Annotated in this window: 95 protein-coding genes (2 of these 95 running past the window's edge); 37 read left to right on the forward strand and 58 right to left on the reverse strand. The window is 72.5% G+C overall.

The window, feature by feature from the left end; translation table 11 throughout:
* Nucleotides 1-75 carry the 3' end of a hypothetical protein gene (locus IEZ27_RS25585; protein WP_189649563.1) on the forward strand. Its footprint begins 1404 nt before the window's first position, so the window shows 75 of its 1479 coding nt (coding positions 1405-1479); its start codon lies beyond the left edge, outside the window; the stop codon is at nt 73-75.
* Nucleotides 76-91: 16 nt separating this feature from the next.
* Here the strand turns inward: IEZ27_RS25585 and IEZ27_RS25590 are convergent, their stop codons facing one another.
* Genes IEZ27_RS25590 through IEZ27_RS25600 form a run of 3 tightly spaced genes read right to left on the reverse strand, consistent with a single transcriptional unit; the run spans nt 92 to nt 3134 of the window.
* A complete protein-coding gene (locus tag IEZ27_RS25590) occupies nt 92-913 on the reverse strand; it encodes a carbohydrate ABC transporter permease (RefSeq protein WP_189649564.1) in 822 nt (273 codons plus the stop codon).
* A complete protein-coding gene (locus IEZ27_RS25595; protein WP_229824315.1) occupies nt 910-1860 on the reverse strand; it encodes a carbohydrate ABC transporter permease in 951 nt (316 codons plus the stop codon). The genes IEZ27_RS25590 and IEZ27_RS25595 overlap by 4 nt, the downstream gene beginning before the upstream one ends.
* Nucleotides 1857-3134, reverse strand: coding sequence for an ABC transporter substrate-binding protein (locus IEZ27_RS25600; RefSeq protein WP_229824316.1), 1278 nt, complete (start codon nt 3132-3134; stop codon nt 1857-1859). Before IEZ27_RS25600 ends, IEZ27_RS25595 begins: the two co-directional genes overlap by 4 nt.
* A gap of 183 nt (nt 3135-3317) precedes the next feature.
* On the opposite strand from IEZ27_RS25600, the gene IEZ27_RS25605 reads away from it, so the two are divergent.
* Entirely contained in the window at nt 3318-4124 is an 807-nt protein-coding gene (locus IEZ27_RS25605; protein WP_189649565.1) for an alpha/beta fold hydrolase, read from the forward strand.
* 46 nt (nt 4125-4170) lie between these two features.
* Here the strand turns inward: IEZ27_RS25605 and IEZ27_RS25610 are convergent, their stop codons facing one another.
* On the reverse strand, nt 4171-4641 hold the full coding sequence (locus tag IEZ27_RS25610; RefSeq protein ID WP_125632895.1) for a PPOX class F420-dependent oxidoreductase: 471 nt from the start codon (nt 4639-4641) through the stop codon (nt 4171-4173).
* Between the two features lie 135 nt (nt 4642-4776).
* Here IEZ27_RS25610 and IEZ27_RS25615 point away from each other — a divergent pair, with 135 nt between their 5' ends.
* Both IEZ27_RS25615 and IEZ27_RS25620 read left to right on the forward strand, forming a co-directional pair.
* On the forward strand, nt 4777-6987 hold the full coding sequence (locus IEZ27_RS25615) for a WD40 repeat domain-containing serine/threonine protein kinase (RefSeq protein ID WP_189649566.1): 2211 nt from the start codon (nt 4777-4779) through the stop codon (nt 6985-6987).
* 48 nt (nt 6988-7035) lie between these two features.
* Nucleotides 7036-8016, forward strand: a complete 981-nt coding sequence (locus IEZ27_RS25620) for an endonuclease/exonuclease/phosphatase family protein (RefSeq protein WP_229824317.1) — start codon at nt 7036-7038, stop codon at nt 8014-8016.
* Between the two features lie 81 nt (nt 8017-8097).
* Here the strand turns inward: IEZ27_RS25620 and IEZ27_RS25625 are convergent, their stop codons facing one another.
* The 5 genes from IEZ27_RS25625 to IEZ27_RS25645 form a co-directional block, all read right to left on the reverse strand.
* Nucleotides 8098-9615 carry a glycoside hydrolase family 13 protein gene (locus IEZ27_RS25625; RefSeq protein ID WP_189649567.1) on the reverse strand — a complete coding sequence of 506 codons (1518 nt, stop codon included), beginning with the start codon at nt 9613-9615 and terminating at the stop codon, nt 8098-8100.
* Nucleotides 9616-9649: 34 nt separating this feature from the next.
* The gene (locus tag IEZ27_RS25630; protein ID WP_189649568.1) at nt 9650-10609 is read right to left on the reverse strand and encodes a carbohydrate ABC transporter permease; all 960 of its coding nucleotides are present in this window, start codon (nt 10607-10609) and stop codon (nt 9650-9652) included.
* Nucleotides 10610-10611: 2 nt separating this feature from the next.
* Entirely contained in the window at nt 10612-11532 is a 921-nt protein-coding gene (locus IEZ27_RS25635) for a carbohydrate ABC transporter permease (protein WP_125632903.1), read from the reverse strand.
* 71 nt (nt 11533-11603) lie between these two features.
* A complete protein-coding gene (locus IEZ27_RS25640; RefSeq protein WP_189649569.1) occupies nt 11604-12980 on the reverse strand; it encodes an ABC transporter substrate-binding protein in 1377 nt (458 codons plus the stop codon).
* A gap of 171 nt (nt 12981-13151) precedes the next feature.
* Complete coding sequence (locus IEZ27_RS25645) at nt 13152-14144, reverse strand: LacI family DNA-binding transcriptional regulator (protein ID WP_189649570.1); 993 nt, start codon at nt 14142-14144, stop codon at nt 13152-13154.
* Nucleotides 14145-14379: 235 nt separating this feature from the next.
* On the opposite strand from IEZ27_RS25645, the gene IEZ27_RS25650 reads away from it, so the two are divergent.
* The 5 genes from IEZ27_RS25650 to IEZ27_RS25670 all read left to right on the forward strand — a co-directional run bounded on the left by IEZ27_RS25650 (nt 14380) and on the right by IEZ27_RS25670 (nt 24515).
* Complete coding sequence (locus IEZ27_RS25650) at nt 14380-17949, forward strand: galactose-binding domain-containing protein (protein WP_189649571.1); 3570 nt, start codon at nt 14380-14382, stop codon at nt 17947-17949.
* A 165-nt stretch (nt 17950-18114) separates the two neighbouring features.
* Nucleotides 18115-19695: a carbohydrate binding domain-containing protein gene (locus tag IEZ27_RS25655; RefSeq protein ID WP_189649572.1), complete on the forward strand. Its 1581-nt coding sequence runs from the start codon at nt 18115-18117 to the stop codon at nt 19693-19695.
* A 208-nt stretch (nt 19696-19903) separates the two neighbouring features.
* Complete coding sequence (locus IEZ27_RS25660) at nt 19904-21241, forward strand: glycoside hydrolase family protein (RefSeq protein ID WP_189649573.1); 1338 nt, start codon at nt 19904-19906, stop codon at nt 21239-21241.
* Between the two features lie 125 nt (nt 21242-21366).
* On the forward strand, nt 21367-22956 hold the full coding sequence (locus IEZ27_RS25665; protein ID WP_229824318.1) for a carboxylesterase/lipase family protein: 1590 nt from the start codon (nt 21367-21369) through the stop codon (nt 22954-22956).
* Nucleotides 22953-24515 (forward strand): outer membrane protein assembly factor BamB family protein, encoded by a 1563-nt coding sequence (locus IEZ27_RS25670; protein WP_189649574.1) that lies wholly within the window; start codon nt 22953-22955, stop codon nt 24513-24515. The genes IEZ27_RS25665 and IEZ27_RS25670 overlap by 4 nt, the downstream gene beginning before the upstream one ends.
* Here IEZ27_RS25670 and IEZ27_RS25675 read toward each other — a convergent pair.
* Complete coding sequence (locus IEZ27_RS25675) at nt 24460-25527, reverse strand: LacI family DNA-binding transcriptional regulator (protein WP_189649575.1); 1068 nt, start codon at nt 25525-25527, stop codon at nt 24460-24462. The two genes, IEZ27_RS25670 and IEZ27_RS25675, sit on opposite strands and share 56 nt — an antisense overlap.
* Nucleotides 25514-27928: a glycoside hydrolase family 3 N-terminal domain-containing protein gene (locus IEZ27_RS25680; RefSeq protein ID WP_189649576.1), complete on the reverse strand. Its 2415-nt coding sequence runs from the start codon at nt 27926-27928 to the stop codon at nt 25514-25516. Before IEZ27_RS25680 ends, IEZ27_RS25675 begins: the two co-directional genes overlap by 14 nt.
* Before the next feature lie 356 nt (nt 27929-28284).
* Here IEZ27_RS25680 and IEZ27_RS25685 point away from each other — a divergent pair, with 356 nt between their 5' ends.
* From IEZ27_RS25685 to IEZ27_RS25695, 3 genes are read left to right on the forward strand one after another with little or no spacing between them, the layout of a single operon-like run.
* Nucleotides 28285-29637, forward strand: a complete 1353-nt coding sequence (locus IEZ27_RS25685) for an extracellular solute-binding protein (protein ID WP_229824319.1) — start codon at nt 28285-28287, stop codon at nt 29635-29637.
* Nucleotides 29634-30557, forward strand: a complete 924-nt coding sequence (locus IEZ27_RS25690; RefSeq protein ID WP_189649577.1) for a carbohydrate ABC transporter permease — start codon at nt 29634-29636, stop codon at nt 30555-30557. The genes IEZ27_RS25685 and IEZ27_RS25690 overlap by 4 nt, the downstream gene beginning before the upstream one ends.
* 1 nt (nt 30558) lies before the next feature.
* On the forward strand, nt 30559-31443 hold the full coding sequence (locus tag IEZ27_RS25695; RefSeq protein ID WP_189649578.1) for a carbohydrate ABC transporter permease: 885 nt from the start codon (nt 30559-30561) through the stop codon (nt 31441-31443).
* On the opposite strand, the gene IEZ27_RS25700 is transcribed toward IEZ27_RS25695, so the two are convergent.
* The 3 genes from IEZ27_RS25700 to IEZ27_RS25710 all read right to left on the reverse strand — a co-directional run bounded on the left by IEZ27_RS25700 (nt 31404) and on the right by IEZ27_RS25710 (nt 34156).
* Complete coding sequence (locus IEZ27_RS25700) at nt 31404-32336, reverse strand: lysophospholipid acyltransferase family protein (protein ID WP_189649579.1); 933 nt, start codon at nt 32334-32336, stop codon at nt 31404-31406. The two genes, IEZ27_RS25695 and IEZ27_RS25700, sit on opposite strands and share 40 nt — an antisense overlap.
* Nucleotides 32333-33049 carry a GNAT family N-acetyltransferase gene (locus IEZ27_RS25705; protein ID WP_189649580.1) on the reverse strand — a complete coding sequence of 239 codons (717 nt, stop codon included), beginning with the start codon at nt 33047-33049 and terminating at the stop codon, nt 32333-32335. Before IEZ27_RS25705 ends, IEZ27_RS25700 begins: the two co-directional genes overlap by 4 nt.
* 102 nt (nt 33050-33151) lie before the next feature.
* Complete coding sequence (locus IEZ27_RS25710) at nt 33152-34156, reverse strand: TerC/Alx family metal homeostasis membrane protein (protein WP_229824320.1); 1005 nt, start codon at nt 34154-34156, stop codon at nt 33152-33154.
* 348 nt (nt 34157-34504) lie between these two features.
* Here IEZ27_RS25710 and IEZ27_RS25715 point away from each other — a divergent pair, with 348 nt between their 5' ends.
* Together IEZ27_RS25715 and IEZ27_RS25720 are read left to right on the forward strand one after the other, a co-directional pair.
* A complete protein-coding gene (locus IEZ27_RS25715; protein WP_189649581.1) occupies nt 34505-35245 on the forward strand; it encodes a lytic polysaccharide monooxygenase in 741 nt (246 codons plus the stop codon).
* A gap of 81 nt (nt 35246-35326) precedes the next feature.
* Nucleotides 35327-36631 (forward strand): hypothetical protein, encoded by a 1305-nt coding sequence (locus IEZ27_RS25720; RefSeq protein ID WP_189649582.1) that lies wholly within the window; start codon nt 35327-35329, stop codon nt 36629-36631.
* Nucleotides 36632-36634: 3 nt separating this feature from the next.
* Here IEZ27_RS25720 and IEZ27_RS25725 read toward each other — a convergent pair whose 3' ends face one another.
* From IEZ27_RS25725 to IEZ27_RS25735, 3 genes are read right to left on the reverse strand one after another with little or no spacing between them, the layout of a single operon-like run.
* Nucleotides 36635-37105: an SRPBCC family protein gene (locus IEZ27_RS25725; protein WP_189649583.1), complete on the reverse strand. Its 471-nt coding sequence runs from the start codon at nt 37103-37105 to the stop codon at nt 36635-36637.
* Nucleotides 37098-37445 (reverse strand): ArsR/SmtB family transcription factor, encoded by a 348-nt coding sequence (locus tag IEZ27_RS25730; RefSeq protein WP_189649584.1) that lies wholly within the window; start codon nt 37443-37445, stop codon nt 37098-37100. The genes IEZ27_RS25725 and IEZ27_RS25730 overlap by 8 nt, the downstream gene beginning before the upstream one ends.
* Before the next feature lie 33 nt (nt 37446-37478).
* Nucleotides 37479-38225 carry an SDR family NAD(P)-dependent oxidoreductase gene (locus IEZ27_RS25735; protein ID WP_189649585.1) on the reverse strand — a complete coding sequence of 249 codons (747 nt, stop codon included), beginning with the start codon at nt 38223-38225 and terminating at the stop codon, nt 37479-37481.
* 169 nt (nt 38226-38394) lie between these two features.
* Here IEZ27_RS25735 and IEZ27_RS25740 point away from each other — a divergent pair, with 169 nt between their 5' ends.
* Nucleotides 38395-41289, forward strand: a complete 2895-nt coding sequence (locus IEZ27_RS25740; protein WP_229824321.1) for a M36 family metallopeptidase — start codon at nt 38395-38397, stop codon at nt 41287-41289.
* A gap of 34 nt (nt 41290-41323) precedes the next feature.
* On the opposite strand, the gene IEZ27_RS25745 is transcribed toward IEZ27_RS25740, so the two are convergent.
* Genes IEZ27_RS25745 through IEZ27_RS25780 form a run of 8 tightly spaced genes read right to left on the reverse strand, consistent with a single transcriptional unit; the run spans nt 41324 to nt 48866 of the window.
* Nucleotides 41324-42784: an aldehyde dehydrogenase family protein gene (locus tag IEZ27_RS25745; RefSeq protein WP_189649586.1), complete on the reverse strand. Its 1461-nt coding sequence runs from the start codon at nt 42782-42784 to the stop codon at nt 41324-41326.
* Nucleotides 42781-43878, reverse strand: coding sequence for a bifunctional 3-oxoadipate enol-lactonase/4-carboxymuconolactone decarboxylase PcaDC (pcaDC, locus tag IEZ27_RS25750; RefSeq protein WP_189649717.1), 1098 nt, complete (start codon nt 43876-43878; stop codon nt 42781-42783). Before pcaDC ends, IEZ27_RS25745 begins: the two co-directional genes overlap by 4 nt.
* Nucleotides 43879-43880: 2 nt before the next feature.
* Complete coding sequence (pcaB, locus tag IEZ27_RS25755) at nt 43881-45080, reverse strand: 3-carboxy-cis,cis-muconate cycloisomerase (protein ID WP_229824322.1); 1200 nt, start codon at nt 45078-45080, stop codon at nt 43881-43883.
* Nucleotides 45067-45591, reverse strand: a complete 525-nt coding sequence (gene pcaG, locus IEZ27_RS25760; RefSeq protein ID WP_189649587.1) for a protocatechuate 3,4-dioxygenase subunit alpha — start codon at nt 45589-45591, stop codon at nt 45067-45069. The genes pcaB and pcaG overlap by 14 nt, the downstream gene beginning before the upstream one ends.
* A complete protein-coding gene (pcaH, locus tag IEZ27_RS25765) occupies nt 45588-46334 on the reverse strand; it encodes a protocatechuate 3,4-dioxygenase subunit beta (protein ID WP_189649588.1) in 747 nt (248 codons plus the stop codon). Before pcaH ends, pcaG begins: the two co-directional genes overlap by 4 nt.
* Before the next feature lie 5 nt (nt 46335-46339).
* The gene (locus IEZ27_RS25770; RefSeq protein WP_125632942.1) at nt 46340-47488 is read right to left on the reverse strand and encodes a thiolase family protein; all 1149 of its coding nucleotides are present in this window, start codon (nt 47486-47488) and stop codon (nt 46340-46342) included.
* Nucleotides 47485-48114 (reverse strand): CoA transferase subunit B, encoded by a 630-nt coding sequence (locus IEZ27_RS25775; RefSeq protein WP_189649589.1) that lies wholly within the window; start codon nt 48112-48114, stop codon nt 47485-47487. The genes IEZ27_RS25770 and IEZ27_RS25775 overlap by 4 nt, the downstream gene beginning before the upstream one ends.
* A complete protein-coding gene (locus tag IEZ27_RS25780) occupies nt 48111-48866 on the reverse strand; it encodes a CoA transferase subunit A (protein ID WP_189649590.1) in 756 nt (251 codons plus the stop codon). The genes IEZ27_RS25775 and IEZ27_RS25780 overlap by 4 nt, the downstream gene beginning before the upstream one ends.
* A gap of 128 nt (nt 48867-48994) precedes the next feature.
* Between IEZ27_RS25780 and IEZ27_RS55305 the strand changes: the two genes are divergently transcribed.
* A complete protein-coding gene (locus tag IEZ27_RS55305; protein WP_189649591.1) occupies nt 48995-50491 on the forward strand; it encodes an IclR family transcriptional regulator domain-containing protein in 1497 nt (498 codons plus the stop codon).
* Here IEZ27_RS55305 and IEZ27_RS25790 read toward each other — a convergent pair.
* Genes IEZ27_RS25790 through IEZ27_RS25810 form a run of 5 tightly spaced genes read right to left on the reverse strand, consistent with a single transcriptional unit; the run spans nt 50488 to nt 55123 of the window.
* Nucleotides 50488-51453 (reverse strand): helix-turn-helix domain-containing protein, encoded by a 966-nt coding sequence (locus tag IEZ27_RS25790; RefSeq protein ID WP_189649592.1) that lies wholly within the window; start codon nt 51451-51453, stop codon nt 50488-50490. The genes IEZ27_RS55305 and IEZ27_RS25790 overlap by 4 nt on opposite strands.
* Before the next feature lie 51 nt (nt 51454-51504).
* Nucleotides 51505-52239 carry an SDR family NAD(P)-dependent oxidoreductase gene (locus IEZ27_RS25795; RefSeq protein WP_189649593.1) on the reverse strand — a complete coding sequence of 245 codons (735 nt, stop codon included), beginning with the start codon at nt 52237-52239 and terminating at the stop codon, nt 51505-51507.
* Nucleotides 52236-53297: a 2,3-butanediol dehydrogenase gene (locus tag IEZ27_RS25800; RefSeq protein WP_189649594.1), complete on the reverse strand. Its 1062-nt coding sequence runs from the start codon at nt 53295-53297 to the stop codon at nt 52236-52238. Before IEZ27_RS25800 ends, IEZ27_RS25795 begins: the two co-directional genes overlap by 4 nt.
* Nucleotides 53294-54553 carry an MFS transporter gene (locus IEZ27_RS25805; RefSeq protein ID WP_189649595.1) on the reverse strand — a complete coding sequence of 420 codons (1260 nt, stop codon included), beginning with the start codon at nt 54551-54553 and terminating at the stop codon, nt 53294-53296. Before IEZ27_RS25805 ends, IEZ27_RS25800 begins: the two co-directional genes overlap by 4 nt.
* Before the next feature lie 36 nt (nt 54554-54589).
* Nucleotides 54590-55123 (reverse strand): 2,4'-dihydroxyacetophenone dioxygenase family protein, encoded by a 534-nt coding sequence (locus IEZ27_RS25810; RefSeq protein WP_125632958.1) that lies wholly within the window; start codon nt 55121-55123, stop codon nt 54590-54592.
* Between the two features lie 121 nt (nt 55124-55244).
* Here IEZ27_RS25810 and IEZ27_RS25815 point away from each other — a divergent pair, with 121 nt between their 5' ends.
* Nucleotides 55245-56087 carry an SDR family oxidoreductase gene (locus IEZ27_RS25815; RefSeq protein ID WP_189649596.1) on the forward strand — a complete coding sequence of 281 codons (843 nt, stop codon included), beginning with the start codon at nt 55245-55247 and terminating at the stop codon, nt 56085-56087.
* A 2-nt stretch (nt 56088-56089) separates the two neighbouring features.
* Here IEZ27_RS25815 and IEZ27_RS25820 read toward each other — a convergent pair whose 3' ends face one another.
* Nucleotides 56090-56341: a hypothetical protein gene (locus IEZ27_RS25820; RefSeq protein ID WP_125632962.1), complete on the reverse strand. Its 252-nt coding sequence runs from the start codon at nt 56339-56341 to the stop codon at nt 56090-56092.
* A gap of 65 nt (nt 56342-56406) precedes the next feature.
* Nucleotides 56407-56769 (reverse strand): hypothetical protein, encoded by a 363-nt coding sequence (locus IEZ27_RS25825; RefSeq protein ID WP_189649597.1) that lies wholly within the window; start codon nt 56767-56769, stop codon nt 56407-56409.
* Between the two features lie 115 nt (nt 56770-56884).
* Between IEZ27_RS25825 and IEZ27_RS25830 the strand changes: the two genes are divergently transcribed.
* Nucleotides 56885-57364, forward strand: coding sequence for a proteasome activator (locus IEZ27_RS25830; RefSeq protein ID WP_189649598.1), 480 nt, complete (start codon nt 56885-56887; stop codon nt 57362-57364).
* A 19-nt stretch (nt 57365-57383) separates the two neighbouring features.
* Here IEZ27_RS25830 and IEZ27_RS25835 read toward each other — a convergent pair whose 3' ends face one another.
* The gene (locus tag IEZ27_RS25835) at nt 57384-58418 is read right to left on the reverse strand and encodes a DUF6221 family protein (RefSeq protein ID WP_189649599.1); all 1035 of its coding nucleotides are present in this window, start codon (nt 58416-58418) and stop codon (nt 57384-57386) included.
* Between the two features lie 143 nt (nt 58419-58561).
* Here IEZ27_RS25835 and IEZ27_RS25840 point away from each other — a divergent pair, with 143 nt between their 5' ends.
* The 4 genes from IEZ27_RS25840 (at nt 58562) to IEZ27_RS25855 (ending at nt 63366) form a co-directional block, all read left to right on the forward strand.
* Nucleotides 58562-59803 (forward strand): SRPBCC family protein, encoded by a 1242-nt coding sequence (locus tag IEZ27_RS25840; protein WP_189649600.1) that lies wholly within the window; start codon nt 58562-58564, stop codon nt 59801-59803.
* Between the two features lie 166 nt (nt 59804-59969).
* Complete coding sequence (locus tag IEZ27_RS25845) at nt 59970-62177, forward strand: transglycosylase domain-containing protein (protein ID WP_189649601.1); 2208 nt, start codon at nt 59970-59972, stop codon at nt 62175-62177.
* Between the two features lie 118 nt (nt 62178-62295).
* Nucleotides 62296-62922 (forward strand): superoxide dismutase family protein, encoded by a 627-nt coding sequence (locus IEZ27_RS25850; protein ID WP_221762080.1) that lies wholly within the window; start codon nt 62296-62298, stop codon nt 62920-62922.
* Nucleotides 62923-63033: 111 nt separating this feature from the next.
* Nucleotides 63034-63366, forward strand: coding sequence for a putative quinol monooxygenase (locus tag IEZ27_RS25855; RefSeq protein ID WP_189649602.1), 333 nt, complete (start codon nt 63034-63036; stop codon nt 63364-63366).
* A gap of 57 nt (nt 63367-63423) precedes the next feature.
* Here the strand turns inward: IEZ27_RS25855 and IEZ27_RS25860 are convergent, their stop codons facing one another.
* Nucleotides 63424-64293, reverse strand: coding sequence for an NAD(P)H-binding protein (locus IEZ27_RS25860; protein WP_189649603.1), 870 nt, complete (start codon nt 64291-64293; stop codon nt 63424-63426).
* Between the two features lie 57 nt (nt 64294-64350).
* Nucleotides 64351-64983 carry an LUD domain-containing protein gene (locus IEZ27_RS25865; protein WP_189649604.1) on the reverse strand — a complete coding sequence of 211 codons (633 nt, stop codon included), beginning with the start codon at nt 64981-64983 and terminating at the stop codon, nt 64351-64353.
* Between the two features lie 154 nt (nt 64984-65137).
* Between IEZ27_RS25865 and sigJ the strand changes: the two genes are divergently transcribed.
* From sigJ to IEZ27_RS25880, 3 genes are all read left to right on the forward strand, one after another.
* A complete protein-coding gene (gene sigJ, locus IEZ27_RS25870) occupies nt 65138-66040 on the forward strand; it encodes an RNA polymerase sigma factor SigJ (protein ID WP_189649605.1) in 903 nt (300 codons plus the stop codon).
* A gap of 91 nt (nt 66041-66131) precedes the next feature.
* On the forward strand, nt 66132-66911 hold the full coding sequence (locus IEZ27_RS25875; RefSeq protein WP_189649606.1) for a CPBP family intramembrane glutamic endopeptidase: 780 nt from the start codon (nt 66132-66134) through the stop codon (nt 66909-66911).
* Nucleotides 66912-67104: 193 nt separating this feature from the next.
* Nucleotides 67105-69072 carry a glycosyl hydrolase family 28-related protein gene (locus IEZ27_RS25880; RefSeq protein WP_229824323.1) on the forward strand — a complete coding sequence of 656 codons (1968 nt, stop codon included), beginning with the start codon at nt 67105-67107 and terminating at the stop codon, nt 69070-69072.
* A gap of 69 nt (nt 69073-69141) precedes the next feature.
* Here the strand turns inward: IEZ27_RS25880 and IEZ27_RS25885 are convergent, their stop codons facing one another.
* The 5 genes from IEZ27_RS25885 to IEZ27_RS25905 are packed head-to-tail and all read right to left on the reverse strand — an operon-like array spanning nt 69142 to nt 73801.
* The gene (locus tag IEZ27_RS25885) at nt 69142-69669 is read right to left on the reverse strand and encodes an NADPH-dependent FMN reductase (RefSeq protein ID WP_189649608.1); all 528 of its coding nucleotides are present in this window, start codon (nt 69667-69669) and stop codon (nt 69142-69144) included.
* A complete protein-coding gene (locus tag IEZ27_RS25890) occupies nt 69666-70997 on the reverse strand; it encodes an LLM class flavin-dependent oxidoreductase (protein WP_229824324.1) in 1332 nt (443 codons plus the stop codon). The genes IEZ27_RS25885 and IEZ27_RS25890 overlap by 4 nt, the downstream gene beginning before the upstream one ends.
* A complete protein-coding gene (locus IEZ27_RS25895; RefSeq protein ID WP_229824325.1) occupies nt 70994-71956 on the reverse strand; it encodes an ABC transporter permease in 963 nt (320 codons plus the stop codon). The genes IEZ27_RS25890 and IEZ27_RS25895 overlap by 4 nt, the downstream gene beginning before the upstream one ends.
* Nucleotides 71949-72785, reverse strand: a complete 837-nt coding sequence (locus IEZ27_RS25900; protein WP_125632992.1) for an ABC transporter ATP-binding protein — start codon at nt 72783-72785, stop codon at nt 71949-71951. The genes IEZ27_RS25895 and IEZ27_RS25900 overlap by 8 nt, the downstream gene beginning before the upstream one ends.
* Nucleotides 72782-73801: an ABC transporter substrate-binding protein gene (locus IEZ27_RS25905; RefSeq protein WP_189649609.1), complete on the reverse strand. Its 1020-nt coding sequence runs from the start codon at nt 73799-73801 to the stop codon at nt 72782-72784. The genes IEZ27_RS25900 and IEZ27_RS25905 overlap by 4 nt, the downstream gene beginning before the upstream one ends.
* A 355-nt stretch (nt 73802-74156) precedes the next feature.
* On the opposite strand from IEZ27_RS25905, the gene IEZ27_RS25910 reads away from it, so the two are divergent.
* The gene (locus IEZ27_RS25910) at nt 74157-75413 is read left to right on the forward strand and encodes an FxsB family cyclophane-forming radical SAM/SPASM peptide maturase (protein WP_229824326.1); all 1257 of its coding nucleotides are present in this window, start codon (nt 74157-74159) and stop codon (nt 75411-75413) included.
* Between the two features lie 16 nt (nt 75414-75429).
* On the opposite strand, the gene fxsT is transcribed toward IEZ27_RS25910, so the two are convergent.
* Nucleotides 75430-77997: an FxSxx-COOH system tetratricopeptide repeat protein gene (gene fxsT / locus IEZ27_RS25915; protein ID WP_189649610.1), complete on the reverse strand. Its 2568-nt coding sequence runs from the start codon at nt 77995-77997 to the stop codon at nt 75430-75432.
* 303 nt (nt 77998-78300) lie between these two features.
* On the opposite strand from fxsT, the gene IEZ27_RS25920 reads away from it, so the two are divergent.
* A complete protein-coding gene (locus IEZ27_RS25920; protein ID WP_189649611.1) occupies nt 78301-78498 on the forward strand; it encodes a hypothetical protein in 198 nt (65 codons plus the stop codon).
* A gap of 212 nt (nt 78499-78710) precedes the next feature.
* A complete protein-coding gene (locus tag IEZ27_RS25925; protein ID WP_189649612.1) occupies nt 78711-80687 on the forward strand; it encodes an nSTAND1 domain-containing NTPase in 1977 nt (658 codons plus the stop codon).
* 411 nt (nt 80688-81098) lie between these two features.
* On the opposite strand, the gene IEZ27_RS25930 is transcribed toward IEZ27_RS25925, so the two are convergent.
* Nucleotides 81099-82514, reverse strand: a complete 1416-nt coding sequence (locus tag IEZ27_RS25930) for an MFS transporter (protein ID WP_189649613.1) — start codon at nt 82512-82514, stop codon at nt 81099-81101.
* Nucleotides 82515-82765: 251 nt separating this feature from the next.
* Between IEZ27_RS25930 and IEZ27_RS25935 the strand changes: the two genes are divergently transcribed.
* Nucleotides 82766-86029 (forward strand): glucodextranase DOMON-like domain-containing protein, encoded by a 3264-nt coding sequence (locus IEZ27_RS25935; protein ID WP_189649614.1) that lies wholly within the window; start codon nt 82766-82768, stop codon nt 86027-86029.
* A gap of 49 nt (nt 86030-86078) precedes the next feature.
* Here the strand turns inward: IEZ27_RS25935 and IEZ27_RS25940 are convergent, their stop codons facing one another.
* Nucleotides 86079-86774: a hypothetical protein gene (locus IEZ27_RS25940; RefSeq protein WP_189649615.1), complete on the reverse strand. Its 696-nt coding sequence runs from the start codon at nt 86772-86774 to the stop codon at nt 86079-86081.
* A 113-nt stretch (nt 86775-86887) separates the two neighbouring features.
* Nucleotides 86888-88063 carry a L,D-transpeptidase gene (locus tag IEZ27_RS25945; protein WP_189649616.1) on the reverse strand — a complete coding sequence of 392 codons (1176 nt, stop codon included), beginning with the start codon at nt 88061-88063 and terminating at the stop codon, nt 86888-86890.
* Nucleotides 88064-88287: 224 nt separating this feature from the next.
* On the opposite strand from IEZ27_RS25945, the gene IEZ27_RS25950 reads away from it, so the two are divergent.
* The gene (locus IEZ27_RS25950; protein WP_229824327.1) at nt 88288-89163 is read left to right on the forward strand and encodes a polysaccharide deacetylase family protein; all 876 of its coding nucleotides are present in this window, start codon (nt 88288-88290) and stop codon (nt 89161-89163) included.
* On the opposite strand, the gene IEZ27_RS25955 is transcribed toward IEZ27_RS25950, so the two are convergent.
* Nucleotides 89121-92228 carry a glycosyl hydrolase 115 family protein gene (locus IEZ27_RS25955; protein ID WP_189649617.1) on the reverse strand — a complete coding sequence of 1036 codons (3108 nt, stop codon included), beginning with the start codon at nt 92226-92228 and terminating at the stop codon, nt 89121-89123. The genes IEZ27_RS25950 and IEZ27_RS25955 overlap by 43 nt on opposite strands.
* A 207-nt stretch (nt 92229-92435) precedes the next feature.
* On the opposite strand from IEZ27_RS25955, the gene IEZ27_RS25960 reads away from it, so the two are divergent.
* The 4 genes from IEZ27_RS25960 to IEZ27_RS25975 are packed head-to-tail and all read left to right on the forward strand — an operon-like array spanning nt 92436 to nt 96751.
* The gene (locus tag IEZ27_RS25960; protein WP_189649618.1) at nt 92436-94136 is read left to right on the forward strand and encodes an amidohydrolase; all 1701 of its coding nucleotides are present in this window, start codon (nt 92436-92438) and stop codon (nt 94134-94136) included.
* On the forward strand, nt 94133-95614 hold the full coding sequence (locus IEZ27_RS25965; RefSeq protein ID WP_189649619.1) for an aldehyde dehydrogenase: 1482 nt from the start codon (nt 94133-94135) through the stop codon (nt 95612-95614). Before IEZ27_RS25960 ends, IEZ27_RS25965 begins: the two co-directional genes overlap by 4 nt.
* Complete coding sequence (locus IEZ27_RS25970; RefSeq protein WP_229824328.1) at nt 95611-96333, forward strand: gamma-glutamyl-gamma-aminobutyrate hydrolase family protein; 723 nt, start codon at nt 95611-95613, stop codon at nt 96331-96333. Before IEZ27_RS25965 ends, IEZ27_RS25970 begins: the two co-directional genes overlap by 4 nt.
* On the forward strand, nt 96311-96751 hold the full coding sequence (locus tag IEZ27_RS25975; RefSeq protein ID WP_229824329.1) for a GNAT family N-acetyltransferase: 441 nt from the start codon (nt 96311-96313) through the stop codon (nt 96749-96751). The genes IEZ27_RS25970 and IEZ27_RS25975 overlap by 23 nt, the downstream gene beginning before the upstream one ends.
* On the opposite strand, the gene IEZ27_RS25980 is transcribed toward IEZ27_RS25975, so the two are convergent.
* Genes IEZ27_RS25980 through IEZ27_RS26000 form a run of 5 tightly spaced genes read right to left on the reverse strand, consistent with a single transcriptional unit; the run spans nt 96735 to nt 101386 of the window.
* On the reverse strand, nt 96735-97319 hold the full coding sequence (locus tag IEZ27_RS25980) for a MarR family winged helix-turn-helix transcriptional regulator (protein WP_189649621.1): 585 nt from the start codon (nt 97317-97319) through the stop codon (nt 96735-96737). The two genes, IEZ27_RS25975 and IEZ27_RS25980, sit on opposite strands and share 17 nt — an antisense overlap.
* A gap of 19 nt (nt 97320-97338) precedes the next feature.
* Complete coding sequence (locus tag IEZ27_RS25985) at nt 97339-98187, reverse strand: fumarylacetoacetate hydrolase family protein (RefSeq protein ID WP_189649622.1); 849 nt, start codon at nt 98185-98187, stop codon at nt 97339-97341.
* Nucleotides 98180-99088 (reverse strand): 3,4-dihydroxyphenylacetate 2,3-dioxygenase, encoded by a 909-nt coding sequence (locus IEZ27_RS25990; RefSeq protein WP_189649623.1) that lies wholly within the window; start codon nt 99086-99088, stop codon nt 98180-98182. Before IEZ27_RS25990 ends, IEZ27_RS25985 begins: the two co-directional genes overlap by 8 nt.
* Nucleotides 99081-100553 (reverse strand): aldehyde dehydrogenase, encoded by a 1473-nt coding sequence (locus IEZ27_RS25995; protein ID WP_189649624.1) that lies wholly within the window; start codon nt 100551-100553, stop codon nt 99081-99083. The genes IEZ27_RS25990 and IEZ27_RS25995 overlap by 8 nt, the downstream gene beginning before the upstream one ends.
* A 17-nt stretch (nt 100554-100570) precedes the next feature.
* Nucleotides 100571-101386, reverse strand: a complete 816-nt coding sequence (locus tag IEZ27_RS26000) for an acetoacetate decarboxylase family protein (RefSeq protein WP_189649625.1) — start codon at nt 101384-101386, stop codon at nt 100571-100573.
* Nucleotides 101387-101513: 127 nt separating this feature from the next.
* On the opposite strand from IEZ27_RS26000, the gene IEZ27_RS26005 reads away from it, so the two are divergent.
* Entirely contained in the window at nt 101514-102839 is a 1326-nt protein-coding gene (locus tag IEZ27_RS26005) for a glutamine synthetase family protein (protein WP_229824330.1), read from the forward strand.
* A gap of 4 nt (nt 102840-102843) precedes the next feature.
* Here IEZ27_RS26005 and IEZ27_RS26010 read toward each other — a convergent pair whose 3' ends face one another.
* Genes IEZ27_RS26010 through IEZ27_RS26020 form a run of 3 tightly spaced genes read right to left on the reverse strand, consistent with a single transcriptional unit; the run spans nt 102844 to nt 107172 of the window.
* Nucleotides 102844-105108 carry an arylsulfatase gene (locus IEZ27_RS26010; protein ID WP_189649626.1) on the reverse strand — a complete coding sequence of 755 codons (2265 nt, stop codon included), beginning with the start codon at nt 105106-105108 and terminating at the stop codon, nt 102844-102846.
* Nucleotides 105105-106058, reverse strand: coding sequence for an aldo/keto reductase (locus IEZ27_RS26015; RefSeq protein ID WP_189649627.1), 954 nt, complete (start codon nt 106056-106058; stop codon nt 105105-105107). The genes IEZ27_RS26010 and IEZ27_RS26015 overlap by 4 nt, the downstream gene beginning before the upstream one ends.
* 10 nt (nt 106059-106068) lie before the next feature.
* Complete coding sequence (locus IEZ27_RS26020) at nt 106069-107172, reverse strand: zinc-binding dehydrogenase (RefSeq protein ID WP_229824331.1); 1104 nt, start codon at nt 107170-107172, stop codon at nt 106069-106071.
* A gap of 83 nt (nt 107173-107255) precedes the next feature.
* On the opposite strand from IEZ27_RS26020, the gene IEZ27_RS26025 reads away from it, so the two are divergent.
* Nucleotides 107256-108611, forward strand: coding sequence for an amidohydrolase (locus tag IEZ27_RS26025; protein ID WP_229824332.1), 1356 nt, complete (start codon nt 107256-107258; stop codon nt 108609-108611).
* Between the two features lie 17 nt (nt 108612-108628).
* Here IEZ27_RS26025 and IEZ27_RS26030 read toward each other — a convergent pair whose 3' ends face one another.
* A complete protein-coding gene (locus tag IEZ27_RS26030) occupies nt 108629-109375 on the reverse strand; it encodes an SDR family NAD(P)-dependent oxidoreductase (RefSeq protein ID WP_189649629.1) in 747 nt (248 codons plus the stop codon).
* Nucleotides 109376-109490: 115 nt separating this feature from the next.
* On the opposite strand from IEZ27_RS26030, the gene IEZ27_RS26035 reads away from it, so the two are divergent.
* On the forward strand, nt 109491-110462 hold the full coding sequence (locus tag IEZ27_RS26035) for an aldo/keto reductase (RefSeq protein ID WP_189649630.1): 972 nt from the start codon (nt 109491-109493) through the stop codon (nt 110460-110462).
* A 56-nt stretch (nt 110463-110518) separates the two neighbouring features.
* On the opposite strand, the gene IEZ27_RS26040 is transcribed toward IEZ27_RS26035, so the two are convergent.
* The 4 genes from IEZ27_RS26040 to IEZ27_RS26055 all read right to left on the reverse strand — a co-directional run.
* Entirely contained in the window at nt 110519-111433 is a 915-nt protein-coding gene (locus IEZ27_RS26040; protein WP_189649631.1) for an ABC transporter permease, read from the reverse strand.
* Nucleotides 111430-112374, reverse strand: coding sequence for an ABC transporter permease (locus IEZ27_RS26045; RefSeq protein WP_125633041.1), 945 nt, complete (start codon nt 112372-112374; stop codon nt 111430-111432). The genes IEZ27_RS26040 and IEZ27_RS26045 overlap by 4 nt, the downstream gene beginning before the upstream one ends.
* A gap of 9 nt (nt 112375-112383) precedes the next feature.
* On the reverse strand, nt 112384-113985 hold the full coding sequence (locus IEZ27_RS26050; RefSeq protein ID WP_189649632.1) for an ABC transporter substrate-binding protein: 1602 nt from the start codon (nt 113983-113985) through the stop codon (nt 112384-112386).
* 61 nt (nt 113986-114046) lie between these two features.
* Nucleotides 114047-115343, reverse strand: partial view of a dipeptide ABC transporter ATP-binding protein gene (locus IEZ27_RS26055; protein WP_229824333.1) — the 3' portion only. It continues 443 nt past the right edge of the window; 1297 of the gene's 1740 nt are visible here — the last part of the coding sequence; its start codon lies beyond the right edge, outside the window — the gene reads right to left on this strand; its stop codon occupies nt 114047-114049.

Consider the following 115343-nt stretch of genomic DNA (forward strand, 5'->3'; position numbering starts at 1 on the left):
GACGCCGCCTCCCCTGCCGTACGGCGGATCGTCGCGGCCGTCGAGGACCTGTTCGACGAGGTCAAGGAGCCCTGAGGGGAGGCCCGGCCCGCTACTTGACGCCGCCCGAGGTGAGCCCGGCGATGATCCGCCGCTGGAAGACCAGCACCACCACGACCAGCGGCACGGTGACGACCACCCCGGCCGCCATCTGGGTGCCGAACGGCTGGTCGAACCCGTACGCGCCGGTGAACTTGGAGACGGCCACGGTCGCGGTCTGCATCTCCTTCTCGTTGACCATGCTCAGGGCGATGATGAACTCGTTCCAGGCGGCGATGAACGTGATGATCGCCGTGGTGAACACGCCGGGCGCGGCCAGCGGGATGACGACCTTCCGGAACGCCTGGCCCCGGCTGCACCCGTCCACCATCGCCGCCTGCTCCAGCTCGAACGGGAGCTGCCGGAAAAACATGGTCAGGTTCCACACCGCGAGCGGCAACGCGAACGACAGGCTGGGCAGGATCATCGCCTGGTAGGTGTTGATCCACGAGATGCCGGTGAACAACTTCAGCAGCGGCACGATCAGCGAGATGCCGGGGAACATCGACGTCGCGATGACCACCCCCAGCACCACGTTCTTCAGCCGGAACCGCAGCCGCGCCAGCGCGTACGCGCTCAGCACGCCGACGACCAGCGTGAGCAGCGTGGTCGTGCCGGCCACCACCGCGCTGTTGAGCAGCGACCGCCCGAACCCGACGTCCGGCCCGAACACCGCGGCCAGGTTCTCCAGCGACCAGGGCGCGGGCAGCGGCGTGTTGTCGAACTGGTCCTGCGGGCGGCGGAAGGCCGAGACGACCATCCAGTAGAACGGGATCAGGCAGTAGGCGGCGACGGCCGCGATCCCGGCCCGGCGCAGCGTGTTCCCGGCGGTCATCCGGCCGCCTCCCGCCCGGACGGCTCGCGCAGCCGGCCGAGGATGTCGGCGCCCAGCAGCCGGACGAAGACGTAGGCCACGACCGCCACGTACAGGAACAGGACGGTCGCGTACGCGGCGGCGGCGCCGTAGCGCAGGTTGGTGGCCTCGTCGTAGGCGAGCATGGACAACGTACGCACCGACTCCTTGCGCGGGCCGACCAGCACGAACGGCAGGTCGAACATGCGTAGCACGTCCAGCAGCCGGAACAGCACCGCCACCAGCAGCACCGGCTTGACCAGCGGCAGCGTGACCCGCCAGAACCGCTGCCAGGCGGTCGCGCCGTCCACCCTGGCCGCCTCGTGCACCTCGCCGGGGATCAGCTGCAGGCCCGCCAGCACCAGCAGCCCGACGAACGGCGCGGTCTTCCACGTGTCGGCGATGATCACCGCGACCTTGGCCTGGAAGCCTTCCGTGGTCCACAACACGTCACTGCCGATGATCTGGTCGGCGACGCCGCCGGACTGGAAGATCCAGCGCCACAACAACGCCGACACCGCGGTCGGGATGGCCCAGGGGACCAGGATGCTCGCCCGTACCACGCCCCGGCCGCGGAAGGCCCGGTGCATGACCAGCGCCATGGCGACCCCCAGGACCGTCTCGATCACGACCGTGACGACGGTGAAGAACGTGGTGTTCCACAGCGCGCCGTAGAAGGCGGGCGCGCGTTCGCCGGCGAGGATGTCGGCGTAGACGGACAGGCCGACGAACCTCTCGCCCTCGACGACGAAGCCCTGCGGGTCGAGGCTCTGGCCCTCCTCGAACAGGGATTCCCGGACCGCCGCCAGCACCGGGAAGCCGACGACCAGCCCGATCACCAGCAACGTCGGCGAGATGAGCAGCGCGGCCAGCCGTCCGGAGCCGTCCCCGCCCGCGCCCACGGCCCCTTGATCGGCGGCGACGGTCACGACCGGGTCAGCGTCTGGAGCTTGGTCTGCAGGTCGGCCAGCACCTGCCCGGAGGGCCGCGCGCCGGTGATGGCCGCGTAGGCGGCCTCCTGGATGGCCGCGGTCACGTCGCCGTACCGCACGACCTGGGGCCGCGGCTTGGCGTTGAGCACCGACTCCTTGAGCACCTTCAGGTACGGGTACTTCGCCTGGAGCTCCGGCTCGTCGTACAGGGCGGCCCGTGTGGGGGCCTCGGAGCTGGCCAGCAGGTTGGCGCGCTGCCGTTCCTCGCTGGACAGGAACGTGACGAAGTCGAGCGCGCTGGCCCGGTTCCTGGCGAACGCCGAGACGGCCAGGTTGTGCCCGCCGAGCGTGGGCACGCCGGGACCGTTCAGGCCGGGCAGCGGGGCCACCGCGAACCTGCCCGCGACCTTGGAGGAGCCGTCGTGCCTGTCGGCCAGGGCGTACTGGTAGGGCCACTGGCGGTGGAAGAGCAGCCTGCCCTCCTGGAAGTAGCGGCGTCCCTCCTCCTCCTTGAAGGTGATCGCCTGCTTGGGGATGAGGCCGGTCCTGAAGCCGTCGACGAGGAAGTCGAGCCCACGCTCGGCGGCCGGGGTGTCGACGTCGGGGCGGCCGGTGGCCGGGTCGACGATCGTCCCGCCCGCGCTGTTCACGGCTTCGGCGAAGTTGCAGGTCAGGCCCTCGTACTTCTCGTACTGGCCGGCGAAGCAGCTCACGCCGGGGACCTTCGCGCAGTCGGCCTCCATCTCCCGCCACGTCTTCGGCGGCTCCTTGACGCCCGCCTTGTCCAGCAGGTCCTTGCGGTAGTAGAGCAGGCCGGCGTCGGTCTTCCAGGGCGCGGCGTAGAGCCTGCCGCGGTACTGGCCGGTCGCCACAGTGGGCGGGAGGAAGGCCGCCAGGTCGAACTGCTCCTGCGGCAGCGGCAGGATCCACCGGTTGGCGGCGAACTCCGAGGTCCACACCACGTCGAGGGCGAGCACGGTGAAGGCGTCGGACTTGGCGCGGGCGTTCTGGATCATCTGGTCGCGCTGCACGTCGGCCGACTCGGGCAGCTCGACGATCCTGGCCTGCTCGTCCGGATGGCCCTTGTTCCAGGCGTCCACCTGGTTCTGCAGGTTGCGGGAGGTGTCCTTGCCCGTCGCGAGCGTGATCGGGCCGCGTCCGGTCATCGCGCCGCCGGACGGGGTCGCGCCGCCGCCGGGCGGCGTGCCGCCGCACGCCGCCGCCATGGTCAGGAGCAGGCCGGCCACGGCCGTTCTCGCAGCTTTCCGCACCTCAGTGTCCTCCCTTCGGCCCCCGTTCACCCGTGACGGGGGTGGGACGCCGGAGCACCCTTCGGGCGCGTCCGCGCGGGACGGTCAACGCCGGGCCGAATTCGTGCCGCGCCGGGCGATGAGTTCCGCCGCCCGCGGAAGTCCAACCGGTGTCACCTCGATTCCGCGGAAGGACCCACACCGATGAGCACCACGCACATCCTCGACATACCCGGCGGCCGGCTGAGCTACCACGTCCGCGGAAGCGGCCCCCTGCTGCTGCTCGTGGGCGCGCCGATGAACGCCGCCTTCTTCGCCCCGCTGGCCGAGGAGCTGGCCGGGGAGTACACGGTCGTCACCCACGACCCGCGCGGCGTCTCCGGCAGCACCCTCGACGACCCCGGCCAGGACTCCACCCCCGCCCTGCGGGCCGAGGACGCCCTCGCGCTCATCGACGCGCTCGGGGCGGAGTCCGCCGACGTGGTCGGCAGCAGCGGCGGCGCGGTGACCGGCCTCGCCCTCGTCGCCCGCCACCCCACCCGCGTGCGCACGCTGGTCGCGCACGAGCCGCCCCTGCTGGAGCTGCTGCCCGACGTCGCCGAACGGCGCGCCGAGGTGGACGACATCATCGAGACGTTCCGCCGGGAGGGGCCGGGGGCGGCGTTCGGGAAGTTCATGGCCACCGCGGGCTACGAGCCCGGCGAGGACGACTCTCCCCCGCCGCCGAGCGAGTCGCCCGAGCAGGACCTCGCCGACGCCACCCACTTCTTCCTGCACGAGCTGCGCGGCACCACCCGGCACGTCCCCGACGTCGCGGCGCTGAAGGCCGGCCCGGCCCGGGTGGTCGTGGGCATCGGGGCCGAGTCGAGCGGCCTGCTCACCGCCCGTACCTCGAAGGCGCTGGCCGACCTGCTCGGCGCGCCGACGGTCGAGTTCCCCGGCGAGCACGGCGGCTTCGTCGACCATCCGAAGGAGTTCGCCGACGTGCTGCGCGAGGTGCTGGCCCGCTGACCGGGCCCGGCCTCCGGCGGCCTCGCCGAGCCGCGCCGAGCCGCGGTCAGCCGCCGGGGGTCAGATTCGCCGGGAAGCCGCCGGTCGCGATCGGCCCCCAGCGGTCGATCGTGATCCGGATGAGCGACTTGTTCTGGCGGCGCATGGCCTCCCGGTACTCCTCCCAGTCGGGGTGCTCGCCGGCGACGCACCGGTAGTAGTCCACCAGCCCGTCCAGGGCCCCGGGCATGTCCAGCACCTCGCCCCGCCCGTCCACCTGCACGTACGGGCCGTCCCAGTCGTCGGACAACACGCACATCGACACCCGCTCGTCGCGGCGCACGTTCCCGGCCTTGGCACGCTCCGGGTACGTGGACACCACGATCCGGCCCTCGTCGTCCACGCCGCACGAGACCGGCGAGAGCTGGGGACGCCCGTCGGAGCGGGTCGTCGAGAGCAGGCCGTGATGCCGGGGGCGGAGGAAGTCGAGAAGTTCGGGCAGGTCGACCCGTTGGGCGGTCGCGATCCTCGGAGCCATCTGAGACGCCTTTCCTGTGCGGTACCGGCTTCGATCCTGTCATCCGGCGCGGGCCCCGCCTTTCCCACCCCGCCGGGGCGGCCCTATCGTGTGGATCACCGACATACGCCCGCACACGCCCGGGGAAGGAGCGGAATGCCGGAAGTCCGTCCGCTCCGGCCGGGCGATCCCACGCGGATCGGCGACCACCGGCTGCTCGGCGTGCTCGGCTCCGGCGGGCAGGGAGTGGTCTACAAGGGGGTCGACGGCACGGGCCGCGAGGTCGCGGTCAAGCTGCTGCACAGCCACCTGACCCAGGACGACACCGTCACCAGGGGGTTCCTGCGCGAGGTGGAGGCGGCGCGCCGGGTGGCCGCGTTCTGCACCGCCGCGGTGCTGGACGTGGGAGTGGCCGACGGGCGGCCGTACATCGTGAGCGAGTACGTCGCGGGCGACACCCTGCAGACGCTCGTCCGGGAGTCGGGGCCGCGTACCGGGGGTGCGCTGGACCGGCTGGCGATCTCCACCCTGACCGCGCTGGCCGCCATCCACGAGGCCGGGATCGTGCACCGGGACTTCAAGCCGGGCAACGTGCTGATGGGGCCCGAGGGGCCGATCGTCATCGACTTCGGCATCGCCAAGGCGCTGGGGGCCACCACGCAGGCCTCGGCGCCGATGGGGACGCCGGCGTTCATGTCGCCCGAGCAGTTCGCGGGTGAGCGGGTCGGGCCGGCGTCCGACGTGTTCAGCTGGGCGGGGACGATGGTGTTCGCGGCGACCGGCCGCCCGCCGTTCGCCGGTGAGACGGTCGCCGCCATCCTGCACAAGGTCATGAGCGGCGTACCGGATCTCGCGGGCGTACCGGCCCACCTGGCGGGCCCGATCGGCGCCTGCCTCGCCAAGGACCCGAGCGCCCGCCCGACCCCCACAACCCTCCTCCGCCACCTCATCGCCACCCCCGCCTCGCCCTCCGCCGACGCCCAGGGCGCCGGCGGAGCGCCCGAAGGGCCCGCCGGGGGCTTGGGGCCCGAGCGCCACGCGCCCACCCAGCCCGGCGCCGCCCAAGGCGCGGGGCATCACGGCGGGGTTGTGCCCGGGGCGCCCGCGGGTGGGGCTGTTCTCCCCTCCGGGGGGCTTGCCACGGGGCCAGGGGTTCAGGGGGAGGCGACCAGGGCGGGTGTCGAACGGCGGGTCAGCCGCAGGGCCGTCGTGGTCGGCGGTGTCACGGCGGCCGCCGCCGCTGCGGCGTCCGCCTTCGTGCTGCTGCGTCCCGCGAGCGGCCTGAGCGACGACCCCGTCGACCCGCCGACCGGTCGTACGACCGACGCGCCGGCCACCCGTACGACCGGCCCGTCCGCGACGGCGACGGAACGCCCGGCCACGCCCACGGCCGAGCCGTTCGGGGCGCCGGTCAGGGAGCCCGTCGCGCTGCCCGCCGGGAGCGGCGAGCCGACCGTGCTGGCCGCCGCCGGCGCCACCGTCGTCTGCGGCACGTCCAAGGGCACGGTGCTGACCTGGGACCTGACCTCGTCCGGCACGCCCGTCATCAGGCTCGGCGACGGAGGCGGCGCCGCCACCGCCGTGGCCTGCGGCGGCGGCCGTACGGCCTCCGGGCACCGCGACGGCGCGATGCGCCTGTGGAACCCGGCGGGCGGCGAGACCGGCGAGACCGGCAGGGCCAGGGCGGCCGACCCCGTCATCGCCGTCACCACCGCCGGCCGCGGCGTCGCGGTGACCCAGAAGTACGACAGCCTCACCGACCTGCACAGCGTCGTACGCCTGTGGGACCTGTCCACGGGCCGCCAGATCGGCCCCGCCGTCACCGACCACTTCCAGGGCGTCAACGGGCTGGCGTTCGGCCGGCTCGGCGGCGACGACGTGCTCGTCACCGGCGACGGCGCCAACCGCGTCCGGGTCCGCCGCCTGTCCGACGGCAAGGTGACACATACGTACAAGACCGGCGAGATCGGCGGCATCGAGCTCCTCGCCTGCGGCGAGCTGGACGGGCGGCCCGTGCTCGTCTCCACCCATCTCGACGCCACCCTGCGCGTGTACGACCTGGCCACGGGCAAACGCAGGAAGAAGTGGCCGTTCAGCCGCCGCAGCCCCGATGACCGTGGGACGTCCGCGCTGGTCACGGGCATGCTCGGCGGCACGCCCGTCGCGGTGGTCGCGCACGCGCCGGGCAGCGGCGAGGCGGCCGTCCGCGTCTGGAAGCTCACCGACGGCGAGGTTGCCGGCGAGCTGGGCCCGGGGCCGGGAGCCGAGATCCGTGCCCTGGCGCTGGCCGGGTTGCCGGGCCGTCCCGTCGTCGTGGGCACGGGCGGCGACGCCCTGCTGAGCGCCTGGAGCCTCGGTCCCGCCTGACGCTCATCTGCGTTTAAGAATCGCGGCTTAGGGTTCGTGGCTGTGCTGATGGACGAGGTTGTGCAGGGGACCGTGCGCAAGCCGCCGCGCCGGGTCTGGCGACGGCGGCTGGCGACGGCGGTCGCGGTGCTGTTCGCGGCGGGGACGGCGGTGCGGCTCGGCGGCCTGGAGTCCGGGGTGCTGCTGGTCCCGCTGGTGTCCTTCACGCCCTATTTCGGGGTCGCGGCGCTGCTGATGCTCGGGTTCGCGGCCCTGGCCCGCAGCCGGGCGGCCGTCGCGATCATGCTGGCGGTGTGCGTGTGCCTGGCCTGGGTCGTGCTCCCGCGCGCCCTCGGCAGCGGTACGGACGCCGCCCCCGGCCGCCCGCTACGCGTGCTGACCGCCAACCTCAACGGCGGACGCGGAGACGCGGAGACGATCGTCGGCTACGTCCGCAGCCTGAACGTGGACGTGCTCAGCCTCCAGGAGCTGACCTGGGCCGAACGCGACCGGCTGGCGGCGGCCGGGCTGGAGGCGCTGCTGCCGTACCAGCTCACGAAGCCGGAGACGTGGGGGCCGGTGGGCAGCGGGATCTACGCGCGCTACCCGCTGCGCGAGCGTACGGGCGTGTTCCAGCCGGTCGGGCATCACATGCCGGTCGCGGAGGTGGCGGTGCCCGGCGGGGCGGTGGAGGTGGTGCTCGTGCATCCGGTCGCGCCGGTGCCCTCGACGGTGCCGGAGTGGGAGGCGGGGGTCGGGACGCTGCCGCCCGCGACGTCCACGGGCGCGCCGCGGATCCTGGCCGGGGACTTCAACGCCACGCTGGACCACGCCGTGTTCCGGCGGCTGCTGGGCACCGGGTACGCCGACGCGGCGGCGGCCACCGGGAAGGGGCTGGTGCCCACCTGGCCGATGCGCCGGATCCCGCCGCTGGTGGCGATCGACCACGTGCTGACGGACGGGCGCGGACGGGCGGTGGACACGCGGATCCTCGACCTGCCCGGCTCCGACCACCGCGCCCTCTTCGCCGACCTACGCCTCCGGCCCTGACCCACGCCCGGTGCGAGAACGGGCGCGGGCCGGGGGGGTCGGGCGGCGGTGGCCGTCGAGGGTGAGCCGGGTGGGGCAGGGTCAGATGAGCCAGGCGGCGGTGTCGGTGGGGAGGCGGTCGCCGTCCAGGGGGCCGCTGGCCAGCAGGACCGTCGCGTGGCCGGGCAGCGGCACCGGCTCGGCCCCGAGGTTGACCACGCAGGTCAGGCCGGAGTCCCGGGTGAAGGCGAGCACGTCGGGGCCGAGGTCGAGCCAGGTCAGCGTGCCGTCGCCGAGCCGCTCGGCACGGATGCGCAGGCCGTTCCGGTAGAGGTTGAGCATCGAGCCGAGGTCGGCGGTCTGGGCCTCGACGGTGAGCTTGTTCCAGGCGTCCGGCTGCGGCAGCCACGGCGTGGCCGTGCCGAACCCGAACGGCGGCTCGTCGCCCGACCACGGCAGCGGCACCCGGCACCCGTCGCGCCCCTTGACGGTGTGGTTCGAACGCCGCCACATCGGGTCCTGGCGCAGCTCGTCGGGGATGTCGTCCACCTCCGGCAGGCCCAGTTCCTCGCCCTGGTAGATGTAGATGCCGCCCGGCAGGGCCATGGCCAGCAGCGCCGCCGCGCGGGCCCGGCGGTAGCCGAGCTCCAGGTCGGCGGGGGCGCCGTCCCGGCGGTCGCCGTGGTCCCAGGAGGTGTCGGCGCGGCCGTACCGGGTGACCACGCGGGCGACGTCGTGGTTGGACAGCACCCAGGTGGGCGGGGCGCCGAGCGGGGCGTGGGTGGCGAGGGTCTGCTCGATCACCTCGCGCAGCCCGGCGGGCTCCCAGGGGCAGGCCAGGAACGGGAAGTTGAAGACGGTGTGCAGCTCGTCGGAGCGCAGGTAGCGGGCCAGGCGCTCCTGGTCGGGCAGCCACACCTCGCCGACCAGGACGCGGTCGGCGTACTCGTCGTTGATCAGGCGCCAGCTCCGGTAGACGTCGTGGACCTCGTCCAGGTCCTCGTACGAGCCGGTCAGGCCCTCGGGCTTGGTGAGCAGGGCGGCCGAGTCGATGCGGATGCCGTCCACGCCGCGGTCGTACCAGAAGCGCAGCACGTCGTGGAACTCGCGGTGCACGTCCGGGTTGGTCCAGTTGAGGTCGGGCTGACCGGGGTCGAACAGATGCAGGTACCACTGGCCGTCCGGCAGCTGGGTCCAGGCGGGGCCGCCGAAGATCGACTGCCACTCGCCGGGCTCGTCCCGGAACCAGAACCGGTCGCGTACGGACGGGTCGCGCAGCGCCTCCCGGAACCACGCGCTCGCGGTGGAGCTGTGGTTCGGCACCACGTCGATGATGATCCTGATGTTCAGCTCGTGCGCCTCGGCGATGAACTCCTCCGCCTCGGCCAGGGTGCCGAACACGGGGTCGATGTCCCGGTAGTCGGCCACGTCGTACCCGCCGTCGGCCAGCGGCGAGGGGTACCAGGGGTTGAGCCAGATCGCGTTCACCCCGAGCGCCGACAGGTACGGCAATCGTGCCCGCAGCCCCGCCAGGTCGCCCACGCCGTCACCGTTGCCGTCGGCGAAGCTGCGCAGGTAGACCTGATAGATCGCGGCTCCCCGCCACCACGTTTCGGACATGCTGAAGACAACTCCTTGCCATAGGTGAAGGCACTCAGCCCTTGAGGCTGCCGGCGGTGAGTCCCGCCATGATGTGCCGCTGGAAGATGAAGAAGACGATGACGGTCGGGATGCTCGCGATCACCAGGCCGCCCATGACCTGGTCCTGCGACACGGCCCCCGCGGTCTGGGCCAGGCCCACGCTGAGCGTCATGTTGTCGCTGTCGCTCATGACGAGCAGCGGCCAGATGAAGTCCTTGAACGAGGTGACGATCGTGAAGATCGACGTCACGCCGAGGATCGGGCGGGAGACCGGCAGCACCACCGACCACAGGATGCGGAACGGCCCGCCCCCGTCGATCTGGGCGGCTTCGAGCAGTTCGCGGGGGATCGAGTCGAAGAACCTCTTGAGCAGGAAGATGTTGAACCCGTTGGCGGCGGCGGGCAGCCACAGGCCCCACGGGTTGTTCAGCAGGTCCCAGCCGAACAGCGGCACGTCGTGGATGGCGAGGTAGGTGGGGATGAGCACGACCATCGGCGGGATCATCAGGGTGGCCAGCATGGCGCCGAGGATGACGTTGCCGAGCGCCGGGCGGAGCTTGGACAGCGCGTACGCGGCCGTGACGTCGACCGCCATGGTGATCAGCCAGCCGCCGACGGCGTAGAAGACGGTGTTCTTCAGCAGCGTGCCGATGTCGAACAGCTCCCACGACTCCAGGAACTTCCCGAAGTTCAGCTCCTTCGGGAAGAGCGTGGGCGGCACCTGGGCGAACTCCTCGGCCGACTTCAGCGCGCCGGTGATCATCCAGTACATCGGCAGGAGGAAGACGACCGTGAACGTGACGACCGTCGCGACCAGGACCGTCCAGTAGACGCGCCGTCCCCACCGGCTGTTGAGCTGGTGCGGGGAGATGATCGTACGGAACTGCACCTCGATGCGCTTGGGCTGCCGCCGTCGCGTCCTGCGTCCTGGCGAGGGGGGCGCGGCGGGGCGTTGCAGGGTGGCGTTCGACATGGTCAGCTCTTCTCCTCGCGGGTCAGCCGGAGCTGCACGGCGGCGAAGGCGAGCAGGACGACCATGAGCATCATCCCGAGCGCGCCGCCCGCGCCGTAGTTGCTGTAGGTGAACGCCTGCTGGAACATCAGGAACGCGACGGTGGCGGTGGCGTTCTCGGGGCCGCCGCCGGTCAGCAGGTACGGCTCGATGAAGACCTGCATGGTCGCGACGATCTGCAACATCAGCATGAGCAGCAGGATCAGCTTGGTCTGCGGGATCGTGATGTGCCTGATCCGCTTCCACACGCCGGCGCCGTCGAGCTCGGCGGCCTCGTAGAGGTCGGGTGAGATGTTCTGCAGCGCCGCGAGGTAGATCAGGGTCGCCGAGCCCATGTTCATCCAGGTCGAGACGAGCACCAGGCAGATCAGCGCGGTGTCGGTGGAGTAGATCCAGTTGAGGCCGGGCAGCGAGAAGAAGCCGAGGATCTGGTTGAACAGGCCGACGTCGGGGTCGTAGAACCAGCGGAAGAGCAGCACGGCGACCGCCGGGGGCAACATGACCGGCAGGTAGACGACGAACCGCAGGTAGGCCCGGCAGTGGCGGAGCTCGTTCAGCAGGATCGCCACCGCGAACGGCAGGCCGTAGCCGAGCAGCAGCGCGAGGACCGTGAACGTGAGCGTGTTCAGCCACGCGGGGCCGAACGCCGGGTCGGCGAAGGCCGTCCTGAAGTTCTCCAGGCCGACCCACTCGGGCTCGTTGACCAGGTCGGTCTTCTGGAAGCTGAGGATGAACTCCTGGACAATGGGATACCAGGAGAACAGGACGAAGCAGAACAGCGCCCCGACCATGAACCCGTAGGCCGTCAGGTTCCTCCGCAGCGCCCGGCGCAGCGGCGAGGGCGGCCTCGGCCGTCGCGCGGTTCCGGCGGTCGCAATGCTCATGGGGTGTCTCCGATCACCGACTCGACGTACCGGGGCGCCGGCGGGCGCGGCGCCCCGGTCTCACGTTCCGCTCAGCCCTTGCTGGCCAGCATGGCGTTCGCCTTGGTCTCGGCGTCCGCGAGGAGCTGGTCCACATTGGCGTCCTCGCGGCTCAGCACGGCGGACATGGCCACGTCGAGGATGGCGTAGAGCTCCTGGGCGTGCGGCGGCTCCATCTTCGGCGGGATGGTGGCCGAGGCGTCCACGTACGGCTGGTAGTTCTCGACCGGCAGGGTGGCGCTGGCCTTGCGGGACTCCTGGAGGGCCTTGCCGGTGGCCGAGGCGCCGTAGACGTCGTTGTCGGGCACGCCGACCGGGTTGCCGAGCGACTTGCCGCGGGCGAAGTCGAAGCGGCCCTTGTCGACGGTGTTGAAGCGGAAGTCCACCCAGGCCAGACCGGCCTTGACCTGCTCGGGCGTGGCCTTGGGGTTGACGAAGAACGCCTCGCCGCCGCTCAGCGACGCCTTGGCCTCGGGGAAGCCGGTGATGCCGTAGTCGGTGGCGGCGCCCTTGAACTTGTTGACCACGTCGGTGACGACGTCGGGGGCGCCGAGCATCATGCCGACCTTGCCCGAGCCCATGGCCTGCATGAGGGGCTCCCAGGCGTTGAACAGCTTGGCGCCGGTGCTCTTGTCCACCCAGCGCAGGTCCTTCAGGAACTGCAGCACGGCCTTGCCCTCGGGCGAGTTGAACGCGGCGGTCTTGCCGTCGGCCGAGACCATGTCGCCGCCGCGGCCGTACAGGGCCTGGTTGAAGTGCCAGCCGCCGGTGTTGCCGCCGGAGTACTCGCCGTAGCCGATGACGCCGCCGCCGAGCGCGGCGATCTTCTTGGCCGCCTCGCGCACCTCGGCCCAGGTCTTGGGCGGGGTGTTGGGGTCGAGCCCGGCCTTGGTGAACAGCGCCCGGTTGTAGACCAGGCCGACGCTGTAGTGGACGTTGGGGACGCCGTAGACCTTGCCGTCCTTGGTGACCAGGTCGCGGACGTCCTGGCGCAGGTCGTTCCAGTTCTTGATCTCACCGGTGTACGACGTGATGTCGAGGGCCTGGCCCTTGCCGATCACGTCGGCGTAGTTGGTGACCGGAACCACGAACACGGTCTCCATCTGGCCGCCGGCCAGCTTCGGCCCGAAGGTCTTGGGATCGAAGCAGGGCTGCTGGTCGGTGCTCTTGACCGTCACGCCGGGGTGCGCCTTCTGGAACGCGGCCACGTCGTCGTCCCAGGCCTGCCGCTCCTTGGGCGCGGACTTCGCGGGCTGGCAGGCGACGGTGATGCTCACCTGCGCGGCACCCGAAGCGCTGCCCTGCGCCTGGGGCTTGGTGTCGTCGCCACTGCCGCAGGCCACGGCGCTCATGCTCAGGCCTGCCGCCAGGAGCAGCCCCACAGTCCTGCGATAGTCCGATCTCTTCATCGATCTGACCCTTCTGAAGCTTGACGAAGCCGGTCGAGATGCCGCTCCCGACAAGGCGGTGAGGGGACGGTGAGGCGCCCCGCTGTGCGCTCACAATGGCAGATCCCTCAGATGTCCGCAATGTTTCGACATGGGATTGCAAGATAACGACTAGGTCACCGGAAGAGCTCTTCAGGAGGAGCCGCGCACCCGTCCCGTCGAGGCTCTGACCACCAGTTCCGGGTCGAACAGCAGCTCGTCCGCGGGCACCGCGTGCTTGTCGATCTGGGCGATGAGGAGGTCGACGGCCGCCCGGCCCATGGCGTCGATCGGCTGGCGGACGGTGGTCAGCGGCGGGTCGGTGCAGTTCATCAGGGCCGAGTCGTCGAACCCGACCACCGAGACGTCCTCGGGCACCGACTTCCCGGCCCGGCGCACCGCCCGTACGGCGCCGAGCGCGAGGAGGTCGCTGGCGCACACGATGCCGGTGACGCCCTTCGCGACCAGCCTGGCGGCCGCGGCGTGACCGCCCTCCAGCGAGTACATGCTGTGCTCGACCAGGCCGGGATCGACCACCCCCGCCACAGCGGCGAGCTTGCGCCTGGACGGCACGTGGTCGCGCGGCCCGAGCACCAGGCCCACCCGTTCGTGGCCGAGGCTGCGCAGGTGGCCGAGCGCGATCTCGGCGGCCACCACGTCGTCGGCCGACACCTGCGGGAAGCCCAGGTGCTCGACGGCGGCGTTGACCAGGACGGTGGGCAGCCCGCGCTCGTAGAGCAGCTCGTAGTGCTCGTGGGAGGCGTCGGCCTGGGCGTAGTGGCCGCCGGCGAAGACCACGCCGGAGACCTGCTGGGACAGCAGGAGGCTCACGTAGTCGGCCTCGCTGACCCCGCCCACCGTGCGCGTGCACAACACGGAGGTGAACCCCTGCTGGGCCAGGGCGCCGCCGACGACCTCGGCGAACGCGGGGAAGATCGGGTTCTGCAGCTCGGGGAGCACCAGGCCGACCAGCCGGGCGCGGTCGCCGCGGAGCCGGGTCGGGCGCTCGTACCCGAGGACGTCGAGCGCCGTCAGCACGGCCTCCCTGGTGGCCTCCGACACGCCGGGCTTGCCGTTGAGCACCCGGCTCACGGTCGCCTCGCTCATGCCGACCTTCTTGGCCACGTCTCCGAGTCGTCGGGTCATGCGCAAACTATACGACCAGATCCGCAAACACTTGCAACAGCTTGCGGCCAGCCTTGCAGGAGAGCTCTGCGCGATCTGCGGCGCACGCAGGGCTTGTGACCTGGCTCCTTCGCAACAAGCGGGATATCGCATGACAGTCGATTATTTGCGAAACTTAGTAGAAACATTGCGGATTTCTAAGTGTCAACTTAAGGTGCGGGCAACCCTCCCAGCCCGACGAGAGGCGACACCCCCCATGAAGCGCAAGCCATCCCTCTTACGACCGCTCGCGGCGGCCATCGCCGTCGCCCTGGCCGTGATCGGCTGGAGCGCCCCGCCGGCCGCGGCCGCGGGCCCGAACCTGGCGGCCGGCAAGCCGGTCACCGTCAGCAGCACCACCGACGTGTACGGCGGCGGCAACGCCACCGACGGCAACCAGGCCACCTACTGGGAGAGCGCCAACAACGCCTTCCCCCAGTGGATCCAGGTGGACCTCGGCTCGGCCGTCAGCGTGAACGAGCTGGTCCTGAAGCTCCCCTCCACGTGGGAGTCCAGGACACAGACGCTGACGGTGCAGGGCGGCACCGTCAACCCGCCGCTCACCACGCTCTCGGCCTCGGCCGCCCGCACGTTCGCCCCGGCGGCCACGATCACCTTCACCGCGGCGACCGTCCGGTACATCCGGGTGACCGTCACCGCCAACACCGGCTGGCCTGCCGGCCAGCTCTCGGAGTTCGAGGTGTACGGCCCCGGCTCCGGCGACACCCAGGCGCCGACCGCGCCCGGCGGCCTGGCCTACACCGAGCCCGCGAGCGGCCAGATCAGGCTGACCTGGACTGCCGCCACCGACAACGTCGGCGTGACCGGCTACGACGTCTACGCCAACAACACCCTGCGCGGCAGCGTCGCCGGGAACGTGCTGACCTACACCGACAACCAGCCCGGCACGCTCACCGTCGCCTACTACGTCAAGGCCAGGGACGCGGCGGGCAACCAGTCGCCGGCGAGCAACACCGTCACCCGCACCGGCAGCGGCGGCCCCGGCTCCAACCTGGCCGCCGGCAAACCGATCACCGCCTCCTCCTACGTGCACACCTACGTCGCCGCGAACGCCAACGACAACAGCGTGACGACGTACTGGGAGGGCGCGGGCGGCAGCTATCCGAACACGCTGACCGTCCAGCTCGGCGCGAACGCCGACGTGTCCTCGGTCGTGGTCAAGCTCGATCCGGCGGCGGTGTGGAGCACCCGTACCCAGACGTTCCAGGTGCTGGGCAGGGAGCAGGGCGCCTCGGGGTTCACGAGCCTGGTCGCCTCGGCGCCGTACACGTTCGCCCCGGCCTCGGGCAACACGGTGACGGTCCCGGTCAGCGGGCGGGTGGCCGGCGTGCGGCTGTCGTTCACGGCCAACACCGGGGCCCCGGCGGGGCAGGTCGCCGAGCTCCAGGTGATCGGCGCGCCCGCGCCGAACCCCGACCTGACCGTCACCTCGCTGTCCTGGACGCCTCAGGCGCCGGTGGAGAGCGACGCGGTCACGCTGTCGGCCGTGGTCAACAACGCCGGCAACGCCGCGTCGGCCGCGACCGACGTCGCCTTCTCCCTCGGCACCGCCAAGGTCGCCACCGCGAACGTGGGCGCGCTGGCCGCCGGCGCCTCCGCGACCGTGACCGCGAACATCGGGACCAGGGACGCGGGCAGCTACCCGGTCAGCGCGAAGGCCGACGACGCCGGGTCCGTCATCGAGCAGAACGAGTCCAACAACTCCCTCACCAGCGCGTCGCCGCTGGTCGTCAAGCCGGTGGACACCTCCGACCTGGTCGCCGCGCCGGTGTCCTGGACGCCGGACAACCCGGCCGGCGGCAGCACCGTCACGTTCTCGGTCGCGATCAGGAACCAGGGCACGGTCGCCTCGGCCGCCGGCGCGCACGGCGTCACGCTGACCGTCGCGAACGAGGCCGGCACGGTCGTCAGGACCCTGACCGGCAGCCACACGGGCGCGATCGCCCCCGGGGCCACCACCGCGCCGGTCACCCTGGGCACGTGGACGGCCGCCAACGGCAGGTACACGGTCAGGACCGTCATCGCGAACGACGCCAACGAACTGCCGGTCAAGCAGGCCAACAACACCAGCACCCAGCAGCTCTTCGTGGGCCGCGGGGCGAACATGCCGTACGACACCTACGAGGCCGAGGACGGCGTGACCGGCGGCGGCGCGCAGGTCGTCGGCCCGAGCAGGGACGTCGGCACGGTGGCCGGCGAGGCGTCGGGCCGCCGCGCGGTGACGCTGAACCAGAACGGCTCCTACGTCGAGTGGACCACCAAGGCCGACACCAACACCCTGGTCACCCGCTTCTCCATCCCGGACGCGCCGGGCGGCGGCGGGACGAACTCGACCCTGAACATCTACGTCAACGGCGCCTTCCACAAGGCCATCGACCTGACCTCGAAGTACGCCTGGCTGTACGGCGCGGAGGCCAGCCCCGGCAACTCGCCCGGCGCCGGCCCGGCCCGGCACATCTACGACGAGGCCAACGTCATGCTCGACGCCACCGTCCCGAAGGGCAGCAGGATCAGGCTGCAGAAGGACCCGGCCAACACCACCACGTACGCCGTCGACTTCGTCAGCCTGGAGCAGGTCTCGCCGGCCGGGAACCCCGACCCCGCGCACTACGCCGTACCGGCCGGGTTCTCCCAGCAGGACGTGCAGAACGCGCTGGACAAGGCGCGCCAGGACAGCAACCTGACCGGCGTCTACCTGCCCGCGGGCACGTACCAGACGACGGGCAAGTTCCAGGTGTACGGCAAGGCCGTCAAGGTGGTCGGCGCGGGCCCCTGGTATACCAGGTTCGTATCCCCCTCCGGCCAGGACGGCACCGACGTCGGCTGGCGCACCGAGGCGTCGTCGAACGGCTCGACGTTCGCCGGGTTCGCCCACTTCGGCAACTACACCTCGCGCATCGACGGCCCCGGCAAGATCTTCGACCTGTCGAAGGTGTCGAACATGACGATCGACAACATCTGGGTCGAGCACCAGATCTGCATGTTCTGGGGCACGAACGTCGACCATGTCACGATCAAGAACTCGCGGATCAGGAACACCTTCGCCGACGGCGCGAACTTCACCAACGGCAGCACGGACAACCTAATCACCGACGTCGAGACCCGCGCCACCGGCGACGACAGCTTCGCGCTGTTCGCGGCGATCGACAACGTCAACGCCGACCAGTCGGGCAACGTCTTCGAGAACATCACCTCGCTGCTGACCTGGCGGGCCGCGGGCGTCGCGGTGTACGGCGGCCAGAACAACACGGTCCGCAACGCCTACATCGCCGACACCCTGGTCTACTCGGGCATCACGATCAGCTCGCTCGACTTCGGCATCCCGATGCGGGACTTCGGCCCGGGGCAGACGAAGTTCGAGAACATCTCGCTCGTACGCGCCGGCGGGCACTTCTGGGGACAGCAGACGTTCCCGGCGTTGTGGATCTTCTCCTCGTCCAAGAAGTTCACCGCGATCCGGGTGAACGACGTGGACATCGTGGACCCGACCTACAGCGGGATCATGTTCCAGACCGGCTACTCCAGCCCGAGCACGCCGCTGAACCCGGTCGCCGACACGGTCTTCACGAACGTGTCGATCTCGGGGGCGCGCAGGAGCGGTGACGCCTTCGACGCCAAGTCGGGCTTCGGTATCTGGGTCAACGAGCTGCCCGAGCCCGGCCAAGGCCCGGCGATCGGGTCGGCCACGTTCAACGGTCTGCGGCTGAGCGGCAACGCCACCGACATCCGCAACACGACGAGCACGTTCACGCTCAACGTGAACTGAGCCCGTTCCGACGTGCCGTCCGGGTCCGCGGGGGCCCGGACGGCACGTCCGCGATATGACCCAAGTGATATGGAAGCTCCGTGGACAACTTTAAAGTTTCTTTACATAATCCGATGAACCCGCTGGTCGCGGGCCCGCGCTCGGGCGACGAAAGGGTTGTCCACCATGAAGCGAACACGCCGTCTCCTCGTCGTGCTGCTGGCCTCGGTCCTGGCGGCATTGGGGGTCCTCGTCGTCCAGACCTCCGCCCAGGCGGCCAACCTCCTCACCAATGCTGACTTCGAGACCGGGTCCCTGTCACCCTGGTCGTGCACCGGCGGGCTGGGGTCCGTGGTGTCCACGCCGGTCCACTCCGGCACCAAGGCGCTGGCCGCGGCGGCCAGCGGGTCCGACACCGCGCAGTGCACCCAGTCGGTGTCGGTGCGGCCGAGCACGACGTACACGCTGAGCGCGTGGGTGCGCGGCAGCTACGTCTACCTCGGCGTGACCGGCGGCTCCTCCTCGTGGACGTCGTCGGCCTCGGCGTACGCGCAGCTCACCGTGTCGTTCACGACCACGGCGAACCAGAACACCGCGGTCATCTTCCTGCACGGCTGGTACGGGCAGGGCACCTACTACGCCGACGACGTCAGCTTCGACGACCCCGGCGGCAGCCCCTCCCCCACGATCACCCCGACCGTGACGCCCACGGTCACCCCGACCGTGACCCCGACCGTGACCCCGACGGTGACGCCGACCGTCACGCCCACCGTGACCCCGACGGTCACGCCGACGGTCACGCCGACCGACACCACCTGCCCGACCAAGCCGCGGCCGGCGGGCAAGGTGATCCAGGGTTACTGGGAGAACTGGGACGGCGCGATCAACGGCGTGCACCCGCCGCTCGGCTGGATCCCGATCACCGACCCGCGCATCAAGCAGCACGGCTACAACGTGATCAACGCCGCGTTCCCCGTCATCCGCTCCGACGGCACCGTGCTGTGGGAGGACGGCATGGACGCCACCGTCAAGGTCGCCACCCCCGCCGAGATGTGCCAGGCCAAGGCCGCGGGCGCGACGATCCTGATGTCCATCGGCGGCGCGGCGGCCGGCATCGACCTCGGCTCCAGCGCCGTCGCCGACCGGTTCGTGGCGACCGTCGTGCCGATCCTGAAGAAGTACAACTTCGACGGCATCGACATCGACATCGAGACCGGCCTGACCGGCGGCGGGAGCATCACCCAGCTCTCCGCCTCGCAGTCGAACCTCATCCGGATCATCGACGGCGTGCTCGCCCAGATGCCGGCCGGGTTCGGCCTGACCATGGCGCCGGAGACGGCGTACGTGACGGGCGGCAGCGTGACGTACGGCTCGATCTGGGGCGCGTACCTGCCGATCATCAAGAAGTACGCCGACAACGGCCGCCTGTGGTGGCTGAACATGCAGTACTACAACGGCAGCATGTACGGCTGCTCCGGCGACTCCTACTCCGCCGGCACCGTGCAGGGCTTCACCGTGCAGACCACCTGCCTGAACAACGGCCTGACCATCCAGGGCACCACGATCACGGTTCCCTACGACAAGCAGGTGCCCGGCCTGCCCGCGCAGCCCGGCGCCGGCGGCGGATACATGGCCCCCTCGCTGGTGTCGCAGGGCTGGAACGCCTTCAACGGCCAGCTCAAGGGCCTGATGACCTGGTCGATCAACTGGGACGGCTCGAAGGGCTGGACGTTCGGGGACAACGTCAGAGGTCTGCAGGGCCGCTAGGGACGCGGACGCGGTGGCCTTCCGGCGCGCCAGGGGCGCCGGGAGCGCCGCCGCGTTCGTCATTGGTAACGCTTGGCTGTGAATCCTGCTCGCCGGTTTGCCGCGTTTGCGGGGGCATGGAACGCTCAAGGCAAAAAGCGCTGAGGACCGGGTGGGGATTCAGGTGTCGACTGTTAGCGGGGGAACGACGGTTCGCCGTTCTGGCCGGTTGGCCGCCTCGGTCATGGGGTTCGCCGCGATGGCGATGATCGCCGCGGGCTGCTCGCTCGGCGCCACGGCCGGCCAGGAGACCACCGCGGCCCAGCCGCCCGAGGCATCCTCGCCCGCCACCCCGACCACCAAGATCCAGAAGCCGCCGCCCGTGGACGCCGACTGGCCGCGCTGGGGCCTCACCCACACCGGCGTCAGCGCCAACAACATCAGCCCGCGCTTCGAGCAGGACGTCGCCAGGACGCTGTCCGAGACGCCGATGTTGCAGAACCAGCACATCATGGGCTTCGGGGCGCTCAACCCCGAACCGCGCCGCGGCGAGTACTTCTGGGAGGACCTCGACAGCCGCACCTCCTTCATGCGGGAGTCCGGCGGCACCGGGATCATCACGCTGTGCTGCGCCCCCGACTGGATGAAGGGCGGCCCCGAGGGCCCGACGGAGGAGTCGGCCTGGAAGGAGCACCTGGAGGACGCGCCGTACCCGGAGCGCTTCGACGACTTCGCCAAGCTGGCGGCGGCCGTGGCCCGCAGGTACCCGGACGTGAAGTACTTCATGGTCTGGAACGAGTTCAAGGGCTTCTGGCGCGACCACAAGAAACCCGCGGACTACAAGGGCTACACCGAGATGTACAACAAGGTGTACGACGCGGTGAAGGCGGTCCGGCCGGACGCCAAGATCGGCGGCCCGTACCTGGGCTTCGACAGCGACAGCGACGGCGAGACCGAGCTGCGCGGCCCGTGGGGCGCGGTCAGCCAGCACGCCCTCGACGCCTTCGAGTACTGGTTCAAGAACAAGAAGGGCGCCGACTTCATCGTCGTGGACGGCGCCTCCCCCACCGAGACCCACGAGCTGCTGCCGGACGCGTTCGGCGCGCTGGCCAAGTTCAGCGCGATCACCAAGTGGCTGCGCGAGAAGACCGGCGACCTGCCCGTGTGGTGGTCGGAGTGGTACTTCGTGCCCGAGGACGGCACCACCTGGGACGAGCCCAAGCGGCTGGCGGTGCAGGCCGCCTCGATGATGGAGTTCGCCAAGAGCGGGGCGAGCACCGCGCTGTACTGGAACCCGCAGGCCAAGGAGGGCGAGTGCCGGGCCTGCATGTGGGACCCGCGCACGGGCGCGCTGATGCCGACCGGGGAGCTGGTGGGCAACTTCACCCGGTGGTTCCCGGCGGGCGCCGAGCTGGTGCCGGTCACCTCCTCCGACGCGCGGGTGCGGGTGCTGGCCCAGCCGCAGCAGCTCCTCGCGGTCAACACGGCCGGCAAGCAGGTCACCACGACCGTGGACGGCAAGGAGCTGACGCTCAAGCCGTACGAGATCAGGTGGAGCGACCGCTAGCCACGCGGGCCCCGGTGATCACACGGGCGTGATGGTGGGCCGGTATGACGGCCGCGGTTGATCCGGCTGACTCGCCTTGACACGATGCGCAAGATCCCGAGTAAATCTGCTGAGGGAACTTGCGCATGATGAAGCTCCGACCTGGGCTGAGCGCGCTCGTCGTGATAGCGGCGCTCGGCCTGACCACCCCGCCCTCGCTGGCGGCTCCGCGCAGCGCGCCCGCCTGCGCGTCCGACACGACCGTCACCACCGACACGGGCCAGGTGTGCGGGATCGTGGGCGAGGGCCTGCGCTCCTGGCTCGGCATCCCCTACGCCGCCCCGCCGGTCGGCGAACTGCGCTGGACGCCCGCGCGCCGGCACACGCCGTGGACCGGCGTGCTGGCCACGACCGGGCGGGGCAGCCCGTGCCCGCAGGCGGAGCTGCTCGGCTCCCCCTCCGAGGACGAGGACTGCCTGAAGCTCAACGTCGCCGCCCCCGCCGGGGCGCGGAAGCTGCCCGTCATGGTGGAGTTCCACGGCGGCGGCTTCCGGTACGGCTCCCCCTCCGACGGCTCCTACCTGGCCAAGGCCGGGAACGTGGTGCACGTCGGCGTGGGCTACCGGCTCGGCGTGTTCGGGTTCCTGTCACACCGGGCGTTCGGCCCGAACGCCGGCAACTACGCTCTGTCCGACCAGCAGGAGTCGCTGCGCTGGGTGCGGCGCAACATCGCCCGCTTCGGCGGCGACCCCGGCAACGTGACGATCTTCGGGGCCAGCGCGGGCGGTTCGAGCGTCTGCGCGCACACGGCCTCGCCGACCGCCAAGGGCCTGTTCGAGAAGGGGATCGTGCAGAGCGGCGAGTACAACTCGCTGCGCGGCGCGAACACCTTCTGGCAGCCGCAGGACTGCAAGGCCGACCTGCCCACGCAGGCCGAGGCGCAGGAGCAGGGCGCCAGGTTCGCCGCCGCGCTCGGCTGCGAGCAGGCCGCCGACCCGGGCGCGTGCCTGCGGGCCGAGCCGGTCAAGGCGCTGCTCGACCAGTCCTCCGACGGCCTCGGCCCCGATCGCGGGACGATCGCGCCCATCGTGGACGGCCGCATCCTGACCATGTCGCCGTCGCGGGCGTTCGCCAAGGGCAAGGTCAACAAGGTGGCCCTCATGCACGGCGTGGGCCGCGACGAGGTCCAGCTCCCCTCCGCCGACACCCCGGCCGAGTACGAGACCCTGGTCCGCCAGCAGTACGGCTCCCTCGCCCCCGAGGTCTTCGCCCGCTACCCGCTGGCCAGGTTCCCCGCGCCCGCGGCGTTCATCGCGTACCGGACGATCGTGGCCGACAGCAACTCGGTCTGCCCGGCGCTGCTCAACGACGAACGGCTGGCCGCGCACCTCCCGGTGTACGCCTTCCAGGTGGACAACACCGACGCGCCCCCGCTGTTCTTCCTCGACCAGACCAAGCCGAACGGCGCCTTCCACGTCAGCGAGGTGCCCTTCCTGTACTCCGACGTCAAGGACATGGACGCCAACCAGCGCTCCTTCGGCGCCCAGCTCGTCGCCCAGTGGACGGGCTTCGCCCGTACCGGCGACCCGACCGCGGACGGGACGCCGCTCTGGTCCCGCTACACCCGTACCGATCCCGCCGTCATGTCCCTGGCCCCGGCCGGTGACAGCCAGATGACGCGGGAGATCGCCAGGCAGCACCAGTGCGCGTTCTGGAACAGGGAGGCGACGTCATGATCCGTCTGTTGACCGCGCTCTGCCTCGCGCTGCTCGTGGGCCCCGTGCCCGCGCAGGCGGCGTCCGGGGGCGGCGGCGACTGGCCGATGTGGCAGCAGAGCCCGCTCGGCTGGCGGCACAACGCGGCCGAGCGGGCGATCAACCCGCGTACGGTCGGCGGCCTGGCCCTGAAGTGGGCCTTCGCCTACCCCAAGGAGGCCGGCACGCCGCGCAGCCAGCCCGCCGTCGTGGGCGACACGGTGTACTTCGGCTCGCCGGAAGGCAAGCTGTACGCCAGGGACGCCGCCACCGGCGCCGCCCGCTGGGAGTTCGACCTGACGACCGTCGGCACCGGCCGCACCCAGGTCCAGGACGGCCCGGCCGTGGCCAGGGGCAAGGTGTACTTCGGCGACGTACGCGGCTGGTTCTACGCCGTCGACCAGCGCACCGGCCGCCTGGCCTGGGCCCGCAGGCTGGACGACACCATCACGGCGATCGTCACCAGCTCGCCCCTGGTCTTCGGCGACCGCGTCTACGTCGGCGTCTCCAGCGGCGAGAACATCCTCGGCAAGGAGCACGCCTGCTGCACCTTCCGCGGCCACCTCGACGCCCTGGACGCCGACACCGGCCGCCCGGTCTGGCGTTTCAACACCGTGCCGAAGGCCGTCCAGGACGGGACCTGGCCCAACGGCGTCCCCCGGTACGCCCCCTCCGGCGGCGGCGTGTGGAGCTCGCCCGCGATCGACCCGTACACCCGCACCCTGTACGTCGGCACCGGCCAGAACTACACCGGCAGCGCCGGGCACTACGACTCGGTGCTCGCGCTGAACATCGACACCGGCCGGCCGCGCTGGACCCGGCGGATGACCGACGTGGACACCTGGCGGCTGGAGTGCTCGCTGCCCACCCCGGAGGACCGCGAGTTCTGCCCCAACCTCCCCGACGGCACCGCGCTCGACTTCGACCTCGGGGCCGCGCCCAACGTGTTCAGGGCGGGCGGCCGGGCGCTGATCGGCATCGGGCAGAAGGCGGGCGTGTACCACGTGCTCGACGCCCGTACCGGGAAGATCGTGTGGCAGCGGCAACTGTCGAAGCCGATGCCCGGCGGCGGCCTGTCCGGCGTCCAGTGGGGCACCTCCTTCGACGGCGAACGCCTGTACGTGGCCACGTACATGGCCCAGCCGGGCACCCTGTTCGCCCTCGACCCGGCGACCGGGCACCTGCTCTGGGAGACGCCCAACCCGGCCGACGGCTGCACCACGGGCGGCGCGGCCCAGTTCCCGAACGTCTGCCGCCTCGGCCACACCCCGGCCGTCTCCAGCACGCCCGGCCTGGTGTGGGAGGGCAGCATGGACGGCAAGATGCGGGCCTACTCGGCGCGCACCGGCGAGGTCGTGTGGGCCTACGACACCATGCAGGAGGTGGCGGGCGTCAACGGCCTGACCGGGCGCGGCGGGGCCGTCTCGGGCGGCGGCGGCGCCGTGGTGGCGCACGGCATGATGTTCATCCAGTCCGGGTACTCCTTCACGCCGTACCCGAATCCGTACGGGTCGGTGTTCCTGGCCTTCGGTCTCCCGTAGGGGCCGCCGGGGCGGTGGAGCCGCGGACCACCAGTTCGGTTGCCAGCTCGACGTGGTGGGAGTCGATCCGCTCGCCCGCCGCCAGCCGCAGCGCGGTACGCAGGGCCGCCCGGCCCATCTCGCGCAGCGGCTGGCGTACGGTGGTCAGCTGCGGCGAGGCCATCCGCGCGATCTGGGTGTCGTCGAAGCCGACGACGCTCAGGTCCTCGGGGATGCGCAGGCCGCGTGACCTGGCCGCCTCCATGACCCCGAGCGCGATCTCGTCGCAGCCGGCGAAGATCGCGGTCGGGGGCTGCGGCAGGTCGAGCACGCTCGCGCCGTTGACCACGCCGTCCTGGTAGTGGAAGTGGGCGGCGCGGACGTAGCCGGGCGGCTCGGGCGCGCCCGAGGCCTCCATGGCCGCCCGGTAGCCGTGCAGGCGGGCCTGGTTGCAGGCCGAGTTCGGGGGGCCGCCGATGTAGGCGATGTGCCGGTGTCCGAGGGAGAGCAGGTGCTGGGTGGCGGTCAGGCCCCCGGCGAAGTTGGTCGAGCCGACGCTGGTCACGCTGGTGGTCGGCAGGTTGAGCGGGTCGATCACCACCAGCGGCAGCCGGGCCCGTGACAGCGCCCCGAGCTGGGCGCCGGTCAGCTCGCTGGTCACCACGATGAGCGCCCGCCGGCCGGCGGCGACCAGGTCGCGCGCCCAGCCGCCGGTGCGCTGGTGGCTCTTCCTGATGCTGACCACGACCGACGTCCCGAGCTCGTCGCCGGCCTCGATCGCGCCGTGGATGATCTCCGTGGAGTAGGCGTTGAGGTCGTCGTCGAACTGCACCTCGATCGTGGCGGGGCCGCCCGCCTCGGCGCGGCGCGGCGTGGCGGGCACGTAGTCGTGCTGCTGGAGCAGCGACTGCACCAGCGAACGGGTCGCCGGGGCCACGTCGCTGCGGCCGTTGAGCACCTTGGAGACGGTGGCGACGGACACGCCGGCCGAGGCCGCGACGGTGGCCAGCGTGGCGCGCCTAGGAGCCGGCATCTGTTCCTCCTCGCATCTCCACGGGTGTGACCAGCCGCCGGCCGGTGCCGGCGGCCCGCAGCGGCCCGGTCAGCCGGACCACGCCGCGGCACGGCAGGTCGGCGGCGGACGTGCCGACGAGCACCTCGATGTCCCCCGGCTCCACGACGCGCCGCAGGTCGCGCCCGGTGAAGGCGGTCCTGTCGGTGTGCACCAGGAAGGAGACCCGCCTGCTCTCGCCGGGTTCGAGGCGGACCCTGGCGAAGCCGGTGAGCTGCTTCACCGGCCTGGTGACCTGGGCGAGGACGTCGTGCAGGTAGAGCTGCACGACCTCGTCGCCGGCCCGGCCGCCGGTGTTGGCGACGCGGACCGAGACGGTGAACTCGCCGTCGGTCGGCACCTCGGCGGCGCTGACGCGCAGGTCGCCGACGTCGAACGTGGTGTAGGAGCGGCCGTGCCCGAAGGGGAACAGCGGGGTGGGATCGAGGTTGCTGATGCCCTTGCTGTCGGCTCCGAGCGGTGGCTGCAGGTAGGTGCCCGGCTGCCCGCCAGGGTGGCGGGGTATCTGCACGGGAAGCTTGCCTCCAGGCTGGACACGACCGCTCAGTATACCGGCGATCGCCCCGGCGCCCTCCTCCCCCGGCATGAACGCCTGGACCAGCCCGGCGGCCCCGGCGTGCACCTCGCCCAGCGCGTACGGGCGGCCCGAGACGACCACCACGACGACCGGCGTGCCCGTCGCGAACAGCTCGGCCAGCAGGTCGGCCTGGACGCCGGGCAGCCGCAGGTCCTCGGCGTCGCAACCCTCGCCCGAGGTGCCCTGGCCGAACAGCCCGGCCAGGTCGCCCACGACCGCGACGCACAGGTCGGCCCCGCGGGCGGCCTCGGCGGCGGCGGCGAACCCCGTCCGGTCGCCGCCCTGCACCGCGCACCCCGGCTCGTACACGATCTCGGTTCCGGGCAGCTCGGCGCGCAGCGCGTCGAGCAGGCTCGGGGCCTCGACGCCGAGCCCGAGCCCAGGGTGGCGGGGCAGCACGTGGTTGGGGAAGGCGTAGCAGCCCATGAACGTGCGCGGGTCGTCGGCGCACGGCCCGACCACGGCGACCCGGCCCAGGCCGGCGCGCAGCGGCAGCGCGGTACCGGCGTCGAGCAGCACGATCGAGCGTTCGGCCAGCTCGCGGGCCAGCGCCCGGTTGGCCGCCGAGTCCAGCTCGACGTCCTGCGCCCCGGCCACCGAGCCCTCCGGCGTCCAGCCGGGGTCGAGCAGCCCGAGTTGCACCTTCTGGGTGAGCAGCCGGCGTGCCGCGCGGTCGATCAGCGACTCGGGCAGCTCGCCCGCGCGCACCCGTTCCACCAGGTTCCGCCCGAAGCCGAGGGTGTCGGGCAGCTCGACGTCCACGCCCGCGGTGAGCGCCTGCGCCCCGGCGTCGGCGGGGTCGGCGGCCACCTGGTGCATGGTCGCCAGGAACGGGACCGCCCAGTAGTCGGACACGACGGTGCCGGTGAAGCCCCACTCCTCGCGCAGCAGGCCGGTCAGCAGCCAGGAGTCGACGGCGGCGGGCACGCCGTCCACGTCGGAGTAGGAGTTCATCACCGAGCGGGCGCCGCCGAGGGTGATGGCCGCCTCGAACGGCGGCAGGATCATGTCCATCAGCTCGCGGCGGCCCATCGGGACCGGGCCGTGGTTGCGGGCGGCCCGCGCGGCCGAGTAGCCGGCGAAGTGCTTGAGCGTGGCGATCACGCCGGCGCTCTCCAGGCCGCGCACGTACGCGGCGCCGAGCATCGAGACGAGGTACGGGTCCTCGCCCATCGTCTCCTCCACCCGGCCCCATCGGTAGTCGCGGACCACGTCGAGCACCGGGGAGAGCCCCTGGTGGGCGCCCACGGCGCGCATGTCCCGCCCGATGGCCGCGGCCATGCGCTCGACCAGCTCGGGGTCGAAGGTGGCGGCCCAGGCGATGGCCGCGGGGTAGACGGTCGCGCCATAGGTGGTGAAACCGGTCAGGCACTCCTCGTGGACGAGGGCGGGGATGCCGAACCTGGACAGGCCGACGACCTCGCGTTGCAGGCGTACCACCTCGGCGGCGCCCTCGGCCACCGTCACCGGGACACTTCCGAACACTCGGGTCAGGTGGCCGAGCCCGTGCCGGGCGGCCTCTCCCAAGGGGACCGTGCCCGAGGCGGCGAACACGTCCTGCATCGGGGCGACGTTGTGGGTGCCGGTGCCGTCCGGGTCGGGGGCGGGGGCCTCCTCCTCGTGCCGCATGTCGTTGCCCACCCATCGGCTGCCGAGCTGGGCGACCTTCTCCTCCAGGGTCAGCTCCTGAAGGAGGGCCTCGACCCGCTCGGCCACGGGAAGCGCCGGGTCCAGCCACGGACCGAGGACCCGACCCGCCGCCGGTGTCCGATCTAGAGCCGTCATGAACTGCACTCCTTCAAGTGGTCCTGCCGCAAACTTTCGAAATGTTTCGAGCCTTGGTCCGACTACCGGCACAATGCCGCAAAGGCGATGGAATAGCTAGCCAGATGCCCGCGCGAGAGTACTACATGGCCCCGGCTCCCGCCCAGAGGCGGTTTCCGGCCCGAGGTCTTGACACGGTAATGGTCGAAATCTAGATTGACGTGCCGCGCGGTCATGTCGCAAATGTTTCGACGAGTTCACTCAACGGCGAGTGGACGAGCGGCATTTGGGGGGTTGCCGATCCGACCGCCGGCCCAACGCGTCCCTAGGACAACCGAGCCGCGGCCAGGCCACGGCATTCGAGTACGGAGATCAGCGTGGAGACCAGGTCAACCTCTCGCCGCACCTTCCTCAGCCTCTCCATGGGGCTGCCCCTGGGAGCCGCGCTCGCGGCCTGCGGCACGTCCGGCCCCACCCGGGCGGGTGACGGCGGCGCGACCGGAGGTGGCGGCGGCGGCGCCAAGGCCACTTACTGGTACCTGTCGGTCGAGCCACAGGAAGGTGTGCGCCGCCGGGCGATCGAGCGCTTCAACAAGGCCAACCCCAACACCCAGATCGAGGGCACGGCGTTCCAGAACGACGCCTACAAGACCAAGATCAAGACCGCCATCGGCGCCGGCCAGGCCCCCACGCTGATCTGGGGCTGGGGCGGCGGCACGCTGCGCAGCTACGTGCAGGCCGGCCAGGTCGAGGACCTGACGTCCTGGTTCTCCGAGAACGCCGCCGTCAAGGACCGGCTGTTCCCCTCCTCCTTCGGCGCGGCCACCGTGGACGGCAAGATCTACGCGATGCCGTGCGAGACCGTGCAGCCGATCGTCCTGTACTACAACAAGGAGGTCCTGGAGAAGGTCGGCGTGCAGCCGCCCACGACCTGGGGCGAGATCATGGACATCGTGCCCAGGATCAACGCCAAGGGCATCGCGCCGTTCGCGCTCGGGGGCCAGTCGCGCTGGACGAACATGATGTGGCTGGAGTTCCTGTTCGACCGGATCGGCGGCACCGAGGTGTTCCAGGCGGTGTTCGACGGCCAGAAGGACGCCTGGTCCAACCCCGCCGCCCTCGACGCCCTCACCAAGATGCAGGACCTCATCAAGGCGAACGGCTTCATCAAGGGCTTCTCCTCCATCACCGCCGACTCCAACGCCGACCAGGCGCTGCTCTACACCGGCAAGGCGGCCATGATGCTGCACGGCGCCTGGACGTACGGCGGCATGAAGAACGACGGCGGCGACTTCGTCCCCGGCGGCCACCTCGGCTACATGAACTTCCCGCCCGTGGACGGCGGCAAGGGCGACCCGAGCAACACCGTCGGCAACCCCGGCCAGTACCTGTCGATCTCCGCCAAGGCCACCCCCGAGCAGAAGGAGATCGCCAAGAAGTTCTTCACCAGCGGCGTGCTCGACCAGACCGAGGTCAAGGAGTGGGCCGACACGGGCGGCGTGCCGATCGCCAAGGGCGCCGACGCGGCCTTCGCCTCCTCCCCCGACGCCGAGTTCCTGAAGTTCGTCTACGGCATCGCCGCCAACGCCAAGACCTTCGCCCAGTCGTGGGACCAGGCGCTCAGCCCGACCGCGGCCGAGGTGCTCCTGGACAACATCGCCAAGCTGTTCCAGCTGTCCATCTCGCCGCAGCAGTTCCAGACGAACATGAACGCGGTCATCGGCAAGTGAGCGTGATCCCGATCCCCGCCGGGCGGGGGGCGCCGCCGGCCGCCCGGCGGGAGGGCCGCGGCTCCCTCGCCTGGCTGGCCGTGCCGGCGCTGCTGTTCTTCGTCGGCTTCGGCGTGCTCCCGCTGATCGGCGTCCTCGTCCTCAGCTTCACCTCCTGGGACGGGCTCGGCGACATCGGCTTCGCCGGCCTGTCGAGCTGGCAGGCGGTGTTGTCCGACCCCGGACTGCCGCACGCGCTGTGGGTGACGTTCCTGGTGATGGCCGCCTCCTGGGCGGTGCAGACGCCGGCCAGCATCCTGCTCGGGGTGTTCCTGGCCGGTCAGCAGCGCTACCGCGCGGTGTTGTCGGTGTTCTACTTCATCCCGCTGCTGCTCAGCTCGGCCGCCATCGCCATCACCTACAAGGCGCTGCTGGACCCGAACTTCGGGCTCGGCGCCGGGCTCGGCCTCGACCTGCTGGCCCAGGACTGGCTGGGCGAGCCCGTCCTGGCGTTCAGCGTGGTGATCTTCGTGGTTTCGTGGCAGTTCATCCCGTTCCACTCGCTGATCTACCAGGGCGGCGTGCGGCAGATCCCGCGCTCGATGTACGAGGCCGCCCAGCTCGACGGCGCGGGCCGGGTACGCATGTTCTTCAGCATCACGCTGCCGCAGCTCAAGTACACGATCATCACGTCGTCGACGCTCATGGTGGTCGGGTCGCTGACCTTCTTCGACCTGATCTTCGTGCTGACCGCGGGCGGTCCCGGCGACGCGACGCGGGTGCTCGCCCTGGACATGTACAAGCGGGGGTTCCAGGCCAACCTGATGGGCCCGGCCAGCGCGATCGCCGTCATCCTCGTCCTCGTGGGGCTGGCGCTGGCGCTGCTGCTGCGCCGCCTGGGCGGCCGCGACGCCTCGGCGAGCCAGCAGGAAGGGGCCTGACATGGCGACCACGCTGACGAAGCCCGCGCACCGGGCCGCCGGCGCGTCCCCGCGGGCGGGCGGCCCGGCCACCACCCGCAGGAACTGGGTGGCCGGGGTGGCCGGGTGGCTCTGGCTGGCGATCGTGGTGGTCCCGATCTACTGGATCGTCATCACCAGCTTCAAGGAGCAGAGCTCCTACTACGCCTCGAACCCGCTCGCGCCGCCGGCGGAGCCGACGCTCGGCGCGTACCGGCTGGTGCTGGAGTCGGACTTCGCGCTGTACTTCCTCAACAGCCTCCTCGTCACCCTCGGCGCGGTGATCCCGGCCGTCGGGGTGTCGTTCATGGCGGCGTACGCGATCGTGCGGGGCGGCGGGCGGTTCCTGCGCGGGGTGAACTCGTTGTTCCTCATGGGGCTGGCGATCCCGCTCCAGGCCACGATCATCCCGATCTACCTGATCATCATCCGGCTGCACCTGTACGACTCGCTGCTGGGCATGATCCTGCCCTCCATCGCGTTCGCGATCCCGCTGTCGGTGCTGGTGTTGTCGAACTTCATCAGGGACGTGCCCAAGGAGTTGTTCGAGTCGATGCGGCTGGACGGCGCCACCGACTGGGGCATGCTCTGGCGGCTGACCTTCCCGCTGACCCGCCCGGCCGTGGTCACGGTGACGATCTACAACGCGCTGACGATCTGGAACGGCTTCCTGCTGCCGCTGATCCTCACCCAGAGCCCGGACAAGCGCACGCTGCCGCTGGCGTTGTGGACGTTCCAGGGGCAGTACAGCGTGAACGTGCCCGCGGTGCTCGCCTCGGTCGTCCTGACCACGCTGCCCATCCTGGTCCTCTACGTGGTGGGCCGGCGTCAGCTCCTCAGCGGGCTGACCGCGGGCTTCGGCAGGTGAACGGCGGTCCTCCCCCGTCCGGGAGGGCCGTCCGGGGCTTCGATGCCGGCGCGTACCAGGGCCTCGGCGCTTCTGGCCAGGGCGGCGCGCGCCTCGGGCCGGCGGGCCGACGGGACGGCGCGCAGGGGAGCCAGCAGCCGCACCTCGACGGCCAGCCGCCGGGTCGCGGCCACCCGCAGCACCGAGGCCAGCAGCGAGTCCTCGCCCACGTAGCTCGCCCGGGTCGAGGTCAGGCCGTCCTCGCGGTAGCGCAGGGTCGCGGGGCGTACGACGGCGCCCGCGTCGATCGCCGCCTGGAACACCGCCGGCCGGAACACGCCCATCCCGAGCCCGCACCACGTGGTGCCCTCGGGGAAGGCCACGACGGTGTCGCCCGCCCGGAGCGCCCCGGCGACCGTGGCGACCGCCGACGGCAGCGCGGACAGGCGTTCCCGGTCGATGAACAGCGCGCCGGAGCCCGCCGCCAGCGTGCGGACGACCGGCCAGCCGGCGATCTCCCGCTTGGCCAGGGGGCGCGAGGGCAGCGCCGCCGCGATGACCAGCGGATCCAGCCACGACACGTGATTGGCCACCACCAGCGCCCCGGCCCCCTCCCCGGCCCCTTCCCCGGAGCCGCCCGAAGGCCCGGCCCCCTCTTCGGCGGGTTCCTCGGCGATGACGTCCAGGCGGATGCCGAGGGCGCGCAGGAGCAGGCGTGCCCACGCGCCGGTGATCCGGGCCCGCCGGCCTGCGCGGGCGTGGCGGGCGGTCAGCGCGACCGGCACCCCGGCCAGCACCACCAGGACCGCCGCGAGCAGCCGCAGGGTACGGCGCGCCGCCCCCGCGCCGAGGACCGCGGCCCGCACGCACATGTCGGGCGTGCACGGCCCCATCCGCAGCCATACGCCGGTCACGGCGTCCCGCCCAGGAAGTGGCGCAGGTAGCGGGCGTTCACCTGGGCCATCGGGAGCAGCACGAAGAAGTCGGCCGTGCCGAAGTCCCGGTCGTGCGCGGGCGGCCCGCACACCCACGCGCCCAGCCGCAGGTAACCGCGCAGCAGCGCGGGCGGCACGAACCGGTCGGCGCCGGGCGCGCCCGAACCGGCCCACGGCACGTGCGGCGTGACCCGGTACTCCTCGGGGCCAAGCGGCACCCGCCCGGCCACGCCGGCCGCGAGCGCGCCCCCGTCGTCGAGCGGCACCGAGCAGCAGCCGGCCAGCCACTGGTGGCCGCCGTCGACCATGTACCGGGCGATCCCCGCCCACATCAGCGCGACCACCGCGCCGTCCCGATGGTCCGGGTGCACGGTGGCACGCCCGGCCTCGACCAGGTTCTTCCTGATGGGCGCGAGGGCACGCAGGTCGAACTCGGTGTCGGAGTAGAGCCGGTCGGCGCGTCCGGGCGGCAGCAGCCGGTACGTGCCCACCACCCGCCGGCCCTCGCGGACCAGCAGGTGGTCGCAGTAGGCGTCGAACCTGTCCACGTCGAGGCCGGAGACCGGGCTGTCGAGCCGCGCCCCCATCTCCTCGGCGAAGACCTCGTACCTGAGCCGCTGTGCGGCCTGGAGGTCGGCGGGGCTGGTGGCCATGCCGACCGTGTACCGGTTCGTGGCAAGGGAGATCGTCATGGGCGCGGGGTCCTTCCCTGAAAGCGTCTCGCGACCATGTCGTCATGCCGACATGACGGCCGGCTCTCGCATCGGGGGCACCCAGGCGTCCGAGCGGTGAACCTACCCCGCGACCTCCTTGTCCCGGTCGCGGCGGTTGGCGTACAGGCTGGTCAGGGTGACCGTGGTCAGGACGGCGACGATCACGCCGAGCGAGGCGAGCGTGGGGATCTGCGGCACCCAGTCCCAGACGCCGTGCGCCCAGTGCAGGATGAGCTTGACCCCGATGAAGGCCAGGATGACGCTCAGCCCGTGGTTGAGGTGGCGCAGCTTGGTCAGGACGCCCTGGAGCACGAAGTACAGCGCCCGCAGGCCCATCAGCGCGAAGGCGTTGGTGGCGAAGACCAGGAACGGGTCCTCGGTCACGCCGTACACGGCGGGGACGGAGTCCACGGCGAAGACGATGTCGGTGCCCAGGATGGCGACGGCGGCCAGGGCCAGCGGCGTCAGGGCCAGCCGGCCGCCCTCGCGCACGGTCAGCCGGGCGCCGTGATAGCCGTCGGTGACGGGCACGAAGCGGCGCACCAGCCGCACGCTGCGCATGGAGGAGATGTCCACCTGCTGCTCGTGGCCGCCGAGCACGTCCTTGAGGATCTTGCCCGCGGTGACGATGAGGATCGCGCCGAACAGCAGGAACGCCCACGTGCCGCTCTGCAGCGCGGCGGCCCCGAGCCAGATGAAGACCGCGCGCAGGACGAGCGCGCCGACGATGCCGTACAGCAGGACCTGCCGGGCCAGCGCGGCCGGGACGGCGAAGGCGGCCAGCAGCAACATGAACACGAACAGGTTGTCCACCGACAACGACTTCTCCACCACGAAACCGGTGAAGAACTCGGCCGCGACGCCGCCGCCATGGGCGGCCCACAAATAGCCGCCGAAGATGACCGGCAGGATCAGGTAGAAGACCGACCAGCCGGCCGCCTCGCGCATGCGCACCTCGTGCGGGCGGCGGGTCAGCAGGAGGTCCAGCGCCAGCAGCAGCACCAGGCCGCCGATCGCGACCAGCCAGAGTGTCGGCGTGGCGATGGTGGTCAGGGCTGGGACAGGCTGCGGTACGCCCATGGGCATGGGTCCTCCTCGAACGCGCGTCATCGTTCGAGGTCTCCTTCGCCCGTGCGTCGTCGCGCGGGCGGCCGCCCGGGGACGTCTGGGACGTCCGTACTGACCGGGCCGGCGCTTGCGAAGTACTCCCCTCGCCGAGCTCAGCCTAGGCGATGTCCCGACATGTCACCACCTCAAGGCGAGCACGACCGCGCGGGACGGTCCTGACCGGCCCGGCCGCCGTCCGCGCGGAGGCGGGCACCGGCGCCCGCCGGAAAGCTGACTCCGGACGGGAAACCCGCTGACTGCGCCATTTACCGTTAGGAAACTTTCCTTTATATTTGGGAGCATCCCCCAGCATGAAGGAACGGTGACATGCGCAGAGTATGGACCTTCTTAGCCATGGCGGCGGTCTCCGTCGCCACCGTCGTCGCCCTCTCCCCGCCGGCCTCGGCGCACGGTTACATCTCCGACCCCCCGAGCCGCCAGGCCAACTGCGCGGCCGGAAAGGTCAAGAACTGCGGCCAGATCATCTGGGAGCCGCAGAGCGTCGAGGGCCCCAAGGGCCTGCGTAACTGCAGCGGCGGCGACTCCCGATGGGCCCCGCTGGACGACGACAGCAAGGCCTGGCCGGCCGCGAGCGTGGGTGACACGGTCAACTTCAAGTGGCTCATCGAGGCCCGCCACGCCACCAGCACGTGGGAGTACTACGTCGGCAGCACCCGGGTCGCGGTGTTCGACGACCACGGCAGGCAACCCGGTTCCACGGTGACGCACTCGGTGAGCCTGGGCGGCCGTACCGGGCGCATCAAGCTGCTGGCCATCTGGAACATCGCCGACACCGAGAACGCCTTCTACAACTGTGTCGACCTCCAGGTGGGCCCCGGCGGCCCGACCCCGACGCCCACTCCCACCCCCACGGTGACCCCGACCCCGACCCCCACGCCCACGGTGACCCCGACCACGGGCCCGACCGGCAACTGGACCGCGGGAACCGCGTACAAGAGCGGTGACCAGGTGGTCTACAACACCGTCACCTACCGGTGCGTCCAGCCGCACACGGCGCTGCCCGGCTGGGAGCCGCCGAACGTGCCCGCCCTGTGGCAAAGGGTGTGACCGCCTAACTCCGGTGCACGGGGGCGGTGCGGTCGGCCATGATGAACAGTCCGGCCGCACCCCTCCCCCCGAAAGGCGCCGATGAAGCGACTCCTCCTCGTCCTGGGCGTCGTCGCGGTGGCGGCGGCCGTGTGGGGCGCCGCCGTGCTGCTGTCCGCGCCGGCCGGTCAGGCTCCGGACAGGCAGCCACTGAACGTCGCTCCGCTGGTCGTACGCGACAGCGTGATCGTCGACGGCGGCGGGCAGGTCGTCGAGAAGCTCGCCCCCGACTGCGCGGTCAGCACCCACCCCGCCTTCTGCCGCCGGGTGCGCGACGAGCTGACCGCGATCGATCCGCGCCTGCTCACCAGGGGCGGCCTGGTCATCGCGACCACGCTCGACCCCCGGGCGCAGCGGGCGGCCCAGCGGGCCATCGAGGCCCGGGTGCGCGCCGCGGACGCCCCGATCGCCGTCCAGGCCATGGTGGCGCCGGGCAGCGGCGAGATCAGGGCGCTGGCCGCCAGCCGCGGCGACGGCGCGCACGGCCTGCCGCGGGGCTCGACGGCGATGGCGTACACGCTGGCCGCGGCGATGGCGGGCGGCATGCGCGCGGACGACGGCCTCCCCCGCTCCGGCCCCTACCAGGCCACCGGCCGCGAGGCGTTCACCGACTGCGAGGGCGACCAGGTCGCCGATCCCGCCCACACCGTCGTCGACGCCCGCGACAGGTCCGGCGGCACGTTCGTCACCCTGCGGAGGGGCGCCCGCGACGCGCTGAACACCTTCTTCATGCGGCTGGAGGAGCGGATCGGCCTCTGCGAGACCGTACGCACGGCGCGGGCGCTCGGCCTCACGCGGCCCGGCGGGGTGCCGGTGTCGGAGTACGAGATGTTCACGCTCGGCGTCAACGACGTGGACACGGTGACGGTCGCAGGCACCTACGCCACGCTGGCCGCCCACGGCCTGCGCTGCGCGCCGAGGGCGGTCAAGGAGGTGCGCGACGCGTCCGGCAAGGTGCTGCACGCCCTCGCCCCCAAGTGCGAGCGGGCGCTCGACCCCGCCGTCGCCGACGCGGTGACCGGCCTGCTGCGGACCGGCGGCCTCGGCCGGGACGCGGCCGGCATCGCCGACCGGACGAACGAGCCCAGGTCGGCCTGGTACGCCGGTTACACCCCTGACCTGGCCTCCGCCGTCAGCCTCGGATTCCCCGACGTCCCCGTACGGCACGGGCTGAGCGAGACCCCCATCGGCGGACGCCGGTACGACGTCGTGGACGGCGCCGCGATCCCCGGCCCGATCTGGCGGGCCTCGATGGCCGAGGCGCTGCGCGGCGTGCCGGAGTCGGCGTTCGCGGCGCCCGACGAGGCCCGGTTCGGCGGCTGCCGCCTGGCCTGCGCCCCGAAGTAGCGGTCAGCGGCCCTTCAGCACCTCGGCCAGGCGGTCCATGGACTGCGCGCCGCCCTTGGCCCCGTCGGCGCGCACGATCGCGTCGCGGGCCTCGACGGACGGGTGCACCGACTGGGCGACGTACCGGGTCAGGCCGCCGGACTCCTCCAGGGTGACGGTCTCCAGGGCCACCTCGGCCGGCGCCCCCTCGTACTCCCACGTGCGCACGAGCCGTTCCGGCCGGAGGACGGCGTGGTAGACGCCGCTGAAGGCGTACTCCCTGCCGCTGGCGTCGATGTTGACGAAACGCCACCGGCCGCCCGGCCTGACCTCCATGGCCTCCACCCTGGTGTCCAGCCAGTGGGGGCCCCACCAGCGCGGGATCAGCTCGGGGTCGGTCACCGCCCGGAACACCACGTCCCTGGGGGCGTCGAAGGCCCGGATCATCACGATGTCCTGGCGGCCCGGCTCGATGACGAACTCGGTGTCACCCATGGTCACGTCCTTCCTCGCCGCGCCGGAGCTTCCTGATCTCCTGGTCGAGCCGGTCGAACCGGCCGGTCCAGCGCTCGCGGTAACGGTCGATCCATTCGGAGACGCCCTCCAGCGGGGCCGTCTCCAGCCGGCACGGCCGCCACTGCGCGTCGCGGCCTCTGCTGATCAGCCCGGCCCGTTCCAGCACCTTCAGGTGTTTGGACACGGCCTGCAAGCTGATGTCGAAGGGCCCGGCCAGCTCGTTGACCGTCGCCTCGCCGTCGGCCAGCCGGGCGAGGATGGCCCGCCGGGTGGGGTCGGCCAGGGCGGCGAAGGTGAGGCTCAGCTGGTCGTCGGGCATCGGGGTGTACGTTCCTTCCGTGGTGGCGCTGACCTAATGGTCCACGATCGCGCCACAGGAGACGTTCACGGTCGCCGAGGTCATGGTCCGGGCCCGGTCGGAGGCGACGAACGCCGCCACCTCGCCCACGTCGGCCAGGGTCGCGAGCCGTCCGAGCAGGGTGGGCCCGCGGAGCTCGGCCTCCAGCTCGTCCTTGCCGGCGTAGGAGTCGGGGATGCTCTCCGGCACGCCGCCGGTGATCAGGGTGACGACGCGCACGCCCTGCCGCCCGGCCTCGCACGCCCACTGGCGGCGGATGCCCTCCATGGTGTCGAGCGACACCTTGAAGCCGCCCAGCCCCGGCTGCGTCTGCGGGCCGCCGCCGCCGAACAGCAGGACGACGCCCGAGCCGGTCATGTGCCGGACGGCGGCCCTGATGGTGAGGAACTGCGTGCGCGCGGCGACCTGGATCGGCCGCAGGAAGTCCTCGACGGAGATCTCAGCCAGCGGCCGCTGCACGTCCTGGACGGAGATGGCGTTGAAGGAGACGTCGATGCGGCCGGCGCGGGCGGCGACCGAGCCGGTGAAGTCGTCCACGGCCCGCTCGTCCAGCGCGTCCACGACGGCGGTCTCCGCCGTGCCGCCGGCCGCGCGGATGTCGTCGGCGACCTTGTCGAGCGTGGCCCGCGTACGGCCGGCCAGGTGGACGCGCGCGCCCTCGCGGGCGAAGGCGCGCGCCACCGCCCCGCCGATCGACCCGCCCGCGCCGTAGACCACCGCGACCTTGTCCTGGAGCAGCATCTCTTCCTCCTTGTTCAACCTGTTGGTTTATCAACCTACAGGTTGATTACGCGGCCGTGTCAAGAACTGGACAGCCCACACGTTTACCCGATCTTGTCAGGACCCCGGGGCGGTGTTACCACTTGCGGGACGCGCGTCAATCGCGCGTCTTTCGTGCCCAGGAGGAACTGTGTCAACGAGACCCTGGTTACGCAGCGCCGTGATCGCCGTCGCGGTCACCGTCTCTGCCCTGCCCCTCTCCGGCGCCGCCCGGGGCGAACCCGGCGGACAGGCCCCGATCGCCCACGACTTCCAGGCCGAGCAGCACGAGAAGCCGGACGTGGACAACCGGCAGGGCCGGGTGGCACCGCCCGCCGGGCTCGGCGCGCGGGCCGCCGGCGCCGAGATCCGCTGGAACGCGCTCGGCACGCCCGCCGTCGTCACCGGCGCCGCGCCGCTCGCCGAAGGGCTGGGCGAGGACCCCGAGCGGGCCGCCCGCGCCTACCTGGCCGCCAACGAGCCGCTGTTCGGCCTGTCGGCCGAGGAGGTCGCCGGGCTGGAGAAGGTCGCGGTCAATCCCCTCGGCGCCGGCTACGCCGTGCTCCTGCGCCAGAAGTTCGGCGGGCTGCCGGCCGGGGTGGACGGGCTCGTCGCCGTCGGCGTCGTGCACGGGAAGGTACGCCACGTCACCTCCTCGCTCGCCCGCGAGCAGACCGCTCCCCCGGCCGCCGCGATCAGCGAGGCACGGGCCCTGGAGATCGCGGCCCGCGACGGCGGCGTGGACCTCGCCACGGCGACGACGAAGCAGGTCACGAAGGTGGCCGTGCCCGCGCCCGACGGGGTGCACAGCGCGTACCAGGTGGTCCTGATCGGCGGGGGCGAGGGCCAGGCGGCGGCGTACACCACGCACGTGGACGCCGTCAGCGGCGGCATCCTCACCCGCGAGAACCTGGTCGACCACTTCGACCCCGAGAACCCGCGCTGGGCGGCCTTCCCGGTCAACCCGCCCGGCGACTACTCCTCCGCCGACGCCCGCCGTACCTGGTGCCAGGCGCCCGGCCCCGGCTGCGACCTCGCGACCGGCGGCGACCCGGCGACCGGCCGCGCGTGGGACGTCGACCACGCCACGGGCACGCCGACGTACACCAGCGCGGGCAACGCCACCCGGACGTACGAGAACCGCGCGAGCGGCGACCCGTTCACCGTCGGCACCCGGACGAACGCGGCCTCCCCGAACCGCAGCTACGTCTACCCCTGGCGCAACACCTGGAACACGGCCAAGTGCGACCCGGCGACGTTCGACCAGCCCGGCGAGGCGGACCTGGAGGCGGCCATCGCCAACCTGAACGCCATGCACAACCGCATGCACGACTGGTCCTACCGGCTCGGCTTCACCGAGTCCGCCTGGAACATGCAGGTGGACAACGGCGACCGCGGCGGCCTCGGCAACGACCCCGAGCTGGGCAACGCCCAGGCCGGCGCGCGCGTGTCGTCCGTACGCGACAACGCCAACCAGATCACCGGCCCCGACGGCACCGCCCCGATCACGAACATGTACCTGTGGCAGCCGATCGCGGGCTCGTTCTACTCCCCCTGCGTGGACGGCGACTACGACATGTCGGTCATCGGGCACGAGTACACCCACGCCATCTCCGGCCGCATGATCGGCGGCCCGAACGCCGGCTGGAGCGGCGCGCAGGCGGGCGCCATGAACGAGAGCACCTCCGACCTGTTCGCCATAGAGTACCTGAACGAGTACGGCTTCCGCTCCTCCGGCGCGACCCCGTACGTGATCGGCCCGTACGTGACGGGTGACCGGGCACGTGGCATCCGCAACTACGACATGTCCAAGTCCCCGCTGAACTACAGCGACATCGCCTACGACCTGGTCGGCGCGCAGGTGCACGCGGACGGCGAGATCTGGACCGCCACCCAGTTCGACGCCCGCGCCGCCTTCGTCAAGCGCTACGGCGACGGCACGCCCGCCCGGCAGCGCGCCTGCGCCGACGGCAAGGTGGCGGTGGACAAGTGCCCGGGGAACCGGCGGTGGGCGCAGCTCTCGTACGACGCCCTGCTGCTGATGGCCTCCGGCGCGGTCAGCTACGTCGATCACCGTGACGCGATCCTGGCCGCCGACGCCATCCGCTTCGACGGCGCGAACCAGGACATCCTGTGGCGCGCGTTCGCCGAGCACGGCCTCGGCAAGGGCGCGGCCAGCAACGGCCCCAACGACCCCGACCCGACGCCGAGCTTCACCGACCCGGCCGGCCGCAACGGCTCGCTCCAGCTCAAGCCGCTCGGCGAGGCCAAGGACGCGGCCCTGCGGCTGTACGTGGGCGACTACGAGGGCCGCGCGGTGCCGGTCGCCGACACCGACCCGGCGACGCCGCTGGGCGACACGGTCGAGATGACGCCCGGCACGTACCGATTCGTCGTGGCGGGCGCCGGGTTCGGGCACACGCGGCTGACGTTCCCGGTGGTGGCCGGGGTGAAGCTGCCGCTCGTGCTGTCGCCGCCGCGCAACCTCGCCTCGGCCGCGGCGGGCGCGACGGCCGCGGGCGACGGCGTCAACCAGGCCAGGCTGATCGACGAGACCGAGGCCACGAACTGGGCCTCGCGCACCGGCGCGCCGGCCGGCAAGTCGGTCACCGTGGACCTGGCGGGCGACCGGCCGGTCACGGTCCGCCGGGTCCAGGTGAGCGCGATGTTGCGGCCCGACGTCGGCGACGCCGCCGACCCGGGGGCGCAGAACAGGTTCTCGGCGCTGCGCGCGTTCGAGGTGCTGGCCTGCGCCGCGAACTGCGCCGACCCGGCGAGCTTCAGGAAGATCTACACCAGCCCGGCGGACGCGTTCGACGCCACGCTGCCCCGGCCGCGCGGCGCGGACCTGCTCGTCCGCTCCTTCCGGGTGCCGCCGACCAGCGCCACCCACCTGATGTTGCGGGTGGTCAGCAGCCAGTGCACCGGCAACCCGCGCTACGCCGGTGAGCAGGACGCCGATCCCAACTCCTCGACCGACTGCGCCACCGCCAGTGCGGCGCGCGAGCAGGTGCGGGCCGCGGAGTTCCAGGCGTACTCGCACTGATCCCGGGGCGGGCCGGCCCGGCCGGCCCGCCGCTTCAGAACGGGTAGTGCGCCTGCTCGGTCGCCAGGGTGATCCAGCGGGTGTTGCTGAACGCCTCCAGGCCCCACCGGCCGCCGAACCGGCCGTAGCCGGAGGAGCCGGCCCCGCCGAACGGCGCCTGCGGCTCGTCGCCGACCGACTGGTCGTTGACGTGCACGATGCCGGTCCGCAGGCGGCGGGCCACGCGCAGGCCGTGGGTGCCGTTCTCGGTGATGATCCCGGCGGTCAGGCCGTGCTCGGTGTCGTTGGCCAGGGCCACGGCCTCGTCGTCGGTGGTGAACGTGCCGATCACGCACACCGGGCCGAACGCCTCGCCGTAGTGCAGGTCGGCGTGCTCGGGGACGCCGGTCAGCACCGTGGCCGGGTGCACCGCGCCGTCCGGCTCGCCGCCTCCGGCCAGCACCGTCGCGCCCTTGGCGACCGCGTCGGCGACCAGGCCGGCCACCCGGCGCGCGGCCCCGGCGCTGACCAGCGGCCCGATCACGGTCTCCGGGCGGGACGGGTCGCCGGCGGGCAGCGTGCCCACCTTGGCCGCGAACCTGCGGCCGAACTCGCCGGCCAGCGACTCGTGCACCAGCACGCGGTCGCCGGACATGCAGATCTGGCCGGCGTTCATGTAGACGCCGAAGGTGGCGGCGTTCACCGCGTGGTCGAGGTCGGCGTCGTCCAGGACGATGATGGCGTTCTTGCCGCCCAGTTCCAGGAGGGCGGGCTTGAGGTGGCGCGCGGCGTGGGTGCCGATGATCCGGCCGACCTCGGTGGAGCCGGTGAAGTTGACCGCCCGTACGCGGGGGTCGGCGATCAGCGCCTCGGCGATGACGGCGGCGTCGGCCGGGTCGTTGGTGACCACGTTGAGCACGCCCGCGGGCAGCCCGGCCTCGTGCAGCAGGTCGGCGACGAACAGGCCGCACGCGATCGGGGCGTCCTCGCTGGGCTTCATGACGACGGTGTTGCCCGCGGCCAGCGCGGCGGCCACCGAGCGCACGCCGAGGATGATCGGCGCGTTCCACGGCGAGAAGGCGGCGACCACGCCGAGCGGCTCGCGTACGGCCAGGCCGAGCACGCCCTCCTCCTGCGCGGTGAGCACCTCGCCGCGCGGCGCGGTGATCGCGGCGGCGGCCTCGCGCAACATGTTCGCGGCCAGCCCGACGTTGAACAGCGCCCACGGGCGGGTGCCGCCGACCTCGGCGGCCATCAGCGCCACGGCCTGCTCGCCGCGCTCCTGGAGCAGGTCGGCGGCCTTGAGGAAGATCTCCCGGCGGGCGAACGGGCTGGTTGCGGCCCAGCCGTCGAAGGCGGCCTGCGCCGCGTCCACGGCCAGCGTGACGTCCTCGACGCCGGCGGCGGCCACGGTCGCGTACACCTCGCCGGTGTACGGCGCCAGGTCGGACGTCGTGCGCCCGCCCTGGGCGGGGACGTTCTTGCCACCGATCAGCAGGTCACGGGTGATGGTCATGAGGTCTCCCCTGATATCTCGGTAAGGACACGCTGGGCGACGCCGAACGCGGCGTTGGCGGCGGGAACTCCGCAGTAGATCGCGCTCTGCAGCAGCACCTCGCCGATCTCGTCGGCGGTCAGGCCGTTGCGTACGGCGGCGCGGACGTGCATGGCCAGCTCGTCGAGATGTCCGTGCGCGACGAGCGCGGTGAGGGTGACGCAGCTCCTGGTACGCCGGTCCAGGCCCGGCCTGGTCCAGATCTCACCCCAGGCGTACCTGGTGATGAGGTCCTGGAAGTCCCTGGTGAAGGCGGTGGTACGGGCGACGGCCCGGTCCACGTGCGCGTCGCCGAGCACGTCGCGGCGTACCCGCATGCCGGGGGTCGCGGGCAGGTGGGCGAGCAGCGCGGCGGTGACCCGTTCCGGCTGGTCGACGCCGGCCAGGTGGGCCGCGCCGGGGATCTCCACGAGCATGGCGCCGGGGATGCCGTCGGCCAGCTCCCTGGCGTGCGCGGGCGGCGTGGCGGGGTCGTCGCGACCGGCCAGGACCAGCGTGGGCGCGGTGATCCCGGGCAGCTCGGCGCGCAGGTCGTAGCTCGCCAGCGCCTCGCAGCACGCGGCGTAGCCGGCGGGGTCGGCGGCGGCGAGGTCGTCGAGCAGCGCCTGGTCGCCGGGCCCGGCGAACCAGCGTTTCGCCGAGAGCTCCAGCATCGGCCCGGTGCCCTGCTCGCGGACCAGCGCCGCCCGCTCGTGCCAGCCGCCGGGCTCGCCGAAGCGGGCCGAGGAGCAGATCATCGCCAGGGACAGCACGCGGTCGGGGTGGCGGAGGGCGAGGGTGGCGCCGATCGCGCCGCCGATGGAGATGCCGGCGTAGTGGAAGGCGTCCAGGCCCAGCGCGTCGGCCAGCTCCAGGACGAGCCAGGCCATGCCGTCGATGGTGGACACGTCCCCGGACGGGGAGCCGCCGTGTCCCGGCAGGTCGAAGCGGATCACGCGGAACCTGCGGGCCAGCTCGGCGACCTGCGGCTCCCACACCCGGGTCGAGGTGCCGACCGAGGGGCCGAGGACGATCGGCTCGCCGTGCTCCGGGCCGTCGAGGCGGTGTTGCAACAACGTCACTTCTCCTCCAGGGCCCGCTTCACGAGGGCGGCGGCGGCGCCGGGCGGTCCGGCGACGGTCAGGGCGGCGCGCATGCGCCCGGGGTGCACCCGCAGGCCGGCGACCAGTTCAGCGGCGTCGCGGGCGGCGCCGGCGACCAGGCGCAGCGCCTCGCGCAGCGGTTGCCATTCGGCGTGCCAGGCGCCGGGCGGGCGCTCGTCCTCGGCGGCGAGGGAGGCGTACAGGACGGCGGCGTGGGCGGGCACCTGGCGGGCCGCCGCGGCGATCATCGTGGCCCGCACGGGGTTGTGCTTGTGGGGCATCGAGGAGGAGCCGCCGCCGACGCCCTCGGACACCTCGCCGATCTCGGTACGCGACAACACCAGCACGTCGGCGGCCGTCTTGCCCAGCGCCCCCGCCGTGAACGCCAGCGCCCCGGCCAGGTCGGCCACGGGCGTGCGCAACACGTGCCACGGCAGGACGGGCGCGGCCAGCCCCAGCTCGGCGGCGAACCGGGCGACCACCTCCAGCGCTTCCGCGCCCCCATCCCCATCCCTGGAGACAGTGCCCGGGGTGGTGAACCGGTCGAGGGTGCCCGCGGGGCCGCCGAGCTGGGCGGGCAGCGCGGCGCGGGCGGCGCGCAGGCGGTCGCGGGCGTCGATGGCCAGCTTGCGCCAGCCGGCCGCCTTGAGCCCGAACGTGGTGGGCACGGCCTGCTGGGTGAGCGTACGCGCGGCCATGAGCGTGTCGCGGTGGGCCTCGGCCAGCGTGCCGAGCCCGGCGACCACCCGGTCAAGGTCGTCCAGCACCGGCCCGAGCGCCCGGTACGCGACCAGCATGAGCGCGGTGTCCATGATGTCCTGGCTGGTCGCGCCCGCGTGCACGTGCTCGGCGTACGGCCCGACGGTCGCGCGCAGGTCGTCCACCAGCGGGATGACCGGGTTGCCGCCCGAACGGGCCCGCTCGGCCAGCCCGGCCGGGTCGAACAGCTCGGCGCGGGCGGCGGCGGTCACGGCGTCGGCCGCCTCCCGGGGCGCGCGCCCGACCGCGGCGAGGACCCGGGTCAGCGCCGCCTCCGCGTCCAGCATGGCCTGGAGCACCGCCACGTCGCCGGTCGCCGCGACGCCGCCGCGCATGGGCGCGAGCAGCCCGAACTCCCCCGAGCCCGCCGCGGACGGCGCGCCTGGGGCCCCTCGGTCGGGGTCAGCCGAAGTCAAGGAAGACCGTCTCCTTCTCGCCCTGCAAGTGGATGTCGAACCGGTGGACGCCCTCCCGCTCCTCGACCGCGACCAGCGTGCGCGCCCGTTCGGGCGGCAGCGAGTCGAGGAAGGCGTCGGGCCGGAAGTAGATGCGGGTGAACAGGTGGTGGAGCAGGCCGCGGGCGAACACGCACACGCTGATGTACCCGTTGCCCGGCTCGACCGTACGCAGGGTCCAGTGGCCGTCGGCGTCGGTGGGGACCCGGCCGAAGCCGGTGAAGTCGACGCCGTGCCGGCCGAGGACCGCGCCGTTGACCGGGTCGCGGCGCAGCGAGCCGGGCGCGCCGGCCAGGTCGCCCGCGGGGTCGGCCTGCCAGAACTCCAGCAGCGCGTCGGGGATCGGGTCGCCGGCGCCGTCGAGGACGCGGCCGTGCACGGTGATGCCGCCGGTGGCGAGGTCGCCGCCGCCGGGGAAGGGCAGCGCGTAGCCGTAGAACGGGCCGACGGTCTGCGAGGGGGTGGGGTTCATCGGCCTTCCTCCATCCAGGTCGCGGCGGGCCCGTCGAGCACGATGTCCCACCGGTAGCCGAGCGACCATTCCGGCTTGGACAGGTCGTGCTCGTAGGTGGAGACCAGCCGCTGCCGGGCGCTCTCGTCGGTGACGGACTGCAGGATCGGGTCGTACGGGAACAGCGGGTCGCCGGGGAAGTACATCTGGGTCACCAGCCGCTGGGCGAAGGCCGTGCCGAACAACGAGAAGTGGATGTGGGCCGGCCGCCAGGCGTTGACGTGGTTGCGCCAGGGGTAGGGGCCCGGCTTGATCGTGGTGAAGTGGTAGCCGCCGTCGTCGTCGGTCAGGCAGCGGCCCACGCCGGAGAAGTTGGGGTCGAGCGGCGCGGGATGGTCGTCGCGCTGGTGCAGGTAGCGGCCCGAGGAGTTGGCCTGCCAGATCTCCACGAGCTGGCGGCGTACGGGACGGCCCTCGCGGTCGAGCACGCGGCCGGTCACGGTGATGCGCTCGCCCAGCGGCTCGCCGAGGTGCTGCCTGGTCAGGTCGGAGTCGAGGGCGGTCACGTCCGTGACGCCGAACACCGGCCCGGCCAGCTCACTCGCCTCCGGGTCCTTCAGCGCGACCAGCGGCTGCTTGGGGTGGCGCAGCAGCGTGCTGCGGTAGGGGGCGTAGTCGCGCGAAGGGTGGGCGGCCCGCCGGTCGCTCTCGCCGAGCGCGGCGATCTCGCGGTCGATGTCGGCCTGCGTGAGTGGTTCGGACATGGACGCTACCTTTCGAGTACGACGGCCAGCCCCTGGCCGACGCCGATGCAGAGGGAGGCGATCCCGACGCCCGAGCCGGCCGCGGCCAGCCGGTGCGCCACGGCGCCGGTGACGCGGGCCCCGGAGGCGCCGAGCGGGTGGCCGATCGCGATGGCGCCGCCGTCGGGGTTGACGAGGGCGGGATCGAGGTCGGGCAGCTCGGCCAGGCAGCCGAGCACCTGCGCGGCGAACGCCTCGTTCAGCTCCACGGTCGACAGGTCGCCGAAGCCCTTGCCGGCCTTGGCCAGCGCCTTGCGTACGGCCTCGACCGGGCCGAGCCCGAAGTAGCGCGGCTCCAGCGCGCTCACGGCGCTCGCGGTGAGACGGGCCAGCGGCTCGCGGCCGCGCAGCCCCTCCTCGTCGGTCAGCAGCAACGCCGCCGCGCCGTCGTTGAGCGGGGAGGAGTTGCCGGCCGTGACCGTGCCGCCGTCCTTCCTGAACACCGGCTTGAGCCGGGCCAGCGCCTCGGCCGAGGTGTCGTCGCGGATGCCCTCGTCCCTGGTCAGGCCGGCGATCGGGACGATCTCGCGGTCGAGGGCCGCCTTGGCCGCTTTGCGGTGGCTGCCCAGCGCGTACGCGTCCTGCTCCTCGCGGGTGATGCCGTGCTTGTCGGCGATCAGCTCCGCGCCCTCGCCGAGCGCGACCGTGTGCTCGGCCGGCATCTTCGGGTTGACCAGCCGCCAGCCGAGCGTGGTGGAGACCAGCTCCTGCCCGCCCGCGGGGAAGGCGCGGTCCGGTTTGGGCAGCACCCACGGCGCGCGGGTCATCGACTCCACGCCGCCCGCGATCACGGCCGAGGCGTCGCCGACCGCGATGGCCCGGTACGCCTGGACGACGGCCTCCATGCCGGACCCGCACAGCCGGTTGACGGTCGCGCCGGGCGTGGTGACCGGCAGCCCGGCCAGCAGCGCGGCCATGCGCGCGACGTTGCGGTTCTCCTCGCCGGCGCCGTTGGCGTTGCCGAGGAGCACCTCGTCGGCGCTCTCCTGTCCGGTGCGCTCGACCAGGGCCGCGACGACGTGCGCGGCCAGGTCGTCGGGGCGGACCGCGGCCAGCGCGCCGCCGTACCGGCCGAACGGCGTGCGTACGGCGTCGACGATGTAGACGTCCTTCATGCTGTGACCTCCGCGTCGGTACGGTTGCGCAACTCCTCCAGGTCCACGCCCGGGGCGCGTTCGACCAGGGCCAGCCCCGGCCCGGTGACGTCGAAGACGCCGAGGTCGGTGATGATCCGGTGCACGCACTCCTTGCCCGTCAGCGGCAGCGAGCACTCCTTGACGATCTTGGGTGAGCCGTCCTTGGCGTTGTGCTCCATGATCACGATGACCTTGCGGGCGCCGTGGACCAGGTCCATGGCCCCGCCCATGCCCTTGACCAGCTTGCCGGGGACCATCCAGTTGGCCAGGTCGCCGCGGGCCGAGACCTGCATCGCCCCGAGCACGGCCACGTCGATGTGACCCCCTCGGATCATCCCGAACGACAGCGAGGAGTCGAAGAAGGACGCGCCGGGCAGCACGGTGACCGTCTCCTTGCCCGCGTTGATCAGGTCGGGGTCGACGTCGGCGGGCGCGGGGTAGGGGCCGACGCCGAGGATGCCGTTCTCGGAGTGGAGGACCACGTCCACGCCCGGGGGCAGGAACGAGGGGATGCGGGTGGGCAGGCCGATGCCGAGGTTGACGTAGTCGCCGTCGCGCAGTTCGGCCGCGGCCCGCGCGACCATCTGGTCACGGGTCCAGCTCATTCGGTGACCGTCCTCTTCTCGATGCCCTTGTCGGCGGCCTGCTCGGGGGTGAGCGGGAGCACGCGCCGTACGAACACGCCCGGCAGGTGGACCTCGTCCGGGTCGATGTGCTCGGTCAGCTCCTCGACCTCGGCGACGGTGACCCGTCCGGCCATGGCGGCCAGCGGGTTGAAGTTCCTGGCGGACCGGTGGAAGACCAGGTTGCCGAACCGGTCCCCCTTGGCCGCCCGGACCAGCGCGAAGTCGGTACGGATGCCGCGCTCCAGGACGTACTCGCGGCCGTCGAACTCGCGTACCTCCTTGGGCGGCGAGGCGACCGCGACCGTGCCGTCGGGGTGGTGGCGCAGCGGCAGGCCGCCGTCGGCGACGGGGGTGCCGACCCCTGCCGGGGTGTAGAAGGCGGGGACGCCGCTGCCGCCGGCCCGCAGCCGCTCGGCCAGGCTGCCCTGCGGCGTCAGCTCGACCTCGATGTCGCCGTTCAGGTACTGACGGGCGAACTCCTTGTTGTCGCCGATGTAGGAGGCGGTCACGCGGGCGATGCGGCCGGCGGTCAGCAGGATCCCGAGGCCGCCGCCGTCGACGCCGCAGTTGTTGGACACGACGCCGATGCCGGTCACGCCGGTGTCGTAGAGGGCCTGGATCAGGACGTTGGGGATGCCGCTGAGCCCGAAGCCGCCGACCGCGAACGACGCGCCGTCATGCACGCCGGCCAGCGCCTCCGCGGCCGTCGCGACCACCTTGTCTCTCCGCACGACACTCCGTTCAGCCGGGGAAGTTCGCCCGAGGCGTTCGCTCTGCGAACTTAAGTTCACTATTATGCTTCGAGTATCTGTACCGGGGGCGTTCCTGTCAAAGCCCCCACCTGGACGAGGAGCCGCCGATGGAACCGGCCGGGACCCTGGAGCGCGGCCTCTCCGTGCTGCGCGTGCTGGCCGCCGACCCCGGGCGGCGCATGCGCGCGACCGATCTCGTACGCGCCACGGGCCTGGCCAGGTCCACCGTCGACCGGGTGCTGGCCACCCTCGTGCACCTCGGTCACCTGCGCGCCGAGGGCCGCGACGTGCTGCTCGCGCCGCCGCTGATGGAGCTGGGCGCGGCCTACCTGGCCTGCGACGGCCTCCGGGAGAGCCTGTCGCCCCTGGCCGGACGGCTGGCCGCCGAGCTGGACGAGTCGGTGTCGCTGGCCGTGCGCGACGGCGACGGCGTGCGTTTCGTCGGCCAGTTCACCAGGCGGCGCACGATGTCGGTGGCCTTCCGGGTGGGCGACCTGCTGCCCGCCGGACGGTGCGCGGCGGGGCTGGCCCTGCTCGACCCGGCCGCGCCCTGGGCCGAGGACGACCAGCTCATCGAGCCGGGGCTGATCGCGGTCGCGCTGCCCGTACGCGACCCGGACGGCAAGGCGGCCTGCGCGGTCAGCGTGGTCAGCCACACCAGCAGGCACACCGTGGCGGGCCTGCGCGCCCACGCCCTGCCCCGGCTGCGCGCCACGGTCGCCGAGATGGAGGCCGTCCTGGCCGCCGGGGCCCGCGAGCCGCACCGCCCCCGCACGGGTACCCTCGCGGGCACCCGCGAGGGCGGCCCCTCCGGTGCGGACGGCTCGCGGGCGGCCAAGGAGGAGCTGGGCATGGGCTACCTGCAGTCGCTCGCCCGCGGCCTGGCCGTGCTGGTCTCGCTCGGGTCGGCGCGCGGCGGGTGCACGCTCGCCGAGTCCGCCAAGGTCACCGGCCTGCCCAGGGCCACGGTCCGGCGCGCGGCGCAGACCCTGGAGGGCCTCGGCTACGCGGCCGCGGACGGCAACCGGTACGTGCTGCTGCCCAAGGTGCTCGAACTGGGCTACGCCCACCTGTCGGGGCGCACGTTCGGCGAGGTGGTCCAGCCGCACCTGGCCGACCTGGTGGCGCGCGTACGCGAGTCGGCGTCGGTCGCGGTGTTGTCCGGCGACGACGTGCTCTACGTGGCCCGGGTGCCCACGGTCAGCATCATGAGCGTGAACATCACGGTCGGCACCCGCTTCCCCGCGTACGCGACGTCGATGGGCCGGGTGCTGCTGGCCGGGCTGCCGGCCGAGCGCGTGGCCGCCATCGAGCCGAAGCCGCTGTCCCAGCACACGATCACCTCGCCCGAAGGGCTGGCCGCGGCCGTGCGGCGGGCCGCCGCCGACGGCTACGCGCTGGTGGACCAGGAGCTGGAGGAGGGCGTGCGGTCGATCGCCGTCCCGGTGCACGGTCCGGACGGGCGCGTGGTGGCGGCGGTCAACGTGGCCACGCACGCCAGCAAGGCCAGCCGCGACCACTTGCTGCGCGACGTGCTGCCCGAGCTCAGGCGGACGGCCGCGCGCATGGAGGCCGACCTGGCCCACACCGGGCGGCTCCCCTAGCGGGTGGCCTCGGCGCGGGCCTCGCTGGGGGTCAGGCCGTACCTGGCGCGGAAGAGCCGGGCGAAGTGGGCCTGGCTGGAGAAACCCCACCGGTGTGCCACGTCGGCGATGGTGGTCTCCCTCGTGCCCGGACCGGTCAGCTCGTCGTGCGCGCGCACCAGCCGCCGTTCCATGATGTGGCGGGCGGGCGACCTGCCGGTGGACTCGAAGATGCGCGCCAGGTGCCGTACCGAGATGCCCATGACGCCGGCCACCTGCGCCGCGCCCAGGCAGGGGTCGTGCAGGTGCCGTTCGACGTAGTCCTCGGCGACGATGAGCTGCGACCGGTAGGCGTCGGGGCCGGGACGCCCGCCCGTACGCTCCTCGGCGAGCTGCCTGAGCAGGTCGAGCACGGCCCGCTCGGCGTCGGCGGGGTCGTGCGCGGGCCGCAGGGCGGCCAGGCCGCCGATCGTCGAGCGCAGCGCGGCCACGAGCGTGCCCTCCCGCGCGGTGCCCCTGCCGAACACCATCGGCCCCGGCAGCCCGCCCGCCACGCACGCCTGCGCGAACAGGTCGCGCGGGATGTCCACGAGGATCTGCCGCATCGAGGAGGAGAACCCGAACAGGTACGGGCTGCGCGTGTCGTAGACGACCAGCTCACCGGCCGTGGCCGACAGGCAGCCGTGCTCGTGCAGGAAGACCGCCTCGCCCTTGAGCAGCAGCGTCGCGAACACCGAGTCCTTCGGCGTGGACCTGACCGTCTGCGGGCTGCGCTCGATCGCGTGGGCGTTCCCGGCGATCTCGGCCAGCCGCAGCCCGGCCAGCTCGATGTTGGTCTGCCTGGCCAGCAGGCCGTGCTCGGAGTACGACGTGCACGACAGGCCCACGAGCGCCCGGCGGTTGTAGTCCTCCCAGTAATGGATGCGCTCGGCGGGTTCGATGTGCTCGGTGGTGGCCTGGGAGATCACGGAGACGGCGGACAAGCGACCTCCTCGCGTTCGTGCATGTCAGAGGGACACAGCTTATGTGAGGTGTCACACAGCCAGATAGCCTCCGTCCACGGGGACGACCGCCCCGGTGACGTACGAGGCCGCCGGGGAGCACAGGAACGCCACCACCGAGGCCACCTCGCGCGGCCTGCCGAGCCGCCCGCCGGGGATGCGGGACAACACCTGGGCCAGGGCGGGCGGGTCGTCGAGCACGCCGCGGGCGAGGGGGGTGACGACGAAGCCGGGGGCGACGGCGTTGACCCTGATGCCGTCGGCGGCGTACTCGGCGGCCAGCGACTTCGTGAGCTGGGACACCCCGCCTTTGCTCGCGCTGTAGGCGGGCCGGTCCCGGCTGCCGGAGAAGGCGAACATGGAGGAGACGTTCACGATCGCGCCGCCGTGCTCGGCCAGCGCGGGGCGGGCGGCCTGGCAGGCGACCATGGTGGCGGTGAGGTTGATCTCTATGACGCGCTGCCAGCGGGCCAGGTCGTACTCCTCGCGGTCGTGGCTGACGCCCGCGCAGTTGACCAGCACGTCGAGCGGGTCGCCCGCGGACAGCAGGCGGGCCAGGCCGCCGCGGTCGAGCACGTCGTGCTCCACGACGCGGACCCCGGGGTGGCCGGGCAGCTCGGCGGGGTCGGCGGGCGGCAGGCCGAGCGCCGTCACCCCGGCGCCCAGCTCGGCGAGGAGCACGGCGGTCGCCGCGCCGATGCCCGAGGTGCCGCCGGTCACGAACGCGTGCCGCCCGGCGAACAGGCCGGGAGCGAATCCCTCGGTCACGGGCGCCGCCTCCCGTCCCCGCCGCCCGACGCGCCGCCGCCGGGTCGTACCAGCACCTTGACCTGCTCCTGTCCGCGCAGCAGCGCCTCGAACCCGTCGCTCACCACGTCCTCCAGCGGGATGGTGGCGGTGACGATCGCGGCCAGGTCCTCGCCCTCCTCGGCGACCATGCGGATCAGCTCCGGGTAGACGTCGCGGTAGCCGACGCTGGTCACGATCGTCTGCTCGTTGTTGACCAGGGCGAAGGCGTCGAGGGAGACCGTGCCGGTCAGCCCGAGGAACACCACCCGCCCGCCGCGCCTGGTGGCGGCCAGGCACGCGCGCAGCGTGTCCTGCGAGCCGACGGCCTCGAAGACGACGTCCGCGCCCTCGCCGCCGACAGCCTCGGCCAGGTCGTCGCCCGCCTCCGCGCCGAGCCGGCGGGCCAGCTCCAGGCGGGCGGGCGAACGGTCGGCGGCCACGACGCGGCCCGCTCCGGCCCGCGCGGCGAAACGGGCCACGAGCAGCCCGATCGGGCCGAGCCCGAGGACCGCGACCGTGTCCCCCTCGCGGATCCCGGCCCGCCGCACCGCGTGCAGGGCGACCGCCGCGGGCTCGAACACCGCCGCCTGCTCCAGCGGCACCGCCTCCGGCAGCCGGTGCAGCATGTACGCCGGCACCGTGGCCCGTTCGGCGAGCCCGCCGTGCCCCATGAGCCCGGCGAACCCGAAGTGGCGGCAGATGTTGTACTCCCCCGCCAGGCAGCGCGGGCAGGTCCCGCACCGGTAGTGCGGCTCGACCGCGACCCGGTCGCCGGGGGCCAGACCGGTGACCCCCTCGCCCAGGCCGGTGACCGTGCCGCAGAACTCGTGGCCGAGGACGATCGGCGCGCGCACGCCGGACTCGGGGTGCGGCTCGCCCACGGGGATCGCGTGCGGGCCGTCGGCGTACTCGTGCAGGTCGCTGCCGCAGATCCCGCAGTACGCCACCGCGATCGTCACCTCCCCCGGGCCCGGCTCGCGTACGGGCACGTCCTCGACCCGTACGTCCTTGGCGCCGTGCCAGACCGCGGCCCTCACGCGGCCGCCCTGCGCAGCACGGCGGGGGCCGTCTCCTTCAGCGCGAAGGCGAGCGCCACCACGACCAGCGCGCCACCGGCGGCGATGTACATGGCGGCCTGCAACCCCCACTGGTCGGAGGCCCAGCCGGCGACCATCGGGCCGAGGAAGCCGCCCGCCAGCTCGCCCACGCCCATGATCACGCCGAGCGCGGTGGCCAGCGCGCCGCGCGGCACGGTCTCGGCCGGGATCGTGGCCATGAACAGCGTGAAGCAGCCGAGCCCGGTGTAGGTGACGATCATGATCGCGCCGAGCAGCACCGGGCTCTCGACGTAGACCACGGCGAGGGGGCAGAACACCGCGAGCGCGGTGAAGCCGATCAGCGCGGGCTTGCGGCCCAGCCGGTCGGAGATGGCCGGTGTGGCGAACCCCCAGAGCACCCACGCCACGCCCAGGCAGGTCATGACGCCGCTCATCGTGCCGGGCCCGAAGCCCTTCACCTCGGTCAGGTACGTCGGTGTGAAGGTGATGATGGTGACGAACCAGGTCAGGTAGGCGCAGGCGATGAGCATGCACACGACGATGTTGCGCAGCTTGAGCACCTCGCCCAGCGGCACCCTGGGCTCCTTGACGGGCGCCGCGGTCTCGGCGGGCGCCCCGGCCGCCGCCCGCGGCGACCGCTCGCGGACGAACTTCGCGATCAGCGCGGCCATGATCAGGCCAGGCACGATCGTCACGTAGAAGGCGACCCGCCAGTCGTAGGTCTCGGCGATCCACACCACGACCAGCGGCGCGACGATGCCGCCGAGCAGCCCGGCCGACGAGCCCTGCAGCAGCCCCATGTTGAAGCCCCTGCGGCGCTCCCTGGACGCCTCCACCATGAGCGACTGCGCCATCGGCAACACGGCGCCCTCGGCCGTGCCCATCAGCGCGCGGGCGACCAGCAGCCCGGCGAAGCCGCCCATCAGCCCCGACGAGGCCGAGAACAGCGAGAACAGCACCACGGCCACGACCAGGATGGGCTTGCGCCTGCCGAGCACGTCGGACAGGCGGCCGGCGAACATCCCGGCCAGCGCCCAGGTGAGGGCCAGTACGCCGGACAGCGTGCCCAGCTCGGCGTTGGACAGGCCGAAGTCCTGGTCCATGTACGGCGCCAGGAACGCCAGCGCCTGCCGGTCGAAGAAGACGAAGCCGAAGGACAGGAAGAGGATGACGAGAAGCCGGTTCTCGTACCGGTCGGCGGCCCTGGTGTCCGGCGCGGCCGCGGTGTCGGTCATGACGCTCTCATTTCGGGGGATGCGGCGGGGCTGCGATCAGCGGAACAGGGAGTTGACGTAGTCGGCGCCGATGCCGACCTTCTCGTAGTGCTCGCGGCACATCTTGATGTAGTCGTGCACGTCGAAGAAGCCGTCGGGGTCGCCGTTCTCGTCCAGCCAGACCAGCGGGCCCTTGACGATGAAGAACGTCTTCATCGGCTCGCCGCTGTCGTAGGCGACCAACGTGTGGCCCTCGCCCGGGGCCTCGTAGACGAAGTCGCCGGCGGTCGCCGTCCAGGGCCGCTCCAGGTAGCCCCACTTGCCGGAGATCGTGTACGCGAACACCTCGTGCGGGTGGTAGTGCCGGTTGACCAGCCCCGCCTCCTTGGCCCGCAGGATGTCGGCCCAGCTGTTGTCCTTGACGTTGATCCACAGCGGCCGGGACCCGACGGTCTCGGTGAACGGCACGTAGTACCGGTCGTCGTCGGTGGCCACCTGGGACAGGTACACCTCGGGCAGCGCGTCCGGGCGGAAGGAGTTCTCGATCGGCCGCAGATCCTTCCAGAACTCGCCGGTGGGGTTGTCGGGCATGTGAACGGCCCCTTTCGTGTCGTGTTCCCGGCAGTGAATCCCGGCGGGGCCCGCGCCGTCTTTCCCCTGGTGGACGTGGGGGCTTGCAGATTCCGGACATGAGGGCGGAAGATCTCGGGTCATGAGCTTCGTCGTCACCACCGGGGCCACGGGCCGGCTCGGCGGCCGGATCGCCGCCCTGCTCGCCGCCCGCGGAGTCGAACAGCGGCTGGTGTCCCGCCGCGCCGGGCGGGCCGCCTCCGGGCTGCAGGGGGCGAGCGCGGTGGAGGCCGACTACGGCGACCGCGCCGCGCTGGACCGGGCCCTCGAAGGGGCCTCGACGGTGTTGTTCGTGTCGGCGTCGGAGAGCGCCGACCGCGTCGACCGGCACCGTACGTTCGTCGCCGCCGCGCAGGCGGCCGGCGTGCGCCACCTGGTGTACGTCTCCTTCTACGGCGCCGCCCCCGACGCCACGTTCACGCTGGCGCGCGACCACTGGGCCACCGAGCAGCACATCCGGGCCGCCGGCCTGCCGTTCACGTTCCTGCGCGACAACCTCTACGCCGACTTCCTGCCCGGCCTGGCGGGCGCCGACGGCGTGATCCGCGGACCGGCCGGGCAGGGCCGGGTCGCGGCCGTGGCCCAGGACGACATCGCCGAGTCGGCCGTCGCGGTGCTGCTCGACCCCGGCGCGCACGCGGGCCGCACCTACGACCTGACCGGCCCTGAGGCCCTCACGCTCGACGAGGTCGCCGCCACGCTCACCGCGGCGACCGGGCGCGCGATCAGCTACCACCCGGAGACGGTCGAGGAGGCGTACGGGTCACGCAGGTCCTACGGGGCGCCCGGCTGGGAGGTCGACGCCTGGGTGTCCACGTACCTGGCGATCGCCGCCGGGGAGCTGGAGGGGGTCAGCGACGACGTCCGGCGGCTCACCGGCCGTGTGCCGACCGGCCTGGCGGACCTGCTCGCGCGGTCCGGCTGAGGTCAGGCGCCCAGGTCGCGCACCACGTTGTCGAGCCGTACGGCCAGGTCGTCGAGGGCCTGCTCGCTCAGTGCGCCGCCGTCGGGCAGCTGGGCGACGACGTCCTCGCGGCTGGCGATCACGAGCCCCCTGTGGGCGTCGTCGATCTCCCCGGCCCGCAGCACGACGCAGTCGCCCCGGACGAACACCAGCGTCGCGTCGGCGTGCTCCGACTCCAGCAACTGGCGCACACAATCACGGTCGATGAGAGACATCACAGCTCCTCTTCCCCTCAGCGGGCGTGTACCCACAGGAACGAGGTGAAACCCGGCGCGACGCGCTACCCGAACGTCGGCGGGCCGCCGTCCTCGCGCGAGCGCCGCCGGGCGAACACCACCAGGTAGACGGCGGCGGCCACCGCGAGGGCCGCGGGCGGCAGCGCCAGCAACGCCCGTCCGGCCAGCACCGCGAGCACCGCCAGCACGATCCCGGCGAGCAACGCCAGCGCGGCGGCCAGCAGGCGCAGGCCGAGCGCGTTGGACGGCGGCGGCGAGGCCGGCCAGTGTCCCTCGCCGCCGCCGTGCACGTCGGGCACGCCGGTGTCGCTCACCACGCCGGAGCGGCTGATCTCGTCCGGAGGCGGCGGCTCGCGCAGCACGGGCGCGAAGAACTCGTCCTCGGGATCGTCGTTCTCCCGGTTCATGAGGGGAACCCCTACCCAGGATTCCGGCCGCTCCACGAGTGAACGGCGAGGCACCGGGAAGGGCTGTTCCTGGCGGCACACGAGCCGTCTACCTGCATGAATGAGGGCTGTAGACATGACGACGACGCCGCATCCGGCTTCGGGGGACGAGCAGCGGGAGCACGGCCTGCGCGATGCCGTGAGGACCGACATCGAACGCGTCGAGGAGCCCGCGCGGCTGCTCCGCGTGAGCACGATGGCCCGCAGCCTGCTGGAGGAGGCCAAGGGGGTGCACCTGGAAGAGCGTGCCAGGGAGCGCATGCACCGCATCTACGAGCAGGCGATCAAGGAGGTCGCCGGCTCGGTCGCGCCCGAGCTGCGCGACGAGCTCGAACGCCTGCGGCCCACGCCCAACGGCGGGACGCCGACCGAGATGGAGATCCGGGTCATGCAGGGTCAGCTCGTGGGCTGGCTGGAAGGCGTGTTCCAGGGCATCCAGGCCGGGCTCCAGCTCCAGCAGGCCGCCGCCCGCCAGCAGCAGCTCGGCCTGCACGCCGGCCGCGCCCTGGCCCGCCCGGACGGCCTCCGCCCCCAGGGCGAGGGCAACTACCTCTGACGGCAACCATCTCTGACGGTCAGCGGGCCGGGCTCCATTCGGGGCGCCAGCCGAGGCGCAGCCGGTAGCCGTAGGCGAGGTGGCGCAGGGTCTGGCACGGGGAGCCGGCCCCCTCGCCGCACTGCGGGCAGGGGGCGCCGGCGTCGCGCGCGGCGGACAGGGCCGGGGTGTGCTCGTTCAGCAGCGCCAGCTCGGCGCCGCAGCGGGCGATCACGTCGGCGGGGTCGTGCAGGGCGATGTGGATCGCCTCGACCGGGTGCAGCAGGTCGTCGTCGTGGAAGCCGACGCGGGTGACCGTCCGCCGGCCGCCGAACTCCAGCCGCCGCGCGCCGCCGGTGCCCTGGCGTACCGGGCCGGGGGCGGCGCCGGAGGTCGTGAGGTAGCGCCAGGGCCCGGCTCCCGCGGCCTCCGCGGTGGCCTTGTCGGCCTCGATCTGCGTGCGCAGCCACTGCACCATCGTCGCGCCGTCGGTCTCCGGGACGCCCTCGACGCCGTCCAGCTCGCGCAGGAACGGGGTGACCGCCGTGTTCAGCTCGGCCACGAACGCCTCCAGCGAGGCCTGGGCGTCGTCCAGGTTGGGCAGCCCCTCGGCGCGCGGCCGGGTGGGTGTCGGCAGGCGGTCGCCGGACAGCGGGATGCGCAGCTCAAGCGTGCTCAGCACGGTCGGGCTGCCCTCCGGCCCGGCCGCGTACGGCTGTTCGCCCACGTGCCGCCAGCTCGACCAGCCGTCCGGCAGCGGTACGGGCGGCGGCGCGGCCAGCTCGACCACGGCCAGCGGGTCGCGGCCGTCCTCGGCGCGGTGGCAGGTGGCGTCCAGGACGCGGGGATGGGTGCGTACGTAGGGGGAGTCGGCGACCGGCCGGGTGGCGACCTCCCAGGCGGCCAGCGCGAAGTGCAGGGGGTCCAGCGTGACGCCGCTCGCGCCCGGCTCCCCGCCCGTGGCCGCGAACGCGTGCCGCCACCTGCGCAGTTGCTCGCCGTAGTGCTCCTGCGTCCCGCCGTGCCCGGCGTCGATCCAGAACGCCTGCTTCGCGGTGCGAACAGTGCTTTTCATCCCTGAACTCCCTTAATTACCCCGATTGTGGCCATCTGCCCGATATCGGGGGCGGTCACGCCTCCTGACGGACGCCCGTTAGCGTCGCGACCTGCGGGGTAGCCCACGGCCAGCGGGAAGTGCGAGCGAGGGGGATTATGGTCATGCGCACGACTGCTTTTCGGGGGATCAACCCCATCAACGGAGAACTGCGGCAACCGGCTCCACGCCGTTTCCAGCTCGTCCGGGCCGAGCGGCGAAGGCGGTCGCACCCGGTCGTCGCGGCGGTGGCCGGCGCCTGCGTCGGGGCCGTGGTGACGTACCTGCTGGATCCGGACCGGGGGCGCACGCGCCGCGCCCGCGTACGCGACAAGGGGTCGCACGCGACGCACGAGGTGCGCGACGGCCTGGGCGTGCTCGGCCGCGACCTGTCCAACCGGGGCCGCGGGTCGGCCGCGGCGGCCAGGTACCGCCTGACCGGCGGCTCGGCCGACGACCGCGTCCTGCACGAGCGCGTACGCGCCGAGCTGGGCCGCCACATCAGCCACCCGCACGCGGTGGAGGTGGACGTGCACGAGCGCGTCGTGACGCTCACCGGCGACGTGCTGGCCGGCGAGGACGAGCGCGCCCGCCAGAAGGTGCGCCGCATCCCGGGCGTCAGGCACGTGGAGACCAACTGGCACGTGCACCAGGACGGATCCGCCGTGCCCCGGCTGCAGGGCCAGGGGCGGCGGCGCAGGGCGGTGCCCGAGCTGATGCAGCAGCGCTGGTCGCCCACGACCCGGCTGCTCGCGGGCGGGGCCGCGGCCTCGATCTGGGCGATGACCAAGGGGCTGCCGAGGCCGCTGTCCTGGCTGTCCCGCTGCGCGGCGTCCGCGCTGGCCGTCCGCGCGGCGACGAACCTGCCGCTGCGCCGCCTCACCGGCGTCAACGCCGGCCGCGAGGCGATCCACGTCAACGCCGCCGTCTCGATCGCCGCGCCGCTGGAGGCCGTGTGGCCGATGGTGAGCGACTACTCGCTGTTCCCGCGCTTCATGCCGGACGTGGAGGAGGTGCGGCTGTCGGCCGACGAACTGCGTTCCCACTGGGTGATCAGGGGCCCGGCCGGGACGCGGATCCGGTTCACCGCCACCGAGACCAAGCGGGAGGAGGGCGCGGAGATCGCGTGGAAGTCCACGGAGGGCGAGCTCATCGCCCACACCGGCGTGCTGCGCGTGGACGCCCAGGCCGACGGCAGGACGCGTGTCCAGGTCCATCTGTGCTACAACCCCATTGCCGGGGCTGCCGGGCACGCCATCGCCGGCCTGCTCGGCGCGCATCCCGCGCGCAAGCTGCGCCAGGACCTGATGCGGCTGAAGGAGCACATCGAGAACCAGGTGCGGCCGGTCGCGCCGACCCTGCTCTGACCGCCGGGGGGCGCCGCCACGCGCGACCCGCTCGCGCGTGGCCCGCACGCTGGGACGATATCCGATTCGATATCACAGACGGATCGATATCGGTCTTGGACATCGCCTTTCGTCGTGTGCTGTCATGTCCGGGCTTGTCCATATTTCCGCCCGGAGGTGCCCCCGCATGCCCAACCGCTTGTCGAACATCGCCCGGCTGACGGTCGCCGCGGTGTCGGCCGGACTGCTGGCCGCGGCGATCACGCTGCCCGCCGTCGGCGGTACCGGCACACTGGTCGTCTCCGCCACCGAGGAGCTGAACCTCAAGCCGATGGTGCTGGAGGAGCCGCCACTCTCGCAGACCTCCACGGTGTACGACGCCGAGGGCAACGTGATCGCCCGGTTCTACGACCAGAACCGCGAGGTCGTCCGGCTGGACCAGATCGCCGGCGTGATGCGGGCGGCGATCGTCGCGATCGAGGACGACCGGTTCTACGAGCACGGCCCGATCGACGTGGAGGGCACGCTGCGCGCCCTGGTCACGAACTTCACCTCCAACCGGCTCAGCCAGGGCGGTTCGAGCATCACCCAGCAGTACGTCAAGCAGGTGCTGCTCAACGCGGCCGACAGCGAACAGGACAAGAACCGGGCCCTGGAGGCCAGCTACGCCCGCAAGCTCAAGGAACTGCGGTACGCGATGGGCGTCGAGCAGAAGTACGGCAAGGACGAGATCCTGCGCCGCTACCTCAACATCGCCTACTTCGGGGCGGGGGCCAACGGCGTGCAGGCGGCGGCCAGGCGCTTCTTCGGCATCCCGGCGGCCAAGCTCGACCTGGCCCAGGCCGCCACGCTGGCGGGCGCCGTGCAGGATCCGAACACGACCGACCCGAGCCGCGGGAAGAAGGCGCGCGCGCTGCTGCTCACCCGGCGCAACGTGGTGCTCGACCGGATGGCGGAGCTGGGCCGGATCACACCGCAGCAGGCGGCCACGGCCAAGGCGAAGAAGCTGGGCTTCCGTGACGTCCGGCAGCCCAACGGCTGCGGCGACAGCTCCTATCCGTACTTCTGCGAGTACGTCCGGCACGAGCTGCTCGGCGACCCGGCCTTCGGCCGTACGCAGCGGGCCAGGGAACGGGCCTTCGCCCAGGGCGGCCTGAAGATCTACACCACGCTGGACCCGAAGGCCCAGGCCGCCGCCGAGCAGGCCATCAAGAAGCACGTGAACGCCACGGACAACGCCCTGGCCGCCGAGGCCCTGGTCCAGCCCGGCACCGGCGCGATCAGGGCCATGGCCGCCAGCCGCGCCTACGGCTCCTCCGCCAGGAAGAAGCAGATCTCCTTCAACGCGGTGGCCGACATGCGGCACGGCGGGCTGATCGGCTTCCAGGCGGGCTCGACGTTCAAGACGTTCACGCTGGTCACCGCTCTCAAGCAGGGCATGAAGGTGGACGACGGCATCAACGTGGGCAACGGTTACAACGCCCCCTCCACCGCCTCCTTCAAGAACTGCCGCAAGGAGAACATCGGCGACCCGTCCTGGACGGTCACCAACGACGAGGGCTCGCCCGGCTTCAAGACGCTGCGCACCGGCACGTGGGGCTCGGTGAACACCTTCTTCATGGCCCTTCAGGAGCGGGTGGGGTTGTGCCCGACGGTGGAGACGGCCAAGTCGCTGGGCATCGTCCGGGCCGACGGGAACAAGTTGCAGGAGTTCGAGACGTTCACGCTCGGCATCAACGAGACCGACCCGGTGACCGTGGCCAACGCGTACGCCGCCATCGCCGCGCGGGGCAGGTACTGCGAGCCGACGGCGATCACCAAGATCACCGACGCCGCCACCGGCCGGACGACCTCGTACCGGCCGTCGTGCCGCCAGGCGCTGGACCCGGGGGTCGCCGACGCGACCGCGCACGTCCTGCAAGGGGTGTTCACCAAGGGCACGATGCGCTCGGTCGGCGGCATCGGACGCCCGGCGGCGGGCAAGACCGGCACCACCGACAAGTACGCCTCCGCCTGGTTCGCCGGGTTCACCCCGGATCTGGCGGGGGCCGTCAGCATCGGCGACCCGCGCGGGTCGCAGCGGCACAAGCTGGTCGGCACCACGATCGGCGGCCGGTACTTCCCCTACGTCGCCGGGGCCTCGCTGCCGGGGCCGATCTGGAAGGACACGATGACGGCGGCGCTGAAGGGCGTGCCCGCCAGGGCGTTCACACCGCTCGACACCGACCGGTTCGGCGGTTGCGACGCCGACTGCGCCCCCGACCGCCCCACGCAGGACCCGGACCGCGTCCTCCCTGACCCCGACCAGGCGTTCCCCGGCCAGGACGAGGACCTGGACCTGGGCCTGGACCTGGACGACGCCGGGGAGGCGGGCGGGGCGGGGCGAATGAGGTGACCCCCGGCCCGGTCCCATAACCCCGACCGGGGGATCAAGAGCTATACGACAGGCGGCGTACCCGGCCCATACCCTCGATGAGTCCGCACATCTCCGCCTCATCGAGGGACGGTTCGCCATGCCCAAGGCACGGACGTTCGACCGGATGCGCCCGGCGCTCAGCCGGACACACCTGGCACTCTGCCTCGCGCTCGCCGCCGGGGTCGCCACCATCGGCGCGGGCGCGGTCGCCGACGCCACCGCGTCGCGGCAGGGCGACCCGCGCCCGGTGGTCATCCGGGACACCCGCGGCGTCGCCGTCGGGCGGCTCAGCATCCTGCGCGAGGGGTTCGGTACGGCGCGCGTCTCGGTCTCGGTCAAGGGCCTGACGCCCGGCTTCCACGGCTTCCACATCCACACGACGGGCGTCTGCGACCCCAAGGCCGTCGATCCCGCGACCGGCCAGGTCTCCCCCTTCTTCACCGCCGGAGGCCACTTCGACCTGGCCGGCGGCACCCACGCCGGGCACGCGGGCGACCTGCCGCCGCTGCTGGTCGGCAAGGACGGGTCGGGCGCGGTGTCGGTCGTCACCGACCGGTTCGGGCTGCGCGAGCTGACCGACGCCGACGGCAGCGCGGTCGTCGTGCACGCGCTCCCCGACAACCTGGCCAACATCCCCACCCGCTACGCCCCCTCCGGCCCGGACGAGGCCACGCTCAGGACGGGCGACGCGGGCGGCCGTACCGCCTGCGGCGTGATCAAATGACGGAACGGCGGGCTCCCCGGACGGCGCGACGCGCGTGAGGGCCGCCACGGCCGGGCGGCGGGGTGCGGCTAGTCTCGTGCCGTAACGCCGCCGACCGTGGGAGTCACCGTCATGATCTTCATCACCGCGAAGTTCCGCGTCCTGCCCGAGTACGCCGGCCGCTGGCCGGAGCTCTCCGCCGAGTTCACCGAGGCCACCCGCGCCGAGCCGGGCTGCCTGTGGTTCGACTGGTCGCGCAGCCTCGACGACCCGGCCGAGTACGTCCTGGTCGAGGCGTTCCGCGACGGCGACGCCGGGGCCGCGCACGTGAACTCGGCGCACTTCAAGCAGGCCCAGCAGGTGTTGCCCGGCTACCTGGCCGAGACGCCGCGGATCGTGAACGCGACCGTCCCGCAGGACGACTGGTCGCTGCTCGGCGAGCTGGCCGTCCCCGAGCGGGGCTGACCGTTCACACCCGTACCACCAGCGCGGGGTCCAGCGCCGGACGGCGGTCACGGGGGCTCAGAGGTGGGGGCGGAAGGCCGCGGCGTGGGCGGTGGCCCAGGCGGCGAAGGTGCGGGGCGGACGGCCGAGCACCGTGGCCGCGTCCCCGGTGACCGGGTGCTGCGGGTGCTCGGCATGGCGCGCGTACCTGGCCAGCAGGGCGCGGACGAACGGCTCGGGCAGGCCGCCCGCGACCATGTGCCGCCCCGCCGCCTCCGGCGGGATCTCCTCGAAGCGCAGCGGGCGGCCGATCGCCTCGCCGATCACGGCCACCATCCGGGCGTGGGTCAGCGACTCGGGCCCGGTCAGTTCGAGCCGGCGCCCGGCATGCCCGCCGAGCAGCGCCCTGGCCGCGATCTCGACCAGGTCCCGCTCGTCGATCGGCACCTCCTGGAAGCCGGCGTAGATGTACCGGACGACGTCGCCGGCGCGGATCTGCGGGGCCCACGCCTGGAGGGCGTTCCCGGCGAAGGAGGCGGCGCGCAGACTGGTCCACTCCAGGCCGCCGGCCATGGCGGCGGCCTCGGCCTCCGCGTTCCGGTCGCCGCGGAAGCGGGAGGGCTGCTCGTCGAGGGGGTCGTCGGCGTTCATCGCGGACAGGGCGACCACCCGGCGCGCCCCGCGCTCGGCGGCGCGGGCGAGCAGGGCGGGCGCGGCGTCGCCGATGGCGCGCGGGTGCAGGAACACGGCGGTGACGCCGTCCAAGTGCTCGGCCAGGGTCTCGGGACGGGCCGGGTCGCCCTCGACGGCCTCGGCCCCGGCGGGCAGGCGCACCCCGGCCGCGGACCGGGTGATGGCACGTACCTTGGCCCCTTGGGCGGTGAGCAGCTCGACCAGCGGACGTCCGAGGGCGCCGGTGGCGCCGGTGATGAGGATGTTGTCGTTCATGCCCCCTGAGAGAGCCGCGGGGCGCGAAGTGTGACATCCGGACCGCCCGGCGGGCGTTCAGAACCCGATGGCCTCGCGGAGGAGCAGCACGGTGCCGCGTCCGGGCTGGTATTCCGCGTTGAGGACGAGCAGGCGGTTGACGGCACTGGGCCAGCCGTGGACCTCCTGCGTACGGGCGTTCTCCAGCGGCAGGCAGTGGTCCTCGACGCGACGCAGCGCGGTGCTCAGGTCGGGCACCACCTTCTGCGCCCCGACGATCCAGATCGCGCGCGCGGCGCCACCCGCGTAGCTGGGAAGCTGGCTTCCGCTGCCCGAGGCGACCACGAGGGAACCGGTCTCGGTGACCGCGTGGACGCTGCCCACGACGACGTCGGGGCTGGCCCGCAGCCGCCGGATCTCCTCCGCCCGGGTGGCGCGGTCCATGGCCAGGGTGCGCGGTTTGACGGCGTCGTACCGGCCGCCGGTGTTGATGTCGGCGTCGATGCCGGACAGGCGGAGGGTCTCGCTGGCCCCGGTGAACACGCTGGCGCCGTCGGGGATGAGCTCCTGGACGCGGACACGCGCGGCGGCGGCGTCATCGAGGATCTCGACGGTGAAGCCGTGCGCGGTCAGCGCCGCCGCCGCCCGTTCCAGACGCTCGGCGGTCGCCGCGTCGGCGAACGTGGTCTCCGGAATCAAGGTGGTCGTCATGTCTGAGAGCTCCCTGTTCGCTGGATGATGTGCTGGTCTCAGCGGTTCGACAACGCGGCCCCGAGGAATGTCAGGCCGGTACGCCGCCTCACATTCCGGCGTCCCGTCCTGTCGTACCGGTGAGGACAACCCGACAGAGGGAGCGACGGCCGCCATGACCACCCGATCCGACCCGAGCCTGGACGCGATCATGAGCGAGCGGCGTCACCTGACCAATCTCGCCTACCGGCTGCTGGGCTCGCTGGCCGAGGCCGAGGACGCCGTGCAGGAGACCTACACCCGCTGGTACGCCATGTCCCGGCAGGAGCAGGACGCCATCAGGTCCCCCGGCGCCTGGCTGACGACGGTCGCCAGCCGCGTCTGCCTCAACCTGCTCGGCTCGGCACGGGCCCGGCGCGAGACCTATGTGGGCGAATGGATCCCCGAGCCGCTGCCCGACGGCACCGCCGCCGACCCGGCCGACCGGGTCACCCTGGACGAGTCGGTCAACATGGCTTTCCTGGTCGTGCTGGAGTCGATGACCCCGGCCGAACGTGTCGCGTTCGTCCTGCACGACGTCTTCTGCCACTCCTTCGCCGAGGTGGCCGAGATCGTCGGCCGCACCCCGGCGGCCTGCCGCCAGCTGGCCTCCTCGGCCCGCCGCCGCGTACGGGCCGCGCGGCCTTCCCCGACCGCGACGGCCCGGCCGGTCGGCGGCGGCGGCGGTGTCGTCGTCAGGGAGTTCAAGCAGGCGTGGGAGGCCAAGGACATCGGCGCGCTGATCGCGCTGCTCGATCCCGACGCCACGGCGGTCGCCGACGGCGGCGGTCGCGCCACCACGTTCCGGCACCCCATCGAGGGCGGTGAGCAGATCGCCCGCGCCTGGATGGAGATCGCCCGCCGCAGGCCCGACGACATGACGTTCCTGGAGCGTACGGTCAACGGCCAGCCCGGTCTGGTGGCCGAGCAGGGCGGCGCCGTCGTGACGGTGTTCGCGTTCGAGGTGGCGGGCGACCGGATCAAGCACATCTGGGTGATCCGCAACCCCGACAAACTCCGCCACTGGACGACGGCCTGAAGCACGTCCGGCAGCACAGCCGCCCCCTCGGGACCCGCCGACAATGGGGCCTTTATCCGCATCGGAGCGGCGGGAGGCTACCCTGCGGCCCATGCACACCCAGTCACTCGCCCCCGCTCCGGCCCTCGGCCCCAGGCTCATCAGAGCCGAGATCCTCGTCGTGCTGTCGGTCTCGCTCGGCGCCAGCGCGGTGCTTTCGCTGGTCCGGCTGATCGGCGCGCTGACCGCGCCCCGGGAGCTGAAGGGGCAGCAGGCCGTGCTCGTCGGGTCGCTGGCCCCGGGGCGGCCGTGGCTGGACCTGACGTTGCAGCTCGTCGACATCGCGATCTCGGTGGCTCCGGTGGCGCTGGTGGCGTACCTGCTGGTCCGGTCGGGCGAGTCGTTGCGGACGATCGGGGTGGACCTGCGCGAACCGGGCCGCGACACGCTGCGCGGCGCGCTGCTCGCGGCGGCGATCGGCGGCTCGGGGCTGGCCTTCTACCTGGTGGTCCAGGCGATCGGCGTCAACCTGACGGTGGTGCCGGGGCAGTTGCCGGACGTGTGGTGGCGGGTGCCGGTGTTGCTGCTGGCCGCCGTGCAGAACGGGGTGCTGGAGGAGGTTCTGGTCGCCGGTTACCTGCTGCACCGGCTGGACCAGGCGGGCTGGGGGCCGTGGCGGGCGGTGGCGGTGTCGGCGGTGTTGCGGGGGTCGTACCACCTGTATCAGGGGTTCGGGGGGTTCGTCGGGAATGTGGTGATGGGCCTGGTGTTCGGGCGGCTGTACCAGCGATGGGGGCGGGCGATGCCGCTGGTGGTCGCGCACACGCTGATCGACGCGGTGGCCTTCGCCGGGTACGCCGCGCTGCACGGCAAGGTGAGCTGGCTCCCCTGACACCGGCCCGCAAACCACGCAAGCCGTTTGCGCAGTTAACGCAAGAAGCCGATAGAGACGAGAAGCTCGACAACAACGTTACGAAACTCTTTCGCACGAGCCTTGTGTCCCGGGGTCGTGGGGTCCTACTGTCACCTCACCCCCCGAGAGAATCGAGCTTGCGATGTCACGCACGAGCACATCGAGGAGAGTCGTGGCGGTGCTCGCCGCGGCTCTCGGCCTCCCCCTCGCGCCGCTCGCCGCCCCCGCCCAGGCCGCCGCCACGGGAGCGCGGCCGGTGGTGACGCGGGCCGCCCTCGACCCGGCGCTGGTGGCCGGCAGGGGCGCGCGCGTCGGCTTCGCCGAGCAGGAGGCCGAGAACGCCGCGACGGACGGCACGGTCATCGGCCCCGACCGCTCCGCGTACACGCTGCCCGCCGAGGCGTCCGGGCGGCGGGCCGTCAGGCTGACACCCGGGCAGCACGTCGAGTTCACGCTCCCGGCCGCGGCCAACGCGATCACCGTGCGCTACAGCATCCCCGACGCGCCCTCGGGCGGCGGCATCACCGCGCCGCTCGACGTGGCCGTGAACGGCAGGCGCACCGCGACCATGACGCTGACCTCGCAGTACTCGTGGCTCTACAACCAGTACCCGTTCACCAACGACCCCGGCGCCGACCTGCTGCACCCCGACTGGTGGATCACCGAGTGCTCCTGCGTGCCCGCCGCGACCACCCCGGCCCCGGCGATCGCCAAGCCGTTCCGGCCCAGCCACTTCTACGACGAGCAGCGCCTGCCGCTCGGCCGGACGTACCGGGCGGGTGACCGGATCCGGCTCACGGCGAGTTCCGGCGCCGCCTGGACGGTCGTCGACCTGCTGGACTCCGAGCTCGTCGCCCCGCCGCGGATCGAGCCGCGCGCGGCGAACGTGCTGGCCTTCGGCGCCGACCCGACCGGCCGCCGGGAGTCCTCGGCCGCCTTCGACCGGGCCGTCGCCTTCGCCCGGCGCGCCCACCTGAAGGTGTACGTCCCGCCCGGCACGTACCAGGTGAACCGGCACATCGTCGTGGACGACGTGACGATCATCGGCGCGGGAAGCTGGTACACGATCATCAAGGGCCGCCAGGTCACGCTGGACACCCCGGCGCCCGACGGCTCGGTCCACACCGGCGTCGGCTTCTACGGCAAGGACGCGAAGGACGGCGGCAGCGGGAACGTGCACCTGTCCGGGTTCGCGATCGAGGGCGACGTACGCGAGCGGATCGACACCGACCAGGTCAACGGCATCGGCGGCGCGATGAGCGACTCCACGATCGAGGGCCTCTACATCCACCACACGAAGGTCGGCCTATGGTTCGGCGGCCCGATGAGCGGCACCCGCGTCACCGGCAACGTGATCGCCGACCAGATCGCCGACGGGCTCAACTTCCACACCGGCGTCACCGGCTCGGTCGTGTCGGACACCTTCGTCCGCAACTCCGGCGACGACGGCCTGGCGATGTGGTCGGAGAAGACGGCGAACGCGCGCAACACGTTCGACCACAACACCGTGCAGACGCCGGTGCTGGCCAACGGCATCGCCCTCTACGGCGGCACCGACAACACCGTCTCGGCCAACCTGATCGCCGACCCCGTACGTGAGGGCAGCGCCCTCCAGGTCGGCTCCCGCTTCGGCGCCGAGCCGTTCGCGGGCCGCCTGGACATCACCGGCAACACCACCGTCCGGGCGGGCACGTACGAGCTGAACTGGAACATCGGCCTCGGCGCGATCTGGTTCTACGCCCTGGAGCACGACATCGACGCCGACGTCCGGGTGACCGGCGACCACTACCTGGACAACACCTACAACGCCGTCATGCTGGTCGCCGACTGGCCGGTCAAGGACCTGTACTCCATCAAGAACCTGCACTTCGAGGACATCAGGGTGGACGGCACCGGCACCTCGGTGCTCAGCGCCCGCGCCGCCGGCTCGGCCACCTTCGCGAACGTGGACGCGCGCAACGTGGGCGCGGTCCCGGTCAACAACTGCGGCACCTTCCACTTCACCCCGGCGGGCTCGGAGTTCTCCCTGGCCGACGGCGGCGGCAACGACGGCTGGCTGGCGCCCTGGCTCCTCCCCAACACGCTCACCTGCGACGACCGCCCGCCGGTCACCCCGCCCCCGGCTCCTTCTCCCTGGTGAGGCACCCGCGTCAGGCGGCGGGGGCGCTCCGGTCCGGCGACCGGTGTTGACCCCGCGCCCCCGCCCGCTCTACGCGGTGGCCGGCTGCCCGACGGCGAGCGCCGCGGCCACCTGCGGCGCGACCCGGTCGGCCCACCCGTTCAGGATCTCCCCCAGCCCGGGAAGCTGGGACTCCAGTACGGCGAGCCCGGGTGTCGGCACGGTCGCGCCCAGCTCGACCAGCAACGGCCGCAGGTGCACCTCGACCGCCAGCGTGTGCTTCGCGTCGCCCATGACCAGCAGCGGCAGCGCCACCACCCCGGCCAGCGCCTCCGGCCGCAGCCGGTCCACGAACGCCTTCAGCAGCCCGGTGTAGGTGCCCTTGTAGGTGGGGCTGGCCACGACCAGCACCCTCGCCTCGGCGACCAGCTCCAGCGCCACCTCGACCCCGGGCACGGGCCCCGGGGCGAGCAGGTGCGGCCCGAGCGCCGACAGGTCGACCACGTCGTTCGCGCCCGGGAGGCCGAGCCGCCGCGCGACGGCCTCGGCGGCCTCGACGGCCACGCTTCTCGTCCTGGAGCCCTCGCGGGGGTTGCCGACTAGCGTGACGACGCTCATCCGGCCACCGCCGCTTCCAGCCTGGCCGCGTAGCGGGAGGCGGGCCGGGTCAGGCCGTAGTTGTCGCGGAGGGTACGGCCCTCGTACTCGTACCGGAACAGGCCCCTGATCTGCAGCTCCGGCACGACGTGGTCGACGAAGTCGGACAACCCCAACGGGAGCAGCGGCGGCATGATGTTGAAGCCGTCGGCGGCCCCGGTGAAGAACCACTCCTGGAGCTGGTCGGCGATCTGCTCGGGCGTGCCGGCGACCACCCGGTGGCCGCGTCCGCCGGCCAGGCGGTTGAGCAGTTGCCTGACCGTCAGGCGCTCCCGCCTGGCCAGGTCGATGACGAGCTTGCGCCGGCTCTGCGCGCCCTCGGTCTCCGTGGGCACGTCGGGCAGCGGCCGGTCGAGGTCGTCCTCGCTCAGCTCGATGCCGGTCATGTGGGAGAGCTGGGCCAGGCCGTACGCGGGGATGATCAGGTCTTCGAGCTCCTTCTCCAGGTGCAGCGCCTCCCGTTCGGTCGAGCCGATGATCGGCGAGATGCCGGGCAGGACGAGCACGTCGCCGGGCTGCCTGCCGTGGGCGGCCAGCCGCCGCTTGATGTCGGTGTAGAACTCCTGGCCCTCCTCCAGCGTCTGCTGGGCGGTGAAGACGGCCTCGGCGTGCCGGGCGGCGAACTCCTTGCCGTCCTCCGACGACCCGGCCTGGACCAGCAGCGGACGGCCCTGCGGCGAGCGCGAGGTGTTCAGCGGGCCCCTGACGGCGAAGTGGTGGCCCGCGTGCTCGATGGGGTGGATCTTGCCGGTGTCGGCGTACAGGCCGCCCGCGCGGTCGCCCAGGATGGCGTCGTCCTCCCAGCTGTCCCAGAGCTTGCCGACGACGTCCAGGAACTCGTCGGCCCTGGCGTAGCGGGCGGCGTGCGCGGGGCGTTCGACGCCGAAGTTGAGCGCCTCGGCCTCGCTGGCGGAGGTGACGATGTTCCAGCCGGCCCGGCCGCCGCTGATGTGGTCGAGGGAGGCGAACTTGCGCGCCACGTGGAAGGGCTCGTTGTACGTCGTGGACACGGTCGCGATCAGGCCTATGTGGTCGGTCACCGAGGCGAGGGCGGCCAGCAGCGTGAGCGGTTCGAGGCCGCCGAGCGCGTTGTGCCGGACGTTGCCCTGCAGGGCCACGCCGTCGGCCAGGAAGAGCGAGTCGAGCTTGCCGCGCTCGGCGATCCTGGCCAGCTCCTGGTAGTGGCGGACGTCGGTCAGGCGGCTCGGCTCGGTGCGCGGATGCCGCCAGGCCGCCTCGTGATGGCCGACGCCCATGAGGAAGGCGTTCAGGTGGAGCTTTCTCGTCACGTGGTCCTCCAGGTGGAGAAGCGGCGCTCGACGCCGATCAGGAGCAGGTTGAACAGCAGGCCGACCACGGAGATCGTGATGATGCCGGCGTACATGTCGGGGATGCGGAAGCTGGACTGGGCGTCGAGGATGAGGTAGCCGAGCCCGGCCTTGGCGCCGACCATCTCGGCGAACAGCAGGACCAGGATCGAGTACGCGCCGGCCAGGCGCACGCCGGTGAAGATGGTGGGCACGGCGGCCGGGAGGATCACCTTCTGGAACAGGCGTACCGGGCCGAGGCCCATCGACCGGGCCGACTTGATCAGCAGGGGCTCGACGGTCTTCACGCCGCTGATCGTGTTGAGCAGGATGGGCCAGGAGCAGGCGTACAGGACGAACGTCACCTTCGTCGTCTCGCCGATGCCGAGGATGAGCGTGAAGACCGGCAGCAGCGCGACCGCGGAGGTGTTGCGGAAGACCTCCAGCAGCGGGGTGAGGAAGTCGGCGACCGGCTTGTACCAGCCGATCAGCAGCCCGAGCGGGATGGCCAGCACGATCGCCAGCCCGAACCCGGACAGCGAGCGCACCAGCGACGCCTCCAGGTGCTCGGGGAGCTGGCCGGCGATCAGCAGGTCCACGCCCGCGGCGAGGCTCTCGGAGAGCGGGGGCACGAACACGGGGTCCACCACGCCGAGGCGGGGCAGCGCCTCCCAGGCGGCCAGGAGCAGCAGGATGGCGGCCGAGTTCCGCACCACCCGCCGGGCCGCGTCCCCGACCCGCCGCCCGGTCGCGCCGGGGCTCCGGCTCGCCGCGCCGGCGTTCCGGTTCTCCCCCACAGCGGGGGCGACGGGGGCGGCCGGGGCCGCGGGGCGGGCCGGGGTGGGCTCGCCGGAGCCGGGCTCGGCCTCGTCGTCGGGCAGGTCGTACCAGTGGACGTCGCCCTCGGGCCGCGTCCGCTCGTCGGCGCGCGCGTCAGTCATGCCGGATCGCCGCCTTCCGCTCCTGCACCTGCGCCGCGGCGACCTCGTCGCGCAGCAGCCCCCACACGTGGTGCCGGTACTCCCCGAAGCGCGGGTCGGCCCGCAGGTCGCCCTCGCGCGAGTCGAACTCCACCTCGGTGATCTCCTTGATCCGGCCGGGCCTGGAGGTCATGACGGCGACCCGCTGCCCCAGGTAGACGGCCTCGTCGATGCCGTGCGTGATGAAGATGACGGTCTTGCGGGTGTGCTGCCAGATGCGCAGCAGCTCCTCCTGGAGCGACTCGCGGGTCTGCGCGTCGAGCGCCGCGAACGGCTCGTCCATCAGCAGGACGTCGGGGTCGAAGGCCAGGCTGCGGGCGATGGCGACACGCTGGCGCATGCCGCCCGACAACTCGTGCGGGTAACGGTCCTCGAAGCCGGACAGGCCGACCAGCTCCAGGTGCCGCCGCGCCCGTTCCGTACGCTCGGCCTTGCCCACGCCCTTGGCCTCCAGCCCGAACGCCACGTTGGCCAGGGCGGTACGCCACGGGAACAGCGCGTACTGCTGGAAGACGACCCCCCGGTCGAGGCCGGGCCCGGTGACGGGCACGCCGTTGACCACGATCTCGCCCGACGTCGGCTCGGTCAGCCCGGCGACCAGGTCGAGGAGCGTGGACTTGCCGCACCCGCTCGGCCCGACCAGCGTGAGGAACTCCCCTTCCCGGACGTCGAGGTCGATCCCGGACAGGGCGGTGAACGGCTCGTCCGCGTCCCTGACCCGGAACTCCTTGCCGACGTTCCGGATGCCGATCTTGGTACGGACGCCGGTCTCGCTGATCGTGGCGGTCATGACCCGTTCCCGTTCGCGTAGGGGTTGAACTCGTTGGTGTAGACGTCGCTCGCCTTGACCTGGCCGGGGCGGATCTCGCCCTCGCGCTGGAGCCAGTCGATCCACCGCTGGAACTCCCGGCTGTCGATCACGCCGCCCTTGCCCGCGATGCCGGTGCTCTTCCAGAGCTTCACCGTGTCGGTGCTCTCGTTGCGCCCGCGCTTGGCGATGATCTGCTCGAACTTGGCGACGACCTCCGTACGCGGGTGGGTCTGGGCCCATTCGATGGCCTTGGCGAAGCCGGTGACGAAGGTCTTGACGGTGGCGGGGTTCGCGGCGATGAAGTCCTCGCGCAGCACGACGGACCCGGCCGTGAACGGGCCGAACAACTCGACGTCGGTGAACAGGGGACGCAGCCCGCCGCGTTCGAGCGCCTTGTCCTTGAGCACGCCGCCGAGCGTGCCGACGTCGAGCTGTCCCTGGCGCAGGGCCTGCTCGGTGTTGACCGGCGGGATCACCACGAGCTGGACCTGCTCGATCTCGGCCGGGGTCAGCCCCTGGCGCTTGAGGTACTCCTTGATGACGGCCTCGTGGTGCGCGCCGAGGGTGTTGACGCCGATCTTCTTGCCGATGAGGTCGCGGGCGGTCCTGATGGGGCTGTCGTCCTTGACGTAGTAGCCGCTGAACGACTTCTCGTCCGAGCCGTAGTAGCCGATCACCGCCTTGATCGGCGCCTTGGCCGCCTTGAGCTTGATGACGGCGCCGTCGAAGGCGCCGCCGAAGTCGGTCTGGCCGGTGGCCGCGGACTGGATGTCCTGCGGCCCGGAGGTGGTGTTGCCCACCCACTTGAGCTTGAGGTCGCCGAGGTAGCCGAGCTCCGCGGCCAGTTCGGGGAAGGTGACGTTGCCCGCGCTGCCCTGGTAGCGGAGCTCCTTCACCTCCGGTCCGCCGGGTTTCGCCGAACCCTCGGCCGCGCCACAGCCGACGGTCACGGTCGCGAGCAGCACGGCGAGGAGTGCATGTCTGATGTTGATCACGAGAAGTTCCTCTGGGGAGAACTGCGCAGGGGTCGGGGGCTGCCGGAGGTGCGTGATCAGCGACACTGCGCGCTGGCGACGTGGCCGAAGTCCACGTGCGGGCGCCGGGTCAGGTAGAGGCCCTGGCTCATGCGTACGAAGCTACGGAACCCGTGAAGCTAAGTCAACATTCCCTACTGGATTTACATGAAAAGCCACGTGCCACTTCCGGAAACGGACCCCACCGCATCCCCGGTTTGGCGATCTTCGTTCGGGGGAATCCGGTCCGCGGACGAACGAACTCGGCCACCGAGCATCGTCGCAGCCCCGGGAGCTGATCAGCGTGGGCGAAGCCGAATGGCCCGCAGATCTCGATGTGGGAAGACTGTTGGAGTCGGGGTGGCGGCCCACTCCGTTCAGGCAGTTCATACTCAAGCTCCACAGCCGCTGCAACCTCGCGTGCGACTACTGCTACATGTACGAGATGGCCGACCAGAGCTGGCGCAGCCAGCCGCGCCGTATGTCCGGCCCGACGATCGACCGCGTGGCCGCCCGCATCGCCGAACACGCGCGGGCCAACGGCCTGGAGAGCGTCGAGGTCATCCTGCACGGCGGCGAACCTCTGCTGGCCGGCGTCGACCACATGCGCTACGCGCTGACCGCGCTGCGCGCCGCGCTCGGCCCCGGCATCGAGCTGGTGACCCGCGTGCAGACGAACGGCGTCCTGCTGAACGAGGCGTTCCTGAGCCTGTTCGCCGACCTGGACGTCCACGTGGGCGTCAGCGTCGACGGCGACGAGGAGGGGCACGACCGCCACCGCCGCCGCGCCTCCGGCCAGGGCAGCTACGAGCAGGTACGGGCCGGCATCGAACGCCTGACCGCGCCCGGCTACCGCCACCTGTTCGGCGGCCTGCTGTGCACGCTCGACCTGGCCAACGACCCCGTCACGACCTACGAGGCGCTGCTGCGGTTCCGTCCGCCGGTGCTGGACTTCCTGCTGCCGCACGGCAACTGGGAGGCTCCCCCGCCCGGCTGGTCCCCCACCGGCTCCCCGTACGGCGACTGGCTCGTGGCCGTCTTCGACCGCTGGTACCGCGCGCCGGAGCGGGAGACCCAGATCCGGATGTTCAGCCAGATCATCCGGCTGGTGTGCGGCCGGCCGTCCAGGAGCGAGGGCATCGGGTTGTCCCCGGTCGCGGTCGTGGTCATCGAGACCGACGGCAGCATCGAACAGGTCGACACGCTCAAGTCCGCGTACGAGGGCGCCTCCGGCACGCTGCTGCACACCTTCCGCGACTCCTTCGACGCGGCGCTGCTCCTGCCCTCCATCGCGGCCCGGCAGATCGGCGCGCGGGCCCTCTCGGACGAGTGCGCCGCCTGCGAGCTGGCCAGGATCTGCGGCGGCGGGCTCTACCCCCACCGCTACCGTCCGGGCACCGGGTTCCGCAACCCGTCGATCTTCTGCCGCGACCTGTACCGGCTGATCAGCCACATCCGGCAGGCCGTGACCGCCGACGTGGCCGGCCTGACCGGCCCCGCCGGGCCGGCCGGTCCGGCGGACCTGACGGACCGGACCGGGGCCGCGCCGCCGCCGGCCCCGCGCACCCCCGAGTTGCTCGCGCCCGGCGGGTGAGCGGGGCCGGGCCCGGTCAGACCGGCGGCGGGTCGAAGTCGCAGTCGAGGTGGCGCCGCTCGGCGGCCACCCGCGTGTCCGGGTGCTCGGGGCCCAGCGTCTCCAGGTAGGAGAGCATGGTCGCGTCGAAGAGCGCCGCGCCCTCCGCCTGCTGCCCGGCGGCCTCCAGGTCGGCCGACAGGTTGGCGGCCGACGCCAGGGTCGTGGGGTGGCGGGCGCCCATCAGCGCGCTCAGCCGCTGGTGGACCTCCACGCCGACCTCGCAGGCGTTCTTGAGGTCGCCGAGCACGGCCAGGTCGCTGGCGTAGTTGATGGCGATGAGCAGGAAGTAGTGGTGGTCGCGGCCCAGCCTGCGCTCGATGCCGTCGAGCGCCTTCCTGTTCAGCTCGCGGGCCGCCTGCGCGTCGCCGAGCACCCGGTGCAGCAGGGCCACGTTGCTGGCGCAGCCGTGGTTGTAGGGGTGGCCGGGGCCGTACATCCGCGGGTAGCGGTTCATGGTGTCGAAGGCCAGCTCGAAGGCGGCCTCCACGTTGCCGTTGGCGCGGTTGCAGTTGGCCAGGCAGGTGGCGGCGGCGAGGGTGCTCGGGTGGTCGACGCCGTACAGCCGTACGTAGCGTTCGTGCAGGTCGATGGCCTGGGCGAGGGCGTCCTCCGTCTCGCCGGACCGCAGCAGGGCGATCGCGAGGTCCTTCTGCGCCAGCAGGATCCTGGGGTGGTTGGCGTCGAAGAACTCGCGGCCGAAGATCAGCGCGTCGTCGCACACGTCGACCGCCTGGCGGTAGTCGCCGCACAGCCGCACGACCCTGCCGAGGCCGGTGCGCAGGTTGAGCTCGGTGCCGCGGGTGACCACGGTCGCGCCGCCCTGGGCCACGCGCAGCGCCTCCAGCAGCAGTTCCCTGGCGCGGACGTACTCGGAGGTCAGGCCGTAGTCGATGGCGAGGCTGTTGATCGCCCGCAGGGTGGTGACGTCCTCGGTGCCCAGCACCTTCCTGTGCAGGCGCAGCGACTCCTCGTCGTGCTCCTTGGCGTCGATGAAGCGTCCCTGCGCGCGCAGGTCGGAGCCGATGCCGTTGAGCAGGATGAGGGTGTCGCGGTGCTCCGCGCCGAGCGCGCGGCGCACGGTGACGAGGGTGGCCTGGTTGAGCTCGTACGCCTCGGCGTAGCGGCCCTGGTCGCGCAGCAGGTCTCCCTGCAGCCGCTGGGCCTGGAGCACGTGCCGGTCCTCCGGGCCCGAGTCCTGCGTCCAGCGGTCGAGGAACGACGTCACGTGGCTGCCGGTCGCGGCGTAGTTGCCGGAGGAGCTGAGGTAGGTCAGCATCTTGATCGAGAAGTCGCGGACCTCCTCCCTGCGGCTCTCCGCCACCCTGGCCGGTCTGACGTGGGCCAGCAGCGCGTCGTAGCGCGGCCAGTTGGTCGGGTCGTCGGCGGCCGAGGGCAGCGCGCCGACGAGCAGCGAGTGCACCTCCGACCGGATCTCCTCCTGGGTCTCCTGGTCGAGCTCCTCCCGCAGCAGGGCCTGGATCAGCCGGTGGACCTGGAGGGTGGCCGGCCGTCCCGGACCTCGCTGGCCGCCGGCCTGCCGGTTCGCCTCGACCTCGACCCGTACCAGGGCGTACTTGGCCAGCGTGCCGATGGCCCCGCTCAGCTTGATCGGGTCGGCGAGCAGGTCGGCGATCACCGGTCGCACCGTCCCCTTGACCGGGACGAGCACCGAGCGCGGGATGGGCTCGGGCCCGAAGAAGGCGCAGCAGCGCAGCAACTCCATGGCCTCGGGCAGGTTCTCCTTGAGCTTGGCCACCGACAGGCCCCACGCGGCCGTCATGGAGACCGGGTACTCCGAGGGCTTGCCCTTGCTCAGCAGTTGGCTGGTGCGCTGCTGGAGTAGCTTGAGGTATTCCTCCGGCGCCATGCCGGTCTCGCTCTGCAGCGCGGCCGCCTGCTCCAGCGCCAGCGGCAGGTCGCCGAGGGCCTCGGCCAGCTCGACGGCGATGGCGTCGCTGATGGCCTTGCGCATGCGCTTCTGGAAGAAGTCGACGCTCTCCTCGCGCGGGAAGACGTCGACGGGGACGGTGTCGACGACGCTCTCCCAGCGATGGTTGCGCGAGGTGATCAGCACGTGTCCCGGCCCGGGACGCACGATCTCCCTGATGTCGTCCGGCTCGTCGGCGTTGTCGAAGATCAGCAGCCACCGGCGGGTCGGGTCGCCGCGGCGCAGCGCCTGGAGGACGGCGTTGGCCGCCTCGTCGATGCCCGTCGCGGTCGGGCCGGGCAGTCCGAGCTGCGGCGCGAGCTGGGCCAGCGTCGAGCGGACCAGGCCGGGCTGGTCGGACGGGATCCACCAGACGAGGTCGTACTCGTCGCGGAAGCGATAGGCGTACTCGATCGCGGCCTGCGTCTTGCCGACGCCGCCGTAGCCCTGGAGGGCGTGCGGCACGACCGCGGTGGGCTGCTGGAGGATGCTGTCCCGCAGCCTGGAGAGCAGCTCCTCGCGGCCGGTGAAGTTCTTGTTCCGGGGTGGAACCTTCCAGACATTGGGAAAGTCGCTCACTGCGCGCTGTGCGGCGGACGGCTCTGGAATCGTCACGTGCCCGCCCTTCTGTCCGTGCCTTCACGGTGTGTTCATGCCGGAATGGAATGTCGTTTCCGCGGAAAGGGCAACATAAAAAACGACAGCTGTCATGGTAGCGGCCCGGCGAGCCGCGTACTACCCGACCATTAGCGACGTTCGCCATCGGCCCGTTCGGGACGGCAGTTATTCGCGCACCTATTGGCGGGCGGACGAAATTCGGCCAATCTTGGATCAGCCTGTTGAGCACTTCGCTCCGGACGGGCCGGTCATCCGGACGGGGAACGCTGCGGGCAGGCCAGAGCCGACGAGGGAGCGCCCATGGCACCGCAGGTCGTCACGCAACACACGGATCTTCTTGATTTGTCCGCACTCTCACCTGCACGTCTCGAGGGGCTGGGGAACTCCGTGATCGCACTGGAGTTGCTCGAACTGCTCGAATCGGGCCCGGGGGACGACGAGGTCTTCGCCGCGTTCGACAACAGCATGCCGGTGCCGCACCGGCCCGGAAATCCGTAATCACTCAACCGGTTCGCCGAAACCCGGCGGAGATCTTTCCCCGGGTTTCGGCGAAGCCGAAAACAGGACGCCGTCCCCGGCGATGCCATATCATGGGGAGCCATTGTGAATCGTACGGCGGTGACGGCATCGGCCGGCGCCGGTGCCCGCGCGATACGGTCCCGGACCAAAAAGGAATATGACGTCGTCCTCGGTGAGTGAGGTCTGGTCCCATGACTGCTTCCGGCCCCCGGCGTGGTCCCTTCGTCGGCGCCCGTCCCTTCGGCGAGCAGGACGGGGCCCTGTTCTTCGGACGGGACGCGGAGACCGCCGAGCTGGCGGACATGTGGCGGCACAACCGGCTGACGATCCTGCACGGCGCGGCCGGGGCCGGTAAGACCTCGCTGCTGCGCGCGGCCGTGATCCCCCTGCTGACCCGCGAGCGCGAGCGTGTGCTGCCCGTGGGCCTGGCCCGTTCGACCCGCGTCTGGCCCGCCGCGGCGCTGCCCGAGCACAACCCGTACGTGATGGCGCTGCTCTCCTCGTGGTCGGGCGGCAGCTCCCTGGCCAGTTTCGCGGGGTTGTCCGTGGGCGACTTCCTGCGCAGGCTCCGGCGCGACGACCGCTACGCCGGACCGGGGCCCACGCTGGCCGCCGTCGACCAGGCCGAGACGTTCCTGCGCCTGCCCGACCCGCATGAGCACCTCAGGGAGAGCTTCTTCGACGAGTTGTTCGGCTCGTTGTCCCAGCGGCCCGAGCTGCGCCTGCTGCTGTCGGTCCGCACCGACCAGCTCGACGAGCTGCGGCACGTGCTCAGACGTTACGCGGTCCGTGAGCCGCGGGAGCTGGCGCTGCCGCCGCTGACCCGGGAGCGCGCGGTCGAGGCGATGCGCCTGTCGGCCGAGTCCACGGGCGACGGCGCCGCCGCCGGCAAGGCCGGGGAACTGGTCGAGGAGATCCGTACGATCAGGGACGACACCGGCCGGGCCAGGCCGCCCGCCGACGAGGTCGATCCCCTGCTCCTCCAGGCCGCCGGGGCCCGGCTGTGGGGCGATCCGCCCGACCCCGGACGTTTCCTGCTCGCGGAGCTGGACACGGCGGTCGACCGGGCGCTGCGCGGATACTGCGCGGACGTCCTGGCCGGTGTCGCCGAGGACTACCTGTTACCCCCGGGCCGACTCATGTCCTGGTTCCGGCGCGACGTCCTGCGCGAGTACGGCAGGCTGCCGGGTCCCGTCGCCGACGTGGGCGCCGCCGTGCTGAACGCCCTGGAGGAGCGCTGCCTGATCAGCTCGGCCAAGCGCAACGGCCTGCCCGTGCACGTCCCCCGCCACCCCCGGATGCTGGCCCCGCTGCGGCAGCTCGACGCCGCCATGTGGCCGCAGTTCCCGCCCGATCCGGCGGCCCGGCTGCGTGCCGCGAAACGCGCCGGCGACGAGGGCGAGCCCGAGCGCGCCCGCAAGCTCGTGCGCGAGGCCGCCCAGACCTGCCCGCCGCAGGCGTTGCGGCTCCGGGCCGAGATCGACACGCTCTCCGGCAACATCGACTACGACCAGGGGCTGCTGGAGGAGAGCATCGAGCACTACCGCGCCGCGGCGCGGCTTCTCGAGGCCGTCGGCGACACCACGGCCGTCGGCTGGCTGATGACCGCGGTCGGGCGCGCCATCCTGGCCCAGGGCAGACCGGGCACGGCCGTCGAGCAGCTGCGCGCCGCGGTCGGCCGGGTGCCGGACGACCTCGTCGTGCAGACCGCGCTCGGCCAGGCCCTGTGGGAGGCCGGGCAGCCGGACGCCGCCCTCGCCGTGCTGAGCGACGTGCTCAACCGGGAGGCCGACACGCCCGAGGCCCGGCGCTCGCGCGGGGAGTTCCTGGCCGATCTGGGCGACGCCGAGTCGGCCCTGCGGGACATGGGTCAGTTGCGCGGCGGCAGACCGGCGCCCTCCACCAAGGCGGCCCGCGCGCTGGCGCTGGCCAGCCTGTCGCGTCCCGAGGCCGCCCACGGTTCCGGCGACGTGCTCGACGAGGCCGAGGAGGCGCTGAAGGAGGCCGAGGAGAGCGGGCCCGTGCTGTTGCGCGCGGCCCGCGTCCACAAGCTCACCGGTGACCTCACCAGGGCGACGGAGCTGGCCGACCGGGCCATGACGGCCCGCCGCCCGCCGCTCCCCGAGCACCAGCGGCGTACGGCCAGGAAGCTCCTGCGCGACTCGTGATGCCGGACACCGCCCTCGTGGCCCTCATCACCGGCGGATCGGCGGTGATGGCCGCGCTGTCGGGCGCCGGGTGGGCCGTGGTGACCGAACGAGTGAAGGCGAAGCAGTCCGCCAGGGCCGCCGCCGAGCAGCGCCGGGCCGACCGGGAGGACACCCGGGCCGAGACCCTGCGCACGGCGTTCGCCGACGCGCAGTCGGCGGTGCTGAGGTTCGGGCTCACCGTGAGCATCTCGCTCGACATGCGCAGCGACCGGGACGCCCGCCTCGACGGCGAGGACCTGCCCGGCCAGTTCCGGCAGGCGCGGGTGGAGTACCTCGCGGCGGCCGTGGCGGTCGAGCGGTTGTGGCCGCTGTGCCCGGAGAACGCGCGCGAGCACATCGAACAGCTGAGCGCGGCCGTCACCCGGGCGTTCAGCCATGCCCGCTCAGTCTCAAGCCCGGTTGTTGCTGGGGAGGAGGTGGAGACGGCTCTGCAACGGGCTCTGCGGGCTCTGAGCGAGCGGGTGTTCCCGCCGCCGCCCCCTTCCGTCCCCGACGGCGCGGCCGGCTGACGACCGCGCACGACAGGCGGCCCGGCTCGTGCCGGAGCGAGCTCACCATGAACGACAGGGCGACCGCCAGCAGGCCGACGCCCGCCGCCACGAGGCCGAGGGCGCCCACGGTGCCGAACTCGGCGATGACGTAGCCGCCGGCCAGCGCCCCCAGAGGTACGGCCCCGCCGGAGAAGAAGCGGCCCGCGCCGGTGACCCTGCCCAGCAGCTCCTTCGGCACCACGTCGGCCTGGTAGACCGCCAGCGCGACGTTGATGTGCGCGCCGGTGAACCCGATGCCGCCCCAGGCCAGCGGGAGCACGATGGCGACGTACAGGAGGCTGCCGTGGTCGACCAGGGCCACGGCCGTCGTCAGCCCCACCCACATCCACACGCACATCATGATCACGACCTGCGTGGACACCTTGTTCTGCAACCGCGGCGCGGTGAACGAGCCCAGGACGCCGCCGAACCCGGTGGCCGCGATGAGACAGCCGATGACCAGGCTCGGCAACCGCTGCTGATGGGCGAGCAGCATGAGGACGAGCCCGAGCGTCTGGAAGAAGAAGTTGGCCAGCGCGCAGACGAGCAGCACCCGTACCAGGAACCGCTCCTTGCGCAGGAAGGCGAAGCCGGCGCGCAGGTCGGCCGCCAGCCTCCGCGCCCGCAGCCGGTCCGCGTGGGGCGCGAGCCGGTCCTTGGCCATGCCCAGCAGCGCCAGCACCGACAGGAACGAGGCCAGCGCGTCGAGGGCGAAGGCCAGCGCCCGGTGCAGGTCGAACAGCAGGCCGCCGAGCGGGCGGCCGAGCAGCGCCGCCGCGTGCACGCGCGCCTCGTTCTTCGCCATCGCGCCCGGCAGGTGCTCGTGCGGGACGATCCGCGGCACCACAGTCGTCTCCGCGGTGGTGAAGAACACCAGGCAGACCCCCTGGGCCGCGGCGACCAGCGGCAGCACGACGTGCTCCGGCATGCTCGCGAACACGCCGACCGTCAGCAGCGTGGCGAGCAGGCCCCGGGCCAGCAGGCTGATGATCATGACGCGCCGGCGGTCCATGTAGTCGACCAGCGCGCCCACGGGGAGGGCCAGCAGGATCCTGGGCAGTGTGCCGGCCGCGGTGACCCAGCCGGCGAACACCGGCGAACCGGTCAGCGACAGGGCGAGCAGGGGCGCGGCGAGCATCGCGTTCATCGAGCCGAGCTGGGTGGTGGCCGAGGCGCCCCACAGGAGGTTGAAGTCACGCCGCCACGGGATGCGTCTCCCGCCGGCCGGGCCTTCGCCCGTGGTGCTGTCGGTCACCTCAATCGCTCCCAAGGCGTCCGGACACTGGGCACCAGGTGCGCTCGACTACCAGCCTGCCTCCTGGAAGACCGGTCACCCGCCGAACGGCCTTCGGACGGTGATCGTACCCGTAACCGCGCCGGGTCACGGGCGGAACGGCTTCCTCGGAACTGTCAAGGTTCATTTGACATCGGCAAACGCCGCCTGTGGTTGACAGGGGGGCCGGGCTGGTCTTCTCTGCAACGAGACGCGGGGCGGAGGGAGCCATCATGCGCGCTTTCGGGCGGTTCGTCGTCGGGCTGGTCCTGTGCGTGCCCCTGGCCGCCGTCCCGGTCGCGCCCGCCGTCGCCGCGGGGCCCGGGGTCGCCTCGCACTTCGGCGCGGCGCGCAAGGACTGCGTGGGTACGGCCGCGGGCAGGGCGTCCAAGGTCTGGTACACGGTCGCCGGCGGCGTGCTCTCCGACGTGTACGAGCCCACGATCGACAACACGAACGTCGAGACGATGCAGTTCGTGGTCACCGACGGCAGCACGTTCACCGAGCTCCAGGCCCGCGACACCACCTACCGGGTGGAGACCGGCCGCTCGGGGCTGAGCTGCACGGTCACCTCCACCAGCAGGGCCGGCCGCTACCGGCTGACCACCACCTACGTCACCGACCCCGGGAGCGACGCGGTCGTCGTACGGACCCGGCTGCAGCCACCCGGCCTGCGCCTGTACGTCCGGCTGGACGCGAGCGTGAACGGCAACGGCGGCGGCGGCGCGGCCAACGGCGGGGCCGACACCGGCACGGTGGACGCCGCCACCGGGGCTCCGGTGATCTCCGACACCGCCACCGTGACCTCCGCCCCGGAACGCGACTACGCCGTGCCCACCCACCTGGCGCTGCGTGCCGGGCGGCGGCTGCCGCAGGCCGCCGTCGGCTACGCGGGCACCCCGGGCGACGGGCTGGCGCAGCTCGACGCCGACCACGTGCTGACCCCGCAGAACAGCGCGCCGGACGGCAACGTGGTGGCCACCGCGCGGCTGCCGATCGACGCCTCGGGCTCGGTGACGTTCGCGCTCGGCTTCGGGCGCGACGCCGCCGCGGCGCTGCGCGTCGCGGGCCAGGCCGCGGCGCGGCCGTTCGAGTCCACCCGCGCCAGGTTCGAGGCGGGCTGGGCGGCCTACGACGCCGGGCTGCGCCGCCCGCCCGCCGGCCTGCCCGCCGACCTGGCCGGTTTCTACCGGCTGTCGGCGAACGTGCTGAAGGCCAGTGAGGACAAGACCTTCCCGGGCGCGGTCGTCGCCTCGCTGGCCAGTCCGTGGGGGCAGGCGGTCGGCGCGGGCGAGCTGCCCGGCGGCAGGCCGGTCTACTTCGGCTCCTACCGCGAGGTGTTCGCCCGCGACCTGTACGCCGCCTTCACCGGCTTCCTCACCGCCGGCGACCTGGCCACGGCCCGCGCCACCACCCGCTTCCTGCTGGAACGCCAGCAGCTCCCCGACGGCAGGCTGCCGCGCAACTCACTGCTCAACGGCCGGCTCGCGCCCGACTCCGGCGGCGACCAGCTCGACGAGACGGCCTACCCGATCCTCATGGCGTACCAGTCCGGGCTGGGCGGCGACACGAAGCTGTGGGAACACGTACGGGCGGCGGCCGACTTCCTGCTGGCGCACGGGCCGGCGTTCGGCGTGGAGCGGTGGGAGGAGCAGGCGGGCCACTCGCCGTCCACGATCGCGGCCGAGATCGCCGGGCTGGTCGCGGCGGGCGAGATCGCCGACCGGCAGGGCGACCGGGCCCGCGCCCGGCTGTACCGGGCCACCGCCGACCACTTCGCGCGCTCGGTCAAGGACTGGACGGTGACCACCACCGGCCCTTACGCCCCCCGCTACTTCCTGCGCCTGTCGCGCGGCGGCGACCCGGACGCGGCCGTGTCCTACGACCTGGGCAACGGCGGCCCCACCGAGGACCAGCGCCGGGTGGTGGACGCCGGCTTCCTGGAGCTGACCAGGCTCGGCGTCCTGCCCGCCGACGACCCGGACGTGCTGGCCGGCCTCGCGGTCGTCGACCGGGTGCTCAGGCGCACCACCGCGAGCGGCCCCGGCTGGTACCGGTACGGCTCGGCCACACCGGGCACCGAGGACGGCTACGGCGACTGCCACGAGCCCGACCCCACGTCGTGCGCGCCGTCCGGCAGGCCGTGGCCGACCGGGAACACCGGCTCGGGGCACGTGTGGCCGGTGCTGGCCGGGGAGCGGGCCGAGCAGGCGCTCCAGACGGGTGACCAGGCGACGGCGGCGTCGCTGCTGGCGGCCGTACGGGCGATGTCGTCGGGCACGGGGCTGGTGCCCGAGCAGGCTTGGGAGAACCCGGACCTGGCCGCGTCCCCGTACGGGAGCGATCCGGCGACCGCCTCGATCGGCTTCCGCGACGGCGGCCCGGCGGGCTCGGCCTCGCCGCTGACCTGGGCTCAGGCGCAGCTGGTACGGCTCGTGTCGTCGCTCGGCTCCCGCCGCCCGGCCGAACAGCCCGAGGCGGTGCGCGACCGCTACGCCGCGCACGGCATGCCGGGGGAAACCCCGCTCACCGTCACGGCCCCGGCCGACGGCTCGGCGGGCGCCGGGGACTCGGTCAGCGTCCGGGGGACGGCCGCGCCCGGGGCGTTTGTGGACGTGCAGGCAGCGCCCGTGGACGTCGGCGCGCCCGCCCGGGTCGTCTCGGTGCGCGCCGGGGCCGACGGCGCGTTCACGGCCGAAGCGCCGATCGTGTTCGGCGAGGTCGTGCTGACCGTCACCGCGACCTCGGGCGGCCGCACCGGGTACGCCCGGCGGTCGGTCGTCGGCGACGTCACCGGGACCACGGTGCTCGACGTCACCGACCCCGAGGGCGACGACGACGGCCCCGGGACCTACGCCTACCCGACGGCGGCCGACTTCCGTCCGGGGGCGTTCGACCTGCGCCGCTTCCAGGTGATCACCGACGCGAGCACCGTCTACCTGCGGGCCGGGCTGCGCGACCTGACTCCGACGTTCGGCAACCAGATGGGCGCGCAGCTCCTCGACGTCTACGTACGCGACCCGGCCGCCGCCGGGCGGTCGGCGCAGGCGGCCTTCCCGCAGCGCAACTACCGGATCGCCGAGGAGGACGCCTGGTCGCAGCGGGTCGAGGTGCAGGGCTTCGCCGCCCCGGTCTGGGCCGGCGCGGACGGGCGCGGGCTGAGCGGCGCGGCGGTGCGCGCGTCCGGCGCCACCCGGACGATCACCGTCGCCCTGCCCAGGGCGTCCTTCGGCACGCCGGGGCCGGGATGGCGGTTCGCGGTCGTGCTGACCGGCCAGGACGGCTACGCCGCCGACCAGGCCAGGGGGTTCGCGGCGACGCCGCAGCCGTACCGGTTCGGGGTGTGCGCGGAGGGCGGCGGCGCGCCGCTGTGCGCGGCCGATCCCGGCACGGTGCCCAAGGCACTCGACGTGCTCACCCCGGACGGGGTGTCGCAGGCCGACGAGCTGAACCCGCTGCTCGGGCCGGTCGCGGTGCGCGCGGTCACCGTCCCCTGACCCGCTCGGGCGGGCGGTCCGGGGTGTCGTGGGCCGGACCGCCCGGTGGTCAGGCGAAGCGTTCGATGGTGACCGGGATCAGGCCCTGGCCGCGGATGGCCTGCCGGTGGTGGTGGAGCAGGGCGCCGATGGCGGCGAGCGGTCCGGCGCTCAGGCGTACGGTGACGTCCAGGCACCAGGCGATGCCGGGGCCGATGCGCCGCAGCTCCCAGGTGAAGGTGTGCCCGGCCGCGGTCGCCGTGGCGGTGCCCGCGATCCTGGCCCGCGGGTTCGGCTCCGGCGGCTCCAGCCGCAGCACCGTGCGTACGTTGGCCAGCCCGCGTTCGCCGAGCTCGCCGGCGAACAGGATGCGGTAGCGCCGGGTCTGCGTGGAGCGCCCGCCGCTCAGGTCGAGCGGGGCCGCGGCGGGGAGCGCCTGGCGGTACTGGAAGAAGGCCCGCAGCCCGGCCTCCTCCGGCAGCGCGCCCCCGCCGAGCATCGAGTACGTGTCGCGGGCGTCCCGCCGGGTCACGGGCAGCACCCGTTCGCGCAGGGCGGGATCGGCGCGGATGGCCCGGCTGGATCCGGGCGACTCGCGCCACTCGCCGCACTCGGACGTCCATTCCGCGCAGTCGATGCCCGCGGCGGTGTAGTCGTCGCAGAGCACGAACTCCTCGACCAGGATGCCCAGGGGAGGTGTCCCGTGGCCGCGGTCTTGCGGGGCGGCGTAGATCAGGTAGTAGTCCAGGGGTAGGTCGGCGTCCATTGGCGACATGATCGTGGGACGGACCCTCCTGGGCAAGGCGACATCCTGATGTTCTCGCAGGTCCTGTGGTTCTGATGGCCGATCTTGCGTGAAGGGCGCGCCCCGGGAGGCGGTCAGCCGGTCGTGGGCCTGCCGGCGGCGCTGCCGGCCAGCCATTCGTCCCAGGACTTCGCCCAGGGCGTGGGGCCGTTGCCGAATTCGAGCTTGCGCGAGGTGCCCTTGACCTGGATGACGTCGCCGCGCTGGGTGAAGTCGTAGAACCAGCGGGCGTCGGCCGGACTGGCGTTGACGCAGCCGTGGCTGACGTTGGAGTTGCCCTGCGCGCCGGTGGACCAGGGCGCGGCGTGGAAGAAGGTGCCGCTGTAGGTCATCCGGACGTTCCACTTGGTCTTGATCCGGTACTCGCCCGGCTTCCCGATCGTGGCGGAGTCCATGACGGTCTCCGCTGCCTTCTCCTGGGCGATCATGGTGCCCGAGTAGCTGTCGTCGCCGGGTTTGCCCAGGCTGACGGGGATGGTCCGGACGACCTTGCCGCCCGCGGTGACGACGGCCTCGTGGTCGTCGGCGTCCACCTTGGTGACGTGCCGGGGGCCGACGGTGAAGGACAGGCTGCGGTCCTTGGTGCCCCACAGGCCCTGGCCCGCGCGCAGCCCGGCCAGATGGGCGACGACCTTGACCTTCTCCCCCACCGGCCAGTACTCGCGCGGCCTGAACTGCACCTCGCGGTCGCTCACCCAGCTCCACGCGCCCTCGACCGGCTCGGACATCTCCACGACCAGCGACCGTTCGACCGCCGCCCGGTCCCGCTTCGAGGTGACCGGCTGGGACAGCAGGAGCTGCACCGGCATCCCGACGCCGACCTTCTCGCCGTCCAGCGGCGACATGCCGCTCTGGAGCGCCCGTTGGGGCTTGAGGGTGGTGAAGGACGCCTGCCCGGTGACCGCCTTGCCGTCGGTGCCCGTGGCCTGCGCGCTCACCGTGTACGACGTCGCCGGCCGCAGCGGCCACCGGGGCCGCCAGGTGCCGTCGGCTGCCGCCGAGCCCGTCACCTGGCGTCCCTTGGCGTCGGCGACGGTCACCTTGGTGACCTTCCCGTCGGTCACCTTGACGCTGATCCCGGTGTCGGGGGCGACCTTCTTCGTGCCGTCGGCGGGCGTGATCGCGAGCTTGGCCACCGGGCCCTCGGCCTGCGGCGATCCGTCCTGAGATCGCGTGCCCCCGCCGGAGGTGCAGCCGGCGATCAGGAGCGCCGCGAGGGCGAGCGTGGTGCTGGTCCGGCCGTTCCGCATCCTCGATGCCTCCCGTGCCTGACAAGGCGTCAATTTCCAGATTAATCGGTCAGTGCTGTCACGTCTGGACACTTCTGCCCGTAGGGCATGGGAGAAACCTTCGTCCGCGGTTGGGGAGACGCGCGAACCATATGAGTGGATCTGGTGTCCAACTTTGTGGAACGGTCCTTGTGGGCCGTTCTCAGGGGAAGACGCACCGGGGGCGGTGCATGAGGGGGAACGTCATGAACAGCGCCGTGAGGCCGCGCCTGTACGGGATCGGGATGGCCGCGACGATGCTGGCCGTCACGGCCGCGCTCACGGGGGCCACGCCCGCCCGGCCCACGCCCTCCCCCACCCACCCCACGCCGTCGGCCTCCCCGGAACCCGACCGGCGGCCGGACCGGGACGACCGGGACAAGAACCGGGACAGGGACCGGGACGGGCGGCATGACCAGGGCGAGCCGTCGTCGAAGCCCGCCGACCCGGCCGAGAAGGCCGACTGCCGCCGGGTCAAGTGCGTGGCGCTCACGTTCGACGACGGGCCGGGGCCCTACACGAAGACGCTGCTGCGGCACCTGGCGAAGTACCGGGCCCGCGCCACGTTCTTCGTCGTCGGCCAGAACGTCGGCGCCTACCCGGACGTGGTGCGGCGCACGGCCGAGGCGGGGCACGAGATCGGCAACCACACCTGGTCCCACCCCGACCTGACCAAGTTGTCGCGGGCCGCGATCAAGTCCCAGCTCACCCGTACCGACGAGGCCGTGGAGTCGGCCGCGGGCGTCACGCCCGGCCTGGTACGCCCCCCGTACGGCGCGCTCGACCGCGACGTGCGGCGGCAGTCGCACCGGCCGCTGGTGTTGTGGAGCGTGGACACCCTCGACTGGCGCCACCGGGACAGCGCCCGGGTGGCCCGCGTCTCGCTCAAGCGGGTACGCCCCGGCAGCGTCGTGCTGTTCCACGACATCCACCCGACCACGGTGAAGGCCCTCCCGCGGGTGCTGAAGGGCCTGTCCGCCCGCGGCTACCGCTTCGTCACGGTCAGCGAGCTGTTCGGCGGCCGGCCGCCGGAGCTGGTCTACAACGCGCCGGCCCGACGGCTCTCGGGCGGCCCCAAGTAGCTGGGCAGGCGCCCGCCGGTGTCCACCACGAGCCGCTGCAGGACGACGGTCGGGTCCACCATCCAGAACTTCAGCACGTGCGGGCCGGGAGCCGTGATCGTGTGAACGGTCGTGGTCTCGTTGACGTTGTTCGAGGTGTTGCGCTCCCACTGGCGGTTCATGGTGGTGTCGTTCGCGCCGGTCACGGCCGTGACGTTCACCGTCTGCGGCGGCTGGTCGTCGATGGAGACGGCGTAGCTCAGCCCGTCGGACGGCAACACGTTGTTGCGCGGTGACAGCAGCGCCGACACCTTGACCTCACCGGGCGTGAACACCGTCATCGTGTACTCCAGCCGGGGGCTGCCCCCGCCGGGCGTCACGCGCGGGGCGGTCACCTGGAGCGGGGTCACGCCGTCGGAGCTGCGGCCGAGGTCGGGGATGGTCCGCCAGGCGCCCACGGCCCGGCCGTAGTGCGCGGCGTCGATCGTGACCTGGCCGCCCGCCTCGACGAACCCCTTGACCGGGCCGGCCGGGTTGTCCACGACGGCCTTGACGGTCACGCGCGCCCCGCCCGGCCCGGTGACGGTGACGGGCACCTCGGTCCTGCCCTTCGGGGCACGGGCGAAGTCCACCCGTACGGCGGCGCGCACCTGCTTGCCGACCCGGCCCGCCGAGGGGCTGACCGAGAGCCACGGCCGCGCCGCGGTGATCGTGTAGTCGAAGGGGGTGCCACCCCGGTTGAACACCTCGATGTACTGCCCCGGATAGGTCTGGTACGGGCTGAACGCCGGAAGCACCGCCTCCTCCCGCGCCTGCGGCCACCACTGGTCCGAGCCGTCGATCGCCACGCCCATGTCGGCGCCCTCCGGCACGCCGGCGCGTACGAGGGGCGGGTAGAAGGCGTCCGGCAGGGCGACGTTGTCCTTCTCCGGCTGCTGCCAGGGCGCGTTGGGGCCGTACCGCTCGACGTCGCCGTAGCCGATCTTGGGCTGGAGCTGGAAGTCCTTCCACTTGCCGCCCGCGATCGCGCCGTAGCGGGCGTTCAGTGCCTGGTCGTCGTCGAAGCGCCGCTGGGCCAGGTCGGCCAGGTCGTTCGCGGCGGCCCGGCCCTGCCTGGCGTACAGCAGGTTGGTGAACTGGGCGGCGCGCAGGGCGTAGAGGTTGGCCGTGGCCTGCACCTGGTAGTCCACGAGCTCGAAGTAGGCGTCGCCGTACGCCGCGGGCAGGGCGGCCCGGACGCGATCGGCCCGCTCGGCCAGACGCCGCCACTCGGCCGTGACCCGGTCCATCTCCTGGTAGCTCGTCAGGCTGAACGGCGTGTCCCGGTCGTCGTAGGTGACCTTGGTGGGGTCGGCCGGGTCCACGGTGATGCGGCGGTTGAGCAGTTCGGGCTTGCGGCGGGCCTGGAGGGTGCCGTAGTCGTGCAGGATGGCGGCGATCTCGGCGGCCTGCTCGGGGCCGAAGTTCTGGGCCGCGTACGCGCGTTCCCAGTCGCCCAGCCGCTCGATCGGCAGGCGGCCGGGGTCCCAGGCGTAGTCGAGGAAGAACTGCAGCGGCAGTTCCTCGTTCTTCATGTCGCCGACGTTGACCACCCACAGGCGGTCCACGCCGTACCGGTAGGCCAGGTCGAGCTGCTCCCACGTGCCGGCCAGGTTGATCGTGTCGGCCCACTTGTAGTTGCGGCCGCCGCCCACGTAGTCGAAGTGGTAGTACATGCCGTAGCCGCCGGCGCGCTCCGGCAGCGACTGGTCGGGCAGCTTGCGCATGTTGCCCCAGTTGTCGTCGCTGAAGACGACCGTCACGTCGTCGGGCGGGCGCAGCCCCTCGTCCCAGTAGCGCTGCACCTCCTTGTAGAGCGTCTGCACCTGAGGGATGCTCTCCAGGGCCTCGCCGCTCTCCTTCGCCAGGATCTCGCGCTGGGCGGCCAGGATGCTCCGCATCAGCTCGATGCCGTCGCCGTCGGGCAGGCTCACGTCGCCGTTGCCGCGCATGCCGAGCGTGACGACGCCCTCGAAGCCCTGCTCGCGCATCCTGCGGATGCCCTCGGCCCAGTACTTCTTGATGGCCTCGCCGTTGCGGCGGAAGCTCCACTCGCCGGTCCCGCCGTACGGGTCGTGGCCGGGGGTGACGATGTTGCCGTCGGCGTCGCGTACGGCGGCGACGGCGTGCCGGTTCCACTCCTCGATGCCGCGCATCATCGGGGCCTCGTGGGAGGTGCCCATGACGACGCCGTACCGGGAGGCGATCCGGTGGTTGTCGGGGTCGTCCTCGGCGAAGGCCCGGCCCCACACGGCCGGCCACAGGTAGTTGGCCTTGAGCCGGAGCATGACCTCGAAGACCTTGGCGTAGAACTGGCCGTTGAAGCCGCCCGGGTAGCCCGCGGCCTTGCCGGGGCCGAAGAACTTCGGCGCCCAGGTGCCCAGGTTCGGGTTCTCGTCGTTGATGAAGAAGCCGCGGTAGCGCACCTTGGGGGTGCCCTGGGTGTGGCGGCCGGGCAGCACGTGCAGCGCGTCGCGGTGGCGGGCGGGCACGTCGTCCCACCAGTACCAGGGCGAGACGCCGATCTCCCGCGAGACGTCGTACGCGCCGTAGATCGTGCCCCGCTGGTCGCTTCCGGCGATCACGAACGCGCGGCGCACGCCCGGCAGCGGGTTCTGCACCACCTGCTCCAGCGAGGTCTCCCATTTGCCCGCGATGCCGGACACGTCGAGCTTGCCCGCCCGGATCAGGCCGTCGATGAGCGGGCTGCGGCCGATCGTGCCGACGAGGACGACCTCGTCCTGCCGGGGCGGCCGGTCGGTGGCGAGGGCGGGCCGTACGCCGGTGACCCGCTCGATGTCGTCCCGCAGGTCGTCGGCGACGCGGACGACGCCCTCGTGATCGGCCGCGCTGACCACGATCGGCGCCGCCCGTCCGGAGGCGACCAGCGGGAACCTGCCGGGGCCCGGCGTGAAGGCGATGTACCCGGCCTTGCCGGGCGGCGGCGCGGGGGCGGCGGCGCGGGCGGGCGGCCCGGTGATCGAGACGGCCGCGGCGGCGACGGCCACGGAGAGCAGGAGGCGCGCGAACGGGCTGGATCTTCTCATGTCACGTTCTCCGGGAGGGTGCGGGGACGCGCGAGCAGCCGACCGAAAGTTTCGGACATCACGGGAAATTTTCGGATACAGGCATGCGGATGTTAGAACGAACGCCCACACCCGGTCAATGACCCGGTGGAGCCCGCCCGGCATTGACTGATAATCGTTTGGACCCATACATTTTCGTTCATCCTGTTCCCGGCAGAAGGGCCGACCATGTCAGATCCGGCGGACCTGATCCTGATCAACGGTGACGTGCTGACGCTCGACGAGACGTTCGCCACCGAACAAGCGGTGGCCGTACGAGGGAACAGGATCCTCGCCACCGGGACCAGCACGGCGATCGGGGCACTGGCCGGACCGGGCACGCGGGTGATCGACCTGGCCGGCCGTACCGTGCTGCCCGGGATCAACGACTCCCACCTGCACGGCGCGGCGTGGGCGCTGAACAGGCCGCCGTTCGCGCTGAACGTGGGCCATCCGGCGGTCGCCTCCATCGCCGACATCGCCGCCGCGGTACGCCGCGCGCCCGGCGACGGCTGGCTCACCGGACTCGGCTGGGACATCGGCTACCTGGCCGAGTGCCGGGCCGACCCCGGCCGCCGCCCGCACCGGCGCGACCTGGACGCCGCCGCCCCCGACCGGCCGGTCTGCCTGACCGACTTCTCCGGCCACATGATGTGGGTCAACTCCAGGGCCCTGGAGCTGGCCGGCATCGGCCCCGGCACGGCCGCGCCGCCGGGCGGCGTGATCGAGACCGACGGGCGCGGCGAGCCCACCGGCATCCTGAAGGAGGCCGCGCAGTCGCTGGTCCAGCGGCTGATCCCGCCGCCGACAGTGGCCCAGCGCAAGGAGGCCGTCCGGGCGGCCGTGGCGGCGCTGCACGCCCAGGGCATCACCAGCTACACCGAGCCGGGCCTCGGGCCGGGGGGCGCGGACGTCCTCGGCGGCGCGCTCGGCACCGACACGTTGCGGGCCTACGCCGAGCTGGCCGCCGAGGGCGCGCTGGACGCCCGCGTACGGGTGCTGCTGCTGCCGGCCCCCATGGGCGGCGGCGCGGCCGACGTGACCCGGGGGCTGGCCGAGCTGGCCGGGATCGTGCCCGGCGGGCTGGACCCCGAACGCCTGGCCGTGATCGGGGTCAAGATCTTCGCCGACGGCGTGCCGCCGAACGAGACCGCGTGGATGCACGACCCGTACCCGGGCGGCGGCGGGCACGGCGCGCTGTGCGTGCACGGCGACGGCCCGGCCCGGCAGCAGGCCGAGCTGGCCGAGATGATCCGCCTCGCGCACGAGGCCGGCCACCAGCTCGGCGTGCACGTCACCGGCGACCGGGCGATCGACGCCGTGGTGGCCGCGTTCACCGCCGCCGACGAGGCCGTCCCGCGCCCGGACGCCCGCCACTACCTGATCCACGCCGACTTCGCCTCTCCCCGCAGCCTGGCCGCCCTGGCCGCGCGCGGCTACGGCGTCAACATGAACCCCGCCATCGAGTGGGCCACCGCCGACCTGATGGACGAGGTCGTCGGCAAGGAACGCTCGGACTACCAGTGGCCCGTGCGCACCGCCCACGAGGCCGGGATCGCGGTCTGCGCGAGCTCCGACGCCCCGATCACCGAGCCGGACTGGCGGCGGGCCGTGGCCGCGATGATGTTGCGCGAGTCGCGGGCGAGCGGCCGGGCCAGCGGGCCGGAGCAGTGCGTGCCGCTGGAGGTGGCGCTGCGCGCCTACACCGTCAACGCCGCCCGGCAGGACTTCGCCGAGACGTGGAAGGGCACCCTGCGGCCCGGCATGGCCGCCGACCTGTGCGTGCTCGGCGGCGACCTGCGGGCGGCCGATCCGCACGACCTCCCGGACCTGCCGATCGACCTGACGGTCTTCGACGGCCGGATCGTCCACGAGCGAGGTGCACGATGACCCACGAGGAGTGGCTGGACCGGGCCGCGGCGGTGCGGCTCCCGTCCGCGCATCACATCGACGGCGCCGACGAGCCCGGCGGCGGCGCGGCCTTCCCGGTGCGCTCGCCGCGCGACGGCCGGGTGCTGATCGAGGTCGCCGACGCGGGCGAGGCGGAGGTCGCGCTCGCGGTGTCGGCCGCGCGGCGGGCGTTCGACTCCGGGCCGTGGCCGCGGATGGCGCCCGCCGAGCGCGGGCGGGCGCTGGTGCGGCTGGCGTCCCTGATCGAGGAACGGCGCGAGCACCTGGCGCTGCTCATCAGCCTGGAGATGGGCAAGCCGATCACCGACGCGCACGACATCGAGCTGCGCGCCGCGATCACCACCTTCCGCTGGTACGGCGAGCTGGCCGGCAAGCTCACCGACGAGGCCCCGCACGTGCCCGCCGACGCCCTGGCCCTGGTCACCCGCGAGCCCGCCGGGGTCGTCGGCGCGGTCGTGCCGTGGAACTTCCCGCTCACGCTGGCCTCCTGGAAGGTGGCCCCCGCCCTGGCCGCGGGCTGCACGGTCGTGCTGAAGCCGTCGGAGTCGTCGCCGCTGTCGGCCCTGGAGCTGGGCCGGCTGGCCACCCGGGCCGGGCTGCCGCCGGGCGTGCTGAACGTCGTCGCCGGCGACGGGCCCACCGCCGGGCGGGCGCTCGGCCTGCACCCCGGCGTGGACGTGCTGGCCTTCACCGGCTCCACCGCCGTCGGGCGGCACTTCCTGCGGTACTCGGCCGACTCCAACCTCAAGCGGGTGTGGCTGGAGCTGGGCGGCAAGTCGCCCAACATCATCCTGCCGGACGCCCCCGACCTGGAGGCCGCCGCCGCCACCGCCGCCTGGGGCATCTTCTTCAACCAGGGCGAGATGTGCACGGCGCCCTCCCGCCTGCTGGTCCACCGGTCGGTCGCCGACCGGGTGACGGAGGCCGTGGTCGCCCGCGCCCGTACGCTGCGGGTCGGCGATCCTCTCGACCCGGCCACGGAGATGGGCGCCCTGGTCGGCGAGGCCCACCTGGAACGGGTGCGCGGCCACGTCGAGGCCGGGCTCGCCGAGGGCGCGCGGCTGCGTACGGGCGGCGGCCGGATCCTGGCCGGCAGCGGCGGCGCGTACCTCGAACCGACCGTCTTCGACCGGGTGGACCCCGGCGCCCGGCTGGCCAGGGAGGAGATCTTCGGCCCGGTGTTGTCCGTGCTGGCCTTCGACGACGTGGAGGAGGCCGTACGCCTGGCCAACGACACCGAGTACGGCCTCGCTGCCGGGCTGTGGACCTCCGACCTGGGCACCGCCCACCGCGTCGCCCGCGCGCTGAAGGCGGGCACCGTCTGGGTCAACTGCTACGAGGAGGGCGACCTGACCGTGCCCTTCGGCGGCATGCGGCAGTCGGGCAACGGCCGCGACAAGTCGGCGCACGCGCTGGAGAAGTACACCGAGCTCAAGACCACCTGGATCCAGTTGTGAGACCCCTGATCGCGATCCCCGCCCGCTTCTCCGCCTCCGCCTCGGCCCTGCGATACGCGGCCGAGGTGAGCGCCCGCGCCCTGGTGGAGGCCGTGTGGCGGGCGGGCGGCGAGCCGGCCACGATCCACCCCGCCGGGGACGACGTGGCGGGGAGGCTGTCCAGGTTCGACGGCCTCCTCCTGCCGGGCGGCGGCGACGTGGCCCCCCACCGGTACGGCGCCGCCGACACCCACGAGGACGTCTACGACGTGGACGACGAGCAGGACGCCTTCGACCTGGCCCTCGCCCGCCACGCGCTGGCCGCCGGGCTGCCCACACTGGCGGTCTGCCGCGGCCTCCAGGTCGTCAACGTGGCCCTCGGCGGCACCCTGGAACAGGACATGGGCGGCCCCGAGGGCGGCCACCGGCACGTCGTGCACCCGGTGTCGCTGCGCCCCGGCTCCCTCCTGGAACAGGTGACGGGGACGCAGAAGGTGGAGGCCTCCTGCTTCCACCACCAGCGCGTCGACCGGCTCGGCGGCGGCCTGTCCCCCGCCGCGTACGCCGCCGACGGGACGGTGGAGGCCCTGGAGCACGACGGCCTGCCCGGCTGGTTCACCGCCGTGCAGTGGCATCCGGAGGACACCGCCCACCGCGACCCGGCTCAGCAGTCCCTGTTCGACGCGCTCGTCCGCGAGTCGGGGCATGATGGCTCGCATGATCCGCGCCGCCGTCCCTGACGACCTGCCCGCACTCCACGACCTCGCCGTCGCCTTCTACGCCGAGGACGGCTTCACCACCCCGGCCCGCACGCTGAAGGACAACCTCGCCACACTGATCGCCTCGCCCACGGCCCGGGTCGCGGTCAGCGAGAGCGACGGCGCGCTGGTCGCGTTCGGGATCACCACGACCACGTTCGGGCTGGAGAAGGGGCTGTGCGCCGAGCTGGAGGACCTGTACGTCACACCCCGGGCGCGGCGGCGCGGCGAGGCCGAACGGCTGATCGAGGACAGCCGCCGGTGGGCCGCCGGCCAGGGGTGCACGGCCCTGGAGATCGTGATCGCCCCGAACGGCGCCGACGTGGGCCACCTGTTCGCCTACTACGGCGGGCGCGGCTTCCGCGACGAGGGCCGCCGCATCCTCAGTCACCCTCTGTGAGCCGCCGGCGGCGTCCGCTGCGGCGCGGGGCCGGCGGCGCGCCGTCGAGCAGGGCCAGCCTGCGCCGCTCGCCGCCGGTCTCGACCTGCCTGACGATCCGGCGCAGCGCGTCGGCGGTCGTCAGGCACTCGGCCGGGGTGAGCTGCCCGGCGACGAACGCCTCCTCGGCGTTGAACGCCGGGAACAGCCTCCGCATCAGCGTCTCGCCCTCCGGCGTGAGCCTGAGCAGCACCAGGCGGCCATTACCCGGATGGGGGACGCGGGCGACCAGGCCGCGCGACTCCAGCGTGCGCGCGACCCCGGTCAGCGTGCCCTTGGAGACGCCCGCCTCCTCGGCCACCTGGCGCGACTCCGGCTCGCCCCAGATCCAGATGACCCAGAGCACCACGAACCCGGTCCAGGTCAGGTCGGCGCCGCGCAGGACGGTGTTCTCCAGATGCTGGCGCACGGCCGCCGCGGCGCGGTGGATGTTCGCCACGACGGCCATCTGCTCGCGCAGCACGGGGATGCCGCCGAGCTTGGCCTCGACCAGCTTCTCGGTCTCGGTGATGGAACGGTGGTCCGCCACTGCCTGCTCTCCTTCGCGGTCATGACCGGCGCGGCGGGCGGATGCCCCGGAACTCCCAGTCGCCGCCGAGCGCGGTCGAGCGCACCTCCTCCGACTCCGTCGGCTGCGCGCCGACGTCGGCCCGGATCGGCACCGGCCCGGTCACGACGTGGTTCGTCAGCCGGCCGAGCCCCTCGGCCTCGACCTCGACCACGTCGCCCGGCCGGACCGGCCGCGAGCCCGCCGGGGTGCCCGACAGCAGAACGTCGCCGGGGAAGAGGGTGATCGTCCTGGCGATGTCGGCGACCAGGTAGTGCATGTCCCAGGTCATCTCGTCGGTGTTGCCGTCCTGGACCACCTCGCCGTTGACGTACGTCCGCAGGTGTTTGCCGCGGAAGTCCCAGTCGGTCACCAGTCCGGGGCCGAGCGGGCAGAGCGTGTCGGAGCCCTTCACCCGCAGCATCGACCCGGCGTCGGTGTCGCGGAAGTCGTGCAGCCCGAAGTCGTTGGCCACGGTGTAGCCCGCGATGTGCTCCGCGGCATCCTCGGGCGCGACGTTCCGGCAGGTACGGCCGATGACGATGGCGATCTCGCCCTCGTAGTTGAGCCACTTGCAGCCCTCCGGGCGCACGACCGCGCCCCGGTGGGAGTTGAGCGCGGAGGTGGGCTTGTGGAAGTAGGTCGGCGCGTCGGGCAGCCGGGTGCGGAACTCCTCGACCCGGCTGCGGTGGTTGAGGTGCACCGCGATGATCTTCGTGGGGGCGACCGGCGGCAGGTGCGCGGCCTCGTCGATCGCGACGCGGCGGCCGTCCCCTGCGACGAGCGCGTCCCCTTCGCGGACGGTCTCGGTGACGGCGCCGTCGAGGAGGATGCGGCGGTACTCAGGCATGGGCGTTCTCCTGTCGGGGGGCGGTCCAGCCGCCGGACGGGCGGTCGAACCACATCAGGGCCTGGCCGGTGCCGACGGAGTTCTCGTACTCGCCGTACTGGCGGGCGGGGGCTGTGCAGCGCTCCTCGCCGAGGGCTCCGGCCAGCATGATGTAGTGGTAGAAGCGGGCCTCGGGCTTGTGCGCCCAGAACTCCGGCATCGTGCGCAGGACCTCGTCGTGGCGCCCCTGCCTGAACCATTCGATGCGCTGCCGGTCGGCCGCGGCGGCCTCTGGGGTGAAGATGTGGCGCGGGTCGCTGGACTCGTGGTCGCGCAGCTCGCGCAGCGGCCAGAACGTGTGCGACAGCGCGCCGGAGGCGATCACCAGCACCCGGCGGTCGGTGGCCGCGACGCCGTCGGCCAGCGCGCGGCCGAGCCGCAGGTGGTCCTCCATGTCGCCGGTCTGGCACACGCCGATGCTCACCCAGCGCTTGGCGGGCAGGCCCTCGCCGAGGTACTTCCACAGGTTGGTGGTGGCGTAGTAGATCGGCAGGTACTCGTCGTCGATCGGGGTGATCCAGGTGCCGTGCTTCCCGGCGAAGGAGGCCACGTTGCGGGCCAGTTCGGGGTCGCCGGGGAAGTCGTACGGCATCCGGCACATGCCGCGCGGCAGCTCCTCGGAGGTGAACAGCCCGGCCCGGCGCGGCTGGGCGGCGACCACGAACTCGACCGTGGTGGCCCAGTGGGAGTCCAGCACCACGACGGTGTCGTAGTCGTCGCGTTCGAAGACGTCCCGGCGCAGCTCGCGCAGGCCGGTGACGAGGGTGATCTCCTTGCCCTCGTTCAGCTCCAGCCGGGTCGGCTCGGGCAGCACGATGGTGGGGACGTGCGCCAGCAGGCCCGCCCCGACGATCTCACCCATGGTCGCTCCAGCCCTTCGGCGCGGTGACGGTGTTCTTCAGGTCGCAGTAGAAGTCGAAGCTCCAGGTGCCGCCCTCGCGGCCGACGCCGGACTCGCGGGAGCCGCCGAAGGGCGCTCGCAGGTCGCGTACGAAGAAGCAGTTGACCCAGACCGTGCCCGCGACCAGCCGCTCGGTGACCCGGCGGGCACGCTCGCGGTCACCGGTCGCGACCGTGGCGGCCAGGCCGAAGCGGGTGTCGTTGGCCATCCGCACGGCCTCCTCCTCGGTGTCGAACGTCTGGAGCGTGAGCACCGGGCCGAAGACCTCCTCCTGCACGATCTCGCTGTCCTGGGCCACGTCCGTGAGCAGGGTGGGCCGGTAGTACAGGCCGTCGCCGCGTTCGCCCCCGACGACGGCGCGCGCCCCCGCCGCCAGGGCCCGCCGGACGAACCCGTCGATCTTGTCCACCTGGCGTGGATGGATGTTGGGGCCGACGTCGGTGGCCTCCTCGCGCGGGTCGCCCTGGACCAGGGCGGCGGCGCGCTCGGTGAAGCGCCGGGTGAACTCCTCGGCGATCGGCGACTCGACCAGCAGCCGGGTGGCGGCCAGGCAGACCTGCCCGGCGTTGTCGTACTGCTCGACGGCCAGGTCGACGGCCAGGTCGAGGTCGGCGTCGGCGAAGACCAGCAACGGCGACTTGCCGCCCAGTTCCAGGCTGAGCGGGGTGAGGTTGGCGGCGGCCGAACGGGCGATGCGCCGCGCGGTCGGCACCGACCCGGTGAAGCTGATCCGGCGGATGCCGGGGTGCTCGACCAGGGCGGCCCCGGCCTCGGCCCCGAGCCCCTGGACGACGTTGAGCACGCCGTCCGGCAGCCCGGCGGCGGCGGCGATGTCGGCCAGCAGGGAGGCGGTCAGCGGCGACCACTCGGCGGGCTTGAGCACCACGGTGTCGCCGGCGGCCAGCGCGGGGGCGATCTTCCAGGTGGCCAGCATGAGGGGCGCGTTCCAGGGGGTGATCAGGGCGCAGGGGCCGGCCGGGTCCCAGGAGACGTGGTTGGCGTGGCCGCGGGTGTCGAAGTCGTCGTGGCCGAGGCTCTCCAGCCAGTCGGCGAAGAAGCGGAAGTTGTGCGCGACGCGGGGCATGACGCCGCGGCGGTGCGAGCGCAGCAGTGCGCCGTTGTCGGCGGTCTCGACGGCGGCCAGCTCCTCCAGCCGCTTCTCGACGCCCTCGGCGATCGCCCGCAGCACGGCGGCGCGTCCGGCGCGCGGGGTGGCGGCCCAGCCGGGGAAGGCGTCCTGGGCGGCGGTGACGGCGGCGTCCACCTCGGCCTGGCCGCCGCGGGCGATCTCGCCGAGCGCGCTCCCGTCGATGGGCGAGAGGTCGGTGAACGTGCGCGCGGAGGCGGCGCGCCGGCCGCCGATCCAGTGGCGGGTGTCGACGGCGACCCCGGCGACGGTGATCTGGCCGGTGATCTGTTCGGACATGTCGGGTGCTTCCATTCTCACGGGGATCGGTGCGCGCCGGACGTGCCGGATTCCAGGAGCGTGCCGCCGTCCCAGACCACGCCGACCTGGCGGTAGTAGGCGGCGATGGGCTCGCGTACCGCCAGCCTGGACAGTTCCTCGGTCGGGGAGTCGAACAGCTCCAGCTCGGCCTCGCCCGCCCATGCCTGTCCGGCCTCGAAGGCGGCGGCGCCGGACTCGACCAGCTCGTCCAGCGCGAGCCCGCCGCCCTTGCCGATGGCGGGCAGCCAGCGGTGGTGGGCCATCGGGTGACCGTTGACGAACCCGTTGCCGGGCGACGGCTCGCGCAGGGTCACGACGGCCTGGGCCAGGCGGCGGTCGGCGGCGGCCAGCGTCGCGCCGAACCGGGCGCCGGCCTCGATCCTGGGCGCGGGCCCGTACGGGTGGGGCCTGGTCTGGTGGATCGAGCCCAGCTTCTTCGGATAGCCCTGGTGCAGCCCCCTGGCGACGGCGAAGTCCTTGTCCACCCAGATGTAGACGCACCTGGAGTACGTCCGCCCCCGGTAGGAGCAGCGGACCACGGCGAACGCCTCCTTGTACTGCGAGCGCACCGGGTCGAGCAGTTCCTCGCGGGAGCCGGAGCAGGACTGCCAGTCGGCCCAGATGAGCGCGACCGCGCCGGGGTCCTCCTCGGCCAGGTCCAGCGGCTCGGGCAGCAGCTCGCGCACCCGTTCAGGGTCGGTGCGGTACTCGATCGTGAGCAGGTCGCCGGAGTAGTGCCACGGCGGCTCCGGGATGAGGGACGAGCGGCCCGTGGCCGTCTTGGGGTGGAAGTAGCCGCGGACGCCGGCCAAGGTGGTCCTCCTGGAACTCGTTTGGTTCCAAATAAAATAGAAACACCGAGCCCTATCGGTCAACACCACTTGCGGCTATCCATACGTCACCGTTACGTTTGACCTCAAACGACTCTAGGAGACACCGGTGCAGCAGCACATCGACCGCCTGAGCGAGCGGGGAGTCGACGTGGTCCGCGTGACCTACCCCGACCTGACCGGGACCGACCGCGCCCGCGACGTCCTGCTGGAGTCCCTCCCCGACGCCGTCGGCCACGGCCTGGCCTTCTGCCGGGCGGTCTACCACTCCACCCCGCGCGGCGGCACCGCCGACATCAGCGGCGGCCTGGACGCGGGGCTGCCCGACATCGCCGTCGTACCCGACCTGGCCACGCTCGCACCGCTGCCTTGGGAGCCCGGCGTCGCCTGGTGCCACGGCGACGTCGTCGATCCCGCCACCGGCGCCCCGGCCCCCGAGTCGCCGCGCGACCTGCTGCGCGCCGTGCTGGCCCGCTGCGCCGAGCAGGGCCTGCGCCCGGTCGTCGGCCCCGAGCTGGAGTACTTCCTGTGCGACCCGGCCCCCGCGGGCGGCTGGCAGCGTTACGCCGAGGCCACCGGCAACGTCTACACGGCCGGCCGCCGCGGCGACCCCGACGGCCACCTGACCCGTACCCTGCGGCACCTGCGCGACCTCGGTCTCGGCGTGACGGCGGGCAACCACGAGTTCAGCAGCGGCCAGTTCGAGATCAACCTGCGGCACTCCGAGGCGCTGGACGCGGCCGACCGGGCCTTCTGGTTCAAGGCGGCGGTCAAGGAGCTGGCGCGGGTGGAGGGCAGGCTGGCGACGTTCATGGCCAAGCCGTTCAACGACGAGGGCGGATCGGGCTTCCACCTGCACCTGTCGTGCCTGGGCGAGGACGGCGGCAACGCCTTCGACGACCCGGACGCGCCGTACGGGTTGTCGGCGACCGCGCGGCACGCCATCGCGGGCGTGCTGGCCCACGCCCCCGCGCTGGCGGCGCTGGCCAACCCGACGGTCAACTCCTACAAGCGGTTCGGCCCCGACACGCTGGCCCCCTGGCTCATCGACTGGGGGCTCGACAACCGCAGCGCGATGTTGCGCATCCCGCCGGAGCGGGGCGCCGGCGCCCGGTTCGAGCTGCGGCTCGGGGACGCCAGCGCCAACCCGTACCTGCTGGTCGCGGGCACGGCCGCCGCCGCGCTGCTGGGCGTGCGGGCGGGCGAGGAACCGCCCGCCCCGCTCGTCGGGTACGGCTACGACGCCTCCAAGGCCCCGGTGCTGCCGATGACGCTGCCCGAGGCCCTGGACGCCTTCGAGGGCGACGGCGAGCTGACCGAGCTGCTCGGCAAGGACTTCACCGCCGCCTTCCTGGCCTACAAGCGCGACGAGGTCGCCCGCTTCCAGCGGCACGTCACCGACTGGGAGTTCGGGGAGTACGCCTACCACCTGTGACCCGTCATTCGATCGCGCGCTGCGCCAGGTCCTCGGCCAGCGCGATGATCTCCGGGTTGTAGGGCGCCTTCTCGCCCGGGACGTACCGCACCCGGTCCAGGCCGCGGCGGTAGCGGAACACGCCCCTGCGCTCGTGCAGCTCCCAGTCCACCGGGCCGCCGTAGTCGTAGCCGACGCTGATGCCGGTGAAGGGGGCCATGCCGAGCAGTTGCGGCACCCCCTCGACGGCCAGCACCGGCTTGTCCTCCGCCAGCACCTCGATGTCCCAGCGCATCTCCGGCAGCGCCGTAAAACGGGCCGTGACCGTCACCGGGCCCCGCGCCGCCAGCGGCCCGGCCGCCCGCACCGGCACCCCGTAGGCGTTGTACGTCAGCCGCAGCTCGCCGTCCTCGACGAACAGGACGTATCCGCCGCCCTGGTCGCCGTGGGCCACGATCACGCCCTCGTCGCCGGGTTCCCGATCCAGCCACGCCTCGACGGTGAACGACCGCAGCGAGGTGAGCTTGGCCGACCGGAACCGTTCCAGCACCGGCGTGCCGGGCCGGATCGTGACCGGCTCCGACAGCGGCAGCTCGCTCGCCGGCCGGGTGTTGAGCATGCCGGGCGTGTCGGCCAGCGGGAAGACCGTGTTGAGCCAGGCCGCGGCCCGCCACTTCGCGGCCAGGTCGGCGACCCGTCCGGGCTGCTCGGCGGCCAGGTCGGTGGTCTCGGCCGGGTCGCGGGCGATGTCGTACAGCTCCCAGCCGTCGTCGGTGAACGGCGTGCCGGGCAGGTGCGGGGCGATGATCTTGTAGTCGTCCTCGAAGTAGCCGCGCTGGCCGCCGCACTCCACGTACTGGGAGCGGTGCAGGCTCGGCCGGTCGCGCTCGCGCAGCAGGTGGTCGAACGGAACGCCGTCCACGTCCCCGGGACGCTCCAGTCCGGCCAGGGTGAGCAGGGTGGGGGCGACGTCGGTGACGTAGGCGTACTGGTCGCGTACGCCCGGGTCGTCGGCGCCCCTGGGCAGCCCGGCCGGCCACGACAACACGAACGGCACGTGGATGCCGCCCGCGTAGGCGTGGCCCTTGTAGAGGCGGAACGGGGTGTTGGAGACGTTCGCCCAGCCGCGCGGGTAGTGGCCGTGGACCCGGGGGCCGCCGATGAGGCCGAGGTCGCGCGGCACGTCGGGGCACCAGTCGGCCGGCAGCCCGGCCAGGTGCACGAAGCGGCTGAAGTAGCTGCGGGTGCCCTCCGGGCCGCCCTCGCCGGTCGCGCCGTTGTCGCTGGTGAGGACGATGATCGTGTTGTCGTACTCGCCGATGCGCTTCAGGTGCTCGACCAGCCGGCCGAGGCTCTGGTCCACGGCGTCCACGGCGGCGGCGTAGACCTCCATGTGGCGGGCGTACAGCTCGGCGCGTTCCGCCCACGGCGGCAGGTCCGGGTCCGACGGTCTCGTGCCCTCGGGGAAGAGGCCGTCGCGGAGCTGGCGGGCGAACCGTTCCTCGCGGACGCGCGCCCAGCCCGCGTCGTAGCGGCCGCGGTATTTCGCGATGTCCGCCGGCTTGGCCTGCACCGGCCCGTGGACGGCCTGGTGGGCGAAGTAGAGGAAGAACGGCTTGCCGGCGTCGTTGGCGCGCAGGCCGTCGATCATGCCGATGGCGCGGTCGGTGAGGGCGTCGGTCAGGTAGAAGTCGTCCGGGAAACCCTCGTCGGGGACCGGGCCGTTGTCGCTGATCAGCCGGTGGGGGTGGAACAGGGACGTGAAGCCGTCCATGGAGCCGTAGTAGCGGTCGAAGCCGCGTTGCAGCGGCCACGAGCTCTTGTCGGCGCCGTCGTGCATCCTGGACTCCAGAGTCAGGTGCCACTTGCCGACCATGAACGTGGCATACCCGCCGGCGCGGAACGACTCGGCCAGCGTGGGCGCCTCCGGCGGCAGCTCCATCCGGTAGCCGGGATAACCCGGGTCGGCGTGGGCGACCATCGCGAACCCGGCCCGGTGCGGGTTGAGCCCGGTCATGAGGGCGGCCCTGGAGGGCGAGCAGAGCGGCGTGCTGTGGTAGTTGGTGAACCGGTAACCCGACCCGGCCAGCGCCTGCGCGTACGGGGTGTCGATCTCCGACCCGAACGGCGACAGGTCGCTGAACCCCAGGTCGTCCACCAGCACGACGACCACGTTCGGCGCCCCCGGACGCGCCCGCCGCCGCTGCGGCCACCAGGGCGTGGACTGCGAGGCCAGTTCGCGGGCCGTGCCGCCGAAGCCCTCGTAACCCCTGCTCGGCGGCGTGCTCACGGGCCCTCCGGGTCGACGGCGTCCCGGTCGGCCCACAGCGGCTCCACCCGCGCCCGCAACTCCTCGGCGCCGACCCGCTCGACCAGTTCCACGGCCGCCAGGTTGTCGCGGAGCTGCTCCAGGCTGGTCGCGCCGAACAGCGTCGTGGTGTTGGCCGGGTGGGTGAGCGTGAAGGCCACGCACACCTGCGCCGGGGTCGCGTCCAGCTCTCCGGCGAGGCGGGCCAGCTCGGCCGCCGAGTCCGCGATGCGCTCCCTGATGCCGCCGGGGTCGCGGCCGACCTGCCGGTCCACGCCCTTGCCCAGCAGCACGCCGCCCTCCAGCACGTCCGAGGACTGCAGGGTGACGCCCTGGGCGAAGATCCGGGCGAACGGCGCGCCGTCGGGGATCGAACGCCGCGAGACGCTGTACTTGAGCTGCGCGATGGCCGGGCCCTCGACGCCCTCGCCGGCGGCGGCGTCGATCAGCGTCTGCACGTTCGTCGCCGACCAGTTGTTGACGCCCCAGCTCCTGATCAGCCCGGCCTTGGCCAGGCCGTCCAGGTCGAGGACGAGCCGGTGCAGGTCGACGCCGTCGTGCCGCAGGTCGCCGAGCACCACGAGGTCGGCGTGCTCGGCGCCCGCGCGGAACAGGGCGTTCTCCAGCTGGTCGCGCAGGCTGTGCTCCGGGTAGCCCTCCAGCCACAACTTGGAGGAGAGCAGGTAGTCCTCGCGGCGCAGGCCGGCGGCGCGCACCAGGGCCGAGAAGATCACGTCGGTGAACACCGGCGGCATGCCGGGGAAGCCGTACACGCCGACGTCGAAGAGGTCGATGCCGTGGTCCACGGCCTCGCGGATCATGGTGACCGCGTCGTGGAAGTCCATGCGGTCGTAGGTGTGCCAGGAGCCGAGCGCGAGCACGCCCGTCTCGGGCCCGTTGCGTCCGATGCGTCGGCGCGGGATGGTCTGCACGGTACGGCTCCTAGGGCAGGCGGGGGTCGACGACGGCCTTGATCTGGCCGAGCCTGGACATCGACTCGACGCAGGCGCCGGCCTGCGACAGGCCGACGGGCTCGCTGAACAGCTCGTCCCACGGCATGCGGCCGGCGAACGTCTGGAAGAACTCGATCGAGCGGTGGTAGTCGGCGATGTCGCCGTTGAGCGAGCCGACCACGGTCAGCTCCTTGCCCATGACCGCCCCGAGCGGTACGGGCGCCGGCTCGAACCCGGTGGACCCGACGATCACCACGGTGCCGCGCTGGGCGGCCACCGCGACGGCCTCCTCGGCCACGGTCGGCGCTCCGGCCAGGTCGAACACGTAGTCCGCGCCGCGCTCCCCGGCCAGCTCCCTGATCCGGGCTATGCGCTGGTCCTTGTCCAGGTCGGTGGAGACGGTGGCGTCGGCGCCGAACCGTACGGCGGCGGCCAGCCGGTCGTCCGGGCCGCCCACGGTGATGACGGTGCCCGCGCCGGCGATCCTGGCGACGGCCGTGGCGAAGATGCCGAGCGCGCCCGCGCCCTGCACCACCACGGTCGAGCCGGCCCTGATGCCGCCGGCCCGGTCCACGGCGCGCAGCACGGTCTTGGCCGCGCAGCCCGACATCGAGGCCCAGGTGTCCTTGACGTCGGCGGGCAGCAGCAGCTTGGCCGCGCCCGGGGTCACGTAGCAGTACTCGACCAGGCCGCCCGTGGCGTACGGGGGGCGGTCGGCGCGCTGCATGAAGCCGTACCCGCGGTTGGCGCAGGCGACCGGCTGGCGCAGGACGGCGCAGCCGTAGCAGTGGCCGCAGGTGGACTCCGACCAGCCGATGCGGTCGCCCGGCCCGATCGGGCGGCCGAGGGCGTCGGTGGTGCCCGGGCCCGCCTCCACGACCTCGCCGACCATCTCGTGGCCGAGGATCATCGGAAGCATCCCGGGGAACGTCATCTGGCCCGCCCACAGGTGCACGTCGGTGCCGCAGAGGGTGGTGCAGGTGATGCGGACCAGGGCGGCGCCGGGCTCGACCGCGTCGGGCAGCGGCACGTCCTGAAGGCTGAGCGGCTTGCCGTGCTCGGTGAGGACGGCGGCGGCGGTTGTCGTTGGCATGGTCACCTTCATGGCTTTCGACCGTTGAGTGTGGTTAATCTACACTCGTTGACAAACAATTACAGCCCCTCAGGAGGAACCCGGTGTCAGCGGACGAGTACGCGGACCTCGTGGCGGTCGGCGGCAACGTGCTCACCTTCGACGCCCGCGACGGGCGGGCGAGCGGTCTGGCGGTGCGCGCCGGCCGCCTGATGACGGTCGGCACGGACGAGGAGGTCCTGGCGTACGCCGGGCCGGGCACCCGGGTGCTCTCCCTGGCCGGCCGTACGGTCCTGCCCGGCATCAACGACTCGCACCTGCACGCGGCCTGGTTAGGAGCGGTCTGGCCGGACACGCTGATCAGCGAGAACGGCCTGTCCGCCCACGAGGGCCGGCTGCTGGCCGACGAGGAGTCCAGGCGGGCGGCCATCCTGCGCGCCGGGCAGGTCTGCGCCTCGCTCGGCATCACCAGCTACACCGAGCCCGGCCTCGGCCCCGGGGAGGACGACGGCGAGACCGGCTGCTTCTCGCAGGCCGTCCTGGACACCTACGCGAAGCTGGCCGAGGAGGGTGAGCTGCGGGCCAGGGTGACCGCGCTGCGCCTGTTCGGGGTGCTCGACGGCCCCAGCACGCTGGAGGACGTGGCCGCCGGGCTCGGCGCGCTCGTCCCCCGGTCCGACTCCGCCTGGCTGAACGTGGCCGGGCTCAAGATCTTCGCCGACGGCATCCCGCCCATGCGGTCGGCCTGGACCTGCCACCCCTACACCGAGGGCGGCCACGGGTCGTTGCTGGTGGCCGGGGCCGACGACGCCGGGCGCGAGCACAACCTGCGCACCATGATCCGGCTGGCGCATCAGGCGGGCCTCCAGGTGGGCGTGCACGCCACCGGCGACCGTACCGTCGAGGCGTTCCTGGACACGGTGGCCGAGCTGCCGGACGCGGCCGCCGGGCGGCACTACGTCATCCACGGCGACCTGGTGAACCCCGCGCAGATCGCCCGTATGGGCTCGCTCGGCATGGGGCTCACCACGCAGCCCGTGATCGCGGTCGCCACGGCCGACTGGGTGGCGGGGGCGCTCGGCGCGGAGGTCGCCGGCGCCGCCTGGCCGCTGGCGGAGCTGCTGTCGAGCGGGGTGAGGTTCACCCTGAGCAGCGACGGGCCGGTGACCACGCCCGACTGGCGGGTGCAGGTGGCGGCCGCGTGCACGCTGCTGGGCGAACGGGCGCCGCGCCCCGGCCTGATGTACCGGCTGCTGCGCTGCTACACCACCGCCCCGGCCGCGCAGGACGGCGCGGAGTCGTGGAAGGGGTCGCTGGAGATGGGCAAGGTCGCCGACTTCTGCGTCCTGGAACGCGACCCGCTGGAGGTCACGCCGGCGGAGTTGCCGCAGGTGGCGGTCGACGCGACCGTGGTGGGCGGCCGCGTCGTCCACATGCGCGAAGGCGTGGCCCTGGACTGAGCCCGCGCCAGGGCCGGTCAGGCCAGGAGCTGGCCGCCGTCCACCTGGAGGCTGACGCCCGTGATGTGGCGGGCGCCGTCGGAGGCGAGGAAGAGCACGGCGGGCACGATGTCGGCCACCTGGGCGATCGAGCCCAGCGGGATGCGCGACTCCCATGCCTTCCTGGCCGCGTCGTCCGTGGCGAACATCGCCGTCATGGGGGTGAGCACCGGGCCGGGGGCGACCCCGTTCACGCGGATGCCGTGGGCGGCCAGCTCGATGCCCGCCGAGCGGGTCAGGGCGTCGATGGCGGCCTTGGTGGCCTCGTAGTGGCCGAGGCCGGGCGTGGGCTGGCGGGCGCCGATGGAGGAGATGTTGACCATGCAGCCGCGTACGCCGCGCTCCACCATGTGCGCGCCGACCGCCCTGGTCATCAGGAACGTGCCGCGGAAGTTCACCCGGGCGCAGGAGTCGAAGACGTCCACGTCGAGGCCGATGAGGGGGCCGCCGCCCGCGGTGTGGCCGGCGTTGTTCACCAGCACGTCGATGGTGCCGTGCGCGGCGACGACGGCCGCGACGGCGGCCTCGACGGAGGCGGCGTCCCCGACGTCCACCTGGACGTGGTGGGCGCCGATCTCCATGGCGGCCGCCCGCGCCCGCGCCTCGTCGAGGTCGGCGATGACGACGCGCTCGCCCGCCGCGGCGAACGCCTCCGCGACGCCGCGGCCGATGCCGCTCGCGCCGCCGGTGACGAGGACGGTCCTGGGAACGACAGGTTCGCTCATGTGGGGGTTCCTGTTCGGTGAGGGCCCTTCACAGATGGGGCTGCGGGGGGCATTGGGGTTTATTATTATACAAGCGTAGACAAAAAAGACCTCGTCCGGCAGGGAGTGGATCGACGTGAGCGACACACAGCGGGTTCCGGTACGGCGACTCGGACCGGGCGGCACGACGACGTCCCTGTTCGGGCTGGGTTCCTGGAACACGTGGGACCGCATGGAGTTCGGCGACGCGGTGGCCCTGATCAGGGCGGCCCTGGACGCCGGCGTGACCCTCTTCGACGTCGCCCACTACAACATGGGCCCGCACGCCGAGCAGGCCCGTACGGACCTCATCTTCGGACGCGCGGTGCGCGAGGCCGGCGCGGACAGGGACGACTGGCAGCTCTGCGGCAAGTTGTGGTTGTGGGAGTACCCGCGCACGGGCTTCCGCGAGCAGCTCGAGGTGAGCTTCGAGCGCGTCGGCGTCGAGCGCGCCGAGACCGTCGTGGTCGGCGACTACATGGAGCGGCCCGACATCCGGCGGATCGTGACGGACGTCGCCGAGCAGATCGCCGCCGGCCGCTTCGCGAGCTGGGGCGTCAACAACTGGATCGCCGAGGACGTGGACCTCGCGCTGCGCTTCGCCGCCGAGGAGGGGCTGACGCCGCCGAGCTTCGCCCAGCTCAAGTACAGCATCGCGCGGCGTTCGATGGCCGAGGGCGGCTTCTACGGCAGACACTTCGCGTCCGGGGCGCTGGTGCTGCAGGCCAGCGACATCTTCGAGGGCGGCATCCTGGCCGGCCGGAAGTTCCCCGAGCGGAAGATCGGCGCCGACCCGGGCGGCATCCGGGACGCGATCAGGGAGGCCGCCGACGCGGTGGCGCGGGTGGCGGCCGACTTCGGCGCGACGCCCGGCCAGGTCGCGATCGTGTTCTGCCTGGAGCATCCGGCGGTGGCCAACGTGCTGTTCGGGGTGAGCAGGATGGCCCAGCTGGAGGACAACCTGGGCGCGCTGCGGCTCTGGCGCGAGCGGGGACCGCAGGTGCGCGCGGCGCTGGCGGACCTGTGGCTGGACCGCGAGGTCAGCGCCGACGGCGTCTGGACCCCGTGACGCGGGAGCGGGGGCGCGCGGCGGTGACCGCCGGGCGCCCCCGCGCGCGCCTGCCCTCACCGCGGCGCCGGACGGCGGGTGCGCAGCTTCTGCAGTTCGCTCATCGACCGGGCCCGCGCGTCGACGACGTTGCGCATGCTCGACCCGATGAGGTTCAGCAGCAGTACGCAGAGCATGATCGCCGCACCCGGCAACACGATCAGCCACGGCGCCTGCGTCAGGTACGACCGCCCCTCGGCGATCATGTTGCCCCACGTCGGCGTCGGCGGCGCGATGCCCAGCCCGAGGAAGCTCATCGCCCCGTCGACCAGCATCGCCGAGGCCGACAGGATCACGACCTGCACCAGCGCCAGCGGCAGCACGTTGGGCAGCACGTGCACGAACAGGATCTTCGCCGGCCGCATGCCGGACACCCGCGCCGCCCCGATGTACTGCCGGGCCGCCACACTGAGCACCCGGCTGCGGATCACCCTGGCCGTGAACGGCGTGAAGATGACCGTCAGCGCGATCAGCTCGGTCCAGATGCTGGCGCCGAGCCCGATGGCCAGCGCCATGGCCAGGATGATCGCGGGGAAGGACATCCAGGCGTCCATGATGCGCATGACGACCGCGTCCACGGTCCGGTAGAAGCCGCTGACCAGGCCGATCACCATGCCGGTGAACGCCGCGCAGAGCGTGATGAGCGCCGACAGGCCGAGCGAGGCCCGGCCGCCGGAGACCAGGCGGCTCAGCACGTCCCGGCCGTAGGAGTCGGTGCCGAGCAGGTGGTCGGCCGAGGGCGGCAGCAGCCGGTGCACCGGGTCGGTCGCGTTCGCGTCCGGCAGGAACACCGGCAGCAGGACGACGGCCAGCACGATCAGGACGAGCAGTGTGGTGGCGGTGATCAGCACCGGGTTGCGGCGCCAGGCGCGGGAGGCGGCGGAGGGCCGCCCGGCCGCCCCGACTCGCCCCGCGACGGCCTCGGTAGTCACGAAACACGCACCTTGGGGTCGAGGAGGGCATAGGACAGGTCGACGATCAGGTTGACGACCACGAACATCAGCGCGACGAACAGCGTCACGCCCTGGACCAGCGGGAAGTCCCGGGTCGAGACCGCGCCCATGAGCAGCGAGCCCAGCCCCGGGATCACGAAGATCGATTCGATGATCACGATGCCGCCGACCATCATCGCGAAGTTGCTGCCGAGCTGGGTGATCAGCGGCATCAGCGCGTTGGGCAGCACGTGCCTGAGCATGACCTGCCGTTCCGACAGCCCCTTGACCCGCGCGGTGCGCAGGTACGTGTGCGGCAGTTCTCCGAGCACGCTCTCCCGCAGGGTCAGCGTGAACAGCGCCGACTGCCCGATGACCAGGCACACCACCGGGAGCACCAGCATCGGCACCCCGGCGACCGGGTCGGTGAAGAGGTCGGTGTACCCGCTGGAGGGGAACCAGCGCAGCGACACGGCGAACACCAGCACCAGGATCAGCGCGATCCAGAAGTCGGGGATCGCCATACCGAGCGAGGAGAGCAGGTTGAACCCGCGGGCCACGGGGTTGCGCGGCGAGACCGCGTTCCAGGAGGTGATCAGCACCGCGACGAAGAAGCTGATGACGGTGCTGATCACCGCCAGGGTCAGCGTCGGGACGAAGTGCTCGGTCACGACCCGAACCACCGGGGCGTGGTAGGTGATCGACGAGCCGAAGTCGCCGCCCGCCACGTTGCCGAGCCAGCTCAGGTACTGCTCCCACAACGAGCCGGACAGCCCCATGCTCTGCCTGAGCGCCTCGACGTCGGCGGGTTTGGCCGTCGGGCCGAGGATCGCGATGGCCGGGTCGCCCGGGATCAGGCGGATGACGAAGAACATCATCGTGCCCACGATCAGCAGGATGACGACCAGGTCACGCAGTCGCCGGAGCAGAAGTCCCGCCATGTCCCCCCCTCACTTCTGGAGCCAGGAGTTCCAGAACACGCGGTAGAACGTGTCGTACCCCTTGAGCGTGGGCGAGTAGGCGGCGTACAGCTTCGACTGGCTGATCGTGATGACCGGGAACTGCTGCCACACGAACGTCTGGAGCTGGTCCATGAGCGTCTTGGCGGTCTCCGGGGAGGTCGCGGCGTTGTAGTCCTCGATCAGCTTGGCCATCTCGGGCGAGCCCGAGCCGTTGAACACCCCGAGGGTCAGCGCGGGCATCTGCGAGGGCGAGGTGAGCGCGGCGTTGAAGAACAGGGTGGTGATGTCCCAGCCGCCGGGGTCCTTGGTGATCGTGCCGAGCATCGTCGGGAAGTCGTAGGTGTCGATCTTCGTCTTGATGCCGATCTTGGAGAGCTGGTCCTGCAGCAGCACCGCCCACTGGCTGAACTGCGGGTAGCTGTTGGAGGTCAGGATGCGCACGGTGTCACCGGCGTTGACGCCGGCCTGCGCGAACAGCTCCTTGGCCTTGTTCGGGTCGTGCTGCTTGTAGACGTCGTCGCCGGCGGTGGAGTACAGGCCCTTGTTGTCCTGCGAGACCAGCGCGCCCACCTCGACGGTGAGGTCGGGGCCGCCGCCGGTGGCGGCGTTCAGCGCGGGCTTGTCCATCAGCAGGTTGAGCGCCTGCCGGGCGCGTACGTCGGAGAACTTGGAGCCCTTGTTGAAGTTGGGGATCAGCACGTTCTGGTTGGCGCCGGCCAGGTTCGACACGACCACGGCGGGGTTGTTCTTGAGCGGGGTGTACTGGTCGTCGCCGGGCATGGCGTGCGTCCACTGGCCGGTCTGCAGGCCGTTGACCACGGCGTCCTGGTCGGCGACCACCTTGTAGGTGACCGTGTCGAGGTAGGCGTGCTTGGCGCCGGCCTGGCCGCCCCAGTCCTCCTCGGCGCGCGACTTGTAGCCGTCGTAACGCTCCAGCACGACCTGCTGGCCGATGTCCCAGCTCTTCAGCTTGTACGGCCCCGTGCCGACGGCCGCCTCCTTGGCGAAGCCGGTCGCGGGCACGCCCTTGAGGTTCTTGGCCTCGTAGACCTCGGCGCCGGGGCTGGCCAGCTCGTCGATCAGCGGGTAGCGCGGCTTCTTCAGCTCCAGCGTGACCGTGGTGTCGTCGGTGGCCTTGAGGCTCTTGACGTCGGCGGCGACCTGCTGGCCGGTGACGTGGCTCTTCAGCCAGCGCTCCAGGCTGGCGACCACGTCGGCGGCGGTCAGCGGGTTGCCGTCTTGGAACGTGACACCGGTGCGCAGCTTGAAGGTGTAGGTGAGCCGGTCCTCGCTCTGCTTGTAGGTGTCGACCAGCATCGGGCGGGCCGCGAAGGTCTTGTCGACCTCGAAGAGCTTCTCGTACAACATGTTGCCGATGTGGGCGGTGACCTGGCCCGGGTTGGCGACCATGTCCAGCGACTGCGGATCGGTCGGGACCGCGACCACGAGGTCGCCGCCGCGTACGGGGGTGCCGGCGTCGGCGGAGGAGGAGGACGACGGAGTCGCGCCGCCCGCGCAACCGGAGAGCAGCAGGGCGCTCGCCGCGGCGGCGCAGACCAGCCCGGCCCTCAGGCTCTTGAGCACGTTCATGTGGGTTCTCGCTCTTGCTCTGAAAAAAAGGGGGGACAGAAGAGAAGGTCGACCCGAGGGGCTATCCCACGTATGCCGACAAGTCGGGATTCGCGGCCAGAAGGCGGCGCGTGTACTCGTGCGTGGAGGAGGAGGCGATGGTTTCCGGGGTGCCGACCTCGATTAGGTCGCCCTTGTACATCACGCCGACGCGGTCGGCCACCGACAGCACCAGGCTGAGGTTGTGCGTGATGAACAGGAAGCTGATGCCGTGCGAGCGGCGCAGTTGCAGGAGCAGGTTCATGACCTGGCCCTGGACCGAGACGTCCAGCGCGGAGGTGGGCTCGTCGGCGACGATGAGCCTGGGTTCGGCGGCGACCGCGCGCGCGATGGACACACGCTGGCGCATGCCGCCGGACAGTTGTGAGGGCAGCTTGCCGGCGCAGTCGGCGGGCAGGCCGACCTCGTCGATCAGCTCGGCCACACGCCGGTCGAGGCCGGCGCCGCGCAGCGGGGTCAGCTCGCGCAGCGGCTCGGCGATGATGCGGGCCACGGTGTGCCGGGGGTCGAGCGAGCTCTGCGGGTCCTGGAAGATCAACTGCGCGGTACGCCGGAAGGCGCGCTCGTCGCCGCGCAGCCCCGATGCGGTGATGCGGTGCTCGCCGAAGGCGATACTGCCCGAGGTGGGCCGTTCCAGCGCGCTGACCATGCGGCCGAGCGTCGTCTTGCCCGATCCGGACTCGCCGACCAGGCCGAAGAACTCGCCGGGCGCGATCTCCAGTGAGACGTCGCCGACGGCGCGTACGCTCGCCCGGCGGCCGGTGCGGTAGACCTTGGTGACGTTCTCGATGACCAGGGGCGGGGTACCGGCGACCGGCGCGGGCTCGGCGGCGAGCACCAGCGTCTCCGTCACGGTCTCGCCGGACCCCTCGGTGGCGGCCCTGAGCTTGGCCTCCGAGATCGTCGGAAATCCCGTACGACGGCTGACGCCGAGCTGCGGCACGCATTCCAGCAGCGCCTTGGTGTACGGATGCGTAGGCTTGGTGAGGATGTCCATCTTGTCGCCGATCTCCACCAGCCTGCCCCGGTACATGACAGCGATCCGGTCGGCGATCTCGGCGGCGACGCCCATGTCGTGGGTGATGAACACGCAGGCGGTCTGATGCTCACGCTGCACCCGGCGGAACAGCGCGAGGATCTCGGCCTGCGTCGTGACGTCGAGGGCGGTGGTCGGCTCGTCGGCGATGAGGATGTCGGGGTCGGACATCAGCGCCATCGCGATCATCACGCGCTGCTGCATGCCGCCGGACATCTGGTGCGGATACAGCGCCATGATCCGGTCGGTGTCGCCCAGCCCCACCTCGGTCAGCAGACTCCTG

Origin of the sequence: Nonomuraea spiralis, assembly GCF_014648435.1 — a bacterium.
In the GTDB taxonomy this organism is placed as follows: domain Bacteria; phylum Actinomycetota; class Actinomycetes; order Streptosporangiales; family Streptosporangiaceae; genus Nonomuraea; species Nonomuraea spiralis.

Coding starts and splice junctions, on each gene's coding strand:
- IEZ27_RS25615 (WP_189649566.1), top strand. CDS start 4,777: ATGCCGGAAGTCCGTCCGCTCCGGCCGGGCGATCCCACGCGGATCGGC.
- IEZ27_RS25845 (WP_189649601.1), top strand. CDS start 59,970: ATGCCCAACCGCTTGTCGAACATCGCCCGGCTGACGGTCGCCGCGGTG.
- IEZ27_RS25865 (WP_189649604.1), bottom strand. CDS start 64,983: ATGACGACCACCTTGATTCCGGAGACCACGTTCGCCGACGCGGCGACC.
- IEZ27_RS25610 (WP_125632895.1), bottom strand. CDS start 4,641: ATGGCTCCGAGGATCGCGACCGCCCAACGGGTCGACCTGCCCGAACTT.
- IEZ27_RS25940 (WP_189649615.1), bottom strand. CDS start 86,774: ATGGACGCCGACCTACCCCTGGACTACTACCTGATCTACGCCGCCCCG.
- IEZ27_RS25825 (WP_189649597.1), bottom strand. CDS start 56,769: ATGAACCGGGAGAACGACGATCCCGAGGACGAGTTCTTCGCGCCCGTG.
- IEZ27_RS25720 (WP_189649582.1), top strand. CDS start 35,327: ATGAAGCGACTCCTCCTCGTCCTGGGCGTCGTCGCGGTGGCGGCGGCC.
- IEZ27_RS25710 (WP_229824320.1), bottom strand. CDS start 34,156: ATGCCCATGGGCGTACCGCAGCCTGTCCCAGCCCTGACCACCATCGCC.
- IEZ27_RS25885 (WP_189649608.1), bottom strand. CDS start 69,669: ATGAGCGTCGTCACGCTAGTCGGCAACCCCCGCGAGGGCTCCAGGACG.
- IEZ27_RS25645 (WP_189649570.1), bottom strand. CDS start 14,144: ATGACCCGACGACTCGGAGACGTGGCCAAGAAGGTCGGCATGAGCGAG.
- IEZ27_RS26045 (WP_125633041.1), bottom strand. CDS start 112,374: ATGGCGGGACTTCTGCTCCGGCGACTGCGTGACCTGGTCGTCATCCTG.
- IEZ27_RS25670 (WP_189649574.1), top strand. CDS start 22,953: ATGATCCGTCTGTTGACCGCGCTCTGCCTCGCGCTGCTCGTGGGCCCC.
- IEZ27_RS25850 (WP_221762080.1), top strand. CDS start 62,296: ATGCCCAAGGCACGGACGTTCGACCGGATGCGCCCGGCGCTCAGCCGG.
- IEZ27_RS25665 (WP_229824318.1), top strand. CDS start 21,367: ATGATGAAGCTCCGACCTGGGCTGAGCGCGCTCGTCGTGATAGCGGCG.
- IEZ27_RS25590 (WP_189649564.1), bottom strand. CDS start 913: ATGACCGCCGGGAACACGCTGCGCCGGGCCGGGATCGCGGCCGTCGCC.
- IEZ27_RS25820 (WP_125632962.1), bottom strand. CDS start 56,341: ATGTCTCTCATCGACCGTGATTGTGTGCGCCAGTTGCTGGAGTCGGAG.
- IEZ27_RS25900 (WP_125632992.1), bottom strand. CDS start 72,785: ATGACCGCCACGATCAGCGAGACCGGCGTCCGTACCAAGATCGGCATC.
- IEZ27_RS25855 (WP_189649602.1), top strand. CDS start 63,034: ATGATCTTCATCACCGCGAAGTTCCGCGTCCTGCCCGAGTACGCCGGC.
- IEZ27_RS25640 (WP_189649569.1), bottom strand. CDS start 12,980: ATGAAGAGATCGGACTATCGCAGGACTGTGGGGCTGCTCCTGGCGGCA.
- IEZ27_RS25830 (WP_189649598.1), top strand. CDS start 56,885: ATGACGACGACGCCGCATCCGGCTTCGGGGGACGAGCAGCGGGAGCAC.
- IEZ27_RS25735 (WP_189649585.1), bottom strand. CDS start 38,225: ATGCTGCTCCAGGACAAGGTCGCGGTGGTCTACGGCGCGGGCGGGTCG.
- pcaG (WP_189649587.1), bottom strand. CDS start 45,591: ATGAACCCCACCCCCTCGCAGACCGTCGGCCCGTTCTACGGCTACGCG.
- IEZ27_RS25960 (WP_189649618.1), top strand. CDS start 92,436: ATGTCAGATCCGGCGGACCTGATCCTGATCAACGGTGACGTGCTGACG.
- IEZ27_RS25745 (WP_189649586.1), bottom strand. CDS start 42,784: ATGACCATCACCCGTGACCTGCTGATCGGTGGCAAGAACGTCCCCGCC.
- IEZ27_RS25875 (WP_189649606.1), top strand. CDS start 66,132: ATGCACACCCAGTCACTCGCCCCCGCTCCGGCCCTCGGCCCCAGGCTC.
- IEZ27_RS55305 (WP_189649591.1), top strand. CDS start 48,995: ATGGAACCGGCCGGGACCCTGGAGCGCGGCCTCTCCGTGCTGCGCGTG.
- IEZ27_RS25975 (WP_229824329.1), top strand. CDS start 96,311: ATGATCCGCGCCGCCGTCCCTGACGACCTGCCCGCACTCCACGACCTC.
- IEZ27_RS26050 (WP_189649632.1), bottom strand. CDS start 113,985: ATGAACGTGCTCAAGAGCCTGAGGGCCGGGCTGGTCTGCGCCGCCGCG.
- IEZ27_RS25695 (WP_189649578.1), top strand. CDS start 30,559: ATGGCGACCACGCTGACGAAGCCCGCGCACCGGGCCGCCGGCGCGTCC.
- IEZ27_RS25725 (WP_189649583.1), bottom strand. CDS start 37,105: ATGGGTGACACCGAGTTCGTCATCGAGCCGGGCCGCCAGGACATCGTG.
- IEZ27_RS25705 (WP_189649580.1), bottom strand. CDS start 33,049: ATGACGATCTCCCTTGCCACGAACCGGTACACGGTCGGCATGGCCACC.
- IEZ27_RS25770 (WP_125632942.1), bottom strand. CDS start 47,488: ATGAAGGACGTCTACATCGTCGACGCCGTACGCACGCCGTTCGGCCGG.
- IEZ27_RS25990 (WP_189649623.1), bottom strand. CDS start 99,088: ATGGGTGAGATCGTCGGGGCGGGCCTGCTGGCGCACGTCCCCACCATC.
- IEZ27_RS25635 (WP_125632903.1), bottom strand. CDS start 11,532: ATGAGCATTGCGACCGCCGGAACCGCGCGACGGCCGAGGCCGCCCTCG.
- IEZ27_RS25985 (WP_189649622.1), bottom strand. CDS start 98,187: ATGCCTGAGTACCGCCGCATCCTCCTCGACGGCGCCGTCACCGAGACC.
- IEZ27_RS25840 (WP_189649600.1), top strand. CDS start 58,562: ATGCGCACGACTGCTTTTCGGGGGATCAACCCCATCAACGGAGAACTG.
- IEZ27_RS25950 (WP_229824327.1), top strand. CDS start 88,288: ATGAACAGCGCCGTGAGGCCGCGCCTGTACGGGATCGGGATGGCCGCG.
- IEZ27_RS25965 (WP_189649619.1), top strand. CDS start 94,133: ATGACCCACGAGGAGTGGCTGGACCGGGCCGCGGCGGTGCGGCTCCCG.
- IEZ27_RS25955 (WP_189649617.1), bottom strand. CDS start 92,228: ATGAGAAGATCCAGCCCGTTCGCGCGCCTCCTGCTCTCCGTGGCCGTC.
- IEZ27_RS25630 (WP_189649568.1), bottom strand. CDS start 10,609: ATGTCGAACGCCACCCTGCAACGCCCCGCCGCGCCCCCCTCGCCAGGA.
- IEZ27_RS25775 (WP_189649589.1), bottom strand. CDS start 48,114: ATGAGCTGGACCCGTGACCAGATGGTCGCGCGGGCCGCGGCCGAACTG.
- IEZ27_RS25655 (WP_189649572.1), top strand. CDS start 18,115: ATGAAGCGAACACGCCGTCTCCTCGTCGTGCTGCTGGCCTCGGTCCTG.
- IEZ27_RS25815 (WP_189649596.1), top strand. CDS start 55,245: ATGAGCTTCGTCGTCACCACCGGGGCCACGGGCCGGCTCGGCGGCCGG.
- IEZ27_RS25925 (WP_189649612.1), top strand. CDS start 78,711: ATGACTGCTTCCGGCCCCCGGCGTGGTCCCTTCGTCGGCGCCCGTCCC.
- IEZ27_RS25860 (WP_189649603.1), bottom strand. CDS start 64,293: ATGAACGACAACATCCTCATCACCGGCGCCACCGGCGCCCTCGGACGT.
- IEZ27_RS25625 (WP_189649567.1), bottom strand. CDS start 9,615: ATGTCCGAAACGTGGTGGCGGGGAGCCGCGATCTATCAGGTCTACCTG.
- IEZ27_RS25945 (WP_189649616.1), bottom strand. CDS start 88,063: ATGCGGAACGGCCGGACCAGCACCACGCTCGCCCTCGCGGCGCTCCTG.
- IEZ27_RS25650 (WP_189649571.1), top strand. CDS start 14,380: ATGAAGCGCAAGCCATCCCTCTTACGACCGCTCGCGGCGGCCATCGCC.
- pcaH (WP_189649588.1), bottom strand. CDS start 46,334: ATGTCCGAACCACTCACGCAGGCCGACATCGACCGCGAGATCGCCGCG.
- IEZ27_RS25920 (WP_189649611.1), top strand. CDS start 78,301: ATGGCACCGCAGGTCGTCACGCAACACACGGATCTTCTTGATTTGTCC.
- sigJ (WP_189649605.1), top strand. CDS start 65,138: ATGACCACCCGATCCGACCCGAGCCTGGACGCGATCATGAGCGAGCGG.
- IEZ27_RS25895 (WP_229824325.1), bottom strand. CDS start 71,956: ATGACTGACGCGCGCGCCGACGAGCGGACGCGGCCCGAGGGCGACGTC.
- IEZ27_RS25620 (WP_229824317.1), top strand. CDS start 7,036: ATGGACGAGGTTGTGCAGGGGACCGTGCGCAAGCCGCCGCGCCGGGTC.
- IEZ27_RS25605 (WP_189649565.1), top strand. CDS start 3,318: ATGAGCACCACGCACATCCTCGACATACCCGGCGGCCGGCTGAGCTAC.
- IEZ27_RS25680 (WP_189649576.1), bottom strand. CDS start 27,928: ATGACGGCTCTAGATCGGACACCGGCGGCGGGTCGGGTCCTCGGTCCG.
- IEZ27_RS25675 (WP_189649575.1), bottom strand. CDS start 25,527: ATGCCGGCTCCTAGGCGCGCCACGCTGGCCACCGTCGCGGCCTCGGCC.
- IEZ27_RS26020 (WP_229824331.1), bottom strand. CDS start 107,172: ATGCCAACGACAACCGCCGCCGCCGTCCTCACCGAGCACGGCAAGCCG.
- IEZ27_RS25835 (WP_189649599.1), bottom strand. CDS start 58,418: ATGAAAAGCACTGTTCGCACCGCGAAGCAGGCGTTCTGGATCGACGCC.
- IEZ27_RS25995 (WP_189649624.1), bottom strand. CDS start 100,553: ATGTCCGAACAGATCACCGGCCAGATCACCGTCGCCGGGGTCGCCGTC.
- IEZ27_RS25805 (WP_189649595.1), bottom strand. CDS start 54,553: ATGACCGACACCGCGGCCGCGCCGGACACCAGGGCCGCCGACCGGTAC.
- IEZ27_RS25935 (WP_189649614.1), top strand. CDS start 82,766: ATGCGCGCTTTCGGGCGGTTCGTCGTCGGGCTGGTCCTGTGCGTGCCC.
- IEZ27_RS25810 (WP_125632958.1), bottom strand. CDS start 55,123: ATGCCCGACAACCCCACCGGCGAGTTCTGGAAGGATCTGCGGCCGATC.
- IEZ27_RS26030 (WP_189649629.1), bottom strand. CDS start 109,375: ATGAGCGAACCTGTCGTTCCCAGGACCGTCCTCGTCACCGGCGGCGCG.
- IEZ27_RS25730 (WP_189649584.1), bottom strand. CDS start 37,445: ATGCCCGACGACCAGCTGAGCCTCACCTTCGCCGCCCTGGCCGACCCC.
- IEZ27_RS25715 (WP_189649581.1), top strand. CDS start 34,505: ATGCGCAGAGTATGGACCTTCTTAGCCATGGCGGCGGTCTCCGTCGCC.